Consider the following 115,343-nt stretch of genomic DNA (forward strand, 5'->3'; position numbering starts at 1 on the left):
AGTTTTTCTTTGGCTTTTTCTATGATTGCGTTCTGAATGTATTGCTGTGTGTTCAGTCCTGTCAAAGAACGCAGCATATCGCTTAGATAGCGTTGTGATAGCTTTAATTCTGTACTGACGTATTTCACGGACGGCAAGCCGTTTTTCAAACTGGTTTCTTCTTCAAAATAGTTGTTTAAAAGTTTGTCCAAAGAAGTTATGATGTCGTGGTTGATCGCTTTCCTCGTAATAAATTGTCTGTTGTAAAAACGATTGCTGTAATTCAATAACAATTCAATTTGCGACACCAAAACATCCTGGCTGAAACCGTCAATATTGTTATCTAATTCATTGGCTATTGAAGCAAATAAATTGGCGATAATTTCTTTTTCTTTCGCCGATAAAAACAGGGCTTCTGAAACACCGTAAGAGAAAAAGCCATATTGATTTATTGTTTTTCCTAATGGATAATTTCGGATAAAGTCCGAATGGAAATATAAAGCAATACCCTCATAGCTTTCTATGTCTACGGGTGAAAAAACGATTTGTTTAGGCTTCAAAAATGCTAATCCGCCTTCTTCAAAATCGTAATATCCTTGTCCGTATTTTATTTGTCCTGTGAATGTAGGCTTAAAGGAAATTTTGTAAAAATCAAGACTTATCTTTTGCCCTTTTGGAAACATCTCAATCGAAACATTATTATAATCAACCAATGCGATCAAGGGGTGCAATGGTGCAGAACCTCCCAAGATACGCACAAGTTGCGATATGCTTTCAATGTGATTTATGTTAGATTGTTGTTGCATTTTTTGTTTGCGAATTTAATCAATTTTGTTTTGACGGACGAATAACAATGTCGCCAATTTCAACATCGTTAGGTTGGCTTATTGCATAAATTACAGCGTTAGCAATGGCTAAGGGATCTATGGCAATTTGTTCCATTCCTTTTTGAATAGTTGTTTTTATTTCTTCGTTTTTTATGTTGTTCGCAAAATCTGTTTTCACAAATCCTGGCGAAATGCCTGTAATGCGAATGTTTCCGTTTGACTCTTGACGAAACGCTTCTGCAATAGTGCGAATGGCATTTTTAGTTCCTGCATAAACGCCTTGCATTGGCACAATCTTTATTCCTGCCGTTGAAATGATATTGATGATATGTCCCGATTGTTGTTGTTTAAAAACGTGAACTGCAGCCGCCATCCCATACAAAACACCTTTGAGGTTAATGTCAATCATTTCTTCCCAACCGTCAATATCCAATTCGTCAATACGGCTTAATTGACTGACACCCGCGTTGTTTACAATGACATCTAATTTTCCGTATCGCTCAACGGCTGTATTTACCAACCGAACTAGATCGGCTTTATTCTTCACATCAATTTTAGTAAAAGTGGCTTCGCCACCTTTACCTTTTATTTCTTCAACAAGTTGTTGCAATCGTTCTGTTCGTCTTGCACCCAAAACAACCTTTGCACCGTTTTTTGCTAATTCTATTGCAATGGCTTTACCCATTCCACTACTTGCACCAGTAATAGCAACTACTTTTCCTTTAATATTTTGCATTGCTGTTAGTTTTCATTTGTCTATTTGTTTTTCTAAAAATTCGGGATAGCGGTCGCCTACAAGTGTAATTCCATCTACTGTTGTGTTGATTTTTTTAAGTTCATTGGCTGTTAGTACAATATTCGTACTGCCAATGTTTTCGTCTAAACGATGCAATTTTGTCGTCCCTGGTATTGGTGCTATCCAAGGCTTTTGAGCCAAGAGCCAAGCCAATGCTAATTGTCCAGTCGTAACATTTTTTTGTTTAGCAATCTCAGAAAGTGCTTCCACTAAAACCAGATTGGCCTTTATATTTTCTTCGCTGAAACGAGGAATAATATTTCTACGGTCTATATCCTCTAATTTTTTGTTTATTATACCTGTGAGGAAGCCTTTGCCCAAAGGACTGAACGGAACGAAACCAATTCCTAACTCTTCTAAAGTTGGTATGATTTCATTTTCTGGCTCACGCCAAAACAAAGAGTATTCGCTTTGTAATGCTGATACAGGTTGAATTGAATGTGCTTTTCGAATAGTTTTAGCACTTGCTTCCGATAAACCGAAATATTTTACTTTACCCTCTTGTATCAGGTCTTTTACAGTTCCTGCAACATCTTCTATCGGAACATTAGGGTCAACTCTGTGCTGGTAAAGCAAATCAATGTAATCTGTTTTTAATCTTTTTAGCGATGCTTCGGTTACTGCTTTTATAGTTTCGGGTCTGCTGTCTAAACCTACTGCTGGTTTAGCATCTTTACAACCAAATTTTGTGGCGATTACCACATCTTTTCTATAAGGCTGTAATGCCTCGCCAACAATTTCTTCGTTGGTGTAAGGTCCGTAAGCTTCCGCGGTATCAAAAAATGTAATACCTCTTTCAACTGCATTGTGGAGTAGAGTTAGGGCCTCCTTTTTCTCAAGTCCTTTTCCGTCCAAAAAGTTTAAACCCATACAGCCAAAGCCTAATGCGGAAACTTCTAATCCGCTATTTCCTAATTTTCTCTTTTGCATAATTTTTTTTTAAATTAAATTTCGAGTACAAAATTCTTGATTGTCGTTCTATAAAAAGTAGTCCAATTGGTAATTGTTGTAGTCGAATTTTCAAACGGTTTTAAACACTATAAATTAGTCCGCTACCTTTATCTAACGATTTGATGGTTTCCATATCATCAGCAGACAACTCATAGTCAAATACATTGAAATTTTCATTCATCCTTTTCACATTTTCTGATTTCGGAATAACAACTACTTCTCTTTGAATTAACCATCGTAGAACCACTTGGGCAATACTCTTATGATACTTGCTTGAAAGCACTTTTAAAAGTTCATTATTAAAAAGATTATTTTTACCCTGGACAAAGGGTGCCCAAGACTCCAACTGTATGCCTTGAGATTTCAGAGCTTTCTGCATTTCTGTTTTTTGGGAAAATGGATGTGTTTCCACTTGATTGACTGCTGGTATCACACTATGCTGTTTATGTAAGTTCTGAATCTGAGTGATATGAAAATTACTTACGCCTATCGCCCTTACTTTACCTTCCCGGTAAAATTCTTCCATTGCTCTCCAGGAAGAATTTACGTCTCCTTGCGGGATATGAATCAAGTATAAATCGATATAGTCAAGACCCAATTTGTTTAGTGATGTTTCAAAGGCACGCTTTGCTTTTTCATACCCGATATCCGCTGGCAAAAATTTCGTGGTCACAAAAATTTCTTCTCGTTTGACATTACTTTTTTTAATAGCGCTGCCCACCGATTCCTCATTTTGGTATGCTGCAGCTGTGTCTATCAGTCTGTAACCAATATTTAAAGCATTTAGTACGGCCTGTTCACACGCTAAACCGCCTTGAAGCAAGTAAGTGCCAAAACCAAGCAGCGGCATCTTTACTCCATTGTTTAATGTTGCATTTTCCATTTTACACTAACTTAAATTTCAAGCGCTAAATTCTTAATCGTCATCCGATGAAATGTGTCTGAATTGGTATTTGTTGTAGTCAAAATTATATAGGGTGAGCTTGGCTCTCGATTTGTCTTGTCAGTTGGGTGGCGCGCTGCCATTGCCACTAACGTCCGGTTGTGAGTTGTTGCTTTGGCCCAGTAGCGATTTCTCTATGCATTGATGTTTTTAAATGCTGCGTTAAAGTATCACTCGTGGAAGTAGATGTTTAATGCCCGGACTTGATAAAATAAAAAAGGCCCGCCAGCGCAAAAGCTCCGGCGAGCGCAGTAGCCCCGACAGGAATCGAACCTGCATCAAAAGTTTAGGAAACTCCTATTCTATCCATTGAACTACGGGGCCGGGAAAAAGAACGGTCGCAAAGATATAAATATTGAGGGTATCAAAAAGGCGCTTTTTGAGCCATTTTCGGGTGATTGCGGGTGATTTTTAGCTTTCAGGGAATCCGATTCCGAAAATAGGAGTATCCAGGCGCAGGAGCAAGGTACCCTACCTCCCACAGGGGAGATTTGCATTCACATTTTGGTAATCGCTTTCCGTACGGGAGATTTGAAGCTTGTCCTTAATTTTATCCGCAACAAAGAGGCATGAGCCTTCATATTTTCGGCGCATCAGGCTCGGGAGTAACAACCGTTGGGCAGGCACACGCTGATTTGCAAAAAGCTGGCTGAGATAAACCCTGCGCGGTTCAATAACATATCGAACTGCGCGGGGATGAATGATTGAATGATTTGTTCGTGTCTACAATTTCACCGGCTCCCGGTGCCCCACCCATGTAAACCGCTTCGTCACATAGTCAGGGTTAGTGAACGACGCATTGCCCGCAGGATTACCACCCGTAACATGGAAATCCGAGAAAGCCGCATTCTGATTCATATAAATACCCCCCGTAAGATTGAACGACACCGGCGTAGCTGCCAGCGACATTTCATCGGCGATCTTTTCGCGCACCACCGCATCCGTTGTGTAAGCGCCACAGGAAATGGCCCCATGGCGGAGGGCCATCTCCTGGGCCAGGGCGATGGACTGATTCGTGTCTTTGGTTTTGATCAGCAGCACGATGGGGCCAAACAGTTCCTTGCTGAAAATATCTTTCTTGCCTGCGTCCACTTCCACTACCACGGGCGTGGCCACGCGGGCATTTTTGAACATGGGATTTTCGAACGACCGCGACTTGAGCCACACTTTGCCGGGCAGCTTCTCGGCTTCCAACACGCGCTCGCTGGTCTTCTGATTTTGCACGGCACCCAGCACATAAGGTCCTGCTTTTGGATTGTCGACAAGGCTTGAAATGTTGTCTGCAAATTTTTGGGCGAAGTCGTCGAAGCTTAAGGTTCCGGATGGGGTTTTGATGCCGGCCGCGGGGATATAAAAATTCTGCGGGGCGGTGCACATCTGGCCGCTGTAGAGATTGACGGAGAACGCCAGGTTGGCGGCCACTTTATCGGCATCGTCCACCGAATCGAGGATCACGGAATTGACGCCGGTCTTTTCGGTGAACACGGTCTTGCCTTGCAGTGTTTCCAGGTAGCTGCCGAACACGGAGTTGCCCGTGAAATCGATCAGCTTCACCGAGGGATGTTCGGCCAGCACTTTGGCGATGGGTTGTTCGATGGTGTCCACAGCCAGTTGGCAAATGTTGGGGTCGAGGTTGTTTGCCTTGAGCACGTGCTGGATCTCCGAAACAAAAATGGCGATGGGCAACACGGCGCCGGGGTGTGGCTTCACAATGACCGGGTTACCGGTGATGAGACTTCCATAAATGCCCGTCACAGAATTCCACGTGGGGAACGTAGAGCAACCGATCACTACGGAAATACCTTTCGGCACGGCCCGCCATTCTTTATTCAGTTGGATATTAAATTTCCCCATGGGCTTATCCCACAACGCCGCGGAGGGATAGCGTTGCAATTCCTCATAGCCTGCAGCGATAGCTTCCAATGCGCGGTCAGCAGCATGCGGACCCGACGCTTGAAAAGCCATCATGTAGCCTTGACCGGTGGTGTGCATGGTGGCGTAGGCGATCTCAAAGAAGCGCTCTTTGATCCGCGCCAGCGACTCCAGCAAAATTCCCGTGCGATCTGTTACACTCACTTTGCGCCAAACATGAAAGGCGGCCGTGGCGCGCTCTACCAACACGTCGGGAGTGAAGACCGGATAAGTGATGCCTAGTGCATCTTGTGTATAGGGTGACTCTTCACGACCGATCCATCCGGTAGGATTAGGTTGGAGCAACTCATCAAACTTTTTACCGAGGGCGTTCTGAAATTTTTCCTTGCCGTTGCTGTCGGCCGATTCGCCATACACGGCAGGGGCCGGGGCTTCGGGAAAGGCGGCGTAGAAGGTGCGTGCGTGCAAGGCGTCGATGGCTTGCTCCAGCAGAGGTTTGTGTTTTTCAAAAAGGCTCATGATAAAAAGGGTTGTGTTAAAAACAAATCCTAAGTCAATCCAAACGCAGCAAGGGCTTACGGTTGCTGTGCGCCGAAAACTTTTTTCAGCAGGTCCGTTGTACGGGCCACGGGGTCCTGGCGGATATTTTTTTCTTCTTTCGCGATCATGGTGAACAAACCTTCGATGGCGCGATCGGTAGCATAGTCGTCCAGGTTGGGGTTCACGTCGTCGGTGAAAGGAATTTTGTTGTACTGCGTTACGATGTCGCCGTAGTATTTAGTGGCGTTCACTTTGTTGAGTGAATTTTGAATGACGGGTTTGAATTTTTCTTTCAGCTGCGCCGACGTCGTGCGTTTCAGATATTGGGTAGCGGCATCGGGTTGTCCCCTCAGAATGCCCCACGCGTCTTGAATGGTCATCGATTTGATGGCGGTGATAAAGATGGGCTTGGCTTCTTTGGCAGCGTCTTCGGCCCCGCGGTTCAGGGTGAGCACAAATTTATCTACTTCATTGCCCAACCCTACCTGGCGAAGTTTGTCTTCTACTTTCTTTACTTCCGGGGGGAACGGGATTTTTATTTCAGGATTTTTAAAGTAGCCATCCAACTGCGACACGAGATCCGAGCCGTTGCTGATCCCTTTGATCAGGGCTTCTTTCAAACCGTCGGCTACTTCGGCCGTGGTGAGCGCCTGTTGCTGCGAGCCCGCCACTTTGTTCACTTCGCTCAATGCGCTGTTGATCTGTGCTGATGTACATCCGAGACACATGCCGATACATACTACGAAAACCACTCTTTTCATTCTTCTGGAGTTTAAAAAAAATTAAATGCTTAGTAAAGAATACAAACGACAACCGTGCCGGTATTTTTCAGATCACGGGAGACCGGCACATCGCCTCCCGTCGTCCTCGTGCAAGGTAGAAAAGTCCTTTGCTAATCGGCAATAGGGCCTGTCGCCTAAAACGCAACGAAGTGATTTACAACGACTAATTTAGGTAACCAGGTTTTGCGCCGATAGCTCCGCAACAGACCGGCAACCCGATAGCCCCAGCGTCAGATCGAAGTCGGCCATGAAATTGTTCAGCACCTCCGTCACGCCTTCCTCGCCAGCCAGCGCCAGGCCATAAACATAGGGCCGGCCGATGCAAACCGCCGTGGCTCCCAGGGCCAGCGCCTTGAATGCATCGGCGCCACCGCGGATGCCGCTGTCGAGCAGGATGGGAATTTTTTTGTTGACCACGGCCGCGATCGCCGGCAAGGCCTGCAGTGTTCCGATGGCGCCATCTACCTGGCGTCCGCCGTGGTTGGAGATCAGGATGCCGTCCATGCCGTGATCGATGGCTTTCAGGGCATCGTCGGGATGGAGAATGCCTTTCAGTACGATCGGGAGTTTTGTGCAGGAGCGAAGAAAGGCCAGGTCTTCCCAGGTGGTACACGGGTTGGAATAGGTTGAGACAAACGTGCGCACGGCCTTCACCGGTTTGCCGGACAAGAGCTTTTTGAGAAAGCCGCTTCCGGGATAGTGGTTCACCATCGAGACCAAACCCTGCAGCGTTCGAAGCGTGACGTGCCGTTTCATGTCGGGCGCATCGTCGGGCAGGTCCAGCATTTTTTGAAAGACAGGATCGCTGGTGTATTGGGCAATGCCTTTGCCTTCCAGAAAGGGGAGATAGGCCAGCTCCAGGTCGCGCGTGCGCCAACCCAGAAGGGTTGTGTCTAGCGTGACCACAATGGCGGAACAGCCACACTGTTCGGCGCGTCGCACAAAACTGGCGACAAGTTCATTCGACTTACTCCAGTAAAGCTGAAACCAACGGGGTGACTGGTGCATGACTTCGGCGCAGGCCTCCATAGGCCGCGAGGCCTGATTGGAGAAAATGTAAGGCACACCAAACTGCGCGGCTACCCGGGCCACCGCGACGTCGGCTTCTTTGTGCACCATTTCCAAGACGCCGATGGGAGAGAGCAGAAAAGGGGTCGGAAGTTTCCGGCCGAAGAGTGTGATGGAGGTGTCGCGCTCACCCACATCGCGCAACATGCGCGGCACAATCTTGTATTTCTCAAAAGCGTCGCGGTTGTTGCGCATCGTGCTTTCCCGGCCTGCGCCCCCGGCCACGTAGGCAAACGCTTCGGGGCGCATCACGCCGGCAGCGGCCTCTTCCAGTCGCGCAAAATCAATGTTCACTTTGGGGCTTATCCCGGCAAAGCCTTTCAGATAAATTTCTTTTTGCCACATAGCATCAGCGGATGTGAGCAGGGAAGATAACATTTATTGGCCGCACTTCGACAACGGCTGGGCCAATTCTAAAAGATGGATCGGGAGAAAAAATGTTATCGCATGAGTCTGTACGAAAGACCAACACTGACGCCCGGCCGGTACTGTTTCAGCGTGAAAGGAACATGAAGCGTCTCATTCACCAGCCAAGTGCGCGTAACCGAAGGCTGCACGATGAACGTAAGGCGACCATTCAGCGCCAGCTCGGCACGATACAATATCTGGTAGTTCAAATAGCTGGACGAAGAGTTGTCATAGGGCTCACTGGACGAAGCATGGGCCAGCCCCTTTTGATATTGAAGACCCAGTCCGATCTTATGCGAAAGCCGGTTTTCCGTCAGTGTATACAAAACGCCGGCCTGTGCGCCGATGTTCAGCATGCTGTAGGAAACCGAACGCTCTGCCGTGGTGGGTTTGACGGTATAGGAAAGATCGTCCCCACCATTTTCGATCACAAAGCTGCCCGAGCTTTGATAGGTGTATTGCAGGGTTTGCGACTGGTGATAGACCGACAAGCCTGCGAAGTACTCAAACTTCTTCGACAACCGACCCTGCACGCCAGCCTCCAACCCAATTCCAAGCCGGTCGCCCGAAAGGATGGAAGGCTTGTTGAATTTCTGAATGATCACCCCGTCGCGAGCCGAGGGCGTGGCGGTTTGAAAGGAGAGGGTAGGACTGAACAACGCATAAAATGAAATGCCTGCCCGTTTCTTTTTGGGGCGGTTATAGGGGACCGTTTGCCCATCCGTCACGGCCGAGTCTGCAGGGGACAGATTAATCAAAACCCCGTTCAGTTGGGATGAGTCGCTAGCGTGTTTGATGTATGAACCTTGTGTTGATAGGTTCGCTGCGGATGAAGTTCCATCTGCTGGTTTGATCGCCTGCTGCGCGTTGTATGATAAGTTGTTCAGTGGGGATTCCTGTTTCGCAGATCCCTGGGATCCATCGGCGACCGCATCAAGCGCATTTGACTCCGTTGTTGACTGGGTCGTTACCGATGTAGTTCCATCTGCCGGTCTGATCGCCTGCGAAGTGTGGGATGATAAGTTGTTAGGTGAAGATTGCTGTTTCGCTGATCCCTGGGATCTATCGACAGCCGCATCAAGCGCTTTTGATTCCGCGTACGGAGTGCTTTGATCCGGTTGTAAATGGGAATGACGATTCTCGTTCGATGTCGGGAAGATGGATGAAGCGGGCGATGAGGCTGAGACCTGACTTTCCATGGAATGTGCCCCGGTTTGTGAATCGACATCAGATGCCAGATCATGTGCCGATCCTGAAGGTTGATTCAAGGAACTTGCATCGCTTGCATCCGAATTTAAACCTGAACCTGCACCAGACAAAGATGACCCCGAGCCTTGACTTGACCCGGTGCTTTTTTTGTTCGTGAATGCATCTGCCGCAAGTTCCTGTTCGCCTGTTAGTAGCAAAGCATCTTTTGCGTCTGTATTCTCCGGATGAATTTGCGAATCGGTTGCACGATCGGGCGCGACGTCGTCAACGGATGCTGACTTTGGTTGAACGATGGCCAGGGTATTCCCTCCAACCTCCGGTGCCGAACTATACCCCAAAGCCCATCCCAAAGCCGCCACCACAACGACCCCGGCAAATTGATTCATCCACGGTGCCCATACCGGTTTGCTGGACGGCAGGCCGGCGGCGATCTTTTGCCAGAGGTCGTCGTCGGGTTGTTCCGTGTAGTTGTTCAGGCGGTTTTCCAGCGCCTTGAACGCTTCGTGTTCAGGCAAGTTTTTCATAGTAATGTGTCAGGTTCTGACATTTTAATTTTTTTTTCAACAGCTGCTTCGCGTGGTGAAACTGCGAGCGCGAAGTGCCCTCTGTGACGTGCAGCATTTCCGCGATCTCGGCATGACTGTAGCCTTCAACGGCAAACAAGTTGAACACCACCCGGCAGCCGTCGGGCAATTCGTTGATGAGCGTGAGCAGGTATTCGTCCGAAAAATTTTGGATGTCGGTATACAGCTCTGCGCCATCCTGGTTTTCGTTTTCTGTTGCGGGTGCAAAGATCATATCGTGCTTCTTGGTGCGGTGATATTGATTGATGGCCGTGTGCACCACAGTGGCCTTCATCCACGCTTCCAGTTTTTCGGGTGATGCCAATTGGTTCAGGTTGGTGAAGATCTTCACAAAGGAATCCTGTAACACGTCCTGTGCTTGTTCGCGGTCGCGCGTATAGCGGCGGCACAAACCCATCAGCTTGCCTTTGAAAAGATCGTATAACATGCGCTGCGCTTTGGGCTCGCCCCGCTTACAGCGTTCGAATAAATCGTAGTGGCGGCTCATGCGGTAACGGTAAAAGCCTTCCCTTGCGGGAAGGCCTGTGAGGAGTATTTTTTTAGGGTCATGTCGAAATCAACGGCTTACTTTTACGACCACTTTCGCCTGCCGGCACACGGCGTCGCGACACAATTGATAGCGCAGCGAATCGGTACGCGAAGTGCCCGCCGGCAAATTGTCGGGCGTATACGTTATACCGTCCCACCCGATGCGTGCCTGCCCATACAACGGCGCCTTGGCGATACTCAGCGTGTAGCCATACGATGTGGTGTCGCAAAGGTTGTCGTTGGTAAAGACACGTAGCAATACCGTGTCGGCCTTTAACGTGTCGGGGTTGATCTGGAGGGTGTCGCCGAGCAACGTGAAGGTGCACAGGGGAGTTGGCTTGGAGGCGGCGATGTAAACATATCCGAAAACAAGATTTCTCAGGTCCCGCGACTGGATCTTGTAGAGGAGGGTGTCACCTTTCGTGTAAGATGCGCCAGCCGTGTAGATGATCTTGTTGTTTACGACGTCCGCACTCCCATGGCGCGGGCCGGTATTGTTGCCCTGCCAGAAAACACTCACCTGGTAGTCGAGCGTGTCGATGTTACAAAGATTGTCGTTGGCCAACACATCGATCGTAAGCGGATGGTCGCCATGGAAATTGTAAACATAGTCGTCGGTAGGATAGAGGCCGCAGGGCAGTTTGGTGGAATCGGGCTCGACCACGATCACCAGCGTGTCTTTGGCCAATATTTCGTGACTTTCGGAATAGACCGTGAATTCAAAGGCGTCGCGCGTGCTGGCGTTCCGGTTGTTGGGTGTATATCGCAGCAGCCCGAGGCCTAGCGAGGAAAGCTTGCCTTTGCTCGTGGGCTGTGTAACCGTCAGGGTCACAGGAAGATTCGTCCTGATCCGCTCGTTCAGGTCGATTACCGACGCACGGTTGTTGGATACATAGACTTCATTGCCATTCAATTCCGCGTCGGGTATGAGCACATCGGGGTCTTCTTTCAGGGTGTCGCATGCTGTAAAACAAAGCGCCAGGGCACCCATCAATAAAATACCGAAAAGAATTTCTGACTTCAGGAATATTTTAGTTGTTTTCATGTTTGTACGATTAGGCTTCCGCCGGGTAAGACCTCATGCGGGGAGATAACGTTGGACGAGCCGGGTAAATTTTTCAGAAAAATAATGAACCACAGAACCATAACCGCCGAGCTCCTCACGATAGGAGACGAAATTCTTTACGGACAAATCACCGACACCAACGCCCAATGGATGAGTGTCGAACTGGGCTTAGCCGGCATCAAAGTGGTCCGCAAGACCAGTGTGGGCGACGTTGAGAGCGAGATCCTCACCGCTCTGGCCGAAGCCGAACAACGCGTGGACATCGTGCTCATCACCGGCGGCCTGGGCCCGACCAACGACGACCTGACCAAACCCTGCCTGGCAAAATATTTTAACTGCGGTCTCAAAATGAACGAAGAGGCCCTGGCCGAGGTAACCGCATTCTTTGCCAGCCGCGGCCGCGAGCTCACGGCCGTGAACCGCCAGCAAGCCGCCTTGCCCGAATGCTGCGAGAAGGTCACAAACAAAATGGGCACGGCCCCGGGCATGTGGTTCCATCGAAACGGAAAAGTGTTTGTCTCCATGCCCGGTGTGCCCCACGAGATGAAACGCATGATGACCGACATCGTCATCCCCAAGCTCAAACAGACCTTCCCCACACCGGTCATCGTGCACAAAGTGATCCGCACCGTGGGCATTGGCGAATCCTTCCTGGCCGACAAGATCGCCGCGTGGGAAAATGCGCTTCCGCCCCATATCAAGCTGGCTTACCTGCCCGGCCTGGGTGAAGTGAAGCTCCGGCTCACGGCCATCGGTGACACCGAAGCAGAACTGAAAGCAGAGACCGAGGCCCTCAGCGACCAGTTGCAACCCCTTGTCGGCAGTTTCATCTACGCGCATGGCGAGGAATCCCTGGAGGTAACAGTCGGCAAATTGCTGCGCGAAGCCAAGCTCACCCTCTCCATTGCCGAGAGCTGCACCGGGGGATACCTCTCACACCTCATCACCAGCGTGCCGGGCTGCTCCGACTATTACCTGGGCACCATGATCCCCTATTCCTACGAAGTAAAAATGCGTCAGCTTGGGGTGAGACCTGAGGTGCTGGAAAAACACGGCGCCGTGAGCGAGCCTACCATCATCGAAATGGCCAACATCGTCCGCGCCAAATTCAACACCCACATCGGCGTAGCCACCAGCGGCATCGCCGGCCCCGGCGGAGCTACCCCCGAGAAACCCGTGGGCACGGTCTGGATTGCTTTCTCGGACAAGGACAAAACGGTCACAAGGAAACTACAGCTGTCACCCGACAGAGAAATCAATATTAAAATGGCATCGGTAGCGGTGTTAAATTTGATCCGGCAGAACGTGGAGAGATCAGGAGCTAAAGTACAGGAGCCAGAAGCCAGGAGCCAGGAGCCAGGAGTCAGAAGTTAGAATACAAGCGGACTTGTATTTTTGTATCCTGATTCTTGCGATTGACAAAACTTGCAGCTAACTAGACCCCTACAGGCGCCGCAAAATTTATCCCCCCAACCCGGCCCTAATATTTAGCTACTGACTACTGGCTACTGAATTCAGGCTCCCAGCTTCGGGCTCCTGATTTCAACTTTGCACAACTAATCCCGTAAGCAAGCAGTAAAGGAATAAATATGCGTTTGATCGGGGCCTTTCTTTTTTTGATGATAGCGGCCTATAATCTTCCCGCCCAAACCACGACCACGATTTATGGCCGCGTGATCGATAGCGTCAGTTCCCAGCCTGTGGCTTTTGTGAGCGTTACTTTGCAGGATGGGCGGCACGGCGCCAACACGGATATGGAGGGCAATTTTACGCTGCGCGTTCCGGCGGGGTATGAGGGGTGGGTTTATTTTTCGCACGTGAGCTATCAAAAGACGAAGCTGCCGTTGCGCGCTTTTCGGGGGAAGACCGTGGTGAAACTGAAGCCGGGGTCGACAGTGCTTTCGGAGTTCACGGTATTTTCGGGGGAGAACCCGGCCTTTAAGATCATCCGGCAGGCGATCGAGCATCGGAAAGAGAACGATCCGGAAAACTTGAGATCCTATAGCTACACGTCCTACTCCAAATTCTTCATTAGTCCATCCGAACCCAATCACAAGACCGACTCGATCATGCAAGCGCTCCGGCAACGGCCCGATAGCGTGAAGCTCACGAAGGATCAAAAGTCGTTGTTGCAATTCGATGCCCTGGCCGATTCGGCGAACCTGTTCCTCAGTGAATCAGTTTCTGAGAAGAAGGTCTTGCATCCCGGGCAGGTTAAAGAGCAATTGCTGGCCTACCGAATTTCGGGATACAGAAGTCCGATGTTTAGCAGCGCCGCCATGGACGGGCAGCCGTTTGCGTTCTACGACGAGAACATCAACTTGTTTGGGAAAGCCTTTATCAATCCCCTTCAGCCCGGCACTTTTCGACGTTATGATTTCAACCTGGTGGACACCACATTTTATCAGGCGGATACCGTATACGTGATTCAATTTGCGCCGCGCGACAAAAAACTGTTCAACGGTCTGGAGGGCATCATCTCCATCGCCGTGGATGGTTATGCGGTGAAGAATGTGGCGGCCACGGCGGCTGATCCGGTGGGATTGGTGGGCATTCGCATTCAACAAGATTATGAGAAGATAGACGGACATTGGTTCCCCGTACAACTCAACACCGACCTGGACTTTCACGATCTGGTGTTTGCCGGCCGGAGCATGAAAGCACAGCAGCTCAATTTTTTGAGAGATGTCCGGATCAATCCCGAATTAAACAAAAAAGAATTTGGCGACATCGTGATGGACCTTTCCGCCGTGCGCAAAGACCTGAACGCGTCCATCCTGGAAACCCATCGCATCCGCCCGTTGGAGCGCCGCGAGTTGAACACCTACACCTTTTTGGATTCGGCCATGCGCAAAGTGCGCTGGCTCGATGGGGCCTTTGAAGCGCTGGTCACCGGCACGGTTCCGGTGGGGTGGGTCGACGTAGACCTGAGCAAGGTCATGTCGTTCAATGCGTATGAGAGCGCCCGGTTTGGGATGGGGCTGTACACCAACGATCGCGTTTCCAAACTCGTGCGGGTGGGAGGCTATTATGGCTATGGCATCAGCGACCGGCAATCCAAATACGGCGGAGAGGTGAAGTTCACTTTTGACCGGAACCGCGACTTGTACCTGCGCCTGTCCTATGCGCATGACATCTACGAGACCGGCTCGCTCCATCAAAACAATGAAGGCCAATACCTCAGCAGCGAGTCGTTCCGGCGATGGACGGCGTCGCGCTATGACCGGATCGACAACTACAAAACCGAATTCGGCTATCGCGTGCTGCCCAGCATTCATGCGCGCCTTTCGCTGTCGCATCAGCAGATCCGTCCAACCTATCCTTACACGGTCGAGGTGAGCGGCGAACCGCAAGATGTTTTCGACATCACGGAGGCAGCGTTCAGCGTGCGCTATGTGCGCCGGGAGAACTACACCAGTCTGCGGGGCAAGAAAATATTTCTGACGCATAAGTTTCCCACCGCTACGTTTTCCATTACCAAGGCGATCCCGCTCTTCGATGCGAAAGACTTCCACTACACGATCTATGATCTCACGGTAAAGCATCAGACCAAATACAGTGGTTTTGGAAAAACCGTTATCGGCCTCACGGGCGGCATCGTCGACGGTGTGGCGCCCTATGGGAAACTGTTCAATGGCCGCGGTGCCAAGACTTCTTCGTTTTATGTGGAGAATTATTTCCAGACCATGGGCCTGTATGAATTTTCGGCATCCAAATATGCCGGGCTGTTCCTGCGGCATAACTTTGGCAATGTGCTGATGAACAAAAAATATTCGAAGCCCGAATTGCTGATCTTTCAAAACGCCGGCATCGGCGCGCTGGACCACAGCCAGCTTCATACGGGTGTGTTGATGCAAAGCATGGACAAGGGCTATCTGGAGTCCGGGGTAGGGATGGACAATATTATCCGCATTCCCTATTTCGGGTTGGGCTACTACAATTTCGGAGGCTCCGTCTTTTACCGCTACGGCCCGTATCGCTTCCTCCGGCAGCAGGATAATTTTGCTTACCGGATCAACTTCACCTTCACGTTTTGATGCCGGATCCTGAACAGACCGGCAAACTTCCGGTTGTCAGGTTTGCTGCTGAAAAATTCGCGTCAAACTGCCTAAGGTTTGTATGGAAATCCGGCAACCGATGGCTTTCTCTTTCTTCTACAAAGTCGTCGAAAGGCCAAATAAAAGTTTGAAAATCCGGGATCGAAAACGATCTCATAACAAGCCATATTTTTAAAAGCCAAAAGTGTTAACTTGCGGCGAAACCATTGAAAAGACTCATGGCGCAAGTAGAACTGATCATGCCTAAAATGGGCGAAAGCATTATGGAGGCCACCATTTTATCCTGGTTGAAAAAGCCTGGCGATAAAATTGAGCAGGACGAATCCGTGCTGGAAGTGGCCACCGACAAAGTGGACACCGAAGTGCCGTCGACCCACGCCGGCGTGCTGAAAGAGATCCTCGCCAAGCAAGGCGATGTGGTAAAGGTGGGCAGTCCCATCGCCATCATCGAATCCAATGTGGAGGCCGGCGCCACACCGAGCGCTCCAGCGGCGCCCGTTAAGGCGGCGTCTATGCCTGCCGTTGCAACACATGCCGCCGCGGTTCATACGAACGGCAATGGAAACGGCGCGCATGCCCCGGTCGACTTCAAAGGTAGCTCACGTTTTTATTCACCCCTGGTGAAGAACATCGCGAAAGAAGAAAGCATCACCGTGGCCGAGTTGGAGACCATCGCCGGTTCCGGCGCAGAAGGTCGCGTGACCAAGAAAGATGTATTGGACTATGTGCAGCATCGCAAGCTGGGAGCAACGGTGCAGGCCGTACAACATGCCGTGAACGTCGGTTCCAACGGCGGCGCACCCAAAGTGCCCGTGTCGGTGAGCGGCGCAGACGAGATCATCGAAATGGATCGCATGCGCAAAATGATCGCCGAACGCATGGTCGACTCCAAACGCACCGCCCCACACGTGACTTCCTTCGTGGAAGCCGATGTGACCGGCGTGGTGTTCTGGAGAAACAAAATGAAGAACGAGTTCCAGAAACGCGATGGCGACACGTTGACGTTTACGCCGATCTTTATCGAAGCCGTCGCCAACGCCATCAAGGACTATCCCATGATGAACATCCAGGTGGATGGCGACAAGATCATCAAGAAAAAAGACATCAACATCGGCATGGCCGTGGCGCTGCCGTCGGGCAACCTCATTGTGCCGGTCATTCGCAATGCCGATCAATATAACATCAGTGGCCTGGCCAAGATCGTTAACGACCTGGCCAAACGCGCCCGCGACAATAAGCTCAAACCCGACGAACTGGCGGGCGGCACCTTTACCATCTCCAACGTGGGATCGTTCGGCAACGTGATGGGCACCCCCATCATCATGCAGCCGCAGGTGGGCATTATCGCTTTGGGCGCCATTCAGAAGAAACCTTCGGTTCTCGAAACACCCTACGGTGACGTGATCGCGATCCGGCATAAGATGTTCCTTTCCCACTCCTATGACCACCGCGTGGTGGATGGAGCCCTGGGCGGAAGCTTTGTGCGGCGCGTAGCCGACTACCTCGAGAAGTTTGATGTGAACCGGACCGCTTAAGGAAAATTCAACCGTCTCGCCTTCGCTAAAGCTACAGCGGGCAAGTCGGCGAGCAAAGAAAGGGCGTGGAGACGTAGGGATGCAAATGAAATCTTTGCATTAACCTTACGTCTCCGCGCCTTTGCGCTTAAACGGCCTTTGATTTCTGGGAAATTGGATTTTACTTGAGTCCATGTCCAGTATTGTATCGTTCATCAGCCGCAAAGGAGGCACCGGAAAGACCACCAACGCCATTAACCTGGCCACCACCCTGCACCACATGGGCAAACGCATCCTGCTGGTGGAAACCGATACGAACTACACGCTGAACACCCTCCGGAAGATGGAGATGTTCAAAGCCAAAGACGGTGTGAAGGGGTTCGAACTGCTGGGTTCGGGTGATGCCCAGGTGGCGGACGAGCTTTCGCAGTTGAAAGCCAGCAAAAAGAACGACATTATCATTGTCGACAGCGCCGGTAAGACCACCGACGAAGGGATTAAGAAGCTTTGCCTGGTGAGCGACATCGTGGTGGTGCCGACCAGCCTGACCCAAAACGACCTGCTGGTGACCTACCAGACCGTGGCCGACCTGGCGCCGGCCCGCGAGTTGAACCCGCGCTTGAAGATCGCCATTTTGCCCAACCGCATCCACAGCGGAACCAACCTCTATACCGTGCGTGAACACCTGAAAAACCTGGACGCCATAATTCTGCCGGTGATCGTGCCTCAGAAAAATCTTTTCGTAAATTTCAGTACCCTGGAGGCCGAAAAGGCCTATCAGCCCATCGCCCAAGCCATTCTGAACACTCTCGCATGAGCAAGAAAAAGAACACGTTAAAAGACCTCGACGAATTTTTGAAACAACAGGCCGCCTCACTGGTGTCGCCTCCTTCCCTGCGCGAGAAAATCGAAGAGACTGCCCCGCCGGCCCCAGCGATCAAAGAGCAACCCAAAGTAGAAGCGCCGGCACCCCAGGCCAGCACCCCGGAAGAAGTGAGCACCGCCAGCATCCTGCAGGACCTGAAAACCCTGTCCGAAAAGGAAGGCGTCTTCTTCCGCCAGAAGCTGTATGATCTCATCATCCAGACGCTGGAAACGCAAAAGAAATCCCTCCCGGAAGATAAAATGCTTATCAACACCGCCCTCTACCTCAAGAGCGGGAGCCTTTGGAAAGAGGCCATTCGTGAATACTGGAAAAAACAGTAGCCGTGGCCAAGCGCAGCAACCCGAAGACCGGTGATCGCCTCATGGGTAATCCATTTATGTTGTTAAGTTTGCTGTCGTACAAAAAGAAAAAAATATCCTAAACAGTAACGATATGAAGTTTGGAACGAAAGCCGTGCACGCGGGCGTAGAGCCCGATCCGTCGACGGGTGCGATCATGACACCGATCTATCAAACCTCCACCTATGTGCAGGAGTCGCCGGCAAAACACAAAGGATATGCCTATGCGCGGGGTGCCAACCCTACGCGAAACGCACTTCAGAAAAGTATTGCCGCCCTGGAGAACGGCAAGTTTGCCATTTGCTTTTCATCGGGCATGGGCGCGACCGATGCCGTGATCAAACTGCTCAACCCCGGCGATGAAGTGATCACCACCAACGACCTCTACGGCGGATCTTACCGCATGTTCAAGCGCGTGTTTGAAAAATACGGCATCAAATTCCATTTCATCGACCTCACCAAAACGGCGAACATCCAACCGCTCGTAAACGACAAGACCAAACTATTTTGGCTGGAGACCCCCACCAACCCGTTGATGAACATCATCGACATCAAAGCCTGCGTGGACATTGCCAAGAAGAAAAACATTTTGGTGGCCGTAGACAACACGTTTGCTTCACCCTATCTTCAGAATCCCCTCGACCTTGGTGCCGACATCGTGATGCACTCCGTGACCAAATATCTCAGCGGCCACTCCGATGTGATTATGGGCGCGTTGGTGATGAACGACGAAAAACTTTACCAGGAACTGGCCTTTATTCAAAACTCGTGTGGCGCTGTGCCTGGCCCGCAAGATTCGTTTCTCGTATTGCGCGGCATCAAGACGTTGCACCTGCGCATGGAAAGACATTGCCTGAACGGCAAGCGCATCGCCGAATTCCTGAACGCCCATCCTAAAGTGGGAAAAGTATATTGGCCCGGATTTACGGACCATCCCAATCACGACATCGCGAAGAAACAAATGCGCGATTTTGGAGGCATGCTCTCGTTCACGCTAAAAGACGACAGCCAGGAGAAAGCCACGAAGCTGATGGAAAGCATGTCGCTGTTTTCGCTCGCCGAATCGTTGGGCGGAGTGGAGTCCCTGATCAATCACCCGGCTTCGATGACACACGCCAGCATTCCCAAGGAAGAACGCATCAAGAACGGTCTGCTCGATTCACTCATCCGCCTCAGCATCGGGGTGGAGGATGCCGAAGATCTGATCGAAGACCTGACGCAAGCCTTGGCGAAAGTTTAGGACGGCCGCAAACCCGATCATCATTCATCCGAAACGCAAAGCAGATGGCTGCAGGGCAGGGTGTTGGAAACGCATACCGATAAACTTCAAATACAGTGGACCAAAGAGATCTGAAACAACTTTTTAGTATCCCCGTCATCGTAGCAGCGCTGGGTTACTTTGTTGATATCTATGACTTGTTGCTGTTCAGCATCGTGCGGATCCCAAGCCTCACATCGATGGGTGTTGCCACGCCCGCCGATCTGCAAACGCAAGGCGAATACCTGATCTCTTTTCAAATGGCCGGACTGCTGACCGGCGGCATCATCTGGGGCATCATGGGCGATAAGCGCGGACGTCTTTCCGTATTGTTCGGTTCTATTTTGTTGTATTCACTGGCCAACATTGCCAACGGCTTTGCCACCAATGTGGAGCAATATCGATGGCTTCGTTTTATCGCAGGCATTGGTTTGGCGGGAGAGTTGGGTGCGGGTGTCACGTTGGTTTCCGAAACGTTGCCGACCCATTTGCGCGGATATGGCACGACGATCATCGCTTCGGTTGGATTGATGGGTGCTGTGGTAGGCAATTTTCTCTCGAAGGCCTTTGCCTGGCAAACTTCCTTTTTTATCGGGGGTGCCATGGGCTTGTTACTTTTAATCGCACGCGTGAGTGTGTTTGAATCCGGTATTTTTCTGAAGACAAAGACCATGCAGATCCAGCGCGGAAACTTTTGGCAACTGTTCACCAACCGCAGCCGCTTTCTGAAATACATGGGATGTATTTTTATCGGACTACCCATCTGGTTTGCCATTGGCATTTTGATCACCTTCTCGCCGGAGTTTGCGCGTACGCTGGGAATAGAAGGTACCATATCGGCGGGTGATGCCGTGATGTATAGCTACATCGGCTTGGCCGTGGGCGACATGGCCAGCGGCTCTATCAGTCAGTGGGTCGGATCGCGAAAAAAGATCGTGATGGTTTTCATTCTCCTGACCCTGGCGTTCTTTTGCTTGTATTTGTTCATGCCCGTGCATACCACAACCTTCTTTTACTTCACATGCTTTTTACTCGGGGTGGGGATCGGCTACTGGGCATTGTTTGTGACCATTGCCGCCGAGCAGTTTGGCACCAATTTGCGCTCGACGGTGGCCACAACGGTACCCAATTTTATTCGAGGCACCGTGATTCCGCTGGCCATGATTTTTAATTATTTGAGAGGCCAGGTAGGCCCTATTCATGGCGCGCTGATAATTGGTGTGACAACAATTATTATCGCTTTTATTGCCCTGGGAGCAATTGACGAGACCTTTGGACGCGATATGAATTTTGAGGAGATAGACTAGAGTGGTTTTAGCGCCAAATTGGTTCTTGTGAAAGATTAACTTTATTGCAATCTTTCCATGTAAAAAGATTCACGCGTGTTGAAGAAGCCCCTCATTCTCTCCCTATTCCTTCTTTTTTGGTCGACCTGCACAATTGCCCAGAACCTGCATTTAATAGACAGCCTATCCCGACAACTGCATTCCGCGGAAGGCAAAACCCGTTTCGAGCTTTTAAACGATGTGGCCTGGGAATACCGGTTTTCTTATCCAGACAGCACCGTATTTTACGCCCGCCAGTCCTATGAACTCGGGCAGCGTCTTAAGCTTCCTTCCGGCCTGGCCGAGCCCCTCAACTTTATCGGCGTAGCGCTCAACTACAAGGGCGACCGGATCGGCGCGTTCGACAACTATGGGAAGGCCCTGAAGGTTGCCATGGACCAAAACGACTCCATTCAAACGGCCTATTCCAACAACAACCTGGGTAGGCTTTTCTTTGAGCAGGGCCTGCTGGCACGCTCTTACGATTATTTCATCCGCGCCCTTTCCATCTTCGAAGACCTGAACGACTCCAGCGGCCTGGCCTACACCTACCAGAGCCTGGCCAACCTCTACAAATCCCAGCACGATTATCCGAAAGCGGAAAGCAATTATCTCAAAGCAAACAAGATCAGGCTTGCCCTGGGCAATACACGCGACATCATGTCGGGCTATTCGCAAACGGCCCGGTTCTATCAAGACAACAACCAACACGACAAGGCCCTCCGCTACCTGCACCTGGCCGACTCTGCGGGGCGTGTGATAAACGATGAGATCAACCTGGCCGAGGTGCACATTTCGCTGTCGGAAAGTTTTCTCAACCGGGGCGAGCTCAACGAAGCCGAGAGCATTTGCGCCGAGGCGCTCAAGGTGATCGCGGCAAAGCGCAACATGCGCATGCTGCCCCAGGCCTACATCTCGATGGGCCAGATCAAGCTGGAGCAACGCGATCTCATCGCGGCAAAGAAATTTTTCAACCTGGGCCTCGACATCGCCAAGTCCACCAACGACATCGCCTCGAAGATGGAGGCGCACTATTACCTTTGGAAAATATCTGAAAAAGAAAAAAACAAGCTCTCGGTGTTGACCAACCTCAACGCCTACTTGTTGCTGAAAGATTCCATCAAAGACCTGGACCTCGCGCGCCAGGTGGAGCGGCTGCAATTCGAGATCGAGATTGAGCGCAAGGAAAGGGAAAACGAGTTGCTGAAGGTGGACCAGGTGAAGACGGAAGCCATCATCAAGCAACAACGCATGTCCAACATCATTCTGGGCATCATCATCGTGGCCGTGAGTTTGCTGGGCTTTGTGCAATGGCGCAGCAGCAAGAAGCGTCGCGAGATCAACGAGAAGCTGGCGCAACAAAATCAGTTCATCCAAAACCAGCGTGAAGAGATCGTGGATCAAAACGAAAAACTCTCCCGCCGCAACCAGCAGCTGTCGGACCTCAATCACGAAAAGGATACGCTCATGAGCATTGTGGCACACGACCTCAAGTCGCCGCTCAACCGCATCAAAGGCATTACCGACCTCATGGAGATGGAGGGCCACCTCAACAAAGACCAGCAGGACTTTGTGCGCATGACAAAAGACGCCACACAAGCGGGATTGGACCTGATCAAGGATTTGCTCGATGTGCACATGCTGGAAGAAAGCGTGATCCTCAACCTCTCAATATTCGACATCAGCGCCTTCTTGCTGGAGAAGACCAACAACATACTGCCCGCCGCCGAAGCCAAAAGCATTCACCTGCACATCGCGAAGATCGAAAGCGTTGAAGTGCAGATGGACGCCGACTACCTGAGCCGCATTGTAGACAACCTGCTGACCAACGCCGTCAAGTTTTCAAAGCGGCAGACTTCCGTGTCGGTATCGGCAGGAAAGTCCAATGGTGAACTTTGGATCTCCATCAGCGACCAGGGGCAGGGCTTTTCCGAAAAAGACAAGCTGCAACTCTTCCAGAAATTCAAAAAGCTGAGCGCCCGTCCCACCGACGGCGAGTCGTCCAACGGGCTTGGGCTGGCCATTGTAAAGACCCTGGTCGACCGTTTGAAAGGCAGCATTGCCCTGGAATCGGAACAGGGAAAAGGAAGCACGTTCACGATCCGGTTCCCGCTCCACAACAATTGATTTAGTGATTTGGGATGGACCCTTTTGTGGGATTCCCGACGGATTGCGGTTTGCACCCGCTCAAAAAAAGCATTTTCCTCCATTAAACCTCCATCCAAGATCTCTGTCTAAAGGGCCAAATCAAACACATTGGAAGATGAAAAAGGTGATGGCTCTTTTTGCTTTTGTAGCAGTTGTCGGTTTGTATCACGCCCAAGCCCAGGTGGCTACGCCCGGGGTCGATCAGCGGGAGGCTTTGCAGCGGGAACGCATCCGCAGCGGCGCCGCCAGTGGTGAACTCACCCGCCGGGAGACGGCCCAAGCGCGCCACGATCAACGCAACATCCGCCGCACCGAACGCCGGGCAAAAGCGGATGGCGAAGTGACGCGCCGCGAACGGGCGCAGATTGAGCATAAACAAAATCGCGCCAGCCGCCAGTTGCGACGCAACAAACACGACGCACAGGTGCGTCCGGGTGCATGATCTTATTTTCCGCCGGCGCGTGCAATGAAGTCATTCAAGATGCTTTTCAAGCGCCGGCGCGAAACATCCTGTTCGTATTTGGCTTCGCGGTAGGATTTGGTGAGCGTTTCCAGCTCGGGTGATGATTTCGCGTAGAGCATCCGTTGCATAAACTCATCGGCATACCAATATGAATTTTCCGGAAGATTTTTCAGGGAGCGAAACATGTATTGATAGACGTCGTCGCTCTCTTTGCCAACATACACCAGGTCGATGAGACCGAGGTTATTGTATTCGGTTTCTGTACTGGCGAGCAAGGCGGTGCGGAGGCGTTCTTTTTGCTCGGGGCTGAGGAGGAAACGGAAAAATTCAAAGGGGCTTCGGGCATAGTAAGACATGAAGTCGCTTTCGGGCGAAAGCTCGTAAACACCTTCCCAGCGCGTGGCCTCATTTTCGGCGCATCGCACCAGCCATTCCACGGTTTCCATATATTTATCAAGCCCGTCGGGATGGGTCATGATGCGCTGCATTTCCTGGATGCGCTTTTTGTAGACCTCGATTTGTGGAAGCTCCAGCGTTTTGGCGCCATAGGAAGGCGTGTGGGTGTAGTATTCGCCGCTTTCATTTTTCTTCAGAAACAAAAGCACCTCCGTGCCAACCTTAAATTGGTCGGGCGCGGGGCGAACCATAAAGGGTTCGAACGATAACTCAATGATGGATTCCTGTATTTCCCCTTGCAACATTTCCCGCACCAGGATGCGCGCGATCGAATAGTCGACGGAATAGCCTTTCTGAAAATATTCCTGGAGCGAGAGTCTTCCGGTGGCCGAATCGGGTTGCTGCTCATTGGTGTTTTCCAGGATGTCGCGGATGTCCATGACGTATCCCACCAGGATATAGTCACTTTCGATCACCAACGTGCGCAGGGGTGCCGGGCTGATAGGGTAAGAGAACGCGGATAAGCCAACCAGAACAAAGCATGCGATCAAAAGACGTTTCATAAGAAAACAGTTAAGGTGATCGTAAAAATGCCATTCACGCGAAAACAACGCCAAAAATCATTCCATCCCTGTAGTCAATCCCGGAGGAGGGGAAAAGTCACGGTAGCGGTAGGGAATTTAGGAGATATCTCTATCCGGAGCAACCGGAACTCGATAAAAGGGTAGGGCTGGGGTGGAGCAAATGCCCGGGCTCCATCCCATTTCCGGCCAAAATCTGTCCAGCACCTGCCCTGGACACCGGTGTTTCCGGGGCCAGGCAAGGCTGAAATTTTGGCGTCGATTTATTTTTTGCCGATCACGTAATAGAAAATCGGTCCCAGCACGGGCAGAAATACGACGGCAATGATCCACAATATTTTCTTTTCGTTGTCTTTATTGCTTCGCAGGATGTCGAGGATCACAACAACATCGAGGATGAGAATGAGGAGAGATATCAGGCGTGCCATAGGTAAGGTTTAGTTTGATTCCAGGATTTTGAAAAGTTCGTCGAGATTGGGGGTGATGATGATCTCCGTGCGGCGGTTTTTCTGTTTGTTTTGCGGTGTGTCGTTGGCGGCCAGCGGCATGTATTCGCCGCGGCCCGACGGTGTCACCTGTTGGGCGCTCACACCCGCTTTGGTCAGGATCTTGGTGATGGCCGTGGCGCGCATCACGCTGAGGTCCCAGTTGTCGTTCATGTACTGCGATTTTTTGGAAATGGGCACATTGTCGGTGTGACCTTCCACCAGGATGTTGATGTCTTTTTGATCTTTGATGGCCTTGGCCAATTGTTGCAGTGCCGTAACCCCTTTGCTGTCGACTTCAATGCTTCCGGAGCCAAAGAGAAGTTGTTCGGCCAGGGATACATATACTTTGCCATTCTTCACCTTGACGGTGATGTCGCCTTCCTTGAAGTTGAGCAACGCGCCGGTGATCTTGTTCTTCAGATCTTGCACGGCTTTGTCTTTAGCGGCCAACACCTGTTCCAGTTCTTTTACTTTTTTCTCGCGTTCGGCAAGTCCTACACTCAGCGAGTCGTTGAGCTTGCGGGTTTGTTCGAGGTTTTGCTGGATGGCCAGCAGTTGTTCTTGTTGTTGGGTGAGGTCGCGGTTCAGCTTGCCGCTGCTCGTCATCAGGTTTTTATAGGTGGTGTTCAGCTGATGGTGTTCTTTCTCCAAAGCCCCCAGCCGTTGTGAAGTGTTTCGTTGGTCGATACCCAGGTTGGTGGTGTCTTCCTTCAGCCGCGCAAGTTTGTCGTTGAGATCTTTGATGTCGGCATTGGCTTTGTCGAGCGCCGTGGCGCGATCGGAGAGGTCGGCATCGGTTTGTATTTTTTGTGCCAACAACGCATCGTATTTCTTTTTGGAAACGATGCACGATGAAAACAGGGAGCACAACAAGAGACCGAATAGAATTTTGTTCAGGAACATACGGATCGCAGAGATTATAGTTATAGGTGGTTTAAGTTCATTCGTACGCTGGACGGAGTCTTTCCTACGCGAGGCGGAGCAAAAATTATAGAGTCTTCACAACCTTTTACAAGCGTCCCGTGTCTCGCCCCGTGCATGAAATTATTTTCAATTTTTTTGCAACCCTTTCCTTTGGCATCGCCGTATAAGCCCCTATTGATTTTTTCGATATGCATATCCGGAAAGTGCAACAACACGAAAGTAAAAACAAAACTCACAAATCGTAAATTTTTTATGACCCTTACCCAAAAGACTCTCTCCATTTTTTCTTTCTCACTGCTGGTGGGCCTCTCGGCCTGCAACAAAGACGACGATCAGGTCAGTCAGCCCTCGAAGGAGGATGCGAAAACGAAGATCTCGCAATTCAACACCGATGCAAAGACCGATCTGCAAGACCTGTCCAGCGCCCAAGGTTTCAAGGCCGTGAAAGATTTCTTCGACCTCACGTCTTCCGACGATCCCTTCGGTCGCGCAGCAGAACAGAACTCCAAACATTTCTTCCGCGATAAAGGCAAAGCGTTCCGTTCTGTGTTCGCCACAGCGAAGGCAGCGACCGGCCGCACACAAGGCGATGAACCTTTTGACTTCGAGGCCAACACCGGCGTATATGCCTGGAACTCGGAGAATGAAGAATTTCAGAGAACCGCCGACGCCAGCACCATCCGCATTCAATTCCCCACCGAAGGCTCAGCCACCAACGACGCCGAGCTTAAACTATCGGCTTATACTGAAGTGGAGGTTTACGACGAAGAAAATCAGCAATATTTTTACCAACCCGAGGAACTGAAAGCCGAGCTGTTTGTCAGCAACGAAAAACTAGCAGCGCTCAACCTCGCGATGACCTGGGATGACTACGGCTTTCCTTTAACGGCCGACATCAGCGCCCTGGCAAAACCTTTCACCATCACTGTTGGGTTCGATGTTGCCGGCAGCACCACGTCCACCCTGGCCATCGCATTGTCGGGCGATCAAACGACACTGGTGAGCACACAAGTGACGGCCACCTACAAAGACAACACCAAGTCGGAAGAAAGTTTGAAAAAGATCGATGGCTTTGTGCAGGTGAGAAACCTCAAGCTGGAAGGCACCATCGACGTGGAGGCCGCTAACCAATCGCAAGTGAATTGGAACAATATCGTGAAGCTCGTGCTGAAGGCCAACAATGAAAAGATAGGCGATATTGTGATCGTAGATGAAAACGAAAAACCGGTAGCCTACCTGCAGTACGCAGACGGCTCAAAAGAAAAACTCGAAACGGTTCTGAAGCCCGTGTTGGATGAGGTGGATGCACTGCGTGGCGACCTGGAGGTCAACGGCTGATCGGCATGTGTTCAAGTTTAGGAGGCTGTCTCACAAGGACAGCCTTTTTTGTGTCGATGAAATTTTGCGAGACGTTTAAAAACGCTGTCACCCTTACATGACACGCTGGATTTTAAGATGATGGCCGGATCAACTTCCGGAGAAATGTCTCTCCAGCCGTCCATATATACTGGCGAAAAGGAAGTGTGTAAAATCATTATCTTTAAGGAAGCACCTGGCCGTATCTATGACAAAGAAAATAATCATTCCTTATTTTCCCGTAGGACTTAAGCTCTTTTCACCGGTCTTGTTTTTTGCCGGTTTATACGTGCTTGCGATCGGACATCCGCTGTGGGGCGTAGTGCTGATCTTGCTAACAGCCATTATTCTCACCACGCGTTACGTCACAGCGATCGATCTGGAAAAGAAAGTGTATGATGACTATCTGTCCATGCTCGGCATTCCTTTTAGCAAGGAAACCAAAAAGTTCAACGCCTTGGATCGCATCGTGATCACCAAAGCCAACTTTGCCCAACACGTGCAAAGCCGGATCCAATCCCACGACATGAACTGGTCGGACTACACGGCCACGCTGGTCTTCGACGACGGTGGGACGCTTGATCTGGTGACGCGAAACGACAAGAAAGAACTGTTGCTCGGCGTAAAGGACTTTGCCGGCTTTTTAAAAGTTGGTGTTGAAGATCATTCCACAAGTCATCATTACTGGGTAGACTTTTCCCAGGTCACAAAAGACTAAACAAATCTCCATCCCCTATAGCATGAAAAAAAGTTTGATTATCCTGCTCCTTGCTTCCGCGACTTTCGGCGCCGTTGCGCAGCGCTTTGGCAAAACGTTGAAGAACACACCGGGCATTGTTTCCTACACCTATCGCAACAGCTTTCAGAAAGACGTAGCCCTCACGCTCGACACGATCAAGGCGTTGGGCATTACCGACATTGAATTTTCGAACCTGTTTGGCAAAACGGCCGCAGAGCTCCGCGCCCTGCTCGACGCCCGGGGCTTGCACTGCTCTTCGTTTGGTGTGAGCTACGACGACCTGAACAACAAAACCCGCGAGGTGGGCAACAACGCCAAAACATTGGGAGCTTCGTTTGTGCGGGTGGCGTGGATCCCACACGAAGGAAAAACGGTGGATGCCGTCTTAATCAAAAAAGCAGCCGACGATTTTAATGCGGCCGGCAAAATCCTGAAGGAAGAATTCAACCTCAGTTTCTGCTATCACAACCACGGCTATGAATTTGTGTCCTATGAAAAAGGTACGTTGTTCGACTACCTGGTGGCGAACACCAACCCGGCCTACGTGAACTTTGAATTGGATATCCTCTGGGCCTTTCACCCCGGTCAGGACCCGGCGCAGCTGTTGAAGAAATATGGCAAGCGGCTCAAGCTCATGCATGTGAAAGACTTGCGCAAAGGCGTGAAAGGCGATTTTACGGGCGGCACCTCGCAGGAGAACGACGTCGCCCTCGGCACCGGTCAGATCAACATTGCCGAGGTGATCAAGGCAGCGCAGCAATCGGCCATCGAGCACTATTACATTGAAGATGAAAGCAGCGCTGTGAAGACGCAAGTTCCCCAAAGCCTGAAATACCTGAAGTCCCTCTAATCATCCATCCCAGACCAACACATATCCGCTATGAGAAAACTGTCTTTCCTCGTTCTTTATCTTTTTATACAAAGCGTCACCCCGCTGCTGGCACAACCCACCGAGCGACTCATCAAAATATGGGTAGCCCCGAACCACAGTGACTGGACGTACAAAAATGGCGAGCCCGTGAAGTTCGATGTCACCGTCTTGGAGAACAGCAACGCCGTGAAGGACGTAAAGATTTATTACGAGATCGGCCCCGAAAAAATGACGCCCCTTAAAAAGGATTCCATCGTGCTAAAAGAGGGCAAGATCACGCTCGACGGTGGAACGATGAAAAGTGCCGGTTTTCTACGCTGTGTGGTTACCGCAAAGATCGATGGCGTCACCTACCGGAACCTCGCCACCGCGGGTTTTGAACCCTTGACGCTTAAGCCTACCGTTGAAATGCCCGCTGACTTCATACAGTTTTGGGACAAAGCCAAGGCCGAGCTTGCCGAAGTGCCCGTCGACGCCCGCATGACGCTGATGCCCGAACGATGCACCGAAACCGTAAACGTGTATCATGTCAACTTACAAAACTTTGCAAAGGGCACGCGCCTCTATGGGATCCTTTGTATTCCAAAGAAGGCGGGAAAATATCCGGCCTTGCTAAAAGTGCCCGGCGCGGGCGTGAGGGCTTATAACGGTGATGTGGCCATGGCGGAAAAAGGAATCATTACCTTCGAGATCGGCATTCACGGTATTCCTGTGAACATGGATCCCAACGTCTACACGGTGCTGGGCGCTGGGGCATTAAAAGGATATCAAAATTACAACCTCGACGACCGCGATCGCTTTTATTATAAGCGTGTATACCTGGGTTGTGTGCGGGCGAACGACTTCCTGGTGGGCCTGCAGCAATTCGATGGCGTTAACCTGGGGGTGACCGGAGGAAGCCAGGGGGGAGCCTTGTCGGTGATCACGGCGGCACTCGACCCTCGCGTGCAATGCCTGGGAGCATTTTATCCGGCACTGAGCGACGTGACCGGCTACTTGAAAGGACGCGCCGGTGGATGGCCACATTATTTTGATCCGTCGAACATCGCGTTCAATAACACAAAAGAAAAGATCGCTACCTGTGGGTACTACGACGTCGTGAATTTTGCCAAGCAACTGAAGAAGCCGGCATGGTTCAGTTGGGGCTTCAACGACGAGACTTGCCCACCCACGTCGATGTACGCCGCTTACAATTCCATCACAGCACCGAAATCGTTGCTGCTGGTTTTGGAGACGGGGCATTGGACCTATCCCGAGCAATACGATAAATTGAATCAGTGGCTCATCGCGAAGCTGACCGGACACTAGGTTTTAAAACCTGGGGGTGATGCGTTATCTTTAGCGTAATGACCCTCAGCTGTGTATTTCCCCCCGTACTCGTGGCGGGTGCGACAACCGTTGCCCTGTCGTCATTAAAACGCCCGGTCGAGGGCGTGATGCTTAGCGGAGATGTCGCGCACGAAGTTGTGTTAAACGCTTCCAAAGTATGAAAAAGAAGCTCATCATTTTGGCGGCGTCATTGGTGCTGTTCGGTGTGCTCTTCCTGCTGGGATTCCGTTACTACAAGCTGATGAGCTTTAAAGACTCGCTTGCCGACCTGGTGGAGACCAAAACCCACGGCCAGTACAAGCTCGTTATCGGCAACGCCAAAATGAACCTGCGCGAACTCCAATTCGAAATGAAGGACGTGTCGCTCGTAAAAACCGAAAAGGCCGGCCCGAACGGTGTCGAGTCTGTGACAATACCCTCGATGGAAGCGGAAGCCGGCTCGCTGCGATCGCTATTCAATACAGGACAGATGGTGATCGAACGACTGACCATCCAAGAGCCCGTCCTAAAAATGGCTGCGAAAAACAGCGCGCAGCATGATGTGAACATCGCGCATAGCCTCGTGAAGATCTTTCCGGCGATTGAAGCCGTGCTGGATAAATTTCTCATCAAATCATTTACGTTGCAGCGCGGTGCGCTGCAAATTGAAAAGAAAGGGGAGAGCCTCATCAGTCTCCGGCTCATCGATTTCATCATCCGCGATTGGAACATGCGTCAGCTCACCGACAGCAGCCGGGTGAGACTCAACCTCCAGGGGCAACGGCTGTTGCTCAGCAAAACCTCCATTGCCTTTTCGGAAATAGCGTTCAAGTATCCCGAACATTTCCTGGAGTTTAAGGATCTTACGTTGGAGTCGGAAGACACGATCAGCCGGTCGCACATGAAGATCGAGGGAACGTCGGTGTTGATCCAGGGATTGGACTACAACGAATTGTATAACCACCAGCGCTATAAGCTGAAAAAGATCCGCATCGAAAAGCCGGTCATCTCCGGAACACTGCGGGTGGGAGGCACCCACCACAAGGTGAAACATCCCTTGAAGGAGATCCTGCAGCAAACCTTTGGTGAAGCCCTTCTCGACAGCGCGATCATCAACGATGCCAACATCGAAGTGAGCGTGTACCATGGCAAAGACTCCATCCACACCCGGCTGCCCCACGTCGATGTAGGCCTAAGTAACTTTGAGGTGCGTCCCGACACGTCGGCGTTGCTGGTGGATGGCTTGCGCATCGATCTCAACGAAACTTCCGTGCGGCTCAACAACAACGTGACATTGCATTGCGATGATCTTACCTTTCTGCGAGGGCACTACCTGGCCATCACCAACGCGAGCTTCATCGATGTGGCGGCGAAAAAATCCTTCATCCAATGCCAGCACATCGAGCTAAGCCAATTTGGGTTGATCGACTTTGTTTTTTATCGCAAGCTCCACCTGGAATCGGCCCTGATCGAAAATGCGGACGTGAACATCACACCGCACTACCTGGACCTGTTTCCTAAAATGTCTTCCGACGTGAAAGACACTACCCAGGTAAAAAAGAAACTGGACAAGTACATCGGTGGCCTTCGCCTGCGCAACGCCAACATCCGGTTCAACGACGGTACGCGCTCCATGATCATACAGCGGGCCGACCTGGAGGTGAAGTCGTTCAGCACCACGTCGGTAAAAACGCTGATCTCCCGGCTTTCCCGTTTCAGCGCCGGAAGTATCACGTTCGACAGTCCGAAGGACAGCACGCATATCAAAGTGGGTGAGCTGTCGCTTTCAAAAAATCAATTTTCGTTGGGTCGTGTAGAGATGCAAATGAAGAAACTGGCGGTTTCCGGAAAATCCATCAGCATTCACGACTATGTGTTGGCAGAAGACACGTTGGGCAGTGCGGTGCTGGAGAAGATCTACATCGAGTCGCTTTCGCTTAAGGGTGTGTTGCCCGTAGGTAAACAGCATGCGAAAACAAAAAAGAAAAACGCATTTGCCCTATTGATGAAGGACTTCCAGATCGGCAAGCTGGAAGCCGACGTTCACCTGAAAGAGAAGCACATCGCATTTAACGCCAACGCACTGACGGGGCGCAGCATCCACTTTCGCGGGGGCAAAGTGAATTATCAACACATGGTAGGGAACATCGATCATTTCCGGTTTCAGCAACCGGAGACGGAGGTGAGCGTGGAGTCACTGGAGCTTAACTTTTTTAAAGAAACCCACCTGAAGAACGCCCGGGTACACGTGCAGCACCACGATGTCAGCGTACCGTCGGCGACCATGGGCCGGGTGGACTTCGAAAGCAAGGCAACACACGTGTCCTATCTTCACGTCGACAACATCAACGTGCAACAGGACGGCGTGCTGCGCTTCGCGACCGACAGCCTGACGGTTAAGGGCATCACGTTGCGGCCAGGCAAAGATCCGCATATAAAATCACTGGCGGCCCATCGCCCCATCATCCATCTTCCGAAGCCCGTCGTGTCAGCATCGAAAAAAGAAAAGACGTCAAAGAAACTTCCCACAGATATGGTGGAAGAATTTGCACTCTATGATGGCGAGCTCACCTTACCCAAAGGACAGGTGCTGCACTTCACAAAAATAGACGGCGATCTCAAAGCCCCGCATCAAACCCTCCGGCTCGACCAGGCGACCTATGGCACCGAAAAAATGGCCTTGCAATTGAACGGGTTGAACGTGCAGGAGGGCAAGCTCACCATAAAGCGATTCACCATCACACCGCAAGCGTCGTTTGTGAAGAACCTCGCCGTCGAGACCAGCGTACTGGCCGGTGAACTAAACGATATTTCCCTCGTCGACTTCAACCTCGACAGCCTGATGGAACACCACACCCTCGTGGCCAGTGCCGTGAACGTCGACAAATTCTCCTTGCACATTTCCAAAGACAAACGCCTGCCCGACGCGCCACCAAAAGAAAAACCATTCCTGCTCCACGAGATGATCTTGCCGGTGCTTCATACCAAAAAATTGAACGTGCGGGATGGCTTTATTCATTATCGCGAAACGTCCGATATCACGGGAAGAGAAGGAGAAATTTCATTGCACAAGATCAACATTGAAGCGAACAGCGTGGACGCTCGCAAATACCTGGCGGATGGATTGGTGGTGAACGCGACCACGCGCCTCTATGACCAGGGAGAGGTTCACCTGAACTATAAATTTCTTTCCCCGGAACGATTTGCCCTGACCATCGATGTCCTGCCATTTGATCTGACCGTCCTCAACAAGCTGATCGTCCCTGTAAAGGCCATGGAGATAAAGTCAGGCGACCTGGAGGCACTTCATATCGATGTGACGGCCGACCGCGAAAGGGCTTTGGGCAGTGCCACCATGAGCTACCAAAACCTGCACCTCGAATTGTTTTCCAAGACCGACCCCGAAAAGAAAAATCTGGGCAGTACCCTGCTCACGTTGCTGGCCGACGGCATTGTGCTGAAGCATAACAGACACCAGGCAACGGCCACGATCGACCAGACCCGCATCCCCACAAAATCGGTCTTCAACTATTGGATCCGCATTGCCACACACGGTGCCATGAACGTGGTGCGGCACGGAAAGCCGGCGAAAAAGGTCAAAGTCGTGTGACGTTTTCCCCCAATATTTTCCAGTGCCGGGTACCCGACTAACGAAACATTTGGTTTACTTTGTGACCGAGCAAACTCTGGGCTTACCGGTTAGCGCATCTTTTGAATGGCCGTAGCTAGGTTCCTCATACAGACCCTCGTATTTTGAGTTGCGACGGCTAAAATAACCGACATTACATGGCAAACATTTGGATCACAAAACCGCTTCAACAGCTCATGACCGAAACCGCCGACAAGGCTGTTGGGCTGCGGCGAACCCTGGGTAGATTTAACCTGATCATGTTAGGTGTGGGCGGCATTATTGGTGCCGGCATCTTCGTGCTCACCGGCCAGGCGGCGGCCAACTATGCGGGCCCGGCCATCATCCTGTCGTTCGTCATTGCGGGCATTGCCTGCGGGTTTGCCGGCCTGTGTTATGCCGAGTTCGCCTCCATGATCCCCATCGCGGGAAGTGCCTATACCTACGCCTATGCTACCCTTGGAGAATTTATCGCCTGGATCATCGGCTGGGACCTCATCCTCGAATACCTCTTCGGAGCGGCCACCGTGGCCGTGGGCTGGTCGGGCTACGTGGTCAGCTTCCTGAAAAATTTTGGCATCCAAATTCCCCCCGCCCTTTGCAACGCGCCATTCACTTACGACACGGCCACGCACGAATGGATCCGGACGGGAAGCCTTTTGAATTTTCCGGCCATGTTCGTCATCGCCGTCATCACCACCCTGCTGGTGATCGGTATCCGCGAGTCGGCCAACTTCAACAACATCATCGTGGTCATCAAAGTGGCCGTCATCCTCTTGTTCATCGGGTTTGGGTTGAGCTATGTGTCAGTGGACAACCTCGAGCCCTTCATCCCCGCAAATGACGGCGTTTTTGGAAAGTTCGGATGGAGCGGGGTCTTCCGCGCTTCGGGCATCGTGTTCTATGCCTATCTGGGTTTTGACGCCGTGTCCACCGTGGCACAGGAAGTGAAGAATCCCCAGCGCGATATGCCTTGGGGCATCCTGGGCTCGCTCGTCGTCTGCACCATTCTCTACATCGCCGTCGCGTTTGTTATGAACGGCATGGTGTCGTACAAAGAATTGAACACGGCTGCTCCCATCGCCGTTGCCGTTGACTCTGCGGGATCTGCTTTGACATGGCTGAGCACCCCCATCAAGATCGGCGCCATCGCCGGATTGAGCTCCGTGATCCTCGTGATGCTGATCGGCCAATCCCGTATCTTTTTCTCCATGGCCAACGACGGTCTCTTACCCAAAAGCTTTGGAAAGACCCACCCCAAATTCAAAACCCCTTACATCACCACCATCGTCATCGGCGGCGTAGCCATGATCATCACCGGCCTGCTCCCCATCAACTTGTTGGGTGAACTTGTCTCCATCGGCACCTTGCTCGCGTTCGTACTCGTAAGCGCCGGCGTGCTGATGCTTCGCTACAAAAACCCCGACATCCACCGCCCCTTCAAGACCCCTTTGTTCCCCTTCGTCCCCATCATGGGCGTACTCACTTCTTTGGGCGTGATGGCCACCCTACCCCTCGAAACCTGGATCCGCCTCATCGCCTGGATGGCCCTCGGCATCATCATCTATTTCGTCTACAGCATCAAACGCAGCAAACTGAACAACCAGCCTAAGTAAAAATATTTCAGATTTGATTTGAATGCCATTACCCTCAAAGCGTAATGGCATTTTTTTTAAGAACCACCGTTTACGAAGTATCATCCTCGGTGTTTCATTAACAACATTTTGACCGCACCCCCGGTTGTTGGTGTCCCACCAACAACATTTCTCGCCTTCAACCTCACCCAAAAGAATGGGACGAAAAACGCAACACTCATAAACATCCCAGCAAAAAAATCAAACCAAATAAATAGATAAAATTTACTGTACACATCTTGCGGCCCCCCTCGTACCTCGGGGCCGGGCTATCCGTTCCAAGTCCGTCCACCCACAACCCATCCACTACGGGCTTTCCACTCCTATCCCTGGCCGGCCCACCTCATGCATGTGCCCCCCATCACAAATCCTCACCAGCCGCATAACCAACAACGGGGTGGACGTCATAGAGGGAGCGTGGTATATTTGATGCTGTTCGCCCTATTGTTTTTATCATCATGGCATGATAGCCATCGCCGTTGTTGGTGTTCTTCACCAACAACATTTGTGCGTGCACCTTTTTATTTCCCCCTCGTCCAATACCAATAAAACGGCAACCCACTTCCCATAAGTGCCAACCCAATTAACGCCTCGCGCGGCTTGGTAATCAAAGTAACCGCAATCAACGCCACACAAAACAAGATAAAAATTGCCGGCACCACCGGATATCCCCACGCCTTATACGGGCGCGGCACATCCGGCATTTTCACCCGCAGCACAAATACCCCCAGCGTGGTGGCCCCATAAAAAATAAATGCCGCAAACACCAACATATCCGTCAACTGATCAAAGCTCCCCGAAAACACCAGCACCGACGACCACACGGCCTGGATCAAGATGGCTTTGGATGGTGTATTATAGCGGGGATGGATGTAGGACGCCGAGGAGAAGAACATGCCTTCCTTGGCCATCGCATAATACAAACGCGGCGGCCCCAGCAGGGTAGTGTTCGTGCAACCGAAGGTGGTGAGCAGGATCAGCAACGCAATGAACAATGCCCCGGCCTCCCCCAGGAAATGGCGGATCACCACCACGGCGGCGATCGTGTTTTGTGATTTATGAGCCGCGATGATCTCGTCAATGGGAAGCACAAAGAGGTAGGTGAAGTTGATGCTGATGTAGACCAGCATCACAAACGAAACGCCGAGCACCAGGGCCAGCGGCAAGTTCCGGTTCGGGTTCTTGATCTCCCCGCCGATGTAGCCCGTAGCGCTCCAGCCTTCATAGGCCCAGAAGGCTGCTAGTAGTGCTGCGAAAATGCTTTGAATAAACGCACCCTCGGTCCAGGCGTGGTGCACAAAGCCGGTGGCCGGTGTAGTGAAATTAGCCCAGCTGCCACCGCCCAACGTGAGGCCCAGTACAATGACTAGAAAGATGCTGACCACCACGATGATGGTGACGGTCTTGCTCAACCCTTCACCGAATTTCAGACCGATATAATTGTTATAAGACAAGCCCACGATGAGCAGCACGGTGAGGGTCTTGACCCCAAAATTGTCGAAGGGCGTAAAGACGCCGCCTAATGAGATCTGTGCCCAGGAGGCGGGAAGCTCCGGCAGGGGCACGAGCGCGTTGAAGGAGTGGGCAAACACATAGGCGATAGACGCCACGGCTGCCGAGCGGATCACCGTAAAGGCGGTCCAGCCAAAAAGGAACGCAAAGAATTTGTTATAGATCTTGCGAAAGTAAACATACTCGCCACCCGAGTCGGCCAGCAGCCCCGCCACTTCGGCGTTGCTCAGCGTGCCGCAGAGTGTGATCAAACCGGCCAGTACCCAGCACGCCAGCACCAGGTCGGCCGACAACAGCTCGGACGACATGGGCGCCACTTTTTTATACACGCCCGACCCGATGACCGAGCTGACGGTGAGGATGAAGGCCGAGAACAATCCGAGGGAGCGTACGAGTTGCCCCTGTGTCTTTTCAGGTTGCGCCATAATGGTTTAGGATGGTTAGTGAACGTTCCTTACCGCCGGCGCGGAAGGAAGCGTTTTTCCGGAGGGTAAAGTATTCAGATTTGCCGAATAAAGCGGCACCGGAGGGACGAAAGTTAACGGCCTTTTTCGGCCGGCAGCACGCTAGGCGTTACAAGAGGTTGGTGAAAGGGCGGATTTAGCTGCGATCGGGGAAGGATTCAAGCAACGGCGAGTTTAATCGAGGCGGTGAGTACACCTAACAAACACATCGGTAGTGAAAGAATGCGATGCACGTATTCAATTGATGGGCACATAACTCGTGCGTTGGCTGATGCGGCGGAGGTATTGATGAAGCCAGATATATTTCTTGATCTTGCGCCCCGGCCGGCGCATGTTCACCTCCTCGTCCTCAACGCGCGTGATCAACCCACTGCGATTGAATTGCGTGAGGATATTCGATACATGTGCACTATCCACCTTCTCTGTCCTGCCCAGATTTCGAGCCACCTGTTCCGCTGTAAAATATTCGGTGTATTCGAAAATACATTGCAACACGCGCAGCCGCAGTGGCGTGGCGGGGATGCTCCGCCGGTGTAGCATCGTCTCTAAAAACTCTTTGTGGATTTTCATGGCCTGAAATTATTTCGCGACAAATACGGTATGGCTACTGAAACGCATTTGCAGTTTGTAAATAATTTTTTGAACGCCTTAAATTTTGTGCAAGAGGTTCCTGCGAATCCTTGCATTCACATCCTGGCGTTTGTTTTTTCGCGCCGGAAACATACATCCAAAAAAATCCTGCATAACGGGATGACGGAATGGGGACGCGGGTACAGTTTGTTGATTTTGAGTATCTCAACGCCGCTCGCGGGAACCGTCCCGGAAAATAAGTGTTGCATCAATCCGGAATAATGTCAAATATTAGATTGAAAAATACGGTCCGTCCGCAAAAGCGTGCTTTACAAGAAAATGGCTTGCTCTGCTGCCGGCGATGTGGTTAAACCCCCTAAGAAACCCCAAACTATTGATCACTATACTATGAAAAATCTCCTGTCAGCAGCGTTGCTCCTGAGTGCGTGTGCAGCCTTTGCACAACCTAAAATTGACGTCGACAAACAAATGAAGCTGAGCCTGCAGCAATACAAAGGCATGCTGAAAGAATTCACCGACACCACCCTCTTCCCGCAGTCGGTAAATCCCGACGGCACCTACAAGAAGATGCCGAGCGAGTGGTGGTGCACCGGCTTCTTTGGCGGCTCGCTCTGGTATCTCTACGAATACACCAAAGACCCTGAAATGAAGGCCGCTGCCGAAAAATGGACGATGGCCCTGAAGAAAGAACAATACAACACCGGCACCCACGACCTGGGCTTCATGCTCTACAATTCGTTTGGCAACGGCTATCGCCTCACGGGCAACCCGGCCTACAAGCCCATCATGCTCAAGGGCGCCGAGTCGCTGTCGACGCGCTTCAATCCCAAGGTGGGTGTCATCAAGTCGTGGAACAACTTTCATGGCTACACCTATCCCGTCATCATCGACAACATGATGAATCTCGAGTTCCTGTTCTGGGCGGCCAAAACTTCGGGCAACAAAAAGTTCTACGACATCAGCGTCACGCACGCCGACAACACGATGAAGAATCACTTCCGCCCCGACTACAGCAGCATCCACGTGTTGTGCTACGACAGCGTCGGGAACGTGATCGCCCGCAAAACCGCCCAGGGCTACGCCGACGAATCGGCCTGGGCACGCGGACAAGCGTGGGGTCTCTATGGCTACGTGGTGATGTATCGCGAAACCAAAAACAAAAAATACCTGGACCAGGCCGTGCACATCGCCGACTTCTTCACGCATCACCCCAACATGCCCAAAGACAAAGTTCCCTACTGGGATTTTAATTCGCCGGCCATCCCCAACGATGTTCGCGACGCGTCGTGTGCCGCCATCGCCGCCTCTGCCTTGCTGGAGCTAAGCGGCTATGTGAAAGGCGAGAAAAGCAAGGCCTATTTCGCTTTCGCGGAAGAAGTGTTGCAGAACCTGTCCAAACCGGAATACTTCGCCTCCTCCGACAATCACAACTTTCTATTGAAGCACTCCACGGGCCACAAACCCGCCAACAGCGAAATCGACACCCCCATCGTCTACGCCGACTACTATTACCTGGAAGGTCTGCTCCGTTACGACAAACTGACCCGCAAGAAGTAGTTTGCATTTCTTTGCGTCTTCTTTGCGTCCTTTGCGCCTTTGCGGTAGAATTTGACCGCCGAGCCGCAAAGGACGCCGAGGAAAACGCAAAGCCGTGAATTTTTTATAAATTTCCCCCGTTAAATATCATCCGCCGTGAAAAAGATCCTTGTCGTTGAAGATGATCACCGCCTTTCAGAGTCTGTCACCAAAGCTCTGGAAAAGGAAGGCTATGGTTGCGAACCCGCCTTCGATGGCCACATGGCCCTGAAGTATTTTCAACAAGGAAGCTACCAGCTCGTGCTCCTCGACATCAATCTCCCCAAAATGAACGGCATGGACCTCTGCCGCAAATTCCGCGAGACTAACGCCGAGATCCCCATCCTCATCATCACCGCCTTTGGCGACATCGACAGCAAGATGGAAGCGTTCACGCTGGGCGCCGACGACTACTTGGTCAAGCCGTTTCATTTGCGCGAACTGTTGGCCAAGGTGAAAGTGTTCCTGAAACGCGCCGAGCAGCCCAATGCGGCCCAGCCCCTCTATCAACTGCAGGACATCAAGCTGGACCCCAACAAGAAGATCGCCATCCGCGAAGGCAAGGAAATAAACCTCACGCCCAAAGAATACGGCTTGCTGGAATACATGCTGAAGAACCGGAATCGCATCATTTCCAAAGACGAACTGGCCATGAACCTCTGGGACGCCAACTACGGCGTGACCCACAACACCATCGAAGTGTACATCAACTTCCTGCGAAACAAGATCGACAAGGAGTTTGAAAAGAAGCTCATCCTCACCAAGCCCGGCTTCGGCTATTATCTAAACGATCAACGCGATGAACTATAAAACGAGGCTGACGCTGCTTTTCGTAGGGCTCTTCTTCTTCGTGCTGTCGTCCATCCTCGTCTTCATCTACATTTCTTATTCGGAATTCCGGCGCGACGAATTTTTCGCGCGCCTCCGCGAAAAGAGCTTTAATACGGCCAAGTTGCTCATCGATGTAAAAGAGATCGACATCGGCCTGCTGAAGATCATCGACCAGAACTCCATCAACAAAATGTATGACGAGAAGATCCTCATCTTCGACGAACAAAACACCCTGATCTACAGCAGCCTCGACGATGAAAAGATCCCCTATTCCCTAAAGACCATTGAACAGATCCGGAAGCGTGCCGACAAATACTACGTCGACGACGATGGCGACGAAGTGGTTGGCGTGCACTACACCGGCCAGGGCCACGACTACGTGGTGCTGGCTTCCGCCTACGACACCTATGGCATCAGCAAGCTGGAAAATTTAAAGACCCTGGTCATCATCGCCCTGGTGTTGGGCACGTTGTTGATCGCGATATCCAGTTACTACTACATCCGGCAAGTGTTCCGCCCGATCGATGCCTTGAATTCCTCGATACAAACGATCGGGGAAAACAATTTACATGAGTTCATCCCCGTGAATGGAAGAAAGAACCGCGACGAACTCGATCAATTGGCCGTGAACTACAATCAAATGTTGGGGAGGCTTTTCAAGGCGTTCGAGTCGCAGCGCGCCTTCGTGCGGAACGCGGCCCACGAATTGAAAACACCATTGGCCCTCATTCACGGCAAGCTCGACCGCCTGGACGAACTTGCGGGACCTCAAAACCCTGAGATGCAAGTCTTGCTGACCAGCCTGGAGCAGGACGTCGACAGCCAGGCCGATCTGGTGGAGTCGCTGCTCTTGATCCAGCGTCTCCAGTCGCAGTTGCCGGTGAACACCGCCAAGGTGCGAATCGACGAATCGCTCTATGAAAGTGTAAAAGATGTGAACGAGACCTTTCCCCAACAGGCCGTCAAGATCGACATCGAATCGTCTATCAAAACCGAAGACCAGCTGACGGTGGTGGGCAATACGTTGTTGTTGAAGATCTGTTTTCGCAACCTCATCGCCAACGCCGCCATGTACGCCTCCACACCGGAGCTGAACATAAAAATATCCGAAGAAGGTCACGGCCTGCAGCTCACGTTTGTCAACGCCGGCGACGACCCCATTCCCGACACGCGCATTTTCGAGCCGTTCTATCGCCAGACCCAACAACAGGAAAAACCCGGACACGGGCTGGGACTTTCCATTGTGAAGCAGATCATCGAACTGATGAACGGCACGGTTGCCTATTATTTCGAAAGCGAAAAACACCATTTCCAGATCACTATCCCGCACACCTGAAATTTTAAGGTTTATTTAAGGTCACCTTTAAGCGCCCCTAAAGTCTACTGGCGTTCATTTGTATGACTTTAGAAATGGTGCATTGCATAAAATGATGCGGTTTATTGGATTAGTGGTGGCGCTCTTGTGTATAACAATCTCACTTCACGCTCAGGACACTTTACGGGTCTCCATACAGCAGGCCGACAGCTTGCTCGTGATGCGGAACCTGTCGTTGCTGGCGTATAAATACGAAGTAGACAAGGCAGAGGCCAGGACGATACAGGAGAAGTTGTTTAACAACCCTCAACTGTATACAGAATGGAATTTATATAACCCAACGGCACAAAAATGGTTTGACACCGGCAAGAACGGGCAGAAGATCGTGCAATTGCAACAGGTCTTCCGCATCGCCGGGCAGCGTAGAACGGCCATCCGCCTGGCGGAAGAAGAAAAGCGTATGACCGAGTGGCAATACTATGAGCTGGCGCGGAGCCTGAAGTATGAGCTTCACGTGAGCTTTTATCGCTATTACTATCTCAACAACGCCATCGTGAACATCCGCTCGCGACTGGATCTGTTAAAAAATCTCATCTCCATCTACGAGCAGCAATACAACAAAGGCAACATCTCGTTGCAGGAACTCACACGCTTGAAGTCGACCTACTTCGAGATCAACAACAAAGTGAACGACACGCAGACCGAGTTGGTGCAACTCCAGGAAACCCTGAAGGTGCTGCTGGCCGACGATCGTGCCGTTGCCCCGGTGCGTGGAGCCTCGGATGCCGTGGTCGCCGTATTGCCCGCTGCGACACTGCCCGAGTTGGTAGAGAAGTCGATGGAGAATCGCCCGGAAATTAAAGCCGCACAAAGCATACAAGCCCAAACCCAACTGCGCTATTCATTGGAGCGCAAAGAGGCCATCCCAAACCTGATGGCGGGTGCCGTGTATGACCAGGCCGGTAGCTACGTGCCCAACTACAGCGGTGTGTCGTTCGGGTTGCAACTCCCCTTGTTCAACCGGAACCAGGGTCGCATCCAGGAAGCCAAAGCGGGCATGGCCCAGGCGAACGTGCTGCTGCAAAGCCGCCGCCAGGAAATTAGTCACGAAGTAGAAACCGCGTGGAAGGTCTTTCAACTGTTGGATGCCCAATACAAAGCATCCGGTGGAGACTTCGAAGCGCAGCTGGATCTGTTGAGCAAAGGGCTGGTGAGCAACTATAGCAAGAACAACATCTCCCTGCTGGAATTCACCGACATGTTTGAAGCTTACAACTCCAGCATCATCGAATTAAATCAACTCAAAGCCGATTTAAATAAGTCATATGAAGAACTCAATTATGCCGTGGGTGAAGATCTCCATTAAAAATTGCCCATGGATGCCGTTGGTGTGGTTGGTTGTGCTGTTGGCAGTGGGATGTGATCCGAAGAAGACAGAAGACCCGGCCGAGAACAAGGCGTTTGCCTTGAGCGACACCATGCTGAAAAGCATAAAACTGGATACCGTAACCGTGAGACCGGTGAACGGCACCCTGAACCTGAACGGAAAGATCGTGGCCGACGAAAACCGGCTCGTAGAAATATTTCCTATCGTCGGTGGGAACGTCGTGGAAGTGGATGCCGAGTTGGGCGACTATGTTAAGAAAAATCAAACCCTCGCGACCATTAAAAGCGGGGAAGTAGCGGAATACGATCGTCAGCTGATCGAAGCACAGTCGGACGTGCTGGTGGCACAAAAGAACCTGAGCGTGAAGCAAGACCTGTACGATTCGAAATTGTCTTCCGATCGCGAACTGGTGGCCGCTCAAAAAGAACTGGAAAAAGCCGAAGCCTCCCTGCGGCGGATCACGGAAACATTCTCGATCTACAATTTCAACAAGAAATCCGAATACAGCCTGAAGGCGCCCATCAACGGTTTTGTGATCTACAAAAACCTGACGCGTGACATGACTTTGCCCGCGGGCCACACCGAAAGTGTGTTCACAGTGGCCGAGTTGGACGAAGTGTGGGCCATCGCCGACGTCTATGAAAGCGATATCTCCCGCATCCGCGAAGGCATGGATGTGTGTGTGACCACCCTAAGTTATCCCGGCGACCTCATCCGCGGCAAGATCGACAAGATCTTCAGCGTGCTGGACCCGGAAACAAAAACCATGAAGGTGCGCATCCGCATTCCCAACCCGCTGTTCAAGCTGAAGCCACAAATGCTGGCCACCATCAAAGCCACGTACCACGAAGACAAATCGCTGACGGCCGTCCCGTCGTCGGCCATCATATTCGACAACAGTCGCCAGTTCGTCATGATCTTCAAAGACCGGTTCAACATCGACACCCGCGAGGTGGAGGTGTATAAAACGGCCGACGACATCACGTGGATCACGCAAGGTGTGAAACCTGGCGAGGTAGTGATCAGTCATAATCAGCTCTTCATTTACGATGCTCTTAACGACTAACGGATGATCAAGCTGATAAAAAATATCGTTGCGTTTTCGTTAAAGAACAGGTTCTTCACGTTCTTTTGGGTGACCATCATGGTGATCGCCGGCGTGGTGAGCTATCGGAACACTTCGATCGAGGCGTTCCCCGATGTCACCAACACACAGATCATCATTGTCACGCAATGGCAGGGGAGAAGTGCGCAGGAGATAGAACGTTTTGTGTCCATTCCCATCGAAGTGGCCATGAACTCCGTGCAGCGAAAAACCAATGTGCGGTCCATTTCCATGTTCGGGTTGTCGGTGATCAAGATCATTTTTGAAGACAACGTAGAAGATTTCTTTGCCCGTCAGCAAGTGAACAACCAATTGGTGACGGTGTCACTTCCCGATGGCGCTGAACCGGAAGTGCAACCGCCCTATGGCCCGACCGGCGAGATTTTTCGCTATGTCCTCACGTCCAAAACGAAGGACACCCGCGAAATGCTCACGGTTCAGAATTGGATCATCGACCGTCAGCTCCGCGCCGTGCCCGGTGTGGCCGATGTGGTAGCCTTTGGCGGCCGCGAAAAGATCTACGAGATCCAGGTAAACCCCGCCCAACTGAACCGCTACGAGATCACACCCCTCGACGTGTACCAGGCCGTTACGAAAAGCAACATCAACGTCGGTGGCGACGTAATCGAGAAGAACGGCCAGGCGTATGTGGTGCGGGGTATGGGGTTGCTGAACTCCATCGAAGACATTGAAAATATTATTATCGAGGATCGTGGCGGTGTGCCGGTATTGGTAAAAAATGTAGCGAACGTCATCATGTCCGACCTCCCTCGCGTGGGACAGGTGGGATTGAATACAAAAGACGACGTGGTGGAAGGCATCATCGTCATGCGCAAGGGCGAAAATCCCAGTGAGGTGTTGCAGCGCGTGAAAGCCAAGATTGAAGAATTGAACACCCACATTCTCCCCGGCGATATACGCATGGCTACGTTTTACGATCGCGATGTGCTGATGAATTACACCACGCACACCGTGATGCACAACCTGGTGGAAGGGATCATCTTCGTAACGGCCATTGTGATGTTGTTCATGGCCGATTGGCGCACCACGCTCATTGTGTCCATCATCATTCCGCTGTCGTTGCTGTTTGCGTTCTTTTGTTTGAAGATGAAGGGCATGAGCGCCAACCTGCTTTCGCTGGGGGCGATCGACTTCGGGATCATCATCGACGGCGCCGTGGTGATGGTGGAGGGCATCTTTGTGACCCTCGATCACACGGCGAAGAAGTTTGGCATGGACCGGTTCAACAAGATCGGGAAACTTGGCATCATCAAAAAGACCGCCTCCCGCACGGGCCTCGCCGTGTTCTTTTCCAAGCTCATCATCATCACTGCACTGTTGCCCATTTTCTCCTTCGAAAAAGTGGAGGGAAAAATGTTCTCGCCCCTGGCCTATACGCTTGGATTTGCTTTGTTAGGCGCGCTGATCTTTACCCTCACGCTGGTGCCGGTGCTCAGCGCCGTGTTGTTGAAAAAGAACGTAAAAGAAAAACATACGTTCATCGTAACCTTCTTCGATCGCATCGTATCGAAAGGATTTCACTGGACATTCTCACATAAAACCATAAGCCTCACCGTAGCTCTGGTGATCGTAGCGGCAACCTTGTTCTCGACCAAATGGCTGGGAACCGAATTCTTGCCCCAATTGAACGAAGGTGCCTTGTGGGTGGAAGCAAAAATGCCGATGAGCATGTCGCTGAACGAGACGGTGAAGATGGTGCACACCCTGCGCAATGAACTGAGCTCGTTCAAGGAAGTGAACGGCGTGCTGTCGCAAACCGGCCGCTCCAACGATGGCACGGACCCCAGCGGTTTCTATTATGTGCAGATGCAGGTGAACCTGAAACCGAAAGAGGAGTGGGGCCGCAAGATCAGCCTCGACGGCCTCATCGGCGAAATGGACAAAAAGCTGAAAAAATACCAGGGCATCAACTACAACTATTCGCAGCCCATCATCGACAACGTGGCTGAAGCGGTGGCCGGTATGAACGCCAACAACGCCGTGAAAATATTCGGCCCCGACCTGGCAGAGCTCGACAAACTGGCCACGCAAGTGCTCGCCAGCATTCAGGACGTGCCGGGCATCAAGGACGCCGGCATCCTGCGCAACGTGGGCCAACCCGAGATCCAGATCAAACTGCACGATCACGAAATGGCACTCTATGGCGTAACCACCAGCGACGCCCAGGCCGTGATCGAAATGGCCATCGGCGGCAAGACCGCGTCCATCATGTATGAAGGCGAAAAGAAATTTGATATCCGCCTGCGCTTCCCCTACGAATACCGGAAGTCGGAACAGGAGATCACCAACTTGTTGGTGCCCACGCTGAAGGGAAGTAAAGTGGCCCTAAAGGAAATAGCCACCGTCACCGCCATCACGGGCCCTGCGTTCATCTACCGCGACAACAACAGCCGCTTCATCGGCGTGAAGTTCACGGTGCGCGAGCGCGACCTGGGCAGCACCATTGCCGAAGCACAGCAACGCGTAAAACAACGCCTGCACATACCGCAAGGCTACACCATACAATGGACAGGTGAGTTTGAGAACCAGGTGCGGGCAACGGCCCGGCTGGCCCAAGTGGTGCCCCTGAGCCTCATCGCCATCTTTGTGCTGCTGTTCATCACGTTCGGCAACGCCAAAGACGCGGGATTGGTGCTCATCAACGTGCCCTTTGCGCTCATCGGGGGGATCCTTGCCATTCACGTTACCGGCATCAACTTCGGTATCTCGGCGGGGGTAGGGTTCATCGCGCTTTTCGGCATCTGCGTGCAGAACGGGGTGATCCTGATCTCAGAATTCAATGAAAACTTAAATAAAGATATGAGCTTGTCCGACGCGATTGCGCTCGGGATCAAGCATCGCACTCGGCCCGTCGTGATGACGGCGCTGATGGCGTCTATAGGTCTTATGCCTGCGGCTTTGTCCACAGGCATTGGGTCAGAAAGTCAGAAACCGTTGGCCATAGTGATAATCGGGGGGTTAATCACGGCCACGGTTCTGATTTTATTGATCTTTCCCATTTTCTATGAACTGGTGAATCGCCGCAGCCATGGCCGTAGGTATAAGCCACAAAGCGCATGAAACGAGTAGTATATTTCCTCTGCCTGTTGTTTTCGCTGATCACCGTCAGCGCACGCAACGGGCATTTTGATGGGGAAATATTGACCAACGGCATCTTCATCACGCCGCACGATCTTGCCACGAACCGCGTTTCCGAACAGGCCGAAACCGACGATCTCAATACCGTCGTGAACGTCGACAACAACGTGCTGCTCATCCGCCACGGCCTCGAACAACGCTATAAATTCGGTACGCTCTCCGGCTACTACAAAGACGGGTACCGCTACCGTGCCTTTGGCAAAAAAAATATTTTCTCGGCGTCCGGCTACTACAAAGTGCTCGACGCCGCCGGCCTGATCATTTATTCCAAACGCTCCGGCCATCGCAAGACCGGTGGTAAGACCTATTACTATTACAGCACCGGATGGGATGCGCCCGTACGCAGGCTCACCCGGCAAAATCTTGAGGGAGACTTTTCAAATGACCCTGTCTTTGTTGACGCCGCCACAAGCACATTGCAGGGTCAGGTCTTCCTCACTGAAAAGAACGGTCGCATGCTCATCAACGACCTTTACTTGTCGCGAAAGAAATAGCCCATCTGTTAATTAGTTTCTCACGCCTCGGTTGCACTGTGCAGTCGGGGCGTTTCTTTTTGGTGTTGCTCCTTGCGTCTTTCTGCGTCGTCGAAATTTTAGCGAAGACGGGGCGGTGAAACCTCCAACGAACAAAAATGCCCGTGGCCATGCAGCCACGGGCGGGGAAGTTGGACTCCACGGTCCCTTATCGGGAATTGGGTTGCGGAACAGGGTATTTTCGTGCCCTCAACAAGAATACGGAATGTATAGCTAATTTGCTATACCCCGTTCAAAGAAAATATAGCAAATTCGCTATACATCAACGCCGTTAAAATGACCCAGAACACAAAACAGCGCAACCTCAAAAAGCTGGCTGCTTTCGGACGTAATCTTCAACGCATCAGAATAGAAAAAGGGATCTCGCAGGAAGACCTTGCCGACCGGGCCAACGTGGCGTTTTCAACGATAAACAAATTGGAAAATGGACACCTCAATACCGGTGTCTGCACCGTGTTCGACCTGGCCCGCGCGCTCAAAGTGTCGCCAAAAGAGCTCTTCGACTTTTAACCGCTTTACTTCATGTCCCAGGGCCGTGACCGTGTGACGGGTCTAGGCCTCGCTCTCGTCGTTCGTCTTTTCTTCGGTGTGATTGCCGCGCTCTACCCACCAGTACAGCGGGGGAATGAGTATCGGCGCGAAGATGAGGGTGGAGGTGAGGCCGCCAATGATGACGGTCGCCAGGGGGCGTTGCACATCCGAGCCAATGCCGGAGGAGGTCGCTGCGGGGATTAACCCCACGATGGCCACGATGAGAATGGACAGGATGGCCCGCATCTGCTCCTCTGCTGTCTTCTGCACGGTGTCGACATTAAACGAACTTTCCAGCGCGGCCCGGTTCAAAGCGGAGACGAGCAGAACGCCTGCCATCACCGAGATCCCGAAGATGCTCACAAAGCCCACACCACCGGATACGTTGAAGTAGTAGCCCCTGAGCAGCAAGGCAAGAATTCCACCCGCGAGGGCAAACAGGATGCAACTCATCGTAACCAAGGTGTGCTTGAGACTTTTGAATAACATGAACAGGAATAGGAACACCATCACGATGGTGAGCGGTATGGTGATCAGGAGTTGCTTGCCGGCTCTTTCCAGGTTTTCGTATTGCCCGCCATAGATCACGCTGTATCCTTTGGGGATTTTGATAGACTCGTGGATCTTTTTTTCAAGGTCTTTTACAAATCCACCCTGGTCGCGGCCGCGGATATTGGTTCTCACGGTGACCATGCGCTTGCCGCTGTAGCGATAGATGTTGGTCTGTCCCTCCACGAAGGTGATGTCGGCCAATTGGCTCATGGGGATCAGCGCACCGGCAATCGAGGACACTTGCAGGTTCTTGATCACTTCGACGTTGTTCCGGAACTCGGGCAGATAGCGGATCACGATGTCGTAGCGTTTGGTGCCGTCATAGAGAACGGAAATGACTTTCCCGCCCACGGCAGCTTCGATCATGTTTTCGATATCGGAGATGTTGATCCCAAAGCGCGCTGCATTTTCGCGGTTGATCTTTATGGCCAATTGCTCTTGTGGGCCCTCTTGCTCGATGTTCACCGACTCGCTGCCTTTCATATTCCGGACGATGGCGGCAATGGAGTCCGCTTTCGGTCTCATCTTCACGAGGTCGTCGCCGATAATGGACACGGCAAGGTCGGCGGCGCTTCCCGTCACGATCTCCATCACCTGGTCGATGATCGGCTGGCCGCTCGAGAAACGGACGCTGGGGAAGGCTCGCTCGAGGTCGACGCGGATCCGCGAAACCAATTCCTTTTTCGAAACGGTGTCGCTCCACAAATGATAATCTTTTAGGCCGACGAGGATCTCGTTCCGGTTGGCGGGAAACGGGTCGGTGCCTTCATCGTTCCGGCCGGTTTGTGTGATCACAAAGGCGATCTGCGGATAGTGCCGTATGATCGCCCTGATCTGGGGTGAGTATTGTGCGTTTTTCTGGATGGTGATCCCGGAAGGAAAATTGCCCCGGAGAAAAATGGAGCCTTCGTCCAGCTCGGGCAGAAACTCCGTTCCAAGCTTGGATCCAAAACCAACGAGGGTCAGCACGATGGCGAACCCGATCAGCACGGTCAGCTTTGTTTTGGAGAGAATGCCCTTTACCAGCGCGCCATACTGATCTTGCAGAAAGTCCAGCACTTTGTTTTTATGCTCTTTGATCGGTTCATCCACATTGGCGATCGTTTTCCCGTAGGCAAACGACACCAGCACGGGGATCAATGTGAGCGCAGCAAGCATGGAACCGATCACGGCAAACGCCAGCGTCAATGCCATCGGCGAAAAGAGCTTGCCTTCTACGCGGGTCATCAGCAAGATCGGCATGTAGGCCAGGATGATGATGGTGACGGAAAAGAAGATCTCCCGGCCCACTTCCTGGGCGGCCAGGTTGGTGATCCGAATAATGCCCTGACGGCGGTCGGCCGCGCTGGACGATCGGTATTTTCGCACGAGGTGTTCCACCATCACGCAGGCTCCGTCTACAATGATCCCGAAGTCGATGGCTCCAAGCGAAAGTAAATTGGCCGGGATGCCGGTGAGCCGCATCAGGATAAACGCAAATAACAAAGAGAACGGAATGGTCAAGGCCACCACCAAAGCGCTTCGAATGCTTCCTAAAAACAAGACGAGGATGATGACGACGATACTAACGCCTTCCACCAGGGTCTTTCCCACCGTTTGAAGCGAATGATCGATAAGAAAACTCCGGTCATAGAGCGTACGGATGCGGATGCCTTCGGGCAGCTCGTGCTCCTGCAGGTCTTTGAGTTTTTGTTTCAGGGCTTTTAGCGCATCGCTGGGATTTTCATAACGACGCAACAAGACAATGCCTTCCACACCGCTGTTGACGTTGGTGTTGTCATCGGCAACCGAATAGCCCAACACACCACTCGGTGGGGGAGGGGCAATTTCCACACTGGCGACGTCGCGCAAAAATATCGGCACGCCGTTCTCGGATTTCAATACAATGTTTTGGATGTCCGTTTCGGATTTGATCGCCCCCAGACCGCGGATGGCATAACCTTGTTCACCCTGGTCGATCAAATTTCCACCGGTGTTTTGATTATTGGCTGCGACGGCATTTTCGACATCGGAAATCGCCAGATCATACCGGCGGAGTTTTTCAGGGGACGCCAGGATGTGGAACTGTTTCAACGGACCACCAAAGGTGGTGATATCGGCCACACCGGGTGTTTGGAGCAAGTAGGGTTTGATCACCCAGTCTTGTAAATCGCGTAACTCGGTGGGGGTGAAGGAGGGCGGTCCTTCCACAACGTAACGAAAAATTTCGCCCACCGCGGTGGACAGTGGTGCCAGTTCGGGTGAAACGCCATCGGGCAATTGTGCGGACTGCAAGCGTTCCAAGACTTGCTGGCGGGCAAAATAATCGTCGGTTCCATCCTGGAATGTTAGCTGTACGACGCTGAGGCCAAAGATCGTCCGGCTTCGTCTGTCCAGCACGCGTGGTGTGTTTTGCAGGGCGCGTTCAACGGGGACGGTCACTTGCTGCTCCACTTCCTCGGCCGCTCTTCCGGGGTATTGTGACACGATGATCACGTTCGTGTCGGCAATGTCGGGATAAGCTTCGATCTTCAATTGCGTGAAACACCAATAGCCGATGGCCATCATGGCTACGCTGATGCCGACAACGATCAACCTGTTCTGAAGCGAGAAAAGTAAGAGCCCTCTGATCATGGGTTAGTGAATTTCTACCGGATGGGTAATGATCAATCCATTTTTAAATTCCTTGCGAAGCTGGGAAACGGTGTTGATCACCTTTTCATCTTCGTCTATAAACGTTATCATCATGGGGGGCTCGTCAAAACTGAAAAGATCGTCGGGGCGTTTCAGGTGTTGATTTAAACCAAAGCCGATGTGGCCCCGAAACGCTGTTGCACCTTTTATCTTGTGACGGATCAGAAATCGGATGATGTATTCAAACAAGGGCTGTGATCCGTGGAGTTCGTCCTTGTCGATAAAGATCTGTGCTTGCAGCATGCGTATGGGGGTTAGTAGCCGAATGATAGACCCTTTAATTGGATGGAGCCTTCCACCACCACCTTCGCACCGAGCGCGATGCCGTTGCTGATGAGGGTGCGGTCTCCCACTTGGGCGCCGATGCTCACTTCCTGGCGCTGATACTGCAGACTATCCGATTTAACAAAAACATAGTGCTTTCCCTGCACCGTGATCACCGCCGATTTGGGGACACTGATGACCTCACCTTCGTCGACGCCAAAAGACAACAACGCAAACATGCCGGCCTTCAACTTGTTTTGGGGATTCTTTAACGTTACCCGGAGCTTCACCATTCGGGTGGCGTTGTCCACAACATCGGCGATGTCGTCAATTTTTCCGTGAAATGTCTCGGTGGGAAAGGAAGTGAACAGTATGGTGCACGGTCCGCCCTCCGTGACTCTGCTGAGCTGATTCTCTGGCAGGTCGCACGTAATGTAGGCCATGCCTGCCGATGATTTTCGCAGGACTTCAGGGTTAAAGCCGTTTGACTTCAATTTGGTTTCGTGTTCGATCAGGGCGGCACGTTCATTCGCCAGGTTGGTCTGTTCCATCGCCAGGGCCGTCTGGGCATCCAGCAGGTCCTTGCCCGTAGCCACACCGTGAGCTTGCAGGTCTTTGATCCGGTCCAGCTCGATCTGCTTTTGTTTGATGTTGATATTTTGAATTTGGTTGATGTTGATCTGGTGTTGGATCAACGATGTGTAGTTCGCTGCCAGGTCAGGGTTTTCGAAGAGCACAATATTTTGCGTGGCCCCTTCGACCGAAGGTATGACGGTGGCCGAAACTTTGGCCGGAATGGTGAGGTTGGCCGTGACGCCTTTTTTACCGATCACTTCCGTTTTGAAGAAATTGATGCCCAACGTGTCGTGAAACACGATGGTATTGCCATGGTCCTTGACTTCGGGAGCATAGTTTACGACAGGTGTTTGCTGATCTTTTTTACCGCACGAGATCAGCAGCAGGAAAACTGCCGTGCAGGCCCATGTTAAACGTCGAGATATCATTGTGCCAATTGGTTTATTAAGCCTGAGACAAATAAGAGCTGGATATAGCTTTGCCGGTATTGTTGTTGTGCGTCGTAGTATTGCTGCTGCGTTTCCAGCCAGCTTCGCTGTGCCTCGAGGAAGTCAATGATCGTGGTGCCGCCACGCAGGTAGGCGTAGCGCACCCGGTCGAGTATGGATTGTGCTTGTTGCAGGATGCCGGTGAACCGTTCTACATTTTGTTGTTGAACGATAAAACTTTTATAGGCCGTGTTGATCTCGGTCTGGATCTGCGTTTGAACCGTCACATAGTTCTGTTCGGCCTGTTTTTTTAAGATGGTTGACTTTTGAATCTCACCTTGGTTGCGGGAAAAGATCGGCAATTCGATCGTGCCGAAGAAGCCGACATAGGGCACCGTGTTTTGCGGGTTCCAGATCATGCCAAGCTCCGGCTGCGGAAGGGCCATCGACCGCTGGAATTTTATGTTGCTTTCCGAAAGCGTGATCATGGACTGGATCTGTTGGATGTCCGACCGGTTGGCGAGCGCGTATCGCAAAAGCGTATCGATATTGATGGATTCGGGAAACAGGAACTCATTGGTCAGATCTACATCCACGGAATCGGTTGTCCCGATCAAAAAACGCAATTGACTTCGCTTGTTCAGTAGATCTTGCCGAACGGATTTCAATTGCACGGCATACTGTTCGGACAACAGCTGCGTCCGGATCAGATCGGTCTCCGAGATCACCTGGTTTTTCAAACGGAGCGCGTTGATCTTGGCCAGCGTATCGGCATTGTTCTTGGCGATTTCAATGACGCGGATCTGATTTTGGGCGATCCACACATCAAGCCATTTGGACGCTACATCGAAAAACACGTTGCGCTCCAACTCCAGGAAATTCTTGTTGATGAGATTGTAGCCTTGATTGGCGACATCGATCCGGTACTTCCGCTGATTAGGCAATTGAAACGGTTTGGTCAGTTGCCACCAAACCTGGCGGTTATGTGGGCTGTTCCAGGCGGTGTTCTCCTGGTAGTATTTGCTGTTGGCCAGTTGCAGCGTTTGATTGTTCAGCGCGGGATTAGGCCGGAGTTTGGCCGAGACCACATCGGCTTGGCCCGCCTCTATCGTGTAGCGCTCCGTCTTGAGAAAAAGGTTGTTCACACGGGCGGCCTTCAAAGCCTCCTGCAGGCTCATAGACGATTGTGCTTCCGCGGTCAGGCATACAAAGTAGCCCAGCACCAATAGAAAGGATATTCGATAACGCATGAACCCGGGATGAGGTTAAAAAAACATTTAAAGATAGAGCAAATTCAACTGGAATTTGATCCATCACCAAGCAAAACAAAGCTTATAGATCATTGCTTGTCCACAAAGTCACATACAATCCGAAAGAAAATATACGGAATTAAGTTCTTTTTAAGGTGATCATACTTGAGGGCATGGTAGAAAAAATGACCGCAGATGTATACCCGATGGCAATACCCAGCGGTGCCGCCGCCAACCGCTCACCGGGTGGTGACCATCATGGCGGTGTGACGGTGAAGGTGCCGCCGTTCATTTGAAACCCATTGACGGTAAGCACCAGGTCACCCGTAACAGCCAACGCCGGAACCGTGACGACGATTTCCGTGGACGTAGCACTCACCACGGTAGCCGACACGCCGTTAAAGGTCACGAGCGTACCCACGAGCGTTGGATCAAACCCTGTGCCCGTGAGCGTGACGGTAGTACCAACGCGTCCGCTGGTCGGTGCAAAAGAGGCGAGCGACAGTTGCTGTACCGTGAACACGGGCCCATAGATTTCGCGCTTGCCATACTTCAGAGAGATGTTCCCCGTTTTCGCCCCATGGGGAACCGTAGCGACGATCTGTGTTTCCGTAATGCTTTGAATGACCGCAGGCACACCGTTGAATTTTAAGACGACTTGACTGACGTCGGTGTTAAAGCCTGCTCCGTTGATGGTCACCGTCGTGCCGGCGAGACCCGACGCCGGTTGGATCGAAGCCATATTGGTTTGAATGACGGTGAAGATGGGTCCGCTAAGCAACCGCACGCTGTACTCAACGGTGACGTAGCCCGTGGTGGCGGTGGTGGGCACGGTCACCTTAATTTGTGTGGAGGAAAGCTTTCTGACCTCGGCGGCAAGCCCGTTGAATTTTACCAGTGGCGCGTTCTGGGTATCGAACCCCTGCCCGTTTATCGTGACGTCCGAATCGGGGAAACCACGGCTTGGAGAAATATCTGAAATGGCCGATGGACTTACGGTGAACGTCGGGCCGGTAGCCATCAGGTTGCCAACCTGCACCGTCACCGCTCCCGTCGTGGCGCCCAGTGGAACGACAACCAACAATTGCTTCGCCGAAGCCGAAGTCACGGTAGCCAGCGCGCCATTGAAAAGCACGGTGTTGCCGGAAGGCACCAGGCTAAAGGCGTCGCCGTTGATGGTCACCACAGTGCCGGGTGTGCCCACCGCCGGTGCAAGTTGTGATATCCCGAACACCGTGAACAAAGGCCCGGTCACGCGTTGACCCGCCACCTCTACGCTGACGGACCCGGAAGTAGCCCCTGCGGGAACGGTCGCCTTAAGTTGCAAGGTTGTGGCGCTCGTGACCGTCGCGGCTACTCCGTTAAATTTTACGATGTTTTGTGCAACATGGCCACTGAACTGCGAGCCGAAGATGGTCACCTGCGTGCCGGCAACTCCGGTCATCGGGTTGACGGCACTAATGGTGAGTCCGGTAGCCTCGATGAAATCAAAAAATGGCCCGGTCACCAATTGATTTCCCACGGCCAATCCCACGGCGCCGTCGCCGGCCTGGAAGGGCACCTCGGCGTAGAGCGTATCCTTTTTTACACTTTTCAGGATGGCGGTTTTGCCATTGAACGTCACGACGTCGTCGGCCGCCTTGGCACTGAAGCCTTTTCCGATAATGGCCACGAGGGTGCCCGTCGTGCCTTCTTTGGGTTGAATGTCTTTGATCGTGAGCTTCTCCTGGAAGGCGAGCGACGGTCCGGTCACCGTCACGCCATTCACCGTGACCTTCACCGGCCCGGAACCGGCATCTTCAGGAATGACCACCACGATCTGGGTTTCCGTCACGCTTTTCACCACTGCGGGCACACCGTTGATGGTGACGGAAACCTGATCGATGTCGGTACCAAACCCGGTGCCGCTGATCTTTATTTCCGTTCCTGGCATACCATGGTCGGGATCGATCGAAGAAATGGTGGGAGGAATCAAGGGGGGCTCATCTTTCCGGCTGCAACCCTGGAACAAAAAAACAAAAAGCGGGATAGAAAGGATCACGGTGACGGCCAGCGACCAAAAAGGATGCGTTGTTTTCTTTTTCATAGGGCAGGAGGTTCGTTTGCAAAGGTGAAGGCACAAACTGAAACAGAATTGCAGTGACGGAATTTTTGTGATGACAAACGCGTCAATATCGGCCAGTACCCATTCCGTTGTATCCTATGGGAAAGAAAGAGAGCCGGTTCATTGGCCAGATCCTTTTCTGATTCGAGGAGCACAAAGGCAATCATCCCACGACAGTGAAAACCAAGTGGCCGAAATGCAAAAAGCGGGGACTAGCCGCTGAATGCCCGTCAAAACCGTTCATCGGGGCCGCCCGCAAAAAAAATGTCCGAAGCCTGTCGGAATTCCGAACTTTATTAACTTTAAGGCCGCTCCTGGAGACCCTTGCAGGAGTGTTGAGAAATTGACCGGATAATCAGAAGCTGACCATATGTTGATCAACCGAAGAATCGCCCTGAAGCAATTGGGCATCATTACTGGCGGCGTGCTGCTGCTCCCTTCCTGCGTGAAGCAGGCCAAAGCAGTTTCCGTAACGCTGAAACACATCACGATCACCGGCGACCAGGAAGCACTGCTGGCCGAAGTAGCCGAAACCATCCTTCCGGCCACCGACATTCCCGGTGCCAAAGCCCTGGAAGTGCCATCGTTTGTTTTGCGCATGGTCGACGACTGCTATGATGCGGAGCAGCAAAAAAGCTTCGTGGCGGGACTGACGTCGCTGGACCAAGAAATGAAAAAGAAAACCGGCAAATCCTTCACCGATAGCGATACCGCAGCACGGGAGACATTTTTGAATGCACTGGAAGCGGAACGCAAAAAAGCCGACGAAGCACAAACCCAACCCAGCGACCTGGCCAACTTCTATGGCATGACTAAGCGTCACACCGTGCAGGGCTTTCTGAATTCGAAATACATCATGACCACCGTGCTGGTTCACAAAATGATCCCCGGCCGCTTCGACGGCTGCGTGGAGATAAAAGATAAAAATGATATTCAAACTGTAATCGGATGAGTTTAATGAACATTGACGGCAAGAAGGAAAATACCTTCGATGCCATTGTGATCGGTTCGGGTATAAGCGGTGGCTGGGCCGCAAAGGAGTTGACAGACAAAGGACTGAAAACGCTGGTGCTGGAACGCGGACGCGACGTGAAGCACAATGTGGATTATCCCACCACCAGCCTGCAGCCCTATGAATTTGAACATCGCGGCCAGATCACCGAGGAAGTGCGCAAGGCCAACCCCGTGGTGAGCAAGTGTTACGCCTTCCGCGAAGACGCGCAACATTTCTTTGTGAAAGACGACGAACATCCCTACGTACAGGATAAACCCTTCGACTGGATCCGCGGCTATCAGGTAGGCGGCAAGTCCCTGCTGTGGGCGCGTCAGACCCAGCGGTGGAGCGACTTCGATTTCACCGGTCCCGCCCGCGACGGTTTCGCCGTGGACTGGCCGATACGCTACAGCGACATCGCGCCGTGGTATAGCCACGTAGAAAAATTCGCCGGCATCTCCGGCAACAAAGACGGTCTGAAAGAATTGCCCGACGGCGAGTTTCTGCCCCCGATGGAGATGACGTGCGTAGAAAAATATTTCAGCGAAAAAGTAGCCGGTGCCTACAAAGACCGCCACATCATCATCGGCCGCTGTGCGCACATCACGCAACCCGGGCCGGTGTTCGCGGAACAAGGCCGCGCCTCGTGCCAGCATCGCAACCTGTGTCAGCGCGGCTGCCCGTTTGGAGGTTATTTTAGCAGCAATGCCTCAACGATACCCTGGGCGCTGAAATCGGGCAATCTTACCTTGCGCCCCGATGCTGTGGTACACTCCATCATCTACGACGAACAAAAAGGCAAAGCCACCGGCGTGCGCGTGATCGACGCCAAGACCAAGGCTGCCACCGAATATTTCGCGCCGGTTATTTTTGTGAATGCCGCCGCGTTGAACACCAACCTGATCCTGCTCAACTCCACCTCGTCGCGCTTCCCCAACGGACTGGGCAACGACAATGGATTGATGGGCAAGTACGTGGCCTTCCACAACTACCGCGCACGGGTTTCCGGTGAGTATGAAGGCTTCGAGAACTTCACTAAATATGGCAACCGCCCCAACGGATGCTATGTGCCGCGCTTCCGGAACGTCTACAAACAGGAAACGGATTTCCTCCGCGGCTATGCGGCGGGTTTTAGCGGCTTCCGCCGGATGGAACAAAATCGCGATGGCGTAGGACAGGATCTGAAGAGCCGCTTGTTGCATCCCGCACTGGGCAACTGGAGCGTGGGCTCGCACATCATGGGAGAAACCATTCCCAAAGAAAGCAACACGGTGTCGCTCAGCAAAGATCAAAAAGATGCCTGGGACATGCCGCAGTTAAAAATCAACATCGACTACGACGACAACGACGAGAAGATGGTGAAAGACTACCTGGAGCAGTTCACAGAAATGTTTACCAAGGCCGGCTTCACCAATATCAAGACCAGCGACTCCAAACAAGCACCAGGATTGGATATCCATGAAATGGGTGGCGTCCGGATGGGGAACGACCCCAAGACTTCGTTGCTGAATAAATGGAATCAGCTTCACGCGTGCAAAAATGTTTTTGTGACGGATGGGGCGTGCATGACTTCTACAAGCACACAGAATCCCTCGCTAACGTATATGGCGTTGACGGCCCGGGCAGTTGATTATGCAGTAAAGGAAAGTAAGAAGGGCAACGTATAAAAAATTTACCGTAAGACGCAAAGAGCGCAAAGTAAATGCAAGAGATCGTGCGTTTACTTTGCGCTTTTCTTTGCTCGCCGAAGCTTTACCGAAGGCGAGGCGGTGAACATTCCCTTAATGACTCATAAAATATCCCATATGCCCCGTCACCAACTGATCAGTAACTGCCTTCCGCACAGCATCCGCCTTTGAATTCACATTGAGCTTTTTATAGATATTCTTCAAATGCGACTTCACCGTTTCGCCGGAGATATAGAGTTCCGTGGCAATAGTGGAGTAGGTCTTTCCCTGGATCAAAAGCTTCAACACCATCGACTCGCGGTTCGACAATGGCGAGATCTCGCTGATGTGCATAGACCTTACCAATTGCCGCGCAATGATGGGATCCAAGGGTGATCCGCCCTCCATGAGGGTGTTCAAAGCGTCCAGCAGATGTTCGATGCAGTTGCGCTTCAACAGATAGCCGGAAGCGCCGTGGCTGAGGGTCGAGAACACCACCTCTTCGTCTTCGTGATGGGTGGTGACGAGGATCTCCAGTCCGGGAATTTTTTCCCGCAACTTCAAAATGAATTCCGTGCCCTTCATCTCCGCAAAATCGATGTCCATGATCACGATCTCCGTGAGGTCGTCTTTCACTCTTTTTATCGCCTCGCGGCAATCGGTGTAGGTGCTCACCAGGTTGTAGCGGCCCGACACTTTGATGAGGGAAGAGACCACGGTAGAGAAATTTTCGTCCGGGTCGATGAGGGTCACATTTTTGGGTGCCAGGGGTAAGGGTAGCTTGCCGGTGGCCGAAGAAATTTCTTGTAGAGTTACTTGCATAGCCTTTGGGTTTTGTTTGAACGATGATTTTATACCTTTAAGTACGAGAGTTTTGTAACGCAAAACGGGGCGCGGCTACAGACACCCCGCGAAACGGTACAAATAAGCCTTTTGAGCCAATAACCCGGATTGAGCCTCCGGAGCGCCCAATTGGTATGATGCAATAACACATCCGTCGGCGTCACAAATTGGAGGTGTATTTTCTTTTGTACTTTGAACCGGTATTCTGTTCACCCATGAGTTTTCTGACCACCTTCATCTACAGCAACCGCCCGGGCATTCGAATTTTCAGGCACGTGCTGTTTTGGGTGACGGATATCATCAACTATCTCCTCATCATTTCCGTGAACACGGAGGTCACGTCCGTGGAGGTATACAAGATCGTTTTCCGCATTCCGCTCATTGCCCTGGCCGCCTATTTCATCCTCTACTACCTCATCCCGAAATTTTCGCAAGAGCGCGACAAGGGGAAATTGTTTCTCTGGATACTGGGGGTCATGGTGTTTCTGGGGGTGGGCGTGCGCTACTATCGCTATTTTATCCTCGGGCCGTTGGTAGACCCCGACCAGGTAATCGACTTTGATGTGTGGGACTTCCGGCGCATTCTTTCTGAAATATTGCAGTCGATGATGGTGATCTGCATGGCCATTGCCATCAAGCTCATCAAGAACAAAACAGAACTGCAACAAAAGAACGAGGAACTGGCGGCAGAAAAGAAAGTGGCGGAATTGGGATTTCTCAAGGCGCAGATGCACCCGCATTTTTTGTTCAATACCCTGAATACCCTGTATTCAGAGACCATCCAGGATTCGGGAAAAGCGCAGTTGGTGGTGTTGCACCTGTCGAACTTGCTGCGTTTTATCTTGGACGAATGCCAGAAACCGTTGATCCCCGTGCAATACGAGATCAAAGTCGTGAAAGATTTTATAGCTTTGGAAGAGCTGCGCCACGGGGCGCGCCTGAATGTGAACCTGGAGGTAACGGACGTAAATCCCCACATGATGCTGAGTCCCCTGATCTTTCTGCCCTTTGTGGAAAACAGTTTCAAGCACACGCTGCTGAACAAACGTGGGCCCATCACGATCGATATCTCCATCCGGGGCGAAGCAGACCGGTTGCATTTGTTGATCGGCAACGACAACGAAACGCCGTCGCCCATGCAGCGCAACGGCCACAAACACGGCCATGGCATTTCCAACATCCGGCGACAGTTGGATTTGTTGTATGGAAAAGAATATGCTTTGAACGTGGATGAATCGCAGGAGAAATATGTCGTGTCACTCTATATTCCGGCAAAAAAATCATTGACCTATGCCTGACATTACGTGCATCGTGATCGAGGACGAGAAGCCCGCCCAGGAAGTGCTAAAATCATTTTTGGGTAAAACGGAATGGATCCGCCTGGCCGCCGTTTTCGACGATGCCGTGAGCGCGTTGGATTATTTAAAGAGGCACGACGTGGACATGATCTTCCTCGACATCCAGATGCCTACGCTCACGGGTCTGGAATTTCTCAAGATCCTTAAAGATCCACCCCAGGTCATCATCACTTCTGCCTATTCGCAATACGCCATCGAAGCCTTCGAACTCGATGTGCGCGACTACCTGATGAAACCCTTCTCATTCGACCGCTTCCTGAAAGCCGTAGGCCGCATCGCCGCCAAGCCCGACCCGGCCGCCATACAGCAACTGAACAACAAGGCCCAGCCCACCTCCGACAAAAGCTTTGCCTTTTTCAATGTGAAGAAGACCATGACCAAAGTGATGTTCAGCGACATCTTGTATGTGGAGAGCATGCGGGAATACGTATACGTCCACACCACCAAAAACAAAGTGGTCACCAAGATGAGCACGGCCGAAATGGAAAAGTTGCTGGGAAGTGGTTTTGTGCGCATCCACCGCTCATTCATCGTGAACGTGGACAAGATCACGGCCTACAACGCCGAGGATGTTTTCGTGGACCAGGTGGCGCTGCCCATCGGTGTGAACTATAAGAAATATATCGACGAGTATTTCCGCAATTCCTTCACGCATTCGCTGCCCTGAAACCGGATCGTTAGCGTGGCGCATTTACCACGAAAAAGGCCCTGAAAAACGCTCCCAAAACGCTTTTTAGCGAGCCATAACACGTTTTTTCTTACATCGTCGTTTAGGACGGTGATGGTCTTTAGTTTATTAGCACAATATTTCCGAATTTCAGGGTTTAGATTTTCTGTGAACCAGATCAGAACATATTTTTTCGTCGCATTCCTTCTCCCGGCGGTTGTTTCCATGGCTCAGAAGAAGGAACAGCCGGCGGTTCCCATTAGCTTCCCTGACAGTGTTCGCATCGTCCTGGAAAACACCCGCAATGTAGACGCCACAGTGGTCGGCGCCAGTTTTGCGTCGGCCTGGAACAGCCTGGCTCCCGATCAGCAGAACCTTGTCCGGAAACAGGCCTTCATGATGCGCAGGAAGAAATACCCCCTGCGCCCGCACCAGGTGAACTACTTTGGCGCCATCGCCAACGCCGTTTCCACCGAGCGGGCCGAGGCCTCCAAGATCTCCGGCTTCCTGAATGTGGCCGGCCAGGTGATCGAGAAGGAAACGACCCAAAAAGCAGCAAGTTTCCTGCAGATCAGCAACACCTTTTTTCAACACCACGCCCTACACTACGAGAAACCCTTCCGGCTCTACGCTCGCGACGACGACTATGCGTTCGACTACATCGCCCCTGCGCCGGCCTTCGATATGAATGACACCACCAGCACGGGAGATTCAAATCCCCCGCCGACCTCGGACCCGCTGGTCTCTTCTTCCAATGACGATAACACTGACGCCTCGGCCGACACTTCCTATGTGGAAATGCCACCGCTATGGATGAACCCACCGCCGCAACCCATCGTGGAGGGCGCCGTGATCCGGTTCAACCGTGTAACGCTGAACTTCGTGACCCGCTATGATTCCGTGTTCCTGAAAAATACCAAGGGCATGCTCTCCTTCCGCACTTCCTTATTCGTAGGCGAAGAGGGAACCTTTGATTGGACGCCCGCCCAACTGAGCGCCGACAGCGTGAACTGCAACCTCACCACCTACAATTTTAACGTAAACAAGCCCGAATTTAAATCGGACCTCGTCAAGCTGAATTACCTCGGCAAAACACCCGGTTATATCCCGGGTACGTTCGAATTCAAGTCGGCCGCCCGCAAGGATTCTGTGCCGTCCAGCTACCCGCGCTTCAAGTCGTTTCAAAACAACCTGGCCATCAAAGGCATTGGCGACGAGAACGTGAAATACAGCGGCGGTTTTTCGTTGACCGGCCGGAGGATCTCCAGCGCCTCGGTCACGGGCGACCCGTCGACGATTGAAGTGTATCACAACGGGGAACTGAAATTCACTTCCAAGTCGCCGGACTTCGTGTTCACGGATTCGACCATCTCGGCAAAAAATTCGAGCGTGAACATTCGGATGAAAAATGACTCCATCACCCACCACACGGTGCGGATGCGTTACACGTTTGGGAAAGACAGCACGCAGCGCCTGGTGCTGCAAAAGGATAAGGGCGGCATGAAGCACACGCCCTACTCGGCATCGTTCTTCAACATTGATTTTGCTGCCGACGTGATCCGCTGGGATCTGTTTGCCGATAGCTTGAACATCATGACCGACGGCGGCCGCAACACGGTGCCCATGATCATCGAATCGGTGGACTACTTCGACGCGGAAGATTATCGATTGCTGAAAGGCGAAGGGTTCACGTTCCACCCGTTGGCCCTGGTGGCCAATTATTGCTTAAAAAACAAAGTGCGCGATTTTTATTCCGGCGACCTGGCGTCCTTCTCCGGAAAGAAAATGCCCGACATCAAAGCGGCTATCGAATTTCTCAGCGAAAAAGGATTGATCGACTATTCCCCGAAAACGGACGTCATCCATGTAAAAGAAAAAGCCATTCTGCTCTACAAAGCCTATCGTGGCGAAATGGACTATGACAACCTCAAGATCCATTCGGTGATCGACAGTTTTCCAAACGCTACGCTGAATTTTCAGAAGGAATATATGGTCGTGCGCGGGGTGGAAGAATTCGATGTGAGCGACTCGCTGAACGTGCGCATCGAACCCGACAGCAGCGTGATCACGCTCCTTCAAAACCGCGACATCAAGTTTGACGGAACCATCAACGCCGGGAACTTCGAGATCAGCGGAAAGGGCTTCACCCTGAAATACGACAGCTTCTACATCAGCCTCACGCACATCGACTCCATCAACTTCTACGTGACGGAAACCAACGCGCGAGGGCAGAGTGTGCGCCGAAAGATCAACAACTCCATGGTGGGCACCGACTCCACCGCGGCGGCGGCCGGGGGATTGGACAACAAACAGCAAACCTCGGGCACGCTGTTCATCAGCAAGGCCAACAACAAATCCGGCAAACAAAAGCTGGCACATTATCCGCGCCTGGATGCTGCGGCTGGTGGTGTGATCTACTTCGATCGAGAGGAGGTGCTGGGAGGTGCCTACGACCGGTCCATGTTCTTTGTGGTGCCACCGTTCAAGCTCGACAGTTTGAACAACGCCGACCCGGCCTCCATCAATTTCGATGGTACGTTTGTGAGCGGCATGTTCCCCAGCTTCAAAGAGAAATTGCATACGCAGCCCGACAAGTCATTAGGCTTCGATCACACCATTCCCAAAGGAGGCTACCAACTCTATCAGGGTGAAGGAAAAATGAACGGAAGTCTCTCGATGAACAACCGCGGTTTGCGCGGCACGGGTAAGATTGATTACCTGGCGGCTTCTGTGACCTCCAATGACTTTGTATACTATCCCGATTCGGTGCTGGCCCGCGGTATGCGCGCCACGATATCGGAGAAACAATTTGGCGGTGTCGAATTTCCCGACGCCTCGCTGACGGACTACGACATGAAGTGGTATCCGAAGAGCGACAAGATGAAATTCAAGAACATGAAGGAGCCCTTCAGTTTCTATGACTCCACGGCACAGATGCAGGGAACGGTCACGGTCTCCAAGGAAGGTGTGGCCGGCGCCGGCAAGCTGGAGACACGGGGCACCGAGTTGATCTCGCGCAACATGAACTTCAACGGCAAGGATTTTGGTGCCCGCCACGCCCGCTTCAAAGTGAAGTCAGACGATCCAGAAAAACCCCTGTTGCAGGGTAACGACATCCGCCTGAAGTTTAACCTCGAACAAAACTACGCCGACATCAGTCCGGAAGTAGAAGGTGTGGCCGCCATCGCGTTCCCTTTTGCGCAATTCAAAACATCCATCCCCAAGATGCGGTGGGATCTGAACGCGCAGAAGATCACTATGAGCAAAGACCCGGATGTGCCCCTGGAAAATTCATACTTCTACACGACACGTAAAGATCTCGACTCGCTGAACTTCAACGCCGAAAAAGCGGAATACAACCTGAAGACCCAGGAACTGAAAGTGAGCGGCATTCCCTACATCATCGTGGCCGACGCCAAGATCACACCCGAGAACAACGAGGTGTTGATCCTGGAGAACGCCAAGATCGGAACCTTGAAGAACACTACCATCGTGCTCGACACACTGAACGGCTACCACCGCCTCACCGAGGGTGTGGTGGACATCGTGTCGCGGAAAGAGTTTGCCGGGTACGCGACTTACCAATATGTGAACTTCCTGCAGGATACGTTTGCCATTAAGATGACCAACTTCCATTTGGAGCCCATCGAGCCCATTGACCAGACCAAGCGGTCGTCGAAGCGGAAGTCATCCGAGGCCAGCATGCAGACCGTAGCGACCGGCGCCGTGACCGACAAAGAGATGTTGGTGTTGGGAGCGGGCATGTATTACAAAGGCGACATGATCATGTATGCCACGCGTCCGGCCCTGCAATTGTCGGGTTATGTGAAACTCGATATCAAAAAGATCAAAGGTGCCAACACGTGGATCCAATATTCGCAAAGTGGCGATGAGACCGACGTGGCCGTCGACTTCGCCAACGCGGTGACCGAAGACGGCAAGAAAGTGAATGCCGGTCTGCACGTGGGCTCCGACAACGACCTCTACATCACGTTCATGAACGACAAGAAGTCCGACGACGACGAGGATTTCTTTTTGCCTCAGGGCATGCTGCACTACGACACCGCTACCCGCGAATTCAAGATCGAAGACATGGAGAAGGCCGCAGGCAACAAACTGTCGGGAAAACTTTTTGCCTACAAGGACGAAAACATGCAGGTGCGGTTTGAAGGACCCATCAACCTTTTCAAGGGAAGCAAAGACTTCAACGTGACCGCCTCCGCCCTTGGCCAGGGCAACATGGAGAACAACGAGATCAAGATGAACAGCTTTATCATGGTCGACTCCAATGTGCCGATCCAGGCCTTCGACATCATGGCGAAACAAATCCAGGACGTGATCAAGAACGAAGGGGCCGAAGAAGGATTGGGTGATCAAACGGAACTCTTGTATAAGATCGGTGATTTCCTTGGTGAAAAAGCGGTAAAAGATTTTGAGCAACGCAGCCTCCAGGGCTATGTCTCGCTGGGAACGCTGGCGCCTACGGCCAAGCCGCTGGTGTTTGCCAACGTGAACCTGAAATGGTCCCCCAAGCACAAGGCGTTTTATAGCGAAGGACCGCTGGGCATGTCGAACAGCGGACGCAACGATATCAATGGCGCGTTTGAAGGTTTCATGGAGATAAAAAAGAACGAGGATGGTTCCCCCGTGTTCCACGTCTTCTTTAAGGCCTCACCGGAAGCCTGGTACTATTTCGGTCTGGAAGACAATCGCCTGATGGTGCAGTCGTCTAACTCCGAATTCAACACGATCATTTCAAAGAAATCCAATGCCGGCAAGGCAAAGATCGGCGAGGTGGCCTTCATTCCCGGCAGTGATGATGAAACGCTGGCGTTCATCAACCGCTTCCGCCGCGAATACTTTGGCAACGACGTGCCCTATAGCTTTGGCGACAGCACCGCCACCATCAAGAAGAAGGACGACGAAAAGAAAAAAGAAACGGATGACGGATTCTAGTCAGGAGCAGATCCGATTTCAGGATGCTCGCGTCGGTGGTAAATTTCAGCAGCAATCTTAATTCGAAATGGATACATCCAATACTGCGGGGTTACGGTAGCGCCACCAGATCGCCGGAGCGAGTAGTTGGAGGACTTGTGAGGTAAGGAAGAGGGATGTAGAAAAAAGGAGCCTGTTTAGCAAAGAAGAACCTGTTTTATAGATTATTCTGTATTTTATACCTGCACTAACCTAGCTCTATGGAAGCGTTTTTTGTCTTTCTTCTCGCGGTGATTTTTGTCGCGCTTATTCTCAATGTCAAGAGCACGGTCAATGCTCATTTCAACACGCTTCAAAAGACCATCGAAGACCTTCGGGAAGAGTTGCGAAAGCTACAGCGGCAACAACCTCCCATACCGCCCACGCCACCCGCCCGCTCCGTCTTGGAAGATATCGTGGCTTCGCACACCACGGCGGTACAGAAGCCTGTGCCCATTCCTGAAAAGAAGGTGGAGCCCGTGACGGAACCGGAGACGAGGCAGGAGCCAGAAAAAGTAAGCCCCCGGCCACCCGAGGAAGTGGTGTCTGTGCCCCAAGTCATTTCAACACCTACCTACCAGCCCGGTCCGCGCAAACCCGTGCCGGCACCGAAACCCGAACGCCCCGGCTTCTTCGAGCGCAATCCGGATCTTGAAAAATTCATCGGCGAAAATCTGGCCAACAAGATCGGTATCGGGATCCTGGTGTTGGGTATTGGATTTTTTGTGAAGTATGCCATCGATCGGGAATGGATCAGCGAGATCGGCCGTGTATTCATCGGCGTGCTCTGTGGAGGTATTTTGATCGGCGTCGCGCATCGCTTGCGCAAAACCTTTGTGGCCTTCAGCTCGGTGTTGGTCGGTGGAGGCATCGCGATACTTTACCTCACCATCTACATCGCTTTTCATGACTATCAAATCTTCTCACAGACGGCCGCTTTTATGCTCATGGTCGTCATCACCGCGTTTGCCGTGGTGCTATCGTTGGGATACGACCGCAAGGAGCTTGCGATCCTTTCTATCCTGGGTGGCTTTGCATCGCCCTTCATGGTGAGCACCGGCGAAGGGAATTATGTGGTGTTGTTCACGTATGTGCTGATCCTGGATGGTGGTATGCTGGTGTTGGCGTACTACAAGAAATGGAATGTCGTCAATATCATTTGCTATGCGTTCACGATCCTGCTTTTTGGATCGTGGCTGGGCGCGCGCTTCGACGGCGAGAAAACTTCCATGATTGCCGGGGCGATGATCTTTGCCACGCTGTTCTACCTCGTGTTCTTCGCCATGAACATGATCAACAACCTGCGCAAACGCACGTCATTCGAAGCGTTGGAAATTGGCATGCTGCTGAGCACCACCTTTTTCTATTACGCCGCTGGCATGGTGATCCTGAACAATCCGCACGGCGAAGACTTCAAAGGATTGTTCACCGCCAGCCTCGGCATCTTTAATTTCATCTTTGCCTACACCTTATTCAAGAGTACACGCGTCGATAAGAACCTGGTGTACTTACTTATTGGTCTCGTTTTAACCTTCATCAGTCTCGCGGCCCCCGTTCAGTTGGAAGGCAACTATATCACGCTTTTCTGGGCCGCTGAAGCGGTGCTGTTGTTGTGGCTTTCCCAAAAGTCGGGCATACGGTTAATGAAACTGACTTCCGTGATCGTCATGGCATTGATGGTCATAAGTTTGCTGATGGACTGGGGACAGATCTATCTCGGGAGCAATAGCGATCAGACCCTTCGCATCATCTTTAACAAAGGATACATCACCAGCCTGGTATCCCTGGCCTCCATTGTATTGACGGTGATCTTGTTGAAATCGGAAACACAGGAGCGCTTGGAAGTGCAGGTATACAAAACCTTGCTCACATTTACCGGCATCGCCCTGCTGTATTTCTCGCAGTTGTTGGAGTTGCGCTACCACCTGGCGGCCTATGGATTTTCGTATGAGGCGCAAAACATCATCATCGGTGTATACAACATGGTGTTTATCGCCGGGTTGCTTTTGGCGCAGAAGAAACTGCCGCTGCCGCAGGAGATCAAATATGCCCCGGCGGTATTGGGGGTATTTGCTGTGTTACTTTACCTATTCTTTTACCAGGGCCAAAGCGTCATCGCTCGAAACGAATATTTTTTGGACATGACCAGTGCAACGGGCTTTGTGTTTCACTATGTTTTGGTCGCCGCGTTGCTGGTGGTGTCGGTTCTTAGCTTGAGAGAGATCCAAAAAATGGAGTCCTTTAATCAAAGCTCGCAGAATGCCTATTCCTGGTTTTTCGTATTCTTCTATTTATTCGTGGCCAGCGCCGAACTCGATAACCTCGTGGTGAGCATCGGTTATTCTACTCCGGAGTCTCTGGGACACATCATCACACAGAACCACAAGATCGGCTATCCCATCCTGTGGGGCGTGACGTCGTTCCTGCTCATTGCCGTGGGATTGAAAACCAAAAAGAAACACCTCCGTATCATTTCATTGACACTTTTTCTGATCACGCTGGTAAAGCTTTTTGCCGTGGATATCCGGGGCATCTCGGAAGGCGGAAAGATCGCCGCATTCATTTCGCTGGGCGTCCTGTTGCTCGTGGTCTCGTTCATGTATCAGCGATTGAAAAAGCTGTTGCTGGCCGATGAAGTGTCCACCAAAGAAAACAACCCAGAAGCATGAGACGTTTGTTGATAGTTTTGACGTTTTGTTTGATTGCAGCATCGGGGACTGCACAGACCCCCGCATTTGTGGCCGAAGCCTCGTTGCCCGCGGTGACCAAAGACGGTTTTTATGAAGTGGAGATCGTACCGGCGCTGGCAGTGTACCTGAATGGATCTTTCGGAAACATTCGCCTCTACGATGCCCAGCATCATGAAGTGCCCTATCTCTTGCGCGAAGAATCGGCGCGTTATTACGCCGGAAAGTTCACACCCTACGAGATCCTGGAGAAAAAGCAAGAGGAGGGATGCTGCACGTCGCTGATCCTCCATAATCCAAAGCAAAGCGAACTCAACTCCATCCAACTGATCATTCGCAACGCGGAGGTCACAAAGGAAGCGACTTTGTTAGGCAGCGACGACCGCAAACAATGGTTCGCGCTGAAGCAGCATTTCTCGCTTTCCCCCGCTGCCAACGCCAATGGAACATCCGAAGTCAAGATCGTGGACTTCCCCCTGAGCAACTACCGCTATTACTCCCTGCGGATTGCCGATTCTACCAGCGCGCCTTTGAACATTCTGAATGCCGGCTACACAGAAGATAACCGCGTGGAGGAAGCAAAATTTACGGAAGTGCCTGTGCGAAAAGTAACCACAGGGCAGAAGCCCGGAGAAAAGAACACGTATGTCACCATTCGTTTCGATACCGCCCGCCTAGTCGACAAGTTGGAATTGAAAATGAAAGGCGCGCCCTATTTTCTCCGGCACGCTGTGTTGTACGAACCGCAGCAACGCATATCCAAAAAAGGCGAAACGTCTACGTATTACAATCGTCTGCAAGAAATGGAAGTGAATTCTCATCACCCCACCACGCTGGAATTTCCCGCGTTAAAGGTGAAAGAATTTTTGATCGTGATCGACAACCAGGATAACCCACCCCTGGAAGTCGCCGAGGCAAAGCCTTATCAACGGCGCCGCTATCTAACGGCTTACCTGAAAAGCGGCGTGACGCATACTTTGGATGTTGGTCTGGAATCTTTGTCAACCCCCGCATACGACCTCGCCTTCTTCAAAGACAGCATCCCGGATCAGCCTCAAGTGATCCATACGGGCGCAATCACCGTGTTCGAACAAAAACAACCGGAAGCTTCGCCAACGTTTTTCACCACAAAAGCCTTCATCTGGGTGGCGGTGATCGCCGTGATTGCCGTGTTGGGCTTTATGTCGGTAAAACTTTTGAAAGAGACGAGCGCTGCGAAAAAAGAAGGCCTGTAGAAGAGGATGCTAGGCCCGTTGCATCAACATGAACGCGTAATTCCGGTTCATGTAATGACTCACGGATAATACCTTTTTGATTTCTTTAGGAGTTTCAAAAGCCGAAGCTTTCACTACCTCTGGAATAGCTTGTTTCTTTAAGATAGAGGCGCCCAACCAGAGGGCGAACGACGCGGCCGTGCAATAGTCACCGCAAAGGTGTTTGTATCGGGCCTGCGGAATGGCCTTCAAATCCGAAACCTCTAATGCTTTCAAAACGACGTCGCGTACAACGTCGCCGGTAATGCCGTTGAGCCAAACATCGATCTCGTCCAATGAAGTGTTGTTTGCTTTTAAGAAGCCAGCCAGGGAGGAGGCCAGGTCGTCCTTCGTTTCGGGGCGATAGACCATGGCCACATCCCGTAATTCGCACCAGGTATTTTCACTGCGCGTGCCCGTGAGGTCAAAGAAAGCGGCGCCTTCACCTTGTATCGTTCCCTTTGTCGTGGTGTTGAACAAATTGAGGTTGACGATCGGCTCCGCTTTGAAATGATTCTCACGAATGCTGGCGATAAACTGTACGGCGGCGGCTTCGTCATACGACCCCACCAGGTAATGCGCCGCGTGATTCTCCTCCAGGCGCATCATGGCATCCTGTAGCGCGTTTTCAAAGGCAAACCCTTTGCTCACATAGGTGTTGTTATAGCCCATGCATTTGATCGTCACCGCCTCCAGGCCGGCCAGGGCGTTGTAGGTGCCTTGCATGAAGTGGGTGGGGGTGAGCTGCTTTTCCTTCATTTCCAGCATCTCGCGAAGAAACTTCTCCGTCTCGTCCAGGAAGCCATAGCCCGTAGCCGTGATGATGCCATCGGGGTGTTCTATGCCCGCATCGCGCAAGCAGATCGTGGCCGAAGCCAGCCCGACGCGCAACATGCGACTGAGCCGCCGCAGTTGGATGGGGTTGATGTAGGCTTTGAAATCGGGGACAACAGAGGTCAGTACGTTTTGATCATAGGTCGTGATCTCGTCCAAAAACATTTGGTTGTCAAATGTCTTCTGCGGAGAGATCATGCCGATGCCCTGAATGAAGTACTGCGCCTTTCCCGCCATAGTTATGCCAATCCGATAAGTATTGAAGAAGTGTTGCCGCCGAAGCCAAAGGAGTTGGACAATACGTTTTTGAGGTCCACCTCCCGCTTCAATTCTCTAACGGGGGAAACAGAGAGTTCAGGCATTTGTTCATGAAAATTAATATTCGGCCAAACCACCCGGTGTTGCAAGCCCAGCAAGCAATACACCGCCTCAATGCTGCCGGCGGCGGCCAGGGTGTGGCCTGTGTAGGGTTTGGTAGAACTGAACAACGGCACCTCGTCGCCAAACAACTTCTGGATGCCAAAGCCCTCGGACAGGTCGTTGTTTTCCGTAGCGGTTCCGTGTGCGTTGATGTAGTCGATCTGGTCGGGTGTCAGCTTTGCCATGGCCAAGGCCAGGTTCATGGCGTTATAGGCCCCGGTGCCTTCCGGCGATGACGCGGTTTGATGGAAGGCGTCGTTGGCGTTGCCATAGCCGCGCAGCTCGGCCAGCGGTGTTTTTCTTTTTTCGATCACGGCACGTTCGGATTCCAATACCAGAAATGCGGCACCTTCGCCGAGGTTCAATCCCTTGCGTGTGTTGTCGAAGGGGCGGCAATGGTTGGGATCAACGATCATCAGTGAATTGAAGCCGTTCAGCGTGAAGCGCGACAAGGCTTCGGTGCCGCCGCAGATGGCGCGGTCCAGCTTGCCGTGTTTGATGAGCTGCGCACCTTGCATGATCGAGTTTGCCGAAGAGGAGCACGCGGTGCTGAGCGTAGCAATATATTTTTTGATGCCCACCGCGTCGGCCATGCGTTCGCCGTGTTCGCCGGGGTTGGCGGTGTCGGCAAATTGAGCGAAGTCTCCTTTTTGTTGGGGATCCATCAGCTCGTAGAAGTGCCGTTCGAATTCGCGTATCCCACCCGTTGTGGTGCCGGAAAGCAAACCTGCATCCCGCACCTCCGTGGACGAAAGCGAAGCGGATTGGATGGCTTCTTTCAGCGCGATCAACCCCAATAACGATGTGCGCGTGTAGCCCTTGCCATTGGGGACGCCGGCCAGTTCGCAGAGCTCCTGGTTAAAAAGCTTGATCTCGCAGGCGGGCAAAGTTTTGCTGTGAATGGTGTCGAGCACATTCAATTCGCCAAAACCACACCGGCGGTGAAGGAGGGAAGCTAAATTTTCTGTTGTATTTTTTCCGATGGATGTGATGATGCCAAAACCTGTGATGAACACACGTTGGCTCATACTTGCGCCCGGTTCTTTTGGATGTACTCGGCCATCGTGCGGATGCTATGGAACACCTGGCGTCCTTCTTTGGGGTCCTTCAGCTTGATGCCATAGTTCCGGTCCAGCAACACCACCAGCTCCAGCGAGTCGATCGAATCCAGGCCCAGCCCTTCGCCAAACAGGGGTGTGTTCTCGTCGAAGTCGGCGGGGATCATGTCTTCCAGGTTCAATTGTTTGATCAGCTCCTGGCGAAGTTCCTGTGTGAGTTCTTCTATCGTTTGATTCATGTATATCCTAAGTTATTAATTTCTGATTAGCGGACATGGAATGATCGTGCTCCTGTACATTCCTTGGGGGGCTGACCGCGGCGTTTGCATCGTATGATCTTTCCGTGCCCATATTTAAACAACCGTCCTCGATTTATGGATAAGGACGCTGGCCGACAAAGTGACCAGCGCAAACCCAACGAGTTTTAGTACGTCGGGCAAGATCACACCGATGGATGCCTGTCGTAAAAATAAGTCATTAAAGGCTTCCAAGCCCCAACTCATGGGAGAAAATCGGCTAAGCGTCTGCAAAATCTCCGGCATCACATAAACCGGGACCCAGACCCCGCCAATGGCCGACAGGATCACTACCGACACCGATCCGAAAGACAATGCCTGCTGCGCCGTTTTAAAATAGACGCCGATCAACACCCCGTAGCCTGTAGCCGCCATGGCTACCGCGCAGGCGGTGATAAAGATGTTCAGGGCATCGCCACCCAACACCAGCCGGTTCAAACCCAACAGCGGCATCACGAAAATGCCCACGGCTACCATCATGACAAACTGCACCAGGCAAACCAAAAAGTAAAAGGCAAACTTCCCGGCAATCACGGGAAACTGTGATCCCGAGATCAACCGCAAGCGCAACATGCTCCCCTCTTCGCGTTCCTTGATAAAATTCCCCGCCAAGGGATAGAGGATAAAGAACATGGCAAACATGGTCCACGCCGGCACGTTGTGCTGCACCGAGTTTAACATGACACCCTGGTATTTGTTTTCGGAAGCGTAAGCCGTATTCACGTGGATGATATCCGTGAGGTTGATCTCCGTCTTTTTTGTTTCAGGCCTGCCTTCGCCAAGTTGATTCTGAAGTTCGTCGAGCATCCAGTCGGCCTGCACGTTGGCGATGATCTTTTCTACGGCGCCGGACAGGGCTTGTTTGTAGTTGGCCTTGATGGCGGGATCAAAAAATATTTTTATGTCGGTGGAAGGCAGTACGGTGGAATCGACTTGCGCGGGCAAGCCGAAGTTGGCAAAGACATTGGCGATGACCTGTCGCGTCTTATTGCGCAGCCGTACACTGGATTGTGGAGGCACCACGATAGCCGCTTTTACCTCACCGGCCTGAACACGCTTCTTGGCGGCTGCCGAATCTTTTTCCACGATCAGGTTCACGTTGGGCGAAGCACCGAAAGCTTGCCGGATCTTTGCGCTCAGCGAGTCGGCATCGGCATCCACGAAGAGCACGTCGAGTTTCACTTCCTGGTAGTCGCGAAAGGGTGCGTCCTGCACCAGCGCCATCACGATCACCAGCGCCAGGGGCATGATAAAGATCAGCGCCATGCCGCCCGGGTCGCGCACCAGCAACAGGAATTCTTTATATATGGTCGACAGGATCTTCAATCGCGAATGTTTTTACCGGTTAATTTCAAAAACAACTGCTCCAGGCTCATGCAATCGGGATGGCCTCCCATCACCGTACTGCGCGTTCCGGTTTGCAAAACTTTGCCTTCATCGATAATGCCCAGGTGCGTGCAGATCCGTTCGGCTTCTTCCAATACGTGCGATGAATAAATGATGGACGTTCCTTCCGATTTCAGATCGGTCAGAAAATCCAGGATCATATTGCGCGACTGAACGTCTACCCCTGCCGTTGGTTCGTCGAGGATGACCAGCTTGGGTTGATGCAATAAAGCAGCAATGAGGTTGAGCCGTTTTTTCATTCCCCCCGAAAACGTACCCACTTGTTTGTGGGCTTTCTCCTGGAGATTAAAGACCGAGAGGTACTTTTTGATCTGTGCATGAATATGCGAAGACTTCAGACCATACATCCGGCCGAAGTACACCAGGTTCTCATAGGCCGTCAGGGTAGGGAAGAGCGCAATTTCTTGGGGGGCGACGCCGATCTTTTTGCGCACCTCGGCTCCGTGCTCCTGCATGTCGAGGCCCATCACGGCCACGCTGCCGGAATCGGGACGCATCAATCCGCATAACATCATCACGGTGGTGGACTTGCCCGCACCATTGGGTCCGAGCAGGCCGAACACAGCGCCTTCCGGAATTTCGAGCGTCATGTTCGAAACGGCAGGCTTCGGGGCATTAGGGTATTGTTTGACAAGATGATCAAGGCGAACTACGCTGCTCATTGGGATCGGCTCACATCGTATAGTGCACTGAATATGGCCTGCTCTTCATGGGCCACCGCTTCCAGCATATCGCCCAACTCGGCAAACGTCTTCACGTCCGATTTCCGGTTCTTGCACACCCGGCCGGCGTGATACGCAAAGTCGCGAAGCTGGTCGCCGCTTTTGGTGAGGCGTTTCGACAAGTCGAAGAGCTTTTCATTTTGGAGGCGCTGACTGGCCTGGTCCAGGAAGGCGGCATAGATGAAACGGAAGCCTGCGCCCCCGGTGCCGATCTCCTCTTGCATGCGGATGACGTTGCCCAGCCATTGAATGGCTTTGCGGTCGCCCTGGCGCTCGGGCCAGTGACGCAGACGCTTGGCCAGATATTGCATGCCCTTGCTGCCCACCAGGGGCATGGGGATACGGGTCATGTGATCGCTGGTTTGTTTGATACCGGTCCAGATGGCTTTGTTGAGACCGAATTCACCCGGCACCTGCACAGGGTAATACATGCGGCCGCTGGGTTCGGGCATGCCTTTCGCAAAGCGTGCACGGGCCAGGTCTTCGTAAGAAATGTCGGTGGTGTGTTCCATCACCGGGTCGCTCACCAGGTAGCGGCCGTTCTCTTTGCCGAACACGATAATGTTGTGGGCGTTGAAGTGAAAGCGATAGGCGGCCGGCAAATAGTCGAGATAAAATACCGAAGTGAGCATGCCCACCGGCTGACCTTTGTCGAGCATCTTGTCGAGTGCGGTCATGGCCTTTTCGGGTGTGGAAAATTTATGGCGCTCGATCTTGATGCCGATGCGCTCGGAGAAACGTTTGAAGATCTGTCCCGGCCATGTGCGGTAGGCGGTGCCCGGGATGCCGTTCACACGGACGAAGGGCAGGTAAACAAAAAACAATCCCGAGCCGATGCCAAAGACCATCGGTTCGTCAAACTCCATGCCGTGAAAGCGGAGCAGGTTGGACACTACACCGCTTTCGCAATGTGCAGATTGTTTGTGGGTGAAGTCTACGGTCATTGGGGGTTTTTCAAGCGTTCAACATCGGTGAGCTGCTCCACGGGGATGCGAAATGTATAGGCGTATTTTTCCAATTGTTTGCGGCTCAGGCGCCGGAAGAAAGAAGGATGACAATGCAGCCGAACCATGAACCCGAACGTGCCGGCATAGGAAGCCACCAGGGCCGGTGTCATGATATTTTTCTTGATGTGATAGAGCAACGGGCTGGCTTTGCCGGCCAACACTTTCTGGCGCGCCTCTTCCACTTCATCGTTCACCACATCCCAGGCTTGCTGCATGGCCACCGTTTCGGGCTCCCACCCGATGCTGTTCACTTTCACATAGTGACCTTTCTCGTCGGTGGCGTAGTACAGCTTGGCAAGTTTTCCTTCGTTCAGGTTTTCTTGGTCTTGGGGGACTTGTTCCTGGTTCATAGGCTCAAAACGTTTAATCGTCTATGGTTAGTTGATCGAATACGGTTCTCCTTCCTCTTCAATGCCGTCAACCATCACCTGTGGATCAACGGCCTGACTATACTACAGTAAGCATTACGTACGCGTAGTTAAAGCGCGCACTTTCCGGGATCATCATCAGCAAGGTGTCGCCCTTCTTGAGTCTTCCCGAATGGAAAAGCTCTTCCAACATCAGGTAAGGCGAAGCCGCGCCGACGTTGCCCACCCACGATAAGTTGGTGAACCACTTCGATCCGGGGATGTTCATACCCAGCGAAGCCAACTCCTTTTCGATGCGGCTGGCAAAATATTGTGACGACAAGTGCGGAAGGAAATAGGTGATCTTCTCCACGTCGATGTTCTTGGCGTCCACGATCTTCTTCAAGAGTTCGCCGCCCTTCTTCACGATAAATTCTCCGAGCAGCTTGGTGTCTTGCTTGATCGAAAAAACAGATTCGGCGGTCCAATGTTCCTGGTCGATGTCGCTCCAGCCGATGAACTTTCCTTCTTTGTCTTTCACGGCGCCGGAATACATACAAGCCGGAAGCTCGTGTGCAAAAGAGCGTTGCTCCACCCATTCCACTTTCAGCGACAAGCCGGTGGGATTAGGCTTTGATTCCAGGAGGGCCGCACCCGCGCCATCCGACAACATGAAACGGAGAAAATCTTTTTCGAAAGCAATGATACCGTCGCCTTCCAGTTGTGCAACCTTGGCGGCTTCTTCTTTGAAGAACTTGGCCAGCATCCATTTTGAAAATCTTTCCGAGCCCGTGCAAACAGCGTTCTCGGCAGTTCCCGACAACACCGACAGATAACCAAACTTAAGCGCCTGGATGCCCGCGCTGCATGCGCCCGTGGCTGAGTTGATCTCTACCGGCTGACCACCGAGCACACCGTGTACCATGGCCGCATGGGCCGGCAACATTTGATCGGGGGTGGTGGTGCCACACGAGAGCACCTCGATTTGATCCAACGTGAAATCCTTGTCCAGGAGTTTTTCAACGGCCTTTGTGGTGAGGTCCGTATTGGTATGCGTAGTGTTGCCTTGCTTGTCGGATGCGTAATACCGGGTTTTGATCTGGTTATTGCGCAAGATCAAGGGCTTTGCTTTTGAAGATTGATGGTTGATCAATCCCAAGATACCTTCAATTTCCTCGTTAGAAACGGGCTCGTTCGGTAAAAAACTCGCCAGCCTCGTAATGTAAACACTCCTATTCATCCTCTGCTTTATGTTTTGCTACAGTTCATTAAAGTTTCGAGCCCCGAAAGTACTTTTTTCCTTTAAGAATATAAAACTATTGACGCATTTTGGGGGCTAACGCGCGTTCAGTTTCCCGTATGTTTTTTTCTGCTAGCGAAGAGAATTTTGTTTGAAATACTCTACGTCCTGGATGAGCTCCTTACGCTTGACGATGAGCTGGACTTTGGATAGGATCCAGAGCAACGGCGATAGTATGAAGATGGCGGTGGGCAACAGGTACATGAAGATATACACGCGGATCTTGCGCGCGGTCGACTGGATGCCGCCGCCGGCTGCGATGAATTTGGACCATACACCAAACGCTTTCTGACCGCGTCGCTCCATGAGCACGAGGTTCGGCTTGATGTCGATCGCACCTTCCTTCACCAGGGCCGTTTGCAGACCGCCGTACTGGCCGCTTTCCAACGATTGATTGATCAATTCGCCATAGGTTTCCGAATGCCGCACGTCCTGGTCGGACACACCGGCTTGGGGGAAGAACCAGAAAGGTTTGCGATTGCCGGTGAACATCCAACGCAAAATGGTGATGAGGCTGGTCAGGTTGCCCGAGCGGTCGCAGAGGGCGATGTGACCCACCAGGCGCGACTGCGCTTCGGTGAGGCGGCGCTTCATTTTCTCCTGGGCGCCAAGCCACATGTTGCGGCAACCCAATATGGTGACCACGTCGCGATTCTGTAATATTTTCTTGCCTTCTTCACTTTGCAGGAACGAACTCACGGGCCGTGAGGGCGTGAGGAACCAAGGCTGATAGCCGAGGATCACCAGGTCGTAGGCATCAAAGGCTTGCGCCGATGGCGATTTGAGCGCCAGCGGCTTTTGACCAAACGTTTCGGGAAAGGCATTGAAAAAATCAAATGCACTCCACGGAAACGGGAATTTTTCCTGGGGCTGAATTTCTTCGAAGTGGACTTTGTGGCCCGCCGTGATAAAAGGCTTGGCTAAGGTTTGGAGAATGTTGAGCTGTTGACCCGACTGGGAGTAATACAGAATGAGAATCTTTTTCATTTAAGGTTTTGGTCTCTGGAGGCTAAAGGGTGCAAAATAATATTTTTTTCAGCTCATACGCTTTTTTGTCAAAGGCCATGTACCATTATTGTTGCGAAGATATTTTTTCGCATCCCCGACTTCCCTGATCCGGCCTTCGCGGGAAATTTTTCAACGCGGGATTTCGCTAGGTCCCGGTCTTCACCAACACTTGCAACGTGCTTCGCGACGACTGTTCCAGCATCACCCCCGGCTGTTTCCGGTAGGTATCGAACGTCGCCTCGTCGTAGTTCTTTATGGTGATGAGGGTAAGCCCCGTATTGTAATACACCTCGAAGCGCTTTTGCAGTCGGCCGATCAGTTTGATCACCTTGCTCTCGCGGAAATCGATGCAGAAAGAAAAGGAGATAGCCGAATTCTGCATGAGGTTGATGCGGATGTCCAATTCGGAAAGTGCATGGAAAATGATGCTTAGTTGCTCTTCCGAAATAAAGGTATAGTCCGTCACCTTGCACGAGATGAGGCATTGATTGTCTTTGAACACAATGAGCGGCGGCAACTGGTCGACGGTGCACTCGTGAATGCGCGTTCCGGGCAGCGACGGGTCGTCAAAGTTTTTCACCAGCAAAGGAATGTTCTTGTTGGCCAGCGGCTTGATGGTTTTGGGGTGGATCACATTTGCCCCATAATAGGTCATCTCCGCCGCTTCCTTGAAGGGCAGCTCCTCGAATACCACGGGCGATGGAAAGCGCTTGGGATCGGCATTCATAACCCCCGCCACATCTTTCCAGATCGTGAGCGACTCGGCACCCAGTGTGGAAGTGAAAATGGCCGCCGTGTAGTCCGACCCCTCGCGACCCAACGTGGTGGTGAAGCCATCCGGCGTGCGCCCGATAAAGCCCTGGGTGATGACGATGTTGTCTTTCAACAGCGGCACCAGCGGTTGTGCATTGGTGGCCGTGAGGGCCCAGTCCACTTTGCCTTCGCGAAACGTGCTGTCGGTACTGATGCAGGTGCGCGCGTCCAGCCAATGGCTCTTGATGCCTTCGGAGGTGAAATAATGATGGAGGATGACCGACGAGATCAGTTCGCCTTTGGAGACCACCTGGTCATATAACAGATCGCCTTCCAGGGAAGAGGCCAAGGTGTCGGCAATTTCCTCCAACTGGGCATCCACCGCGGCACGGACGAGGGAAGCGTCTTTGAAGAGCGCATCGATAATATCGTAGTGATACTTTTTCAAGGCCAGCCGGGCGTCGGTCATGGTCTGGGGGGTGCGGTTGGTGGCTACCAGGGTTTCCAGCAGGTCGGTGGTTTTGCCCATGGCCGACACCACCACCAGCAGGTCGCTCGTGGCATGCGAACGGATGATGGAAGCCACATGCCGGATCCTTTCCGGTGTTTTCAGGGAGGCCCCTCCAAATTTAAAAACCTTCATTTTTATTGCACTAAATCGTTTGCGAACTAACTTTGCGCTAACCTATGAGCATGCAAAGATCATTCAATAATGGTAATGCGCCAAGCATCGAGTCGTCAAGAATCGCGCATTCTATCGGCACAGCCCTCGATCGTTTTATCAAGAACAACCAGGACCAGTTTGCTTATGCCAGTGGCGAGCTTTCCCAACTGCTGCGCGACATCGCCCTGGCCTCCAAGGTCGTGAACCGCGAAGTGAACAAAGCCGGCCTCATCGACCTGATGGGTGCCGTGGGCTCCCAAAACCTGGCCGGCGACGATCAGCAAAAGCTCGACGTGCTGGCCAACATCCGCTTCACCCGCGCCCTGGCCAAAGGCGGCGAGGTGTGCGCCCTCATCTCCGAAGAATCCGACACCTATGTGGACCTCAACAACGAAGGCAAATACGTGATCGCCATCGACCCGCTGGACGGCTCTTCCAACATCGACGTGAACGTCTCCATCGGCACCATCTTCTCCATCTACCGACGTAAGAGCCCCGCCGGCACCCCCATCCAACCCACCGACATTCTCCAAAAAGGATCGGACCAGGTGGCGGCAGGCTATGTCTTATATGGTTCCTCCACCATGCTGGTCTACACCACAGGACACGGTGTGAACGGCTTCACCTATGAACCCACCCTTGGGGAATATTTTTTGTCGCACCCTCAGCTGAAAATGCCCGAAGACGGCAAGATCTACTCCATCAACGAAGGCCTCGCCAATTCTTTCCCGGCAGCTGTACAAGAATACATCAAGTATTGCAAAGACTGCCAGTATACCGCCCGTTACATCGGCTCATTGGTTGCCGATTTTCACCGCAATATGCTAAAGGGCGGCATCTACATCTATCCCGCGACAGCGAAATCACCACAGGGAAAATTGCGCCTCATGTACGAGTGCAATGCCCTGGCCTTCGTAGCAGAACAAGCCGGAGGCCGCGCCACCAATGGCAAGGATCGCATTCTGGATATCGAAGTAAAAGAATTGCATCAGCGCACCGCTTTCTATGTCGGCTCGAAAAACATGGTGGAGAAAGCTGAGTCACTTGGTATTCATTAACCCTGGACTTCGCCGGCTAAAGCTCCGGGCTATAAGAAGTAGCTCAGAAATTGAAAAAAAGCCTGGGGACTTTTTCTTGAAATGCCTGGAGAGATTTAAGAAAAATCCCACAGGATCTTAAGTTGAGATAAGTCGGATCTTGAATAAAAATAAGTCGGATCTTGAGTTAAAATAAGTGGGATTTCGAGTGGAAATAAGTGGGATTTCGAATTAAAATAAGTCTGATCTTAACTTAAAATGCCTGGGGATCTTTTCATAAGATGCCCAGGCATTTTGTGGAATTATGCGGCCGTGCAAGATCATTTTCTCCCCGGGGGAAACGCATCATTTTCCGCCCGGATATTTTTAAAATTCCGCACTGTTTTTTGTTATTTCTCTTCCTTGTTTTCTTGTTTCTCTGCAGTGAGCAGTTCCGGAGCATATTTCAGGATCGCTTCATACCACCGCACCAGTTTCTTGATGTCGGAGACATATACGCGGGTTTCGTCATACTCCGGGAGGACGGCCTTCATGAAGGCTTTGAGTTCAACCGCATCCGAGTTGCCATCCACGCCCAGGTCGTTGCCAAAATCTTTGTGGATCTTTTTCAGGATGTCTTCCAGCGCAACGGTTCCTTCTTTGGTGGTGGTGTAGATGGAGATTTCATTCAGCAACGAGAGCCGGTGGTTGGTGGTGGCCACGAGCTTGGTCTTGGCTTCGTCCAGCGATTCGAGGATGACGCCCGACTTGGTGGGGGCAACCACTTTGTAGAGTCCTCCTTTTCCCGATACCGTTGCGATTTCAGATATGGTCATATGTGATTTTTAAATGAGGGGCAAAGCTAAAGAAATGGCGAGAAAAGTCCAGCAGCGTTTCACTTCTTCCCGCTGCCGCTCGCTATGGCCTGTTCCACGAAGGCCAGGATCTCGTCGCGGCCGAGTTTTTTCTCGGAAGAGGAGAGGAGGATCGGGGGCAACTCTTCCCACCGGGTGAGCAGCGTCTTTTTATAGGCCGCCAGGTTCTTTTGCAGTTCGTTCTGCTTGAGTTTGTCGGTCTTGGTAAAGATGAACGCCAGGGGCACTTCCTGGCCCCCAGCCCACTCGATGAAGTCGAGGTCGTTGGCCTGGGGAGGGAGACGCGAATCCAGCAGCACAAAGAGGCAATTCAGGTTCTCACGTTTCTTTACATACTCCTCGATCATTTTGCCAAACCCCTCGCGTTTGCTTTTGCTTGCGCTGGCAAAGCCATAGCCGGGCAAATCCACAAGGTACCAGGCCTTGTTCATCAGGAAGTGGTTGATTGTTTGGGTCTTACCGGGCGTCACCGAGGTCTTGGCCAGTTTGCGCATGCCCGCGAGCATATTGATGAGGGAAGACTTCCCCACATTGGAACGGCCTATGAAAGCAAACTCCGGGAGGTCGGGCGCAGGGCATTTCTGAACGTCGGCATAACTTGAAATGAATTCCGCGGAGGTTATCTTCATGGTTAAAGTAATGATTGAAGGTCAAAATACTAAGAATGTAATAACTGTGTGCCTTATGATTTCAATTTTATGGGCCAAAATTGTCTCTTTTTCATATCTTGTCGCTATATTGGAATAGATTTTTTAGATAACTTTATTGTTAAAATTTTTTAAACGATGACCAGTATCCGAAGTGTACTGATTTTTTTAACACTCGTTTTGGCCCTTATCACCCCCGGTTTTAGTCAGCAAGACCCCAAAGAAACAGCTCGCCAATACCTGGAACAGGCCGAATTGATCCTCAGTGAAACAAAGGCTATGGACGACGCCCGAGAAATCATGGTGACGGCCGCCGATTTGGATACCACCTTCATCAAAGCCAACTACGAGGCGGGCTGGATGCACCTGCGCACCGTGCAAAAAGACCGTGCCGTGAAGTATTTTCTCCGCGTCTACCGCCAGGATCCATCGTATAAGTTCGATATCGAATACCTCATCGGCCGCAGCTACCAATACGGGGAGCAATTCGACAAGGCCTTGCAATTCTATGCCCTTTATAAAGAAAAACTGGCCAAAAAATCGAGCTACCAGGGCAAAGACAAAGTCGATGCCGCCACGGTGGACCGCACCATTTTCGAGTGCCAGAACGGCAAAGAATTTACCTCTAACCCCGGCAATTTTTCCATCGTCAACATAGGCCGGGAGATCAACTCGGAATTTGAAGACTACGCTCCCGTGCTCAACGAAAATGAAGACGAGATCGTGTTCACCACCCGCCGTCGCGAAGACAACTTGAACCAAAACGTGTTCGACGATAACAAACCCTACGAAGATATTTTCACCTCCAAAAAGGTGAACGGCGCCTGGGCCTACGCCAAGAACATCGGCCCCATCGTGAACACACCCTACCACGACTCCAACCTGGCCCTTTCGGCCGACGGTAGCACGCTGTTCATCTTCAAAGACGAAGGCGGCGGCGACATCTTCTATTGCGAGCGCCAGCCTACAGGTGAGTTTTCCGAACCCGTGGCCCTGCCCGGGATCATCAACTCCAGCTTCGAAGAGAAATCCATTACCATTTCCAAGGACGAGAAAACCCTGTACTTCTCCAGTAACCGCCCCGGCGGATTTGGGGGGCTCGATATTTACCGGGCCACCAAAGATTCGAAGGGGGAATGGACCAACGTGAAGAACATGGGCCCCAAGATCAACACCGACCTGGACGACGACGGCCCGTTCATTGACTACGACCTGGTGACCCTGTACTTCAGCAGCAAGGGCCGCAAAGGCATGGGTGGTTTCGACGTGTTCAAGTCCACCTTCGACCTCAAAACCAACGAATGGAGCGAACCCGAAAACCTGGGCTACCCCATCAACACCCCCGACGACGACATTTATTTTGTGGCCTCCAAAGACGGCAAGCGCGCCTACTACTCGTCGGTGCGCGAAGACGGTATGGGCTATACGGATATCTACAGCATCACCATCCCGGAAGGTCTGAAAAACACCGATAACGTCACCTCCAAGAAACCGATCGATCTGCCGCCGGTGGATACCGCCGCCACGGCTTCTGTGAAGCCGGACGTCACCCCCACAGACCCGAAGCCTGACGACAACAAGAAACCTCCCGTGGTGGTCGTGGCAAAAGTCCCCGAGAAGAAGGACGTCGTGCCGATCAAATACGTGGTGACCGTAGTGAAAGCCGACGATAAGACACCGCTGGAACCCAAGATCCGCCTGGTCGGTGCCAAAGACAACGTGATCGTGGCCATGACCCCGAAAGGTGGCGGCGTATACGAATTCAGCGTCACCAGTGCGAAGCCGAAGGACTACCGCCTGTCGGTGGAACAGGAAGGCTATGTGTTCGTAAACCAGAACCTGCGCATCGAAGGGGCTACCAGCAAGGAGAAGACCATCAACAAAACCATCGAAATGCGTAAGCTCGTGGTGGGCACCTTCTCGATCCTGCGCAACCTTTATTTCGACTTCGACAAGGCATCGTTCAAAACCGATTCTTACACCGAGCTGAACAAGCTGGAAGCCATGCTCAACCAGAACCCGGGCATGGTGGTCGAGATCGGAGGCCATACCGACGCCGTGGGAACCAAGGAATACAACCAGAACCTCAGCCAGCGCCGCGCCCAGGCCGTGAAAGACTACCTGGTGAAGAAAGGCATCGACACCCGCCGCGTCAAGCCCGTGGGCTATGGCAAATCGAAGCCGCTGGCCAGCAACGACGACGAGGAGGATGGACGCGAGCTGAATCGCCGCGTGGAATTCAAGGTGTTGGAGAAATAGCCGTGATTTCTTTCCTAAATCCAAACCCGTTACCTTCGGGCCTGTTTTAGTGAAGCATGGCAGTCGTACCGTACAAAGAGGAGAGCACATCAAAAAAAGAGCAGGTGGCCCGGATGTTCGACAACATCAGCCACCGCTATGATTTTCTCAACCATTTTCTGAGCCTGGGCATCGACCGGGGGTGGCGTAAAAAGGCCATCAACCTGTTGCGTCCCCTAAAGCCCCGCCAACTGCTGGACGTGGCTACCGGCACGGGCGACTTTGCCCTCCAGGCCCTGAGTCTGAACCCCGAAAAGATCACCGGCGTGGACATTTCCGACGGCATGCTGCAGGTGGGCCGGAAAAAAATTCAGGACCGCAACGTGGCCGATAAGATCGTTTTACAGCTGGCCGATTCCGAAAATCTACCTTTTGAGGAAAATAAGTTCGATGCCGTGACCGTTGGGTTTGGAGTGCGGAACTTCGAACACCTGGAACGCGGCCTGGAAGAGATCTACAGGGTGCTAAAACCGGGTGGCGTGGCAGTGATATTGGAGTTTTCAAGGCCCCGCAAGTTTCCGTTCAAACAAGGATACAATTTTTATTTTAAGTTCATTTTACCTAAAATAGGCAGGATTGTGTCGAGTGATAAGACGGCTTATACCTATCTGCCGGAGTCAGTCGAGGCCTTCCCGGATGGCGAGGATTTTCTTCGCATCTTGCGCCACGTAGGATTTAAACAGACCCAATGCAAGTCACTCACTTTTGGCATAAGCTCTATCTACACCGGCACAAAATAGTCTTCGCTCTGGCGTTGTTGGTCTGTACCTTCACTGCGGAGGCGCAAAAGAATACCTGGGTCCAAAAAAACAACCCGAACTACGACAACAAGAAGCTGACCTACGGCTTCCTGATCGCCCTGCACTCGGCCATTTACCAGGTTCAATATTCAGACAAGTTTGTCACCCACCCGTTCGACACGGTCCACTCCATCAATCCGTCGTGGACGTCGGGCTTTTCATTGGGCTTTATTGTGAACTACCGGCTCACCGAATATTTGGACGTGCGGCTCACACCACAGGTGGCCTTCTATGAACAGCGGGTTCAGTATCGCTATACCGATGAACGCATCGACAACCAACGCATCGAATCTACCATGGTGGAATTCCCCATGCTGCTGAAATACAAATCCGAACGCCGCGGCAACATCCGCATGTACATGGTGGGTGGGGTGAAGCCGGCCATCGAAGCATCAGGCAAGAAGAGCGATTCAGGCGAGACGTTGGAAGTCACCAACTCTAACATGAGCCTGGAGGCGGGATTTGGGTTCGATCTCTATTATCCGCTTTTCAAGTTCTCGCCCGAGCTCCGGTTTTCGCGGGGCATCGTCAACGTGCTGGGCAACCCCAACAACGTGTACGGCCAACCCTTGCACCGGATGAACACCAATACCATCACCTTGTATTTCATGTTCCAATAAACACCTGACCGCCGTTCAAATTTCCGGTTTCTGGGTGCGAAGGAAAAGCGATTTTTCGCGGCCGTCGCCTGAAGTTTTTGCATTACTTTAGGCCATCCAAAAAAATCCATCGATCGACCCATGAGCAAAAGAATCGTCCTCATCACCGGCGCCACGTCGGGTATCGGAGAAGCCACTGCCCGTCTGCTGGCGAAAAACAATTTTGATCTCATTCTTTGCGGCCGCCGGCAAGACCGGCTGGACGCCCTTCAAAAAGAGCTCTCCGCCCAAACCAGCGTGACCACGCTTTCTTTCGAAGTGGGCGACGTGCAGGCCGTGCAGACAGCGATCCGCTCGCTGCCGGAGAAATGGAAGCCTATTGATGTGCTCATCAACAACGCCGGCAACGCTCACGGCTTCGACCCCATTCAAACCGGGAGCCTGGAGGATTGGGATGCAATGATCGACATCAACGTGAAGGGCTTGCTCTATGTGTCGCGGGAAGTGATCCCCGGCATGACGGAACGGGCCTCCGGCCACATCATCAACCTGGGGTCTATTGCCGGCAAGGAAGTCTATCCCGGTGGCAACGTGTATTGCGCCAGCAAATTTGCCGTGGACGCGCTCACCAAAGGCATGCGCCTCGACCTGAACGCCTACAACATAAAAGTAACGTCCATAAACCCCGGGCTTGTCGAAACCGAATTTGCCTTGGTCCGCTTCAAGGGCAACGAAGAAAAGGCAGCCAATGTGTACAAGGGCATGAAGCCTTTGACGGGGCCCGATATTGCCGACATCATGCTGTACGTGCTACAGGCACCGCCACACGTAGTGCTGGCCGACATCACGGTGTTCCCCACGGCACAAGCCAGCGCAGCGCTGGTGAAAAGAGTCTAAAGCGCCTAGCGAAATTTTAACAACGTAGCGCTGTCCATTTCGTGTTTCCCGTCAAAGGAAATGACACGTGGCGCGATGCCCAATTTGGCGGAGAGCAGGTTCATCTCCGCGAAGCGACTGTCGTTGATAAAGGGATCGGATGTGCCATAGACGAAGCACGTTTCCTTGTGCTCCAGAATTTGGTGAGCCGAATGAAAATCCATGTCGGGCGGGAACACACCGGCCCAGAGGATCAGGCGTTGAAAGTTCACTTTGCCTTCTACGGCCCAGCGTGAAGCGGTGGCAGCGCCCTGCGAGAAACCCAGGATGGTCACGGGAATGTTCGTGACCTTCGTCACTACGTTTTGCGCGATGGTGTTGAGGTAGGTTAGGTAATTCTGAATGTCGATCAGCCGGTTTTCTTTGGTCATCCACGAGGCGCCTACGCGGTCGGAAGCGCGACCGGTGGTCTGCAGGTTGTCGAGGTAAAAACGGGAGAGTCCTTCGGGAGCGATGACGAAGATGTTTTGGTCTTCCAGTACTTTAAATTTCTTCAGAAAGTATTCCGCCAGTTGGCCATAGCCGTGGAGCACAAACCAGATCTGCCGGGTTTGGGGGCTCAGTGTACCCAGGGTGAAGTAACGGGCCTGGTAGGGGATGACGATCGGGTGTTGCTCCATGCGATAAAAATAAGCAATAAAAAAAGGCTTCCGGTGAGGGAAGCCTTTGTGATGTTGGTCCGGTGTGGGATCAGCGCTTGAAACCCAGTGCACTGCCGCCGCAATATCCGGTAGAACCATCGAAGGTGTACTGGATATAGTAGATGCCGGTGGTGTTGCAAGGATAGGCAATGGCCGAGATGAATTGGCCGTTGATCTTGCTGGTAGCTACTTTGTTCCGGTTGGAATCGTAGAGGCTCACCACGATGCCATCGGTAGGCTGCGCGGCTGCACAGATGTTGATCATGTACTGTGTGCCCTTGGTGAACACGTAGCTGTATTCTACAAAATCTTTTCCCCCCTTTTCAATCTTATAGCTTTTCAGGAAGTTGAAACCTGCAGAAAGCTTGGGAATGCATTGGTTGCTTAAGGCTTCTGAGTTGCACTGTCCGATCACTTCTAAGGCGCTTAGAACGAAAACGGATAGAACAATAGCAATTAACTTTTTCATAGGCTCCTTTTATATGCTTAGCTTATAATCTTGTTTCTGATGGAAGAGGCTGTGGCCCGGATGTTGGCAATATCTTCGGGCTTGATGTCGATCGTACTGGAGCTGTTGTCCTTAATGACCATAACGCCATCCACGATCTCGAAAGTTGATTCTTTGTAAGTGTATGTGATATTTACCTTATCATAGATCTTCTTCAACTCTTCCATGTCAGTCAACAATGATGCCATATTTTGGTCCGTTTCCTTATAGAAGGAGAGGAGCAGAAGTATGTTTTCGAGGATGATTTTTTGTTCACCAATGGTTTCCTGCAGTTCCTTATTGGTCGGGTTGGCTTGTGCTACTTCGCACGTGATGTGAAGCGCTTCCAGCCAGCCGCCCGTCAAAAACAACACGCTAAGATTAGAGCGGTTTTGTGTTTGCAGGTAGTGGTTGATGCTGTTGAAGTTCTGGGTGGTGATGAGCAACAGCGAATCAAGGTTCTTGCTGTTGGTGGCCAGGCGGCCGATGGTCTCGATGTCGAAGAACTGGCCAATGTTCAGGCCATCGGCGAGGCTCTTGATGGAGGCCATGTATTTCACACCATCGTTGTTCTGTTCGTAGATGTTGGTGTAGCCCAGGTCGGTGCCATAAACGCCCAGGTTGAGGGCTTTCTTGTAGTTGCTGTTGTACTTCGAGCTGTTGTCGGCCGAGTTGAGGTAGCCCACGTTGTACTTTTTGCCGGACTCTTTTAGCAATACCGAGATCTCCAACGGGCTTGGGATCTGCTGCAGGATATCACCAATAACGCCTTCGGATATCGAAGGCCCCTCGGCTTTCGCCGTGTCCAGCCCTTCTATGAAAGCCTGCTCATCCGTTTTCTTGGAAGAGCCGCCGCATGCGAAGAGCGTCAGTATTAGCCCGATCAATACAATTCTCATAGCTATAAAATTATTCGTTCACAAAGTTAGAAATTCAGCATTCCCAGCCAAAAAGTTACCTGAATGCTTTATTTATTTTTCGGCTTACTCTTTGGCAGGTTGAACTTGCCCGGCACCTTATCGAAGGAGTTGATCAGCTTGCGAAGCCACTCAAAGTACAGGGTGACGTATAGCAACAGGGTCATAAGCCAGATCACCACGTTATTGAACACAAACGTGTCGATCTTCAGCCCCAGGAACTCCTTTTGCGGTGCAAAAAACTGCGCCCGGTAGTCCAGGGGGCTGCGGGGTAGGGGATCGAGAAACACGGGGTTGATCTGCTGAATAAGCGCGCCATTGTACTCGATGATCCGGTCCTTCTCCGACACGTTCCTCACCAGGTCCGACAGGCTCTCGTTGAAATAGAGGTTCTTGGCGATGTTGAGGTCATATTTCTCGGCTTTGTTGTTCTCCATCTGGAAGATCAGCTTCTCCCTTTGCGCCACCGCCTTGTTGTAGATGTCCTGGTAGAACTTTTTGTAGTCGGCTAGAAATTCTTCCAACGCCTTGTTGAGCTCGGGTGTGAATTTGGAGGGCGTCCACTCCGAAGCGAAGTATTTGGCAAAGCCTTTTTTATCCAGCCGTGTAAACAGATCGTTCTTCAGATTCTCTTCGATGATGTGAAGGTCCGTGCGCATGATCTGTTGCACCGAATCCCGTTTGTCTTTGGCATTTTCTACAATGAACTTCCGCTTTTTGTCCATCTCATCCACGAGATAAGACGCGCGGAAGTCGGCCTGGTTTTCTACTTTCTCCAGGGTATAGAAAGGCTTCTCATAGCTATTGTTTTTAAACTGATCTACCGCCAGCGCTTCATACGCCCAACGCGAGGCCATGAGATCGGCCACGATCGGCACTTTGCCTTTGGTGCTGATGATGTTGTTGAGCTTGTCAAAGCTAAAGAGCAAACCGCTCAGGATCATCTGCGGGATGAGCAACAGCGGGATCATGACATACACGGTAACCGCCGAGTTGAAGGCCGACGAAATGTTGAGTCCCAACACGCTGGCAAAACACGACACCGTGAAGAGGATGAACCACGTGGGCAACAACATGCTCCACTCGATTTCCAGGATGAGGTTGCCGATCAACACAAACGAAAAGGTCTGCACGGCCGACAACACAAACAAGATGGTCAGTTTCGACATCAGATAGCTGTTCCAACTCAGGTTTAGGAAGGACTCTCTTCGCAGGATCTTGCGGTCGCGGATGATTTCCTCTGCACTCACGGTCAACCCCATGAACAGGGCCACGATGATGCTCATCAGCAAAAACGCCGGAAGGTTTTCGTTGAACCGGAACATATAGCCTGTGCCGCCGGGCGCGCTCTTGTACTTGATGATCACGGCCAGGATGATGGCCAGCAGGGGAGCTTCCAACAAGTTGATGAGCAGGTATTGCTTGTTGCTGAGCTTCGACAGCGTGTCGCGGGTGGCGAAGATCAGGGTTTGCTTCAGTTTGTTGGGCAGGCTCAGGGACTGGGGTGGTTCTTCCCGCACGTCGTCCACGCGGTTGATCTTGAAGCGGTCTTTGTACAGGTCATACCACTGCGGCGGCGTCACCTTGCGTTTGTTGGTAGGCTGGCCGTATTCGTCCACCACCTTGGCTTCGATGATGTTGAAGATCTGCTCGGGGTTCACATTACCGCAGGTTTCGCACTGTCCGCGGTTGCTGTCGACCTGGTGGGTTGATTTTTTGAAATACGTAACGGCTTCGATGGGCGGGCCATAGTAAGCCGGATAGCCGCCGGTGTCCATGATGATCATCTTGTCGAACATCTTGTAGATGTCGGACGACGGCTGGTGGATCACCACGAAGATGAGCTTGCCCTTTAATGAAAGTTCTTTTAACAAGTCGATCACGTTTTCCGAGTCGCGTGAAGAGAGACCCGACGTGGGCTCGTCCAGGAAGAGGATGGCTGGTTCGCGGATCAGTTCCAACGCGATGTTGAGGCGTTTGCGCTGGCCGCCGCTGATGGTTTTGTCCAGCGGATTCCCTACGCGCAAGTCTTTGCGCTGGTCGAGGCCGAGGTTCTCCAACACTTCCATCACGCGTTTGTGAAGTTGTTCTTCGGTGAACGAGGCGAAGCAAAGCTTGGCGTTGTAATATAAGTTCTGATAGACGGTGAGTTCTTCGATGAGCAGGTCGTCCTGCGATACATACCCGATGACGCCGTGTATTTTATCTTTCTGAAGGTTGATGTCGAAGCCGTTGATGAGGATCTGGCCCTTGGTGGGTTTCACCAGGCCGGCCATGACGTTGAGCAGCGTGGTCTTGCCTGCGCCGCTGGCCCCCATGATGCCGATGAGTTTGCCGGGGCCTTCGGAGATCATCACATTTCTGAGCCCGATGCCGCCGCTGGCGAACTTCAGCTCTTCGATGTTCACGTTGAAGCTGAGCTTGGTGGTCTTGAGTTCTTCGTTGAAGTTGGCCACGAGGTCGCTATAGTACAGTGCGTCGCCGGCCTGGGTCTTGATGGTGCTGCCGTGTGAGAAGAGGTACACGCGGTTGGAGGGCATGGGGAATCCATTCAGCGTATTGGATTCTTCACCGAGGTACTTCACAAAATACATGTCCACACCGCGTACGCGCATAAAGATGAGACTGCCCTCGATGTGGCCGTGTACGTGTTTGTAGAGCTTGCCTTCATCGGCTTTGTCGGCTTTGTCCAGCAAGAGGATGTCGGCAAAGTTGAGGGACTTGGCGTCTTCGGAAATGACGAAATTTTCGATGAGTTGGTATTCGTCTTGTACGATGTTAAACACGGTGGAGGCCGTGTTGATGATCTCCATCCGTTGGGGTGTGAAGTTCTTGTCGGTGCTGACCAGCTCGAGCAGCTTGATCACCACGACTACCTTTTGTTTTTGCGTGAGGGTCTTGTTGATCTTCTTGCAAATACCCAGGGTCTTTACCGAATCTTTTACCGAAGTAAGTTTGGACTTGCCTTCTTCTTCCTCTTTGCCAAAGCCGGAGTATTGGTCGTAGAGTTCGAGGTATTCTTTGACAGAATCCTGGTCCAGTTCCGTTTGAAAGAAGTTGATGACGAATTGACGTTCACGAACGGTGACCCCGCCGTCTTGTTTTGTGATGATGCCAAAAAGTTGGGTGAGGGCCTTGAGTATTTCTTCACTCATAGATAGCGAGTTGGACTATAAAGGTAATAAAAAAATATCGGTTACCAGCCTATAGAATCCGTGCGAGGAAGTTCTAGAAATGGCCAGTAACCGATTAATTATGAAGGGCTTAACTCAGTAGGTTTTGAACTCGAAGGGGATCTCCACCAACTCGGAAAACTCTTGGCCGGCTTCTTCCATATCCTCGTCGTCTTCATGGAAATACCAGAGTATTTTCATGCCTTTGATGTCTTCCAGCGCGGAGAGCACATCGAGGATGAGTTTAGACGATGCGGTGTTGAAGTACTCCAGTTTGAAGACAAAATCCGTGGAAGGGTTGGACTCGCCACCATACGCTTCTATCCATTCCAATACCGGGCGATAGAACTCGGCGGAGTCTTCGGGCAATGAACGACCGGAGATTTCGAATATGCCATTCTTTTTATCGAGGATTATCTTTGGGGTGTCTTCCGTTCCTTCAAGATTTAAAATTTCCATGGTATCAATCTATTTTAAGTGGTTCATCAATTTATTCGTTGTCGCGGGGTACGTTCACCTTCAGGCAAAAGAAGCAATAGTCGGCATTCATTTCGGGGAACTCGAATTCGAGTTTACCGCCAGACTTCCGGGCCATATCCACAAACCCTAATCCTGCACCACCTTTGTCGGAGATGGTGGTGTTCTTAATGATCTCCTTGTACAACTCCTTTAGTCCATCCTTATCCAACCCGTTGATCTGTTCCAGGTTTTTCTTAAGCTTGGGCACGTTGGTTTTTTGAACGGGGTTACCCGACATGATGCTGTAACGGTTAGCCTCTTTGCCGATCAGGAAGATGGCGGCATGACTGCGCACCTGTCCGTCGACCAGTTCATCGCTATGCTTCACAATATTTTGCAGCGCCTCGACCATTACATTGAACACCTTGCGCTTGATGCTGGATTCTTCCCCTGAAGAATCGAGGTTTCGCTCGGCCATGGACAGTATGGATTTGGTGCTCTCCTGGGTGAAATCACCCTGATACACCAGAATCAGTTTCTGCGACATCATGGTGCGGTGCAGGTCATAAATAAAATTCATGCTTCAGAAGATTAGATGATTAAGTTTGTGGTTCACTAAGATATACGTTTTATCCTTTAAAACCTTCCGGCACTACACCGGAGAGGGTGTTCGTGTTAAAATTTAATACCGATCAGCAGTACGTCGTCCGTCTGTTTGGTGTCGCCGCGCCAGCCTTCCCATTGCTCGTCAAACGTGTTCATCGCGGTTTGCATGGGCAGCTTGTGAACCTGCTCGATGATCTCGCGGGTGCGCTTCGGACCGAACTTGCGGCCTTCCGTGCCTCCGAACTGATCGGGGAACCCGTCTGAACTAAAGTAAATGGAATCCCCTTTCTCGAGTTTGATCTTTGTATTGGTAAAGTTAGTCTGGTTCTTAAAAATACCGCCTCCAATGGGGAATTTATTTCCCTTAACCTCGTCCATCACACCGTTCTTCATGATGTAAAGCGGGCGGTGCGCCCCGGCATATTCCACCTCGCCGGCGGCCATATTGATCTTACACAGGGCGATGTCCATACCGTCCTTGGTGGTGGCATCCTCATCCTGACGTAGGGTGGTCGTTACGCCTTCGTCCAGCAAGTCCAGGATCTTGCCCGGCTCGGTGATCTTCCGGCTTCGTACGATATCGTTCAGCAGGAAGTAGCCGATCAACGACAACAAGGCTCCAGGCACGCCGTGTCCGGTACAGTCTACGGCCGCGATAAAGATATCGTCCTTGATCTGCACGAACCAGGGGAAGTCTCCGCTCACCACGTCACGGGGTTTGTACAGGATAAAGGAATCGGGCAGCGCTTTGTTGATCACCCTGGAGTTAGGCAGGATGGCATTCTGGATGCGCTTGGCATAGTTTATACTTTCCGTGATCTTCTTGTTCTTGTTCTGAATTTCCAACTCGATCATCTTCCGCTCCGTGATGTCGTGCGACACCACCAGCACCGACTCCAGCTTGTTGCTTTCGTCGAACTCGGGGATGGCGTTTACCTGCATCACCCGCTTGCCCATTTCGGAGGCAAAGTCCATTTCGGCGGAGGCCTTTTCGTTGGTGTTGTTCACTTCTTCCACCACCTTCAACCAGCCTTCCAGGATCGAGCTGTCGAGCTCTACTTCCTTCACTTTCTGGTTGAGGAACGACGCCGGTTTCTTGCCGGTGTATTCCTCGATAACGGGGTTGATATACGAGATCGATTCGCCTTCCAAACGCGTGATCAAGTCAAGCGAGTTTTCCGACAAGGCCTGCATCTTGCTTCGCATCCGTTGCTCCTGTTCCGCCCTTCTGCGTTCGGTGATGTCGCGCGAGTTGAGGATGAAGCCGTGGATGGCCTGGTTGGACATCAGGTTCCGGCCCGTGGATTCGATCCACATAAAGCTGCCGTCTTTTGCACGGTACTCGTATTGCATCGTCACTTCTTCCTCGGGGCTTGCTTTCATCTTCCGGAAAATTTCCCGGAATGTATCGCGATGGTCGGGGTGCACTTTGTCGATGTCGCTGCGGCCGATCATTTCCTTCTGGCCATAGCCCAGGATGGACTCTACCGAAGGGGAGATGTAGCGGATGCTTTCGTCCTCTTCGTAGATCGTGATCACTTCCGACGCGTTTTCCAGCAACAACTGCATCCGGCTTTGTGTGCGGTTCACTTCTTCGATCTGCTCTTCCAGTTTTTGGTTGGAGCGTTGCAGCTCCTCCTGGGTGGCTTGCATTTCTTCGGCGTTCTGGCGAAGCACTTCCTGCTTCTCCTTCAGCTCGTTACTCATTTCCTGCGACTCGGCCAGCAGCTTGCGCGTGCGCTCGTTCACTTTGATGTTAAAGATGGTCCGGGCCAGGATCAGCGAAAGCTCTTTTACGAAGTTCACCTGCGAGGGATCGAACTTCTGGAAGCCGGCAAACTCCAGCACGCCATACACTTCTTCGTTGGTGATGAGCGGCACGATGAGAATACAACGCGGGCGCTGGTCACCGAGAATACCCGACGTGATGGTCACATACTCGGACGGGATTTCCGTGCGGAGGATCGTATCTTTTTCAGCCGCGGCCTGGCCCACGAGGCCTTCCGCAAACTTGAATTTTCCTTTCAGATATTTCTTGCGCGAATAGGCATGGCTGGCGCGAATTTCGATGACGGGGTGTTTCGGATCGTCGTCGTTCACGATGTAGAATGCGCCCTGGATGGCACCGATCTTTGCCAGAATGAATTTGATCACATCCTCGCCCAGTTCGTCGGTGGAGTCGTGCATACGCAGGATCTCGCTGATCTCGGCCACACCGCGCACGATCCAGTTGCGTTCCTTGTCGCGGCGCTCGTTCTCGATGAGGTTGTTGCGCATGTTAATGAGCGACATCCCGAGAATATCGTTGTCGCTGGCGGGCTTGAAGGCGGTGTCGTATTTGCCTTCGCCGATGCGTTGCGCAAAATCGGCGCTGTTCTTCAGGGCTTGTACCAGTTCATCCACTTTCGTGCTCATCTGGCCGAACTCGTCGCCGCTTTTCTCACCCGAAGATTCGGGCAAAACACCTTGCGCCACCAGGCCGAGCGTGTTGCGCATGCCATAGAGCGGACGGGTGAGGGAGCGGGAAAACATCATGGCCAACAGTGTGGACAGGGCCAGGATACAGAGCGCGGCATAAACAAACAGGGCCGTGAGATCGGAGGCCTGGCCGTCGGCTTCTTCTTTATCGATCTTGACCAACAGGGCCAGGTTGGCCAGGTTGATCTTGCGACCCGCTTGCAGCACGTCGTGACCGTGATAGTCGACGCCCTGCACGGGAGCGTTCTTGCCTTCGAACACGGGGGTGAAGGCGGCTACGAATTTATCTTTTGGATCTTTCGGGTCCAGCAATTGAATGGCAGCGGTGGTGTCGGAGCGCAGGGGGCTCACTAACGCGATCTTGCGCGACATGGGGTCTTCGCGGGCAATGATCACTTCACCGGTGGTGCCCAATCCCTGGTAGCTCTTCAGCACCTTGTAGGGTACGTTCAAGTCAAGCTTGATGAAGATGAGGTGTTGTGCACCGGCATTGTCGGTCACCGCGCCCACGGCGTAGGTGTAATAATTCTTTTTCGTCTTGTCGCGCAGGATGGCGGAGAAATAGAGATTGCTTTTGGCGCGGTCGAAGGTCACGCCGTCGGGGTCCACCAGGTTGCCTTTCACGGCCGGATCGGTCGACGCCAATACCGCACCCGTTGCAGATGTAAGTGTGATCTCATCGACGCCCAGCACATATTTCTGGCTGCTGAGATAATCGGACATCGACTGGTCGGTGGAAACTGAAGTGTTCAATACCGTGTCTCCGCTCACGGCGTCGGGAGCAGGAGCACCGCCCATCAGGGCGGCCATGTCGTCGGCGGCCGGCGCTGCGGCGGCTGCACTGCCGCCACCTTTGACGCGATCGGAATTTTGAAGGATCTTGATCGCCGTTCCCGCTCTTTCGAAATAGTTGCTGAAGTAGGCCGCCCGGTTGTCGGCGATAACGCCGAGGTTGGTAGCGAACTTCTCCTGGTTTGCCTTGAGGTGATAGTCGAAGCTGAAAAAGCTGATGGCCGCAACAGCCACCAGGGAAATCGCCAGGATAAGGAGGGTGATCTTGGTACTTATGTTAATGCTTTTCATCATATGCGTTGGACGCTAGGATTTGTGCTTAGGAAATCTTGTCGGCAATCAACTGGGCGGCTTCTTCTACAAACTTGCGTTGATCTTCGTTGATGGGACTGAAGGCGGCGATCTCCAGGATCCCCTGCACCTGTCCTGATTTTTTCAAGGCGGTGATCAATAAAAATTTTGGCGACGCACTGCCCAATCCCGAAACGATCTTGATATAGCCTTCCGGCACATCGTCGACATACAGGGTGTTGCCACTTACGGCCGCCTGACCGATGAGGCCTTCCCCGAATTCGAAACGGATCACCGAGCTTTCGGCGAGGTTCAGCGCATAGCCGCTCTTCAACTCGGCAAAACGTTTTCCGTCTTCTTCCACGATCCGGTACAAAGCGCCCTGACCAGCATCCACCTGCTTGCAAATGGCGTGGAGGCCGGCTTGTAAGATTTGTTTTTCACCCTTGGCCTGGTCCACGCTGGCTTTCACCGTTTCGAGGCTGATGGTGCTTTTGCCCGATGCGGCGGCTTCCTGTTGTGCCAGGGAGTCTTCCAACTTGCGGTCGCGAAACACGATCACCTCTTTCTTGTAACGCAGTGCGTTCGCCAGGCTGATCGCCCCGATGAGGAACGTGACGCCGATCACCAGGTATACTTTCATAAAGCTGGGCTCGAAGCCGCGGGCCAGGTTCAGGCTGCCGGGCAAAGAATAAATGAAATACACGGATACACCCGCTCCCAACAGGAACAGTGAAGCCAGGAAGAGGCTTATTTTGTATCGGTCGTTAATGAGGCCAATCATCGGTATTGTTTATCTAGTTCTTTTAAAAACTCTACTATCTGGTCTACTTTCATCACATAATCGATCTCCGTAGCGGCCAGTGCGGCTTTCGGCATGGTGTCGATCATGCATTCGGTGGGCTCCTGCACAATGGTCAGACCGTTGCGGTCGTGAATGTGCTTCATGCCCAGGGCGCCGTCTTTGTTCGCGCCGGAGAGCAGGATGCCTACCAGTTTTTCTTTATAAACAAAAGCACAACTGCTCAACGTAATGTCTATAGCCGGCCGTGAGTTGTTCACCATCTCTTCGGTGGACAGGGCAAAGCTATGCCCCAGTTCCACGCTCATGTGATAGTTGGCCGGCGCCAGGTACACACTGCCTTTTTTGATGTTCTCTTTATCGTGGGGTTCAGTGACCTGCACCACACTTTTTATGGAGAGCGCCTCCACAAAGCCGTTGCGCACGTGCTTTAGCCGGTGCAAGCACATGATGATCGGCAATGGAAAGCCTTTGGGCAATTGCGCCAGGATTTTGACTACACCCTGAAAGCTGCCTGCTGACCCACCGATAACAACGGCCTTGTAGCTGTTATTTAGGCTGATTTTTTTCATTCGTCAATAGACAACTCTCCTAATCTTTTATTTTCTTATAAATCTTCTCCTCATTATTCACCACGATAAAACGGTTGGCGTAATCGCACCATATCAACGACTCTTTTGACCCAATGGCCAGATATCCGTATTTAAATAGGCTTTCATGAAATTTCTTCAACACCTCGTTTTGCAACGTCTGGTTGAAGTAGATCATCACATTGCGACACAAGATCAGATCGAACTTGTTAAAGATGTCGCCCACCACCAGGTCGTGACGGCGGAACGAAACGTTCATCAACAGGTCTTTATTGAAAACGGCCATGCCGTTCTCTTCATGATAGTAGTCTTTGAAGGATTTGGTGCCCTGGAACCGGATGTAGTTCTTTTCATTGAGCTCCATGTTCTTGATGGGGTAGGTAGCGGCCTTCGCGCGCTCCAGGATGTTCACGTCCAGGTCGGTGGCGATCATGGTCACATCGTGCAATACGCCCATCTCTTTTAGCATAATGCACATAGAAAGCACTTCCTCGCCCGAGGAGCAGCCGGCATGCCAGATCTTGAATTGCTTATGGTTGAGCATAATGGCCGGCAGGATCTCTTCGCGCATCACGCGCCAAAAGCTGGGGTCACGAAACATTTCGGTAACATTGACCGTGAGTTCGTCGAGAAATTCGTTGATAAAGGGAGGGGAGTCGTTCAGTTTTTTCAGGAGACCTTCCACCGAGAGCTTTTTCAGCTCCATGATCCGCAGCACACGCCGTTTGAAAGACGACATGGCGTAATTCCGAAAGTCATAGTGATACTTCTGATAAATGAACTCCGAGATCCGTTTAAGGTCGGCAATATCAATGTCCAACATGGTGGTCTTTTAAAAGGGAACTCAAAATTACTTCATGCATACTACTGCCGGACGTATTTCAGCGAGAAATCTTACACGCGTGGAATATGGCCGGAAGCATTTTATTTTTAAAGAAAATCAAATTAACCCATTCGTACTAATTCCTTGAGGAAAAGGACGTTAAAAAGTGGGATGACCGTTAACCTCGCCTTGCCGTTCAATGCGGGGAAAAGGCCGTCCAGACTCAGCGCGCCGTCTTTCTATCCAATTCTTCTTGCGTTATTTGCAACGCTTTCAAGTTCACCTGAAGGGCCTGCTCCACGGCCACGGCGAGCTCCCAGTCGTCGGCTTTGGGCGAATGGGTCAGCTTGCTTTGCAAGGCTTCTGCTTCTTGTCGGTATTCCTGTTCCTTTTTACGCCACGCGGCCTCTAGGGCTTCTATTTCGGCACGGTTGGCGGTTGATTTCGGTTGGGCTTCCAGTTCGGCTATACGCGCCAGGTAGTTCTTCTCCTTCCGCGACACCTCTTCCTGCGTGGCCTGCATTTCCTCCATATTCTGCCGCATCTCTTCTTCCTGGGAACGCATCACCTCCGTTTGCTCCTTGAATTGCTCGATCAGGTTGCGGTTCTTCTGCGCGGCTGTGACCGACGCCAACGTGGAGGCAATGGATTCGCTCAACTTCTCGACAAAAGCGATCTCGTGTGGCAAAAAAGAATTGAACGAAGCCAACTCAATGATGCCATACACCTGTGTGTCGACCTTGAGCGGCACCATGAGGATGGATTTGGGCGGCGCATCGCCCAGGCCCGAGGTGATGCGGATGTATTCTTCGGGTACTTCCGAGAGGTAGGTGGTTTCTTTTTCAAGAAAGGTCTGGCCCAAGATGCCTTCGCCTAATTTGATCTTTTGTTGTTCGAATTTCTTCACGTCGAACGCGAACAAGGCGGTCAGCTGCAGGTGCTTGTCGTTGGCGTCGTCTTCGTTCAACAGGTAGAGGCCGCCTTGGTTGGAGCGTGTATACTGCACGAGGGCGGCGATCACCCGGTCGCCCAGCGTGGTCAGGTTGTCGTTGGAGGAGCGAAGGATGTCCACGAATTTGGCGAGGCCTTCGTTGGCCCATTGACGCTTGCGCTCCTCATCGTTCATGGCCCTGAGCTTCGCCTGCATTTCGATGAGCGAGTCGGCCAGTTTGTTCTTGCCTTGCGTGTAGGCGCTGTCGAGGGTTTGGCGGTAGTCCATGTCCAGCTTGCCTTCGCCGATCGCTGTCACGAAGTCGGTGGCATCTTTCAGGTTTTCGATGGTCTGGTTGATCCTTTGCGACAGTTGGCCAATCTCGTTACCGGGAAGGTCGCGGGTATGGGCATGATTTGCCGTGTTGTCTTCGAGCCGTTTGATGGGTGACAGCACGAAGCGGTTGAAGGCATAGAACAGACCGCCCAGCAGGAGCACGTCGGCCAGCAGAAAGAAGGCAAACCAGCTGAGCACCGCCTGTTGACGGGACGCGATCTCGTCTTCCAGGTCTTTAATGAGCTTGTCGTACCAATGGGAAACGGAGATCCATTGGGCTTCAAAGTCAGCTTTTGCCTGAAGGTATTTTGGGTTGCCCTCCGCGGTGGATGACGCCTCCGGAGCAGCGGCTGCCAACGAATCGACTGGCGCGGCCACTGTGGCTTTCAGCGTGATGGTTTCGCTCTCGGTAAGCAAGGTGTGAACACCGGTTTTGTAACGGGTCCAATAAGGGTAGAGATTATCGTAGGTGATGCGGGGAAGGCGCGACAGGGGTGTCAAAAAAAAATCGGTCCCGTCCATGCGGCCGCCCTTGGCCAGTGTTTGCAGCTCGTGATCTTGCTGCTCCAGGTCTGCCGCCAGCGGGGCGGCGAGGTCTTTGCGGCCGTTGATAAATTGTTGTGCCTGCAGAGCGATCTCCTGGTTCTTCACCTGGATGCTGCGGGCATAGTCGATCTTGCGCTCGGACTCGTTGAGGCGCTGGATCGTGTGATGAACGGCAAAATACTCCGCGACAAAAAGAATGGTCATCAGCATCAGGATGTATACGCCCCATTGCTTCAGAGATTTATCGCGCCAAAATTTCATAATCCAGAATAAAGTAAACAAAGAAAGTAAAATAAGGCGAAAGCCAAAACAGGATGTCAGGTTAAGGGCAACTTAGTTGATTTTGGCTGCTCGAAGTGTGGAGGACGTGAAGCAGAAGGGCAACAGCGACTGGGCCGACGGTGCTTTCACCCAGCGACGCTCCTCCGTGAGCATCACCACTTCAAACGGTTTCCCCTGGCGGTATTCGAACTCCAGCATCACCTGCCGGCAACCTCCGCAGCAGGTGGCGGGTGTCAGTTCGGTGCCCGTTTTGTGTTGGGCCACCACGGCCAGCTTCTTGATGGCATGCCCCGGGTATTGAGAAGCCAGGGCAAAAAGTGCAACGCGTTCGGCACACATGCCCGAAGGATAGGCGGCATTCTCCTGGTTGGCGCCCGTCACGATCACGCCATTGTCCAGCAACAAGGCTGCGCCGACTTGGAATTCCGAATAGGGTGCATGCGCGGTGGGCAGGGCACGTTCTGCGTGACGCACCAAGTCGATCGATTCGGGATCGAGGTCGTGGAGGGTTGGGGCAAGGACAAAGTCTTTCATGAGGGCAGGACGGATGTTGTAGCGAAAGATAATAAATCAGGAGCCAGAATCCAGGAGCCGGAATTCAGTAGCCAGTAGGGGTGTGGGAGTGAGTGTGAGATCGAGGGTGTAGTGTGAGCGTGAGAACGTAGTGTGAGTTTGAGTTTGTAAGCGACATGTCAATCTTCTGAAAAACTAAAGCCCAACGATCAGCTCCAAATACATGCCTCCCGGCTGCTCACACTCTTCCAACTTCTGGCTACTGACTACTGGCTACTGAATTCTGGCTCCTGGCTCCTGACTTCTGGCTCCTGATACTTCCCGCGCTCAAATTAGCCCAGCCGGTTGAAGCGGCAATTTCCTGATAAATGATAGATTTGCCCCGACCCAACAGATGTCCTGTTGATGCTTGCTTAAAATCGCGGATGATATGAAGACCATTCTTGTTCTGGGCGCTGGGCGCTCCTCCTCGTCGTTGATCCAATACTTACTGCAGCACGCTGCGGCCGGACCGTGGACGGTCGTGGTCGGTGATTTTTCGGAAGCTGCGGCCCGGGAGAAGATCGGGACATCGGCGCACGGCCGTGCCATCGCCTTTGATATCAACAACGAAGTGCAAAGCAGCGCGGCCATCCAGGAGGCCGATGTGGTGATCTCTCTCATGCCCGCTACGCTGCACCCGCTCGTGGCCCGGCATTGCCTGCGGTGGAACAAGCATCTTCTCAATGCCAGCTATGTGTCGGACGAAATGCGGTCGTATCATGCCGACGCTTTAGCAAAGGGATTACTCTTCCTGAATGAGTGTGGTCTCGATCCGGGCATCGACCACATGAGCGCGATGCAAGTGATCGATGGGATCAAGGCGCGGGGTGGGACGTTGACTTCGTTTGAGTCGTTCACCGGCGGTCTCATTGCTCCCGAAACCGACCCCGAGAATCCGTGGCGCTATAAGTTCACCTGGAACCCGCGCAATGTGGTGATGGCCGGCCAGGGCACGGCAAAGTTTTTACAAGGCGGGCAATACAAATACATTCCCTATCAACAACTCTTCCAACGTTTCACCACCGTGTCGGTTCCCGGCTATGGCGAATACGAAGGCTATGCCAACCGCGACTCTTTGAAATACCTGGAAACCTATGGGCTGCAAGGCATACAAACCATGGTGAGAGGCACACTGCGAAACAAAGGCTATTGTCCCGCGTGGAATGTGCTGGCGCAATTGGGATGCTGCGACGATACGTATGCCATGGAAGGCGTTGACCAGATGACCCATCGTGGCTTTGTCCATGCTTTCGTGGAAGCGCCGGCTGGACAACTCCAGGAAAAGATCGCCGCGATGTTTCATATTTCCCGCGAAGGCGAAGAAATGAAACGCCTGCAATGGAGCGGTCTGTTTTCGGAAGAGAATGTGGGATTGTCGTCGGGAACACCGGCGCAGATCCTGGAGCATATCCTGGCAAAAAAATGGAAGCTCAACCCCGGCGACAAAGATCTGATCGTGATGTGGCACCGCTTCCGATTCACCTTGGCGGGAAAAGAAAAAGAAATACAGGCGCACCTGGTCGCTACGGGGGAGAACGAGGTCCATACTGCCATGGCCAAAACGGTCGGGCTGCCGGTCGGCATCGCCGCCAAATTGTTGTTGGAAGGAAAGCTCAAAACACGCGGCGTTGCTATTCCCGTGATAAAAGAATTTTATGATCCCATCCTGGAGGAGTTGGCTTCCTTTGGCATTCGTCTCATCGAAACGGAATACTGAGCAAGGCGCGAGAATACTATTTTGATTTTTTCATTGGAACCGCTGGCTCATACCATATGTCATAATTAAGTTCAGAGGGTGAACAGGTGTTCCCATTTTTCAAGTAGGTTTCGATGCGCGTCAGCCGTTTCTCTTTTCTATCATCGCTTCGGATAGTTTTGTAGTCCAGTACGGTAAAGGTTTCCTTAGATTTTATCTGCCCGTTTGAATAAAAAACGACCACGGTTTGCCTTAAGCTGTCACTTAGTGTTGATGTCCATTTTTCAATAATGAATGGATCATTACTGTCGTTAAGTTCGTCCATGATTTTTTCTTTAAAAAGAATATTGCCGAACACATCATAAACGGCCGAGTCTTTGACTATGGCTTTCCATCCCTTGGCAGCAGAGGCTGAGTGCTTTTCGATCCAAACTCCCGTTTCTATGAATTCGTAATAATTTTTAATTCCGGTTTTGACCACGTATAATTTGCCTTTTGAAAAGTCACCGTTCGTATTCTTGCCTTCCCATTTTTTAGCAATCAAACCTTTCGTCTCGATACTGTCTTTTTCAGCCTTCGTTAGACTGGCATGATACCAGGTATGCTTGTTGTCCTGATATTTGTCAAAAACAGCACAACTTGAGATGGATCCCACAATGAATACAATGATTAATGTTTTCATTAATTTTCTTTCTATCATCTTCCTTTTTATGAACTGTTTAAAAATTACCTCTAAAACCTAACTTCTCCGGGTTAACGATAGGGATAGCGGCAAGGAGATGAAATAGAGCAGCGACCAGAGCCCGGAGTGCGTGAGGGCGAAAAACATTCCCGTTTGCAGGCAGTAAAACAAGGGTATGAGCACGAGTCCGAAGGCATATTGGATGGAGGAATGGAATTGTTCGTTGTGTACTTTCTTTTTTACAAACCAGGAGATGATGCTGGCCGGTAAGAGATGGTTGATAAAGGCATAAAGGAATAATGGATTCCACCAAGGCCAGCGTTTCGTTACGCGTACGGGCGCAACATTTTCTACTGTAGCCGGCATGTTCTTTATGATCGCTTGATCAGCAGCCAACTGTGCGGCCAGGTCGTTTTGGGGTACATGATGTTTGTAGAGATAGGCCACTTTGCGCTCGTATTCGTCGCCGTCGCCTGCGATGTGGAGCATGAGGGGTTTGAGGCCATCGCTGGTTTTGTCCACCAGCCTGTCCGTGTCCAGGTTGTCTTTCGGGCTTTGTCCGTTATCTGCGGAAGTGGCGTGATGGGGCACCACGGGAATGGCTTCACCGAAAGTGATCAGCACCCTGGACCTGAACTTCGCGTGGTCTTCGTATTGAATGCCCACCGGCACGATCTTGAGCCCGAGGGTGTAGTTGCTTTTTTCTTCGGCGCGCAAGGCGATGCGGGCAAATCCTTTTTGCAACGGGCGCAGTTTCCAGTAGCCGTCGTCGTTGCCTTCCGCAAAAATGAGGAGCGACTTGCCGTTGACCAGCATCTGCGCGTACTCCTCCATGGCGGCGTCATTTTTTCGCATGGTGCTGAAGCCGTCGCGAAAGCGGTAGAGCGGTTTGATCTGCACCAGCGTCAGGGCTTTGACGGCCCACGGTTTTCCAAAGATGTTGGCCCGGGCGATGGACCAGGGGTTGGCCGCCGAACTGCAGATGACCAGGATGGCATCCATGAAGGCGCTTTGATGGTTGGCCACAAAGATCACGGGACCTTTTGGCAAGGGAGCCACGAAGCGGACTTGCCACTGCCGGAAAAACAGACGCAGTGCCAGGCGGCAATACTGCTTCAGGGAAACGTAAAAAGCTAATGCAAACACGGCCTTAAATTAATGGAGTGGCGGTAAAAAACAATTCGCGAGGGCAGACTTCGCGATTAGGTTGTCGGTGCCGGCAGGGGCCTGCCTCGCATGAACGACGCAAATCCGAAACCACTCACCAGGTGCCAGATGCCCCACCAGGCGGCGACCAGCGCCATCTCGACATTGCCCCCAAAAAAGCTGAAGATCAGAATGAGACCCAACCCCGAATTGTGGACGCTCGTTTCGATGGCCACCGTCCGGTTCACGGCCTCGTTGTTCTTGAGCACCTTGCTAAAAAAATAAGCGCAGGCCAGGCCGCAGCCGTTGGTGAGCAGCACAATCCAGAAAATCTTGTGAAAGGTATCGATCAGGATGCTCTTGTTGTTCAGGAAGGCCATGACCACGAACATCGTGAGAATGATGATGGAAATGATGCGCGCCGGCTTGGCCACGCGCTTGGCAATGGCGGGCCATTTTTCGGCCACGAACATGCTCGTCACCAAGGGCAACAGCAGGACCAGGATCATTTTGCTGGTGAGCGACCAAAAGTCGACGTGGAGTTCTTTGACGTCCGAATGCAGGGAAGGCACGAGCGAAGACCAGAAGAAAAAATTCGCCGGCGTCATGATAAAAGCAAACATCGACGAAAATCCGGTGAGGGCTACCGCCAGGGCTACATTTCCCCGGGCGTGTAGCGAAAAGAAATTGGAAACACTTCCTCCCGGGCAAGACGACACCATGATCAACCCCAGGGCCACACCGTTGCTGATCGGCAGCAGCGTGACGACGATGACGGTGACCAGCGGCAACAACACGTACTGCCCGAGCAAGCCCGTGATGACCGCCTTCCGCTGGGAGAGCAGCTGCGTGAAATGTTCGCGTTTGATTTCCAGGGCCGTGCTCAGCATGATGAAGGCCAGGCAGATGTTCATCAGCGTGATGCTGCCTTCTGAGAAATTGATGCTAGGAGTTTCCGGATGCAAGGGCGGTAATTTTTGGGATGAAAAAATAGGGTTTGGGATAAAGATAAAAATAACCCCCGGTTTTAATAAACCTTATGAATCCACGCTGTCGCGATGATTTTCATACCACTGGTCGGCCGGCAGCGACCCGCCCGATGCGGCCTGTACGGCCAACTGGTCGCACCGCTCATTTTCCGGGTGGCCGGCATGACCTTTGATCCAGACAAACTTTGGTTTGTATTTTTGATGGAGGGGAATGTAGCGTTGCCACAGGTCGGGGTTGGCCTTTTTGGCGAAGTTCTTTTTTTGCCATCCCCAGATCCAACCCTTCTCCACGGAATCCACAACATATTTGGAATCGGAATAGATGGTCACAGGGTGGCCTTCTTTCTTGATAGCCTCGAGGCCGGTGATCACCGCGAGCAGTTCCATGCGGTTGTTGGTGGTGAGCCGGAAGCCTTGAGCGATCTCTTTCACGGCGCTTTGAAACTTCATCACCACCCCATATCCGCCGGGGCCGGGATTACCTTGGGCGGCGCCATCGGTGTAAATGCGAATCATGCGGGGAGCACATTAGTTTTAAAGATCTTCACGGCGATGGCCAGCAGGATCACGCCAAACACACGACGCAAAACAGCAAAGCCCGATTTGCCGATCACACGCTCCAGCCACGACGAGGAACGGAGCACGATATAAATAAACACGAGATTCAGCAAAATGCCGACCAGGATGTTCCACTCATGATACACGGCGCGCAGCGACAAGATGGTCGTGAGCGTGCCCGCCCCGGCAATGAGGGGGAAGGCCAGGGGCACGACCGAGCTGGAGCCCGTGGCGTCGGGATCGTCTTTGATGAGCGTTATGCCCAGGATCATTTCCAGGGCCACAATGAAGATCACAATAGCACCGGCCACGGCAAACGACTGCACATCCAGGCCGAACAGGTGCAGGATGGACTGCCCCAGGTAGAGAAAGATGACCATGAGGAACGCCGAGATCAGCGTGGCCCGTTCGGCATAGATCCTTCCTTCCCGTCTCCGGATGGCGATGATGATCGGGATAGATCCCAGGATATCGATCACGGAAAAGAGAATGAGGGTGACCGAAAGGATTTCTTTAACGTCCAGCATGAACCAAAATTTGGAACAAAGCTAAACTAAAAATGCCGGACTTTCGCCCGGCATTTCCTTTCAAACCTTACTTATGTAAACCTTAGAAGTTGATCTGATACTGCAGCACCACTTGCCCCTTGTTGCCGGCCTTCACCATCTCGGCGCCCTGCGATTCAAAGTACGGACGGTTCTGATAGTCCAAACTGATCTTGCTGGTGTGGCCTTTGATGAGCCAGTTCACGCCCACGTTCCAAACATTCATGTTGTCGGCCAGGCGATCGTAGTTGCCCGCCTGGATGGACGCGTAGGGCATCAGTGTGCCGTTGCCTTCGCCGAAGAGATCTTTTTTCAACAAGTAGCCTACCTGGGCATACACTACTTTTCCACTGCCGAACATGGGAAAGGCGTTGCCTTGCGTGCCGGCGTATCCACCGGGGTTTGTACCCGCAGCCATACCGTCGGCGGGATTCATGATGCCGTTGTAGCGGAGATAGTTGGGGCCATAATCCAGGTTGAAGTATCCGGCGTAGGCCGAAAGTGCTGTGCCCTTTTCTGCATTCAAAGGAGCGTCATAGAACAAGGCCACCGACCATAAGTTCATGTTGTGATATTGTTGCGTAACGCCTGCATCTTCCGAAGTCCATAGGGCATTCTTTTGGGTGATGAAACCGGCCTCGATGTTGAAGACTCGTTTCTTGCCCAGATAAGTGCCCGTCATGTAGGGCGTGGTGTTGGATTCTTTGTCAAAGAAATTGTACATGAAGAATCCTTGATATTGTTTGTGGTGACCTTGCTGCGCAAAGGTGGCGTTGGGATTCACCGCCGGGAGTGCCGCGCCATTGGTGGTGATGGGGAACGGATCGCTCATCACGATGCGGTAATCGAATTTTCCAAGTTGGCCGCGGGCATATACACTAAGCTTGCGCGAGAATTCGTCGGTCTGGTCGACGGTGGCCTGGGCGAAAACCGGAACGTCCATTGTCATGATCGTGCCGATGCTGGGCTGGCTAAAGCGCGACAAGCCGTTGGTGATGGTGAGACCGCCACCCAGCTTCAGCTTCTCATTGTCTTTCCACACCTTGTATTCACCCAGCACATCGTGGAAGAACACCTGGAGCTTCCGGTTGCCGGCGTTGTTGGAAAGAAAGTTGAAGTTGTTTTGTCCGAATTGCGTGTAGAAGAACACATGGTCGGTGAGTTGGCCATAGAATTGGATACGGGTTCTGCGCAAGCCAATGTCGGTGGTGTTGCTGGCGGGATCTTTCAGTACCATAGTGCCGGGGTTGCTATCGTTGTAACGTACCCACACCTGGTTCAGGAAGGTCCATTTCAAATAGTGGCTTCCGTCTTCGTTCAATTTCAAACGCATCTCTTCGAGTGCGGGCTTCGGCGTGGGGGGCGAAGTCGACTCCTGGGCAAACGCGGGCATAAAGGGTATGACCACCACCGCGAGCATGGCTAGGGTTGGTTTTTTCATGGGTTCGTGTTGGTTTGTTTTGCAACGCAGACACAAAGTATGCGGATGCGTAATTCAATTCAAAGCAATAACCGTGTTGTAGAGGATGTTGTTATAAAAAACAGGCTTGAGTTGATCCGGGCGATTGCCCATCACCACTCCCATCAGGTGTAAATCGTTCGTCCGCATGCGGTCGCGCAGAAACGGATAGTCCAGCAGCAGTTTGCACTGATCGATGACGTTCAGCTCCAGCAGCATTTGGTCGCGCACGGTTTTGGGGAGTACCCGTACGTTGGGATTTTTAAAATAGGCACCCAGGTTGAATTGCAGCATGCGGCCCAGAAACGGATCCTTCTTCAAGGTGTCCATGACATGGCAATGCATGTGGCCGGCTACAATGATCTGCGTGCATCCTTTTGTTCCCACGAAGTACTCCAGGCTCTCTTGTTGCAAATAGTCGTGACGTTGCAGCATCGCGCCAAGGGAAGAATGGGTGAACACCTGTCCGGAAAAATCATCCGTCACTTGCATTCCACACTCCCGGCAGGTGATCACTAACGTCTTCTTCAACCCGATCAAGGGCTTTAGCGTCGAAAGGCTGTTCATTGTTTTTATGCCAATTGGGTTTCGTATTTACCTACTGCTTTCATAAATCCATTGACGAAGAGTAGCACCGACTTGATCTCTTCCGGCGACAGCTTGTCACGCTTGGCATACACGAGCAGTCGGTTGCGGTGTGATTCCACGTGAATGCCATCGTGCGTTTCCAGGTAGGTGAGAACGCTTTCGCGGAAGAATTCGCGCACCGCATTTTCGTCGTCGCCGCGCAGGTAGAACAGGCGCGAGAATTCCGGGTGGTTCTTGAAGTCGATGTCTTTGCCCTGGGTCTGTGAAAGTTTGTTCCATAATTTTTCGGGCTCCAAAGCAAAATGCGGGAGCACGCCTTCGATGTCGGACACCTGCACCACGGTGATGGTGGTGTCACTCTTGGTCATATCGCCTTCCGTCAGGATAAGATCGGAGATCTCCACTTTGCCGAATTCGGTGTACTTCGTGAGGATGTTCTCTTCGTACTGGATCTTCGTTCCGGTCTGGATGGGGAAATTCCGGTACTTCAGCGAGTTCTTCACCTTTTGGGGATAGAACACCAGGTCGTTGTCTTCCGCCAATCGGCGAAGCTCTATCTGGCGGCCCGACAAACGGATCTCCAGTTTCGAAGCATTGCCTGGCGTGTTTTTACGTGCAGCCAGGGGGTGATTGGAGAACGGGTTGAATTTATCCAAACCTTCCCAGATCACTTTGCCCCCCGTGAGGTGATAGTCGTCTTCGAAATGGTGAAGTTGTTCCATGAACGAGTGGTCCACCAGCTTGGCATCGGCAAAGTTGAACACGATGGTTTTGCCGGGTTTGATTTGGGTGAACAGCTTTTTGAAGCCGAGGAAGTTCGAGAAGGTGGCCGAACCTCTCACTTTCACTTTGTACTCGTCGCCGCTGTCGGTCAGCGTATAGTCGGCTTTGAAAAGGCTGGCTATGGGCGCACCGTTGATGATGTGGAAGACAAACTTGGTGAGGATACCGGCGGCCACACCCAGCAACAGGTCTTCGGCCACGGTCACGATAATGGTCACGCAGAAGATCACAAACTGTTCGGGGCCGATCTTATAGGTACCGATAAATTCTTTTGGCGAGGCCAGGCGATACGCCACGGCGATCAGCATGGCGGCCAGGGCGGCCGTGGGAATCATTTCAATGACCGGGATCAACACCAGCATCGACACCAACAGGAACAAGCCGTGGAAGAAATTTGCCCAGCGGGTGCGGGCCCCGTTGTTCACGTTGGCCGAGCTGCGGGCCACTTCCGAGATCATGGGCAGACCGCCCAACAGGCCGGAAATGCCATTGCCCAGCGCCAAGGCACGGAGGTCTTTGTTGTAGTCCGATTTGCGTTTGAATGGATCCAGGCCGTCGATGGCCTTGACAGTGAGCAGCGACTCGAGGCTGTTCACAAACAAGAACATGAAAACATATTTCCAGAAAACATACGTGCCGATGGCAGCGAAGCTGGCGCTGAAGGAAACGTTTTTCCAGAAATCGCCGATGGAAACCAGCGAGCCTTTGTAGAGCCCTTTAAAGTTCATGACCAAAGCCAGCGGGATCATGATGATCAGTACGATCATCGGGGCAGGGATCTTTTTGAAAACACCGCCCAGCATCGGCAAACCGAAAATGATGACCAAGCTGGAGATGCCCACCAGGGCGATGCTCCAGTTTGCGTTGGCGATGAAGACGGGGATGTGTGTATACAACTCAATGGGCGAGAGACCTTTTGTGAACGAAGGATCAACACCCATCAGGATGGGGAATTGCTTGGCAAAGATCAACACCCCGATGGCGGCCAGCATGCCATGCACCGCAGAATGTGGGAAGAAATCACTGAAAGAACCGAATTTCAGAAAACCGAAAACCACCTGGATGATGGCCATGACCACCACCGCGCCGCAAGCCAACTGGGTGGCGCTAACGCCCTCAATACCCAATCCCCCGAGGTCGGCAACAGCCCCCGCGCAAACGGTGATCAAACCGGCGGCAGGACCTTTTATGGTGAGGCGGCCACCCTGAAAAATACTGACCACCAAACCACCGATCATCGCGGTGAGCACCCCCATGGCAGCGTCGAAACCGCTGGCTTTGGCGATACCCAGGCTGAGGGGGAGGGCCAATAAGAATACAAGAAAGCCTGAGAGCGCATCGGTGCGCCAGTTTTGCTTCAGGCCTTCCAAACCGTCTTTAGGAATTTCTAATGTTTTCATGTGTTTGAAAATTTTAGTCTCAAAATCGGCGGTGCAACACCGCGTGAAAATGAGTCAGACAATAATTTTTTTTGGAATACAAGTAGGGGGGGTGCGATGTTGCCCAAGGCAGAAAGGGGTATGCCTTGACCATCCAATCCTGTCAAAAAAATGACGCTTACAAGTTTTGACACCTGCGTCGACATCACCCTAAGGCCACCTGTCGAACGTCAAATTATTGCTGAACATGAAAAGAATGGAAGCGTCGGTATTCAACCCCGGAACCCGGCGCAAAGCAAGACGAGGATCAGATCAGGAAGGTGCAGAACAACGTAAACAGCGGACGTTGCGGATGGCTATCCGGCGCGCTGACTATGGTAAGCTTATGTTGATAAGACGCGATCAGGTTCACACCGTGAGCCGCCAGGTCCAACAGGGGAGGCACGCCCTCGGAAGTGAACACGTCATCGTGCTCTTTTTCGTCATTTTCTTTTAACAGCAGGGGGACGACAATGGAATTATGGTGCGAATGAAAGGCGGTTTCCCGGTCTGCAGGAATTTCTTGCACCACCATGGGGAGGAATGCCGGAGCAAGAAATTGAAACAGCAGCAGGATGAGTGCTACTCTAACAATTTGCTTGGATATCCTCGACATTGCGCTCATTATCAGGAACAAAGGTTAACATAAATCCGTGATAATCGAAAACGTCTCCTGCAGATTTTCTTACATGCGTTTCATGACAATCGATTGCAAAAACCTTAAACAGAGCTTAAAATTTCTCTAAAATCTTCATCAGCTTTTTGATCTCCTTTTTCTTCAATGCCGGGAAATTGGCAATGCGAAACGTTGTCGATTTCCATTCGCCATAGCCTTCGCCGAGCAAGATGTCATTTTTCTTCGCCAGCGTCTTGATGTGTTGTAACGTGTCGGCATCACCGGTCACCGGCACCACCGTATGCGACTGCACGGCGCCGTTACTCACCAGTGGCGCGATCTTCTTCCGTTCCGACAAGAACGCGATCCAGTCTTCCTGGCGCGCTACAGTTTTTTCGTGTGTGTCCTTGATGTTCTCGCTGTCTTCCAGCACGCGCATCAGCAAATAGATGCCCAGCACATTGGGTGTGCAAGGGGTTTGCCAGCGGGTCATCATCGAGGTCATGAAGGTCAAGCTGTTGTAATGATCCTTTTCGGCGATGTGGTTAGACCGCTCTATCGCTTGCGGAGAGCAGATCATGAGGCCCAGGCCGGCGGGAAGTCCGAAACATTTTTGAACAGACGCAAACCATACATCGGCCGCCTTAAAATCCAACGCTATGCCGGCCATGGACGACACGGCATCGACGGCGACGAGATGTTGCGGGTGATTCTTTTTTATGCGCTTGATCAACGCCGACGGCACCTGTGTTCCGTTGGAGGTTTCGTTTTGGGTGATGCAGATCACACCTTCTTCCGGGAAGGTGAGCTTGGCCGGGTCCAGTTTTTCCTCCACGCCAAAAGGCACCGCTGTGGCCCCGCTGTGCAGCCGCTGCGTGTACTCGTGCCACTTCTGTCCGAAGGCGCCGTTATATAAGTGATAACTCTTGTCGGTAATGAGCGACTGGGCAATGATCTCCCAGCACTCGGTAGCCGACGATGTATAAAAGATCGTGTAGTCGGAAGGGATATTCAGCCGCTGCTTCAATAACGAAACCGTCCGCTCGGAGATGGCCATGAAGGCATCGCTGCGATGGTTTATGCTCATCACGCCCAGCTCGTGCGCGTCTTGCACATAGCCGGGTATTTCGTCGTGTACGCGTGAAGGTCCTGGATAAAAGCTGATCATGGGGGAAGTATCTGTTTGGGTTCGACAACCTTAACGGCTTTCGATGTGGTTTAGATGTTGGCCGGAGAACAAAGTCACAACGGCCTGCGCCGTTTTACAAAATAGGCCTCCAAATGAAGCATCGAGGTCTATTTTCGACCCATTAAATAGGTCAGGGCCAGGGCATAGCCTTCCATGCCGAACCCGGTGAGCATGCCGGCGCATTTGGAGGTGATCAGGCTTTTATGCCGGAACTCCTCGCGGGCATACACGTTGGAAATGTGCACCTCCACCACGGGCGTCTTGATCCCCCCAATGGCGTCGTGGATGGCCACCGACGTGTGCGTATACGCCCCGGCATTCAACACGATGCCATCAAACGAAAAGCCTACCTCGTGCAACTTGTTCACGATCTCCCCCTCCACGTTCGACTGGCAATAGTGGAGCGATAGCGAAGGGAAACGCTTTTTCAAGGTCTCGAAAAAGTCCTCGAACGATTCGCTGCCATAAATGGAGGTCTCCCGCTTGCCGAGCAGGTTCAGGTTGGGCCCGTTGATGATCTGTATGTTCATGGGGTTAAGTTAAGCAGGAAAGTTACAGGCCCAAGGCGAAATAAAAAATCCACCTTCGCTAAAGCTCCGGCGGACAGGGCACTTAACTTAGCGGAATGAACTGGGATCTGCACGCCAAACATTTCAATCACTACCTCAAGATCGAGCGTTCCCTGTCGTCAAACTCCATCCAGGCCTATCTGCACGACGTGGCGCTGCTCCAGCAATTTATGAGCATGCAACATCCCAACACGTCTCCGCTCACGGTGACCACCAAACAATGCCAGCAGTTCCTTCAATATATCAACGAGCTGGGCATGAGCGCCTACAGCCAGGCGCGCATCCTCTCGGGGCTCAAAGCTTTTTTTAAATACCTGCTCTTCGAATCGCTCATCGAAAAAGATCCCACGGCCCTGCTGGAGGGCCCTAAGCTGGGCCGCAAACTTCCCGATACACTGAGCTATCCCGAGATCGAAAAGCTCCTGCAGGCCATCGACCAATCCAAACCCGAAGGCGGCCGCAACCGCGCCATGCTGGAAGTGCTTTACAGTTCCGGCCTCCGCGTCAGCGAACTTGTTGACCTCAAACTGAACGACATCCACGCCGACGTGGGCTTTCTCCGCGTCACAGGCAAGGGCAACAAGGAACGCCTCGTGCCCATCGGCCGCGATGCGTTGAAGTATACAAAGCTTTACGTGGAGGAAATTC

Annotated in this window: 93 protein-coding genes and 1 tRNA gene (2 of these 94 only partly in view); 37 read left to right on the forward strand and 57 right to left on the reverse strand. The window is 52.1% G+C overall.

All coding sequences use genetic code 11. The features are described 5' to 3' along the window. The 11 genes from D4L85_RS14400 to D4L85_RS14450 all read right to left on the reverse strand — a co-directional run. Positions 1 to 785, reverse strand: partial view of a helix-turn-helix domain-containing protein gene (locus D4L85_RS14400; protein WP_119754951.1) — the 5' portion only. The gene continues 130 nt to the left of window position 1, outside the view; the window shows 785 of its 915 coding nt (coding positions 1-785); the start codon lies at positions 783 to 785; the stop codon falls past the left edge of the window. A 19-nt stretch (positions 786 to 804) separates the two neighbouring features. After that, complete coding sequence (locus D4L85_RS14405; protein WP_119754952.1) at positions 805 to 1,542, reverse strand: SDR family oxidoreductase; 738 nt, start codon at positions 1,540 to 1,542, stop codon at positions 805 to 807. Positions 1,543 to 1,554: 12 nt separating this feature from the next. Next, on the reverse strand, positions 1,555 to 2,532 hold the full coding sequence (locus tag D4L85_RS14410; protein ID WP_119754953.1) for an aldo/keto reductase: 978 nt from the start codon (positions 2,530 to 2,532) through the stop codon (positions 1,555 to 1,557). Between the two features lie 100 nt (positions 2,533 to 2,632). After that, on the reverse strand, positions 2,633 to 3,436 hold the full coding sequence (locus D4L85_RS14415) for an aldo/keto reductase (RefSeq protein ID WP_119754954.1): 804 nt from the start codon (positions 3,434 to 3,436) through the stop codon (positions 2,633 to 2,635). 312 nt (positions 3,437 to 3,748) lie between these two features. Next, positions 3,749 to 3,820 (reverse strand) — tRNA-Arg (locus D4L85_RS14420). A gap of 399 nt (positions 3,821 to 4,219) precedes the next feature. Then, complete coding sequence (gene paaN / locus D4L85_RS14425; RefSeq protein WP_119754955.1) at positions 4,220 to 5,887, reverse strand: phenylacetic acid degradation protein PaaN; 1,668 nt, start codon at positions 5,885 to 5,887, stop codon at positions 4,220 to 4,222. A gap of 56 nt (positions 5,888 to 5,943) precedes the next feature. Further along, positions 5,944 to 6,669, reverse strand: a complete 726-nt coding sequence (locus D4L85_RS14430) for a DUF4197 domain-containing protein (RefSeq protein WP_119754956.1) — start codon at positions 6,667 to 6,669, stop codon at positions 5,944 to 5,946. Between the two features lie 189 nt (positions 6,670 to 6,858). Beyond that, positions 6,859 to 8,103 carry a lactate 2-monooxygenase gene (locus D4L85_RS14435; protein WP_228450898.1) on the reverse strand — a complete coding sequence of 415 codons (1,245 nt, stop codon included), beginning with the start codon at positions 8,101 to 8,103 and terminating at the stop codon, positions 6,859 to 6,861. A gap of 95 nt (positions 8,104 to 8,198) precedes the next feature. After that, complete coding sequence (locus D4L85_RS14440; RefSeq protein ID WP_119754958.1) at positions 8,199 to 9,899, reverse strand: hypothetical protein; 1,701 nt, start codon at positions 9,897 to 9,899, stop codon at positions 8,199 to 8,201. Continuing rightward, the gene (locus D4L85_RS14445) at positions 9,883 to 10,446 is read right to left on the reverse strand and encodes an RNA polymerase sigma factor (RefSeq protein ID WP_119754959.1); all 564 of its coding nucleotides are present in this window, start codon (positions 10,444 to 10,446) and stop codon (positions 9,883 to 9,885) included. Before D4L85_RS14445 ends, D4L85_RS14440 begins: the two co-directional genes overlap by 17 nt. A 69-nt stretch (positions 10,447 to 10,515) precedes the next feature. After that, entirely contained in the window at positions 10,516 to 11,532 is a 1,017-nt protein-coding gene (locus D4L85_RS14450) for a hypothetical protein (RefSeq protein ID WP_160143734.1), read from the reverse strand. An 84-nt stretch (positions 11,533 to 11,616) separates the two neighbouring features. Between D4L85_RS14450 and D4L85_RS14455 the strand changes: the two genes are divergently transcribed. The 9 genes from D4L85_RS14455 to D4L85_RS14500 all read left to right on the forward strand — a co-directional run bounded on the left by D4L85_RS14455 (position 11,617) and on the right by D4L85_RS14500 (position 23,522). Further along, positions 11,617 to 12,927 carry a competence/damage-inducible protein A gene (locus D4L85_RS14455; protein ID WP_119754961.1) on the forward strand — a complete coding sequence of 437 codons (1,311 nt, stop codon included), beginning with the start codon at positions 11,617 to 11,619 and terminating at the stop codon, positions 12,925 to 12,927. A gap of 215 nt (positions 12,928 to 13,142) precedes the next feature. Further along, positions 13,143 to 15,590, forward strand: coding sequence for a DUF5686 family protein (locus D4L85_RS14460; protein ID WP_119754962.1), 2,448 nt, complete (start codon positions 13,143 to 13,145; stop codon positions 15,588 to 15,590). Positions 15,591 to 15,829: 239 nt separating this feature from the next. Then, the gene (locus D4L85_RS14470) at positions 15,830 to 17,146 is read left to right on the forward strand and encodes a dihydrolipoamide acetyltransferase family protein (protein ID WP_119758800.1); all 1,317 of its coding nucleotides are present in this window, start codon (positions 15,830 to 15,832) and stop codon (positions 17,144 to 17,146) included. Between the two features lie 172 nt (positions 17,147 to 17,318). After that, on the forward strand, positions 17,319 to 17,942 hold the full coding sequence (locus D4L85_RS14475) for a ParA family protein (protein WP_073137602.1): 624 nt from the start codon (positions 17,319 to 17,321) through the stop codon (positions 17,940 to 17,942). Continuing rightward, the gene (locus D4L85_RS14480; protein WP_119754964.1) at positions 17,939 to 18,331 is read left to right on the forward strand and encodes a hypothetical protein; all 393 of its coding nucleotides are present in this window, start codon (positions 17,939 to 17,941) and stop codon (positions 18,329 to 18,331) included. The genes D4L85_RS14475 and D4L85_RS14480 overlap by 4 nt, the downstream gene beginning before the upstream one ends. A 112-nt stretch (positions 18,332 to 18,443) precedes the next feature. After that, positions 18,444 to 19,589, forward strand: coding sequence for a cystathionine gamma-synthase (locus D4L85_RS14485; RefSeq protein WP_119754965.1), 1,146 nt, complete (start codon positions 18,444 to 18,446; stop codon positions 19,587 to 19,589). Positions 19,590 to 19,684: 95 nt separating this feature from the next. Then, complete coding sequence (locus D4L85_RS14490) at positions 19,685 to 20,914, forward strand: MFS transporter (RefSeq protein ID WP_119754966.1); 1,230 nt, start codon at positions 19,685 to 19,687, stop codon at positions 20,912 to 20,914. Between the two features lie 75 nt (positions 20,915 to 20,989). After that, the gene (locus D4L85_RS14495; RefSeq protein WP_119754967.1) at positions 20,990 to 23,059 is read left to right on the forward strand and encodes a tetratricopeptide repeat-containing sensor histidine kinase; all 2,070 of its coding nucleotides are present in this window, start codon (positions 20,990 to 20,992) and stop codon (positions 23,057 to 23,059) included. A gap of 136 nt (positions 23,060 to 23,195) precedes the next feature. After that, positions 23,196 to 23,522, forward strand: coding sequence for a hypothetical protein (locus D4L85_RS14500; RefSeq protein WP_228450899.1), 327 nt, complete (start codon positions 23,196 to 23,198; stop codon positions 23,520 to 23,522). 2 nt (positions 23,523 to 23,524) lie between these two features. On the opposite strand, the gene D4L85_RS14505 is transcribed toward D4L85_RS14500, so the two are convergent. From D4L85_RS14505 to D4L85_RS14515, 3 genes are all read right to left on the reverse strand, one after another. Beyond that, positions 23,525 to 24,502 carry a hypothetical protein gene (locus tag D4L85_RS14505; protein ID WP_119754968.1) on the reverse strand — a complete coding sequence of 326 codons (978 nt, stop codon included), beginning with the start codon at positions 24,500 to 24,502 and terminating at the stop codon, positions 23,525 to 23,527. A gap of 281 nt (positions 24,503 to 24,783) precedes the next feature. Continuing rightward, positions 24,784 to 24,948: a PLD nuclease N-terminal domain-containing protein gene (locus D4L85_RS14510; RefSeq protein WP_119754969.1), complete on the reverse strand. Its 165-nt coding sequence runs from the start codon at positions 24,946 to 24,948 to the stop codon at positions 24,784 to 24,786. A 9-nt stretch (positions 24,949 to 24,957) separates the two neighbouring features. Beyond that, the gene (locus D4L85_RS14515; RefSeq protein WP_119754970.1) at positions 24,958 to 25,911 is read right to left on the reverse strand and encodes an OmpA family protein; all 954 of its coding nucleotides are present in this window, start codon (positions 25,909 to 25,911) and stop codon (positions 24,958 to 24,960) included. Between the two features lie 273 nt (positions 25,912 to 26,184). Between D4L85_RS14515 and D4L85_RS14520 the strand changes: the two genes are divergently transcribed. From D4L85_RS14520 to D4L85_RS14545, 6 genes are all read left to right on the forward strand, one after another. Continuing rightward, the gene (locus D4L85_RS14520) at positions 26,185 to 27,270 is read left to right on the forward strand and encodes a hypothetical protein (protein WP_160143735.1); all 1,086 of its coding nucleotides are present in this window, start codon (positions 26,185 to 26,187) and stop codon (positions 27,268 to 27,270) included. Positions 27,271 to 27,496: 226 nt separating this feature from the next. Continuing rightward, positions 27,497 to 28,006, forward strand: a complete 510-nt coding sequence (locus D4L85_RS14525; protein WP_119754972.1) for a hypothetical protein — start codon at positions 27,497 to 27,499, stop codon at positions 28,004 to 28,006. Between the two features lie 22 nt (positions 28,007 to 28,028). Continuing rightward, positions 28,029 to 28,877, forward strand: coding sequence for a sugar phosphate isomerase/epimerase family protein (locus D4L85_RS14530; protein ID WP_119754973.1), 849 nt, complete (start codon positions 28,029 to 28,031; stop codon positions 28,875 to 28,877). 30 nt (positions 28,878 to 28,907) lie between these two features. Next, positions 28,908 to 30,206 (forward strand): acetylxylan esterase, encoded by a 1,299-nt coding sequence (locus D4L85_RS14535; RefSeq protein ID WP_119754974.1) that lies wholly within the window; start codon positions 28,908 to 28,910, stop codon positions 30,204 to 30,206. A 178-nt stretch (positions 30,207 to 30,384) separates the two neighbouring features. Further along, on the forward strand, positions 30,385 to 33,816 hold the full coding sequence (locus D4L85_RS14540) for an AsmA family protein (protein ID WP_119754975.1): 3,432 nt from the start codon (positions 30,385 to 30,387) through the stop codon (positions 33,814 to 33,816). A gap of 176 nt (positions 33,817 to 33,992) precedes the next feature. Further along, the gene (locus D4L85_RS14545; protein WP_119754976.1) at positions 33,993 to 35,450 is read left to right on the forward strand and encodes an amino acid permease; all 1,458 of its coding nucleotides are present in this window, start codon (positions 33,993 to 33,995) and stop codon (positions 35,448 to 35,450) included. Positions 35,451 to 35,989: 539 nt separating this feature from the next. On the opposite strand, the gene D4L85_RS14550 is transcribed toward D4L85_RS14545, so the two are convergent. Together D4L85_RS14550 and D4L85_RS14555 are read right to left on the reverse strand one after the other, a co-directional pair. Next, complete coding sequence (locus D4L85_RS14550) at positions 35,990 to 37,405, reverse strand: APC family permease (protein ID WP_119754977.1); 1,416 nt, start codon at positions 37,403 to 37,405, stop codon at positions 35,990 to 35,992. Positions 37,406 to 37,681: 276 nt separating this feature from the next. Next, complete coding sequence (locus D4L85_RS14555) at positions 37,682 to 38,014, reverse strand: transcriptional repressor (protein ID WP_119754978.1); 333 nt, start codon at positions 38,012 to 38,014, stop codon at positions 37,682 to 37,684. 408 nt (positions 38,015 to 38,422) lie between these two features. Here D4L85_RS14555 and D4L85_RS14565 point away from each other — a divergent pair, with 408 nt between their 5' ends. The 8 genes from D4L85_RS14565 (at position 38,423) to D4L85_RS14600 (ending at position 48,450) form a co-directional block, all read left to right on the forward strand. Next, complete coding sequence (locus D4L85_RS14565; protein WP_119754980.1) at positions 38,423 to 39,592, forward strand: glycoside hydrolase family 88 protein; 1,170 nt, start codon at positions 38,423 to 38,425, stop codon at positions 39,590 to 39,592. A gap of 135 nt (positions 39,593 to 39,727) precedes the next feature. Continuing rightward, positions 39,728 to 40,420 carry a response regulator transcription factor gene (locus tag D4L85_RS14570; RefSeq protein ID WP_119754981.1) on the forward strand — a complete coding sequence of 231 codons (693 nt, stop codon included), beginning with the start codon at positions 39,728 to 39,730 and terminating at the stop codon, positions 40,418 to 40,420. After that, entirely contained in the window at positions 40,410 to 41,777 is a 1,368-nt protein-coding gene (locus tag D4L85_RS14575; RefSeq protein WP_119754982.1) for a sensor histidine kinase, read from the forward strand. Before D4L85_RS14570 ends, D4L85_RS14575 begins: the two co-directional genes overlap by 11 nt. Positions 41,778 to 41,868: 91 nt before the next feature. Beyond that, positions 41,869 to 43,122, forward strand: coding sequence for a TolC family protein (locus D4L85_RS14580; protein WP_119754983.1), 1,254 nt, complete (start codon positions 41,869 to 41,871; stop codon positions 43,120 to 43,122). Beyond that, entirely contained in the window at positions 43,082 to 44,209 is a 1,128-nt protein-coding gene (locus tag D4L85_RS14585) for an efflux RND transporter periplasmic adaptor subunit (RefSeq protein WP_228450900.1), read from the forward strand. Before D4L85_RS14580 ends, D4L85_RS14585 begins: the two co-directional genes overlap by 41 nt. A 3-nt stretch (positions 44,210 to 44,212) precedes the next feature. After that, positions 44,213 to 47,329 carry an efflux RND transporter permease subunit gene (locus tag D4L85_RS14590; RefSeq protein ID WP_119754984.1) on the forward strand — a complete coding sequence of 1,039 codons (3,117 nt, stop codon included), beginning with the start codon at positions 44,213 to 44,215 and terminating at the stop codon, positions 47,327 to 47,329. After that, positions 47,326 to 47,901 carry a hypothetical protein gene (locus D4L85_RS14595; protein ID WP_160143736.1) on the forward strand — a complete coding sequence of 192 codons (576 nt, stop codon included), beginning with the start codon at positions 47,326 to 47,328 and terminating at the stop codon, positions 47,899 to 47,901. The genes D4L85_RS14590 and D4L85_RS14595 overlap by 4 nt, the downstream gene beginning before the upstream one ends. 315 nt (positions 47,902 to 48,216) lie before the next feature. Further along, the gene (locus D4L85_RS14600; RefSeq protein WP_119754986.1) at positions 48,217 to 48,450 is read left to right on the forward strand and encodes a helix-turn-helix domain-containing protein; all 234 of its coding nucleotides are present in this window, start codon (positions 48,217 to 48,219) and stop codon (positions 48,448 to 48,450) included. Between the two features lie 42 nt (positions 48,451 to 48,492). Here the strand turns inward: D4L85_RS14600 and D4L85_RS14605 are convergent, their stop codons facing one another. The 5 genes from D4L85_RS14605 to D4L85_RS14625 form a co-directional block, all read right to left on the reverse strand. Next, positions 48,493 to 51,636, reverse strand: coding sequence for an efflux RND transporter permease subunit (locus D4L85_RS14605; protein ID WP_119754987.1), 3,144 nt, complete (start codon positions 51,634 to 51,636; stop codon positions 48,493 to 48,495). Between the two features lie 3 nt (positions 51,637 to 51,639). After that, positions 51,640 to 51,939, reverse strand: coding sequence for a DUF190 domain-containing protein (locus tag D4L85_RS14610; RefSeq protein WP_119754988.1), 300 nt, complete (start codon positions 51,937 to 51,939; stop codon positions 51,640 to 51,642). 11 nt (positions 51,940 to 51,950) lie between these two features. After that, complete coding sequence (locus D4L85_RS14615; RefSeq protein WP_119754989.1) at positions 51,951 to 52,964, reverse strand: efflux RND transporter periplasmic adaptor subunit; 1,014 nt, start codon at positions 52,962 to 52,964, stop codon at positions 51,951 to 51,953. Next, positions 52,961 to 54,214, reverse strand: coding sequence for a TolC family protein (locus D4L85_RS14620; protein ID WP_119754990.1), 1,254 nt, complete (start codon positions 54,212 to 54,214; stop codon positions 52,961 to 52,963). Before D4L85_RS14620 ends, D4L85_RS14615 begins: the two co-directional genes overlap by 4 nt. A 256-nt stretch (positions 54,215 to 54,470) precedes the next feature. Further along, complete coding sequence (locus D4L85_RS14625) at positions 54,471 to 56,300, reverse strand: IPT/TIG domain-containing protein (RefSeq protein WP_119754991.1); 1,830 nt, start codon at positions 56,298 to 56,300, stop codon at positions 54,471 to 54,473. A 388-nt stretch (positions 56,301 to 56,688) separates the two neighbouring features. Between D4L85_RS14625 and D4L85_RS14630 the strand changes: the two genes are divergently transcribed. Both D4L85_RS14630 and D4L85_RS14635 read left to right on the forward strand, forming a co-directional pair. Continuing rightward, positions 56,689 to 57,270, forward strand: coding sequence for a gluconate 2-dehydrogenase subunit 3 family protein (locus D4L85_RS14630; RefSeq protein ID WP_119754992.1), 582 nt, complete (start codon positions 56,689 to 56,691; stop codon positions 57,268 to 57,270). Further along, the gene (locus D4L85_RS14635) at positions 57,267 to 58,979 is read left to right on the forward strand and encodes a GMC oxidoreductase (protein ID WP_119754993.1); all 1,713 of its coding nucleotides are present in this window, start codon (positions 57,267 to 57,269) and stop codon (positions 58,977 to 58,979) included. The genes D4L85_RS14630 and D4L85_RS14635 overlap by 4 nt, the downstream gene beginning before the upstream one ends. Positions 58,980 to 59,093: 114 nt before the next feature. Here D4L85_RS14635 and D4L85_RS14640 read toward each other — a convergent pair whose 3' ends face one another. Beyond that, entirely contained in the window at positions 59,094 to 59,801 is a 708-nt protein-coding gene (locus D4L85_RS14640) for a LuxR C-terminal-related transcriptional regulator (protein WP_119754994.1), read from the reverse strand. 236 nt (positions 59,802 to 60,037) lie between these two features. Here D4L85_RS14640 and D4L85_RS14645 point away from each other — a divergent pair, with 236 nt between their 5' ends. The 5 genes from D4L85_RS14645 (at position 60,038) to D4L85_RS14665 (ending at position 70,743) form a co-directional block, all read left to right on the forward strand. Then, complete coding sequence (locus tag D4L85_RS14645) at positions 60,038 to 61,120, forward strand: sensor histidine kinase (protein ID WP_119754995.1); 1,083 nt, start codon at positions 60,038 to 60,040, stop codon at positions 61,118 to 61,120. Then, positions 61,113 to 61,847, forward strand: coding sequence for a LytR/AlgR family response regulator transcription factor (locus D4L85_RS14650; protein ID WP_119754996.1), 735 nt, complete (start codon positions 61,113 to 61,115; stop codon positions 61,845 to 61,847). The genes D4L85_RS14645 and D4L85_RS14650 overlap by 8 nt, the downstream gene beginning before the upstream one ends. A gap of 225 nt (positions 61,848 to 62,072) precedes the next feature. Continuing rightward, a complete protein-coding gene (locus D4L85_RS14655) occupies positions 62,073 to 66,803 on the forward strand; it encodes a hypothetical protein (RefSeq protein ID WP_119754997.1) in 4,731 nt (1,576 codons plus the stop codon). 239 nt (positions 66,804 to 67,042) lie between these two features. Then, complete coding sequence (locus tag D4L85_RS14660) at positions 67,043 to 69,490, forward strand: DUF2339 domain-containing protein (protein WP_119754998.1); 2,448 nt, start codon at positions 67,043 to 67,045, stop codon at positions 69,488 to 69,490. Continuing rightward, entirely contained in the window at positions 69,487 to 70,743 is a 1,257-nt protein-coding gene (locus D4L85_RS14665) for a hypothetical protein (RefSeq protein WP_160143737.1), read from the forward strand. Before D4L85_RS14660 ends, D4L85_RS14665 begins: the two co-directional genes overlap by 4 nt. Positions 70,744 to 70,752: 9 nt before the next feature. Here D4L85_RS14665 and D4L85_RS14670 read toward each other — a convergent pair whose 3' ends face one another. The 10 genes from D4L85_RS14670 to D4L85_RS14715 all read right to left on the reverse strand — a co-directional run bounded on the left by D4L85_RS14670 (position 70,753) and on the right by D4L85_RS14715 (position 80,556). After that, positions 70,753 to 71,832, reverse strand: coding sequence for a beta-ketoacyl synthase chain length factor (locus D4L85_RS14670; protein ID WP_119755000.1), 1,080 nt, complete (start codon positions 71,830 to 71,832; stop codon positions 70,753 to 70,755). Positions 71,833 to 71,834: 2 nt separating this feature from the next. Next, a complete protein-coding gene (locus D4L85_RS14675; RefSeq protein WP_119755001.1) occupies positions 71,835 to 73,043 on the reverse strand; it encodes a beta-ketoacyl-[acyl-carrier-protein] synthase family protein in 1,209 nt (402 codons plus the stop codon). Beyond that, entirely contained in the window at positions 73,040 to 73,312 is a 273-nt protein-coding gene (locus D4L85_RS14680) for a phosphopantetheine-binding protein (RefSeq protein WP_228450901.1), read from the reverse strand. Before D4L85_RS14680 ends, D4L85_RS14675 begins: the two co-directional genes overlap by 4 nt. Positions 73,313 to 73,426: 114 nt before the next feature. Beyond that, positions 73,427 to 74,695, reverse strand: coding sequence for an ABC transporter permease (locus tag D4L85_RS14685; RefSeq protein WP_119755002.1), 1,269 nt, complete (start codon positions 74,693 to 74,695; stop codon positions 73,427 to 73,429). Next, the gene (locus tag D4L85_RS14690; protein WP_236849102.1) at positions 74,692 to 75,366 is read right to left on the reverse strand and encodes an ABC transporter ATP-binding protein; all 675 of its coding nucleotides are present in this window, start codon (positions 75,364 to 75,366) and stop codon (positions 74,692 to 74,694) included. The genes D4L85_RS14685 and D4L85_RS14690 overlap by 4 nt, the downstream gene beginning before the upstream one ends. Positions 75,367 to 75,434: 68 nt before the next feature. Beyond that, positions 75,435 to 76,442, reverse strand: coding sequence for a BtrH-related acyltransferase DarH (gene darH, locus D4L85_RS14695; RefSeq protein ID WP_119755004.1), 1,008 nt, complete (start codon positions 76,440 to 76,442; stop codon positions 75,435 to 75,437). Next, positions 76,439 to 76,855, reverse strand: a complete 417-nt coding sequence (locus D4L85_RS14700; RefSeq protein WP_119755005.1) for a DarG family dialkylresorcinol biosynthesis protein — start codon at positions 76,853 to 76,855, stop codon at positions 76,439 to 76,441. Before D4L85_RS14700 ends, darH begins: the two co-directional genes overlap by 4 nt. Before the next feature lie 97 nt (positions 76,856 to 76,952). Beyond that, positions 76,953 to 78,092 (reverse strand): dialkylresorcinol biosynthesis protein DarB, encoded by a 1,140-nt coding sequence (darB, locus tag D4L85_RS14705; RefSeq protein WP_119755006.1) that lies wholly within the window; start codon positions 78,090 to 78,092, stop codon positions 76,953 to 76,955. A gap of 132 nt (positions 78,093 to 78,224) precedes the next feature. Continuing rightward, positions 78,225 to 79,139 carry a dialkylrecorsinol condensing enzyme DarA gene (locus tag D4L85_RS14710; protein WP_119755007.1) on the reverse strand — a complete coding sequence of 305 codons (915 nt, stop codon included), beginning with the start codon at positions 79,137 to 79,139 and terminating at the stop codon, positions 78,225 to 78,227. A 166-nt stretch (positions 79,140 to 79,305) separates the two neighbouring features. Next, complete coding sequence (locus D4L85_RS14715) at positions 79,306 to 80,556, reverse strand: aspartate kinase (protein WP_119755008.1); 1,251 nt, start codon at positions 80,554 to 80,556, stop codon at positions 79,306 to 79,308. Positions 80,557 to 80,606: 50 nt separating this feature from the next. On the opposite strand from D4L85_RS14715, the gene fbp reads away from it, so the two are divergent. Continuing rightward, positions 80,607 to 81,635 carry a class 1 fructose-bisphosphatase gene (gene fbp / locus D4L85_RS14720; RefSeq protein WP_119758803.1) on the forward strand — a complete coding sequence of 343 codons (1,029 nt, stop codon included), beginning with the start codon at positions 80,607 to 80,609 and terminating at the stop codon, positions 81,633 to 81,635. A gap of 368 nt (positions 81,636 to 82,003) precedes the next feature. Here fbp and D4L85_RS14725 read toward each other — a convergent pair whose 3' ends face one another. After that, positions 82,004 to 82,429, reverse strand: a complete 426-nt coding sequence (locus D4L85_RS14725; RefSeq protein WP_119755009.1) for a DUF5606 family protein — start codon at positions 82,427 to 82,429, stop codon at positions 82,004 to 82,006. A gap of 59 nt (positions 82,430 to 82,488) precedes the next feature. After that, the gene (yihA, locus tag D4L85_RS14730) at positions 82,489 to 83,097 is read right to left on the reverse strand and encodes a ribosome biogenesis GTP-binding protein YihA/YsxC (protein ID WP_119755010.1); all 609 of its coding nucleotides are present in this window, start codon (positions 83,095 to 83,097) and stop codon (positions 82,489 to 82,491) included. Between the two features lie 156 nt (positions 83,098 to 83,253). On the opposite strand from yihA, the gene D4L85_RS14735 reads away from it, so the two are divergent. From D4L85_RS14735 to D4L85_RS14750, 4 genes are all read left to right on the forward strand, one after another. Next, positions 83,254 to 85,374 (forward strand): OmpA family protein, encoded by a 2,121-nt coding sequence (locus D4L85_RS14735; RefSeq protein ID WP_119755011.1) that lies wholly within the window; start codon positions 83,254 to 83,256, stop codon positions 85,372 to 85,374. A gap of 56 nt (positions 85,375 to 85,430) precedes the next feature. After that, positions 85,431 to 86,153, forward strand: coding sequence for a bifunctional demethylmenaquinone methyltransferase/2-methoxy-6-polyprenyl-1,4-benzoquinol methylase UbiE (gene ubiE, locus D4L85_RS14740; RefSeq protein ID WP_119755012.1), 723 nt, complete (start codon positions 85,431 to 85,433; stop codon positions 86,151 to 86,153). Continuing rightward, positions 86,102 to 86,833, forward strand: a complete 732-nt coding sequence (gene porT / locus D4L85_RS14745; protein ID WP_119755013.1) for a type IX secretion/gliding motility protein PorT/SprT — start codon at positions 86,102 to 86,104, stop codon at positions 86,831 to 86,833. Before ubiE ends, porT begins: the two co-directional genes overlap by 52 nt. 120 nt (positions 86,834 to 86,953) lie before the next feature. Further along, a complete protein-coding gene (locus D4L85_RS14750; RefSeq protein ID WP_119755014.1) occupies positions 86,954 to 87,709 on the forward strand; it encodes an SDR family NAD(P)-dependent oxidoreductase in 756 nt (251 codons plus the stop codon). 5 nt (positions 87,710 to 87,714) lie between these two features. Here D4L85_RS14750 and D4L85_RS14755 read toward each other — a convergent pair whose 3' ends face one another. The 12 genes from D4L85_RS14755 to D4L85_RS14810 all read right to left on the reverse strand — a co-directional run bounded on the left by D4L85_RS14755 (position 87,715) and on the right by D4L85_RS14810 (position 102,436). Continuing rightward, entirely contained in the window at positions 87,715 to 88,368 is a 654-nt protein-coding gene (locus tag D4L85_RS14755; protein ID WP_119755015.1) for an alpha/beta hydrolase, read from the reverse strand. Positions 88,369 to 88,438: 70 nt separating this feature from the next. Next, on the reverse strand, positions 88,439 to 88,858 hold the full coding sequence (locus D4L85_RS14760) for a hypothetical protein (RefSeq protein WP_073137706.1): 420 nt from the start codon (positions 88,856 to 88,858) through the stop codon (positions 88,439 to 88,441). A gap of 17 nt (positions 88,859 to 88,875) precedes the next feature. Beyond that, positions 88,876 to 89,775, reverse strand: coding sequence for a hypothetical protein (locus D4L85_RS14765; protein WP_073137708.1), 900 nt, complete (start codon positions 89,773 to 89,775; stop codon positions 88,876 to 88,878). Positions 89,776 to 89,843: 68 nt separating this feature from the next. Next, positions 89,844 to 92,948 (reverse strand): ATP-binding cassette domain-containing protein, encoded by a 3,105-nt coding sequence (locus D4L85_RS14770; RefSeq protein WP_119755016.1) that lies wholly within the window; start codon positions 92,946 to 92,948, stop codon positions 89,844 to 89,846. A 114-nt stretch (positions 92,949 to 93,062) separates the two neighbouring features. After that, positions 93,063 to 93,425 (reverse strand): DUF1987 domain-containing protein, encoded by a 363-nt coding sequence (locus D4L85_RS14775; protein WP_073137712.1) that lies wholly within the window; start codon positions 93,423 to 93,425, stop codon positions 93,063 to 93,065. A gap of 31 nt (positions 93,426 to 93,456) precedes the next feature. After that, positions 93,457 to 94,005 (reverse strand): SiaB family protein kinase, encoded by a 549-nt coding sequence (locus D4L85_RS14780; RefSeq protein WP_119755017.1) that lies wholly within the window; start codon positions 94,003 to 94,005, stop codon positions 93,457 to 93,459. Between the two features lie 95 nt (positions 94,006 to 94,100). Continuing rightward, a complete protein-coding gene (locus D4L85_RS14785; protein WP_119755018.1) occupies positions 94,101 to 97,595 on the reverse strand; it encodes a PAS domain S-box protein in 3,495 nt (1,164 codons plus the stop codon). A gap of 25 nt (positions 97,596 to 97,620) precedes the next feature. After that, entirely contained in the window at positions 97,621 to 98,376 is a 756-nt protein-coding gene (locus tag D4L85_RS14790) for a GAF domain-containing protein (RefSeq protein ID WP_119755019.1), read from the reverse strand. Then, a complete protein-coding gene (locus D4L85_RS14795) occupies positions 98,373 to 98,966 on the reverse strand; it encodes a chemotaxis protein CheB (protein ID WP_073137721.1) in 594 nt (197 codons plus the stop codon). Before D4L85_RS14795 ends, D4L85_RS14790 begins: the two co-directional genes overlap by 4 nt. Before the next feature lie 19 nt (positions 98,967 to 98,985). Beyond that, positions 98,986 to 99,807 (reverse strand): CheR family methyltransferase, encoded by an 822-nt coding sequence (locus D4L85_RS14800; protein WP_119755020.1) that lies wholly within the window; start codon positions 99,805 to 99,807, stop codon positions 98,986 to 98,988. A gap of 223 nt (positions 99,808 to 100,030) precedes the next feature. Continuing rightward, positions 100,031 to 101,881 (reverse strand): GAF domain-containing protein, encoded by a 1,851-nt coding sequence (locus tag D4L85_RS14805; protein WP_119755021.1) that lies wholly within the window; start codon positions 101,879 to 101,881, stop codon positions 100,031 to 100,033. Positions 101,882 to 101,953: 72 nt separating this feature from the next. After that, positions 101,954 to 102,436 (reverse strand): cytidine deaminase, encoded by a 483-nt coding sequence (locus D4L85_RS14810; protein WP_119755022.1) that lies wholly within the window; start codon positions 102,434 to 102,436, stop codon positions 101,954 to 101,956. 409 nt (positions 102,437 to 102,845) lie between these two features. Here D4L85_RS14810 and D4L85_RS14815 point away from each other — a divergent pair, with 409 nt between their 5' ends. Beyond that, positions 102,846 to 104,174 carry a saccharopine dehydrogenase family protein gene (locus D4L85_RS14815; RefSeq protein WP_119755023.1) on the forward strand — a complete coding sequence of 443 codons (1,329 nt, stop codon included), beginning with the start codon at positions 102,846 to 102,848 and terminating at the stop codon, positions 104,172 to 104,174. A 16-nt stretch (positions 104,175 to 104,190) separates the two neighbouring features. Here D4L85_RS14815 and D4L85_RS14820 read toward each other — a convergent pair whose 3' ends face one another. From D4L85_RS14820 to aroQ, 11 genes are all read right to left on the reverse strand, one after another. Continuing rightward, positions 104,191 to 104,835: a hypothetical protein gene (locus D4L85_RS14820; RefSeq protein ID WP_160143738.1), complete on the reverse strand. Its 645-nt coding sequence runs from the start codon at positions 104,833 to 104,835 to the stop codon at positions 104,191 to 104,193. A gap of 57 nt (positions 104,836 to 104,892) precedes the next feature. Beyond that, entirely contained in the window at positions 104,893 to 105,981 is a 1,089-nt protein-coding gene (locus tag D4L85_RS14825) for a 1-acyl-sn-glycerol-3-phosphate acyltransferase (RefSeq protein WP_119755025.1), read from the reverse strand. 56 nt (positions 105,982 to 106,037) lie between these two features. Beyond that, a complete protein-coding gene (locus D4L85_RS14830; protein ID WP_119755026.1) occupies positions 106,038 to 106,946 on the reverse strand; it encodes a bile acid:sodium symporter family protein in 909 nt (302 codons plus the stop codon). A 72-nt stretch (positions 106,947 to 107,018) separates the two neighbouring features. Beyond that, positions 107,019 to 107,486, reverse strand: a complete 468-nt coding sequence (gene rnhA / locus D4L85_RS14835; protein ID WP_119755027.1) for a ribonuclease HI — start codon at positions 107,484 to 107,486, stop codon at positions 107,019 to 107,021. Further along, positions 107,483 to 108,055 carry a MarC family protein gene (locus D4L85_RS14840; RefSeq protein WP_119755028.1) on the reverse strand — a complete coding sequence of 191 codons (573 nt, stop codon included), beginning with the start codon at positions 108,053 to 108,055 and terminating at the stop codon, positions 107,483 to 107,485. The genes rnhA and D4L85_RS14840 overlap by 4 nt, the downstream gene beginning before the upstream one ends. A gap of 82 nt (positions 108,056 to 108,137) precedes the next feature. Continuing rightward, a complete protein-coding gene (locus D4L85_RS14845; protein ID WP_119755029.1) occupies positions 108,138 to 109,514 on the reverse strand; it encodes a hypothetical protein in 1,377 nt (458 codons plus the stop codon). 54 nt (positions 109,515 to 109,568) lie between these two features. After that, on the reverse strand, positions 109,569 to 110,099 hold the full coding sequence (locus D4L85_RS14850; protein WP_119755030.1) for a carbonic anhydrase: 531 nt from the start codon (positions 110,097 to 110,099) through the stop codon (positions 109,569 to 109,571). Positions 110,100 to 110,104: 5 nt separating this feature from the next. Continuing rightward, positions 110,105 to 112,303: a SulP family inorganic anion transporter gene (locus D4L85_RS14855; RefSeq protein WP_119755031.1), complete on the reverse strand. Its 2,199-nt coding sequence runs from the start codon at positions 112,301 to 112,303 to the stop codon at positions 110,105 to 110,107. 286 nt (positions 112,304 to 112,589) lie between these two features. Further along, positions 112,590 to 112,946, reverse strand: a complete 357-nt coding sequence (locus D4L85_RS14860) for a hypothetical protein (protein WP_160143739.1) — start codon at positions 112,944 to 112,946, stop codon at positions 112,590 to 112,592. A 106-nt stretch (positions 112,947 to 113,052) separates the two neighbouring features. Then, the gene (locus D4L85_RS14865; protein WP_119755033.1) at positions 113,053 to 114,105 is read right to left on the reverse strand and encodes an aminotransferase class V-fold PLP-dependent enzyme; all 1,053 of its coding nucleotides are present in this window, start codon (positions 114,103 to 114,105) and stop codon (positions 113,053 to 113,055) included. Positions 114,106 to 114,233: 128 nt separating this feature from the next. Beyond that, positions 114,234 to 114,656, reverse strand: a complete 423-nt coding sequence (aroQ, locus tag D4L85_RS14870; protein ID WP_119755034.1) for a type II 3-dehydroquinate dehydratase — start codon at positions 114,654 to 114,656, stop codon at positions 114,234 to 114,236. A gap of 95 nt (positions 114,657 to 114,751) precedes the next feature. Here aroQ and xerD point away from each other — a divergent pair, with 95 nt between their 5' ends. Next, on the forward strand, positions 114,752 to 115,343 hold the 5' portion of the coding sequence (xerD, locus tag D4L85_RS14875; protein ID WP_119755035.1) for a site-specific tyrosine recombinase XerD. The gene runs 317 nt beyond the window's last position; only the first 592 of its 909 coding nucleotides appear in the window; its start codon is at positions 114,752 to 114,754; its stop codon lies off the right edge, out of view.

Origin of the sequence: Chryseolinea soli, from assembly GCF_003589925.1 — a bacterium.
Classification (GTDB): domain Bacteria; phylum Bacteroidota; class Bacteroidia; order Cytophagales; family Cyclobacteriaceae; genus Chryseolinea; species Chryseolinea soli.

Bases quoted from the DNA above. Each gene is read 5' to 3' on its own strand.
- D4L85_RS14405 (WP_119754952.1), bottom strand. From the start codon at position 1,542: ATGCAAAATATTAAAGGAAAAGTAGTTGCTATTACTGGTGCAAGTAGT.
- D4L85_RS14410 (WP_119754953.1), bottom strand. From the start codon at position 2,532: ATGCAAAAGAGAAAATTAGGAAATAGCGGATTAGAAGTTTCCGCATTA.
- D4L85_RS14415 (WP_119754954.1), bottom strand. From the start codon at position 3,436: ATGGAAAATGCAACATTAAACAATGGAGTAAAGATGCCGCTGCTTGGT.
- paaN (WP_119754955.1), bottom strand. From the start codon at position 5,887: ATGAGCCTTTTTGAAAAACACAAACCTCTGCTGGAGCAAGCCATCGAC.
- D4L85_RS14430 (WP_119754956.1), bottom strand. From the start codon at position 6,669: ATGAAAAGAGTGGTTTTCGTAGTATGTATCGGCATGTGTCTCGGATGT.
- D4L85_RS14435 (WP_228450898.1), bottom strand. From the start codon at position 8,103: ATGTGGCAAAAAGAAATTTATCTGAAAGGCTTTGCCGGGATAAGCCCC.
- D4L85_RS14440 (WP_119754958.1), bottom strand. From the start codon at position 9,899: ATGAAAAACTTGCCTGAACACGAAGCGTTCAAGGCGCTGGAAAACCGC.
- D4L85_RS14445 (WP_119754959.1), bottom strand. From the start codon at position 10,446: ATGAGCCGCCACTACGATTTATTCGAACGCTGTAAGCGGGGCGAGCCC.
- D4L85_RS14450 (WP_160143734.1), bottom strand. From the start codon at position 11,532: ATGAAAACAACTAAAATATTCCTGAAGTCAGAAATTCTTTTCGGTATT.
- D4L85_RS14455 (WP_119754961.1), top strand. From the start codon at position 11,617: ATGAACCACAGAACCATAACCGCCGAGCTCCTCACGATAGGAGACGAA.
- D4L85_RS14460 (WP_119754962.1), top strand. From the start codon at position 13,143: ATGCGTTTGATCGGGGCCTTTCTTTTTTTGATGATAGCGGCCTATAAT.
- D4L85_RS14470 (WP_119758800.1), top strand. From the start codon at position 15,830: ATGGCGCAAGTAGAACTGATCATGCCTAAAATGGGCGAAAGCATTATG.
- D4L85_RS14475 (WP_073137602.1), top strand. From the start codon at position 17,319: ATGTCCAGTATTGTATCGTTCATCAGCCGCAAAGGAGGCACCGGAAAG.
- D4L85_RS14480 (WP_119754964.1), top strand. From the start codon at position 17,939: ATGAGCAAGAAAAAGAACACGTTAAAAGACCTCGACGAATTTTTGAAA.
- D4L85_RS14485 (WP_119754965.1), top strand. From the start codon at position 18,444: ATGAAGTTTGGAACGAAAGCCGTGCACGCGGGCGTAGAGCCCGATCCG.
- D4L85_RS14500 (WP_228450899.1), top strand. From the start codon at position 23,196: ATGAAAAAGGTGATGGCTCTTTTTGCTTTTGTAGCAGTTGTCGGTTTG.
- D4L85_RS14505 (WP_119754968.1), bottom strand. From the start codon at position 24,502: ATGAAACGTCTTTTGATCGCATGCTTTGTTCTGGTTGGCTTATCCGCG.
- D4L85_RS14510 (WP_119754969.1), bottom strand. From the start codon at position 24,948: ATGGCACGCCTGATATCTCTCCTCATTCTCATCCTCGATGTTGTTGTG.
- D4L85_RS14515 (WP_119754970.1), bottom strand. From the start codon at position 25,911: ATGTTCCTGAACAAAATTCTATTCGGTCTCTTGTTGTGCTCCCTGTTT.
- D4L85_RS14520 (WP_160143735.1), top strand. From the start codon at position 26,185: ATGACCCTTACCCAAAAGACTCTCTCCATTTTTTCTTTCTCACTGCTG.
- D4L85_RS14525 (WP_119754972.1), top strand. From the start codon at position 27,497: ATGACAAAGAAAATAATCATTCCTTATTTTCCCGTAGGACTTAAGCTC.
- D4L85_RS14530 (WP_119754973.1), top strand. From the start codon at position 28,029: ATGAAAAAAAGTTTGATTATCCTGCTCCTTGCTTCCGCGACTTTCGGC.
- D4L85_RS14535 (WP_119754974.1), top strand. From the start codon at position 28,908: ATGAGAAAACTGTCTTTCCTCGTTCTTTATCTTTTTATACAAAGCGTC.
- D4L85_RS14540 (WP_119754975.1), top strand. From the start codon at position 30,385: ATGAAAAAGAAGCTCATCATTTTGGCGGCGTCATTGGTGCTGTTCGGT.
- D4L85_RS14545 (WP_119754976.1), top strand. From the start codon at position 33,993: ATGGCAAACATTTGGATCACAAAACCGCTTCAACAGCTCATGACCGAA.
- D4L85_RS14550 (WP_119754977.1), bottom strand. From the start codon at position 37,405: ATGGCGCAACCTGAAAAGACACAGGGGCAACTCGTACGCTCCCTCGGA.
- D4L85_RS14555 (WP_119754978.1), bottom strand. From the start codon at position 38,014: ATGAAAATCCACAAAGAGTTTTTAGAGACGATGCTACACCGGCGGAGC.
- D4L85_RS14565 (WP_119754980.1), top strand. From the start codon at position 38,423: ATGAAAAATCTCCTGTCAGCAGCGTTGCTCCTGAGTGCGTGTGCAGCC.
- D4L85_RS14575 (WP_119754982.1), top strand. From the start codon at position 40,410: ATGAACTATAAAACGAGGCTGACGCTGCTTTTCGTAGGGCTCTTCTTC.
- D4L85_RS14580 (WP_119754983.1), top strand. From the start codon at position 41,869: ATGATGCGGTTTATTGGATTAGTGGTGGCGCTCTTGTGTATAACAATC.
- D4L85_RS14585 (WP_228450900.1), top strand. From the start codon at position 43,082: ATGAAGAACTCAATTATGCCGTGGGTGAAGATCTCCATTAAAAATTGC.
- D4L85_RS14590 (WP_119754984.1), top strand. From the start codon at position 44,213: ATGATCAAGCTGATAAAAAATATCGTTGCGTTTTCGTTAAAGAACAGG.
- D4L85_RS14595 (WP_160143736.1), top strand. From the start codon at position 47,326: ATGAAACGAGTAGTATATTTCCTCTGCCTGTTGTTTTCGCTGATCACC.
- D4L85_RS14600 (WP_119754986.1), top strand. From the start codon at position 48,217: ATGACCCAGAACACAAAACAGCGCAACCTCAAAAAGCTGGCTGCTTTC.
- D4L85_RS14605 (WP_119754987.1), bottom strand. From the start codon at position 51,636: ATGATCAGAGGGCTCTTACTTTTCTCGCTTCAGAACAGGTTGATCGTT.
- D4L85_RS14610 (WP_119754988.1), bottom strand. From the start codon at position 51,939: ATGCTGCAAGCACAGATCTTTATCGACAAGGACGAACTCCACGGATCA.
- D4L85_RS14615 (WP_119754989.1), bottom strand. From the start codon at position 52,964: ATGATATCTCGACGTTTAACATGGGCCTGCACGGCAGTTTTCCTGCTG.
- D4L85_RS14620 (WP_119754990.1), bottom strand. From the start codon at position 54,214: ATGCGTTATCGAATATCCTTTCTATTGGTGCTGGGCTACTTTGTATGC.
- D4L85_RS14625 (WP_119754991.1), bottom strand. From the start codon at position 56,300: ATGAAAAAGAAAACAACGCATCCTTTTTGGTCGCTGGCCGTCACCGTG.
- D4L85_RS14630 (WP_119754992.1), top strand. From the start codon at position 56,689: ATGTTGATCAACCGAAGAATCGCCCTGAAGCAATTGGGCATCATTACT.
- D4L85_RS14635 (WP_119754993.1), top strand. From the start codon at position 57,267: ATGAGTTTAATGAACATTGACGGCAAGAAGGAAAATACCTTCGATGCC.
- D4L85_RS14640 (WP_119754994.1), bottom strand. From the start codon at position 59,801: ATGCAAGTAACTCTACAAGAAATTTCTTCGGCCACCGGCAAGCTACCC.
- D4L85_RS14645 (WP_119754995.1), top strand. From the start codon at position 60,038: ATGAGTTTTCTGACCACCTTCATCTACAGCAACCGCCCGGGCATTCGA.
- D4L85_RS14650 (WP_119754996.1), top strand. From the start codon at position 61,113: ATGCCTGACATTACGTGCATCGTGATCGAGGACGAGAAGCCCGCCCAG.
- D4L85_RS14655 (WP_119754997.1), top strand. From the start codon at position 62,073: ATGGCTCAGAAGAAGGAACAGCCGGCGGTTCCCATTAGCTTCCCTGAC.
- D4L85_RS14660 (WP_119754998.1), top strand. From the start codon at position 67,043: ATGGAAGCGTTTTTTGTCTTTCTTCTCGCGGTGATTTTTGTCGCGCTT.
- D4L85_RS14665 (WP_160143737.1), top strand. From the start codon at position 69,487: ATGAGACGTTTGTTGATAGTTTTGACGTTTTGTTTGATTGCAGCATCG.
- D4L85_RS14670 (WP_119755000.1), bottom strand. From the start codon at position 71,832: ATGGCGGGAAAGGCGCAGTACTTCATTCAGGGCATCGGCATGATCTCT.
- D4L85_RS14675 (WP_119755001.1), bottom strand. From the start codon at position 73,043: ATGAGCCAACGTGTGTTCATCACAGGTTTTGGCATCATCACATCCATC.
- D4L85_RS14680 (WP_228450901.1), bottom strand. From the start codon at position 73,312: ATGAATCAAACGATAGAAGAACTCACACAGGAACTTCGCCAGGAGCTG.
- D4L85_RS14690 (WP_236849102.1), bottom strand. From the start codon at position 75,366: ATGACGCTCGAAATTCCGGAAGGCGCTGTGTTCGGCCTGCTCGGACCC.
- darH (WP_119755004.1), bottom strand. From the start codon at position 76,442: ATGACCGTAGACTTCACCCACAAACAATCTGCACATTGCGAAAGCGGT.
- D4L85_RS14700 (WP_119755005.1), bottom strand. From the start codon at position 76,855: ATGAACCAGGAACAAGTCCCCCAAGACCAAGAAAACCTGAACGAAGGA.
- darB (WP_119755006.1), bottom strand. From the start codon at position 78,092: ATGAATAGGAGTGTTTACATTACGAGGCTGGCGAGTTTTTTACCGAAC.
- D4L85_RS14710 (WP_119755007.1), bottom strand. From the start codon at position 79,139: ATGAAAAAGATTCTCATTCTGTATTACTCCCAGTCGGGTCAACAGCTC.
- D4L85_RS14715 (WP_119755008.1), bottom strand. From the start codon at position 80,556: ATGAAGGTTTTTAAATTTGGAGGGGCCTCCCTGAAAACACCGGAAAGG.
- fbp (WP_119758803.1), top strand. From the start codon at position 80,607: ATGCAAAGATCATTCAATAATGGTAATGCGCCAAGCATCGAGTCGTCA.
- D4L85_RS14725 (WP_119755009.1), bottom strand. From the start codon at position 82,429: ATGACCATATCTGAAATCGCAACGGTATCGGGAAAAGGAGGACTCTAC.
- yihA (WP_119755010.1), bottom strand. From the start codon at position 83,097: ATGAAGATAACCTCCGCGGAATTCATTTCAAGTTATGCCGACGTTCAG.
- D4L85_RS14735 (WP_119755011.1), top strand. From the start codon at position 83,254: ATGACCAGTATCCGAAGTGTACTGATTTTTTTAACACTCGTTTTGGCC.
- ubiE (WP_119755012.1), top strand. From the start codon at position 85,431: ATGGCAGTCGTACCGTACAAAGAGGAGAGCACATCAAAAAAAGAGCAG.
- porT (WP_119755013.1), top strand. From the start codon at position 86,102: ATGCAAGTCACTCACTTTTGGCATAAGCTCTATCTACACCGGCACAAA.
- D4L85_RS14750 (WP_119755014.1), top strand. From the start codon at position 86,954: ATGAGCAAAAGAATCGTCCTCATCACCGGCGCCACGTCGGGTATCGGA.
- D4L85_RS14755 (WP_119755015.1), bottom strand. From the start codon at position 88,368: ATGGAGCAACACCCGATCGTCATCCCCTACCAGGCCCGTTACTTCACC.
- D4L85_RS14760 (WP_073137706.1), bottom strand. From the start codon at position 88,858: ATGAAAAAGTTAATTGCTATTGTTCTATCCGTTTTCGTTCTAAGCGCC.
- D4L85_RS14765 (WP_073137708.1), bottom strand. From the start codon at position 89,775: ATGAGAATTGTATTGATCGGGCTAATACTGACGCTCTTCGCATGCGGC.
- D4L85_RS14770 (WP_119755016.1), bottom strand. From the start codon at position 92,948: ATGAGTGAAGAAATACTCAAGGCCCTCACCCAACTTTTTGGCATCATC.
- D4L85_RS14775 (WP_073137712.1), bottom strand. From the start codon at position 93,425: ATGGAAATTTTAAATCTTGAAGGAACGGAAGACACCCCAAAGATAATC.
- D4L85_RS14780 (WP_119755017.1), bottom strand. From the start codon at position 94,005: ATGAATTTTATTTATGACCTGCACCGCACCATGATGTCGCAGAAACTG.
- D4L85_RS14785 (WP_119755018.1), bottom strand. From the start codon at position 97,595: ATGATGAAAAGCATTAACATAAGTACCAAGATCACCCTCCTTATCCTG.
- D4L85_RS14790 (WP_119755019.1), bottom strand. From the start codon at position 98,376: ATGATTGGCCTCATTAACGACCGATACAAAATAAGCCTCTTCCTGGCT.
- D4L85_RS14795 (WP_073137721.1), bottom strand. From the start codon at position 98,966: ATGAAAAAAATCAGCCTAAATAACAGCTACAAGGCCGTTGTTATCGGT.
- D4L85_RS14800 (WP_119755020.1), bottom strand. From the start codon at position 99,807: ATGTTGGACATTGATATTGCCGACCTTAAACGGATCTCGGAGTTCATT.
- D4L85_RS14805 (WP_119755021.1), bottom strand. From the start codon at position 101,881: ATGAAATTTTGGCGCGATAAATCTCTGAAGCAATGGGGCGTATACATC.
- D4L85_RS14810 (WP_119755022.1), bottom strand. From the start codon at position 102,436: ATGAAAGACTTTGTCCTTGCCCCAACCCTCCACGACCTCGATCCCGAA.
- D4L85_RS14815 (WP_119755023.1), top strand. From the start codon at position 102,846: ATGAAGACCATTCTTGTTCTGGGCGCTGGGCGCTCCTCCTCGTCGTTG.
- D4L85_RS14820 (WP_160143738.1), bottom strand. From the start codon at position 104,835: ATGAAAACATTAATCATTGTATTCATTGTGGGATCCATCTCAAGTTGT.
- rnhA (WP_119755027.1), bottom strand. From the start codon at position 107,486: ATGATTCGCATTTACACCGATGGCGCCGCCCAAGGTAATCCCGGCCCC.
- D4L85_RS14840 (WP_119755028.1), bottom strand. From the start codon at position 108,055: ATGCTGGACGTTAAAGAAATCCTTTCGGTCACCCTCATTCTCTTTTCC.
- D4L85_RS14845 (WP_119755029.1), bottom strand. From the start codon at position 109,514: ATGAAAAAACCAACCCTAGCCATGCTCGCGGTGGTGGTCATACCCTTT.
- D4L85_RS14850 (WP_119755030.1), bottom strand. From the start codon at position 110,099: ATGAACAGCCTTTCGACGCTAAAGCCCTTGATCGGGTTGAAGAAGACG.
- D4L85_RS14855 (WP_119755031.1), bottom strand. From the start codon at position 112,303: ATGAAAACATTAGAAATTCCTAAAGACGGTTTGGAAGGCCTGAAGCAA.
- D4L85_RS14860 (WP_160143739.1), bottom strand. From the start codon at position 112,946: ATGAGCGCAATGTCGAGGATATCCAAGCAAATTGTTAGAGTAGCACTC.
- D4L85_RS14865 (WP_119755033.1), bottom strand. From the start codon at position 114,105: ATGATCAGCTTTTATCCAGGACCTTCACGCGTACACGACGAAATACCC.
- aroQ (WP_119755034.1), bottom strand. From the start codon at position 114,656: ATGAACATACAGATCATCAACGGGCCCAACCTGAACCTGCTCGGCAAG.